Origin of the sequence: Georgenia yuyongxinii, assembly GCF_006352065.1 — a bacterium.
In the GTDB taxonomy this organism is placed as follows: domain Bacteria; phylum Actinomycetota; class Actinomycetes; order Actinomycetales; family Actinomycetaceae; genus Georgenia; species Georgenia yuyongxinii.
In genome coordinates, this window is record NZ_CP040915.1 from 113,859 (window position 1) to 229,201 (window position 115,343).

General features: G+C 71.3%; 95 protein-coding genes and 2 pseudogenes (2 of these 97 cut by a window edge). 58 read left to right on the forward strand and 39 right to left on the reverse strand.

All coding sequences use genetic code 11. From position 1 onward, the window contains the following. Positions 1-570: the 3' portion of an MFS transporter gene (locus FE374_RS00495; protein ID WP_139926755.1), read on the forward strand. Its footprint begins 999 nt before the window's first position; 570 of the gene's 1,569 nt are visible here — the last part of the coding sequence; the start codon falls outside the window, past its left edge; it ends in the stop codon at positions 568-570. A gap of 250 nt (positions 571-820) precedes the next feature. Here the strand turns inward: FE374_RS00495 and FE374_RS00500 are convergent, their stop codons facing one another. Further along, positions 821-1,684, reverse strand: a complete 864-nt coding sequence (locus tag FE374_RS00500) for a 5'-3' exonuclease (RefSeq protein WP_139926756.1) — start codon at positions 1,682-1,684, stop codon at positions 821-823. A 78-nt stretch (positions 1,685-1,762) separates the two neighbouring features. Next, positions 1,763-2,611 carry a polyphosphate kinase 2 gene (gene ppk2 / locus FE374_RS00505; protein WP_179957364.1) on the reverse strand — a complete coding sequence of 283 codons (849 nt, stop codon included), beginning with the start codon at positions 2,609-2,611 and terminating at the stop codon, positions 1,763-1,765. Positions 2,612-2,746: 135 nt separating this feature from the next. Between ppk2 and FE374_RS00510 the strand changes: the two genes are divergently transcribed. From FE374_RS00510 to FE374_RS00520, 3 genes are all read left to right on the forward strand, one after another. After that, positions 2,747-3,094: a YtxH domain-containing protein gene (locus tag FE374_RS00510; protein ID WP_139926757.1), complete on the forward strand. Its 348-nt coding sequence runs from the start codon at positions 2,747-2,749 to the stop codon at positions 3,092-3,094. A gap of 44 nt (positions 3,095-3,138) precedes the next feature. Further along, positions 3,139-3,759 carry a GNAT family N-acetyltransferase gene (locus tag FE374_RS00515; RefSeq protein WP_223173599.1) on the forward strand — a complete coding sequence of 207 codons (621 nt, stop codon included), beginning with the start codon at positions 3,139-3,141 and terminating at the stop codon, positions 3,757-3,759. A 211-nt stretch (positions 3,760-3,970) separates the two neighbouring features. Continuing rightward, on the forward strand, positions 3,971-5,080 hold the full coding sequence (locus tag FE374_RS00520) for a VIT1/CCC1 transporter family protein (protein WP_139926758.1): 1,110 nt from the start codon (positions 3,971-3,973) through the stop codon (positions 5,078-5,080). Positions 5,081-5,101: 21 nt separating this feature from the next. On the opposite strand, the gene FE374_RS00525 is transcribed toward FE374_RS00520, so the two are convergent. The 7 genes from FE374_RS00525 to FE374_RS00550 form a co-directional block, all read right to left on the reverse strand. Next, positions 5,102-6,442, reverse strand: a complete 1,341-nt coding sequence (locus tag FE374_RS00525; protein ID WP_139926759.1) for an MFS transporter — start codon at positions 6,440-6,442, stop codon at positions 5,102-5,104. A 59-nt stretch (positions 6,443-6,501) separates the two neighbouring features. Beyond that, entirely contained in the window at positions 6,502-7,554 is a 1,053-nt protein-coding gene (locus FE374_RS00530; protein WP_168205523.1) for a DMT family transporter, read from the reverse strand. Positions 7,555-7,894: 340 nt separating this feature from the next. Then, positions 7,895-8,068, reverse strand: coding sequence for a hypothetical protein (locus tag FE374_RS19005; protein WP_168205524.1), 174 nt, complete (start codon positions 8,066-8,068; stop codon positions 7,895-7,897). Between the two features lie 181 nt (positions 8,069-8,249). Continuing rightward, positions 8,250-9,746, reverse strand: a complete 1,497-nt coding sequence (locus FE374_RS00535) for a purine-cytosine permease family protein (RefSeq protein WP_230978409.1) — start codon at positions 9,744-9,746, stop codon at positions 8,250-8,252. Between the two features lie 70 nt (positions 9,747-9,816). Continuing rightward, positions 9,817-10,572, reverse strand: coding sequence for a creatininase (locus tag FE374_RS00540; RefSeq protein ID WP_139931166.1), 756 nt, complete (start codon positions 10,570-10,572; stop codon positions 9,817-9,819). Positions 10,573-10,589: 17 nt separating this feature from the next. Beyond that, positions 10,590-11,726, reverse strand: a complete 1,137-nt coding sequence (locus FE374_RS00545; protein ID WP_179957337.1) for a DMT family transporter — start codon at positions 11,724-11,726, stop codon at positions 10,590-10,592. A gap of 116 nt (positions 11,727-11,842) precedes the next feature. Further along, positions 11,843-12,970 carry a serine/threonine protein kinase gene (locus FE374_RS00550; protein ID WP_139926761.1) on the reverse strand — a complete coding sequence of 376 codons (1,128 nt, stop codon included), beginning with the start codon at positions 12,968-12,970 and terminating at the stop codon, positions 11,843-11,845. An 838-nt stretch (positions 12,971-13,808) separates the two neighbouring features. On the opposite strand from FE374_RS00550, the gene FE374_RS00555 reads away from it, so the two are divergent. Both FE374_RS00555 and FE374_RS00560 read left to right on the forward strand, forming a co-directional pair. Next, positions 13,809-14,753, forward strand: a complete 945-nt coding sequence (locus tag FE374_RS00555; protein WP_139926762.1) for a hypothetical protein — start codon at positions 13,809-13,811, stop codon at positions 14,751-14,753. Then, positions 14,743-16,440, forward strand: a complete 1,698-nt coding sequence (locus FE374_RS00560) for an FAD-dependent oxidoreductase (protein ID WP_139926763.1) — start codon at positions 14,743-14,745, stop codon at positions 16,438-16,440. The genes FE374_RS00555 and FE374_RS00560 overlap by 11 nt, the downstream gene beginning before the upstream one ends. 19 nt (positions 16,441-16,459) lie before the next feature. Here the strand turns inward: FE374_RS00560 and FE374_RS00565 are convergent, their stop codons facing one another. Then, the gene (locus FE374_RS00565; protein ID WP_139926764.1) at positions 16,460-16,906 is read right to left on the reverse strand and encodes a hypothetical protein; all 447 of its coding nucleotides are present in this window, start codon (positions 16,904-16,906) and stop codon (positions 16,460-16,462) included. Positions 16,907-16,976: 70 nt separating this feature from the next. Here FE374_RS00565 and FE374_RS00570 point away from each other — a divergent pair, with 70 nt between their 5' ends. The 6 genes from FE374_RS00570 to FE374_RS00595 all read left to right on the forward strand — a co-directional run bounded on the left by FE374_RS00570 (position 16,977) and on the right by FE374_RS00595 (position 22,221). Further along, positions 16,977-17,660, forward strand: a complete 684-nt coding sequence (locus FE374_RS00570) for a YdeI/OmpD-associated family protein (RefSeq protein WP_139926765.1) — start codon at positions 16,977-16,979, stop codon at positions 17,658-17,660. 133 nt (positions 17,661-17,793) lie between these two features. Beyond that, positions 17,794-18,387, forward strand: a complete 594-nt coding sequence (locus FE374_RS00575; protein ID WP_139926766.1) for a hypothetical protein — start codon at positions 17,794-17,796, stop codon at positions 18,385-18,387. A gap of 18 nt (positions 18,388-18,405) precedes the next feature. Then, positions 18,406-19,095, forward strand: coding sequence for a PspA/IM30 family protein (locus FE374_RS00580; protein WP_139926767.1), 690 nt, complete (start codon positions 18,406-18,408; stop codon positions 19,093-19,095). A 122-nt stretch (positions 19,096-19,217) separates the two neighbouring features. After that, positions 19,218-20,159, forward strand: a complete 942-nt coding sequence (locus FE374_RS00585) for an NAD(P)-dependent oxidoreductase (RefSeq protein ID WP_139926768.1) — start codon at positions 19,218-19,220, stop codon at positions 20,157-20,159. 33 nt (positions 20,160-20,192) lie between these two features. Further along, positions 20,193-21,431 carry a glycosyltransferase gene (locus FE374_RS00590; protein ID WP_168205525.1) on the forward strand — a complete coding sequence of 413 codons (1,239 nt, stop codon included), beginning with the start codon at positions 20,193-20,195 and terminating at the stop codon, positions 21,429-21,431. Positions 21,432-21,654: 223 nt separating this feature from the next. Then, entirely contained in the window at positions 21,655-22,221 is a 567-nt protein-coding gene (locus tag FE374_RS00595; protein WP_139926770.1) for a hypothetical protein, read from the forward strand. Between the two features lie 119 nt (positions 22,222-22,340). Here FE374_RS00595 and FE374_RS19420 read toward each other — a convergent pair whose 3' ends face one another. Further along, a complete protein-coding gene (locus tag FE374_RS19420) occupies positions 22,341-24,482 on the reverse strand; it encodes a M6 family metallopeptidase (RefSeq protein WP_223173600.1) in 2,142 nt (713 codons plus the stop codon). 156 nt (positions 24,483-24,638) lie between these two features. Here FE374_RS19420 and FE374_RS00600 point away from each other — a divergent pair, with 156 nt between their 5' ends. The 3 genes and pseudogenes from FE374_RS00600 to FE374_RS19625 form a co-directional block, all read left to right on the forward strand. Further along, on the forward strand, positions 24,639-27,902 hold the full coding sequence (locus tag FE374_RS00600; RefSeq protein WP_223173601.1) for a DEAD/DEAH box helicase: 3,264 nt from the start codon (positions 24,639-24,641) through the stop codon (positions 27,900-27,902). Positions 27,903-28,168: 266 nt separating this feature from the next. Next, positions 28,169-29,899: an MDR family MFS transporter gene (locus tag FE374_RS00605; RefSeq protein WP_230978411.1), complete on the forward strand. Its 1,731-nt coding sequence runs from the start codon at positions 28,169-28,171 to the stop codon at positions 29,897-29,899. A gap of 42 nt (positions 29,900-29,941) precedes the next feature. Beyond that, positions 29,942-30,241: pseudogene (locus FE374_RS19625) on the forward strand (YnfA family protein); the annotation flags it as partial. Here the strand turns inward: FE374_RS19625 and FE374_RS00615 are convergent. From FE374_RS00615 to FE374_RS00625, 3 genes are read right to left on the reverse strand one after another with little or no spacing between them, the layout of a single operon-like run. Further along, entirely contained in the window at positions 30,225-31,481 is a 1,257-nt protein-coding gene (locus tag FE374_RS00615) for an MFS transporter (RefSeq protein ID WP_139926772.1), read from the reverse strand. The pseudogene FE374_RS19625 and the gene FE374_RS00615 sit on opposite strands and share 17 nt — an antisense overlap. A gap of 46 nt (positions 31,482-31,527) precedes the next feature. Next, positions 31,528-32,193: a response regulator transcription factor gene (locus FE374_RS00620; RefSeq protein WP_139926773.1), complete on the reverse strand. Its 666-nt coding sequence runs from the start codon at positions 32,191-32,193 to the stop codon at positions 31,528-31,530. Continuing rightward, entirely contained in the window at positions 32,190-33,494 is a 1,305-nt protein-coding gene (locus FE374_RS00625) for a sensor histidine kinase (protein WP_168205526.1), read from the reverse strand. Before FE374_RS00625 ends, FE374_RS00620 begins: the two co-directional genes overlap by 4 nt. 140 nt (positions 33,495-33,634) lie before the next feature. On the opposite strand from FE374_RS00625, the gene FE374_RS00630 reads away from it, so the two are divergent. Beyond that, complete coding sequence (locus FE374_RS00630; RefSeq protein WP_139926775.1) at positions 33,635-34,501, forward strand: CPBP family intramembrane glutamic endopeptidase; 867 nt, start codon at positions 33,635-33,637, stop codon at positions 34,499-34,501. Positions 34,502-34,605: 104 nt separating this feature from the next. Here the strand turns inward: FE374_RS00630 and metH are convergent, their stop codons facing one another. Continuing rightward, entirely contained in the window at positions 34,606-38,229 is a 3,624-nt protein-coding gene (gene metH, locus FE374_RS00635) for a methionine synthase (protein ID WP_139926776.1), read from the reverse strand. A 207-nt stretch (positions 38,230-38,436) separates the two neighbouring features. Between metH and FE374_RS00640 the strand changes: the two genes are divergently transcribed. The 4 genes from FE374_RS00640 (at position 38,437) to recD (ending at position 48,155) form a co-directional block, all read left to right on the forward strand. Then, on the forward strand, positions 38,437-39,225 hold the full coding sequence (locus FE374_RS00640) for an MBL fold metallo-hydrolase (RefSeq protein ID WP_168205527.1): 789 nt from the start codon (positions 38,437-38,439) through the stop codon (positions 39,223-39,225). A gap of 97 nt (positions 39,226-39,322) precedes the next feature. Then, a complete protein-coding gene (gene recC / locus FE374_RS00645; RefSeq protein WP_139926778.1) occupies positions 39,323-42,733 on the forward strand; it encodes an exodeoxyribonuclease V subunit gamma in 3,411 nt (1,136 codons plus the stop codon). Positions 42,734-42,786: 53 nt separating this feature from the next. After that, positions 42,787-46,161: a UvrD-helicase domain-containing protein gene (locus FE374_RS00650; RefSeq protein ID WP_223173602.1), complete on the forward strand. Its 3,375-nt coding sequence runs from the start codon at positions 42,787-42,789 to the stop codon at positions 46,159-46,161. Further along, positions 46,158-48,155 (forward strand): exodeoxyribonuclease V subunit alpha, encoded by a 1,998-nt coding sequence (gene recD, locus FE374_RS00655; protein ID WP_139926779.1) that lies wholly within the window; start codon positions 46,158-46,160, stop codon positions 48,153-48,155. Before FE374_RS00650 ends, recD begins: the two co-directional genes overlap by 4 nt. A 47-nt stretch (positions 48,156-48,202) precedes the next feature. On the opposite strand, the gene FE374_RS00660 is transcribed toward recD, so the two are convergent. Continuing rightward, positions 48,203-48,724 carry an MSMEG_6728 family protein gene (locus FE374_RS00660; protein ID WP_179957339.1) on the reverse strand — a complete coding sequence of 174 codons (522 nt, stop codon included), beginning with the start codon at positions 48,722-48,724 and terminating at the stop codon, positions 48,203-48,205. Next, positions 48,724-49,059, reverse strand: coding sequence for a zinc finger domain-containing protein (locus FE374_RS00665; protein WP_139931174.1), 336 nt, complete (start codon positions 49,057-49,059; stop codon positions 48,724-48,726). The genes FE374_RS00660 and FE374_RS00665 overlap by 1 nt, the downstream gene beginning before the upstream one ends. Positions 49,060-49,487: 428 nt before the next feature. On the opposite strand from FE374_RS00665, the gene FE374_RS00670 reads away from it, so the two are divergent. The 7 genes from FE374_RS00670 to FE374_RS00700 all read left to right on the forward strand — a co-directional run bounded on the left by FE374_RS00670 (position 49,488) and on the right by FE374_RS00700 (position 55,874). Then, entirely contained in the window at positions 49,488-50,516 is a 1,029-nt protein-coding gene (locus tag FE374_RS00670) for an NAD(P)-dependent alcohol dehydrogenase (RefSeq protein ID WP_230978412.1), read from the forward strand. Between the two features lie 157 nt (positions 50,517-50,673). Further along, positions 50,674-51,471, forward strand: coding sequence for an alpha/beta fold hydrolase (locus tag FE374_RS00675; protein ID WP_456319084.1), 798 nt, complete (start codon positions 50,674-50,676; stop codon positions 51,469-51,471). Further along, a complete protein-coding gene (locus tag FE374_RS00680) occupies positions 51,468-52,979 on the forward strand; it encodes a SpoIIE family protein phosphatase (RefSeq protein WP_139926780.1) in 1,512 nt (503 codons plus the stop codon). The genes FE374_RS00675 and FE374_RS00680 overlap by 4 nt, the downstream gene beginning before the upstream one ends. A 100-nt stretch (positions 52,980-53,079) precedes the next feature. Continuing rightward, positions 53,080-54,162, forward strand: a complete 1,083-nt coding sequence (locus FE374_RS00685; protein WP_179957340.1) for a DNA polymerase IV — start codon at positions 53,080-53,082, stop codon at positions 54,160-54,162. 179 nt (positions 54,163-54,341) lie between these two features. After that, positions 54,342-54,725: a hypothetical protein gene (locus FE374_RS00690; RefSeq protein ID WP_139926781.1), complete on the forward strand. Its 384-nt coding sequence runs from the start codon at positions 54,342-54,344 to the stop codon at positions 54,723-54,725. 604 nt (positions 54,726-55,329) lie between these two features. Beyond that, positions 55,330-55,563 (forward strand): hypothetical protein, encoded by a 234-nt coding sequence (locus tag FE374_RS00695; protein ID WP_139926782.1) that lies wholly within the window; start codon positions 55,330-55,332, stop codon positions 55,561-55,563. 83 nt (positions 55,564-55,646) lie between these two features. Continuing rightward, the gene (locus FE374_RS00700; protein ID WP_139926783.1) at positions 55,647-55,874 is read left to right on the forward strand and encodes a hypothetical protein; all 228 of its coding nucleotides are present in this window, start codon (positions 55,647-55,649) and stop codon (positions 55,872-55,874) included. Positions 55,875-55,885: 11 nt separating this feature from the next. Here the strand turns inward: FE374_RS00700 and FE374_RS00705 are convergent, their stop codons facing one another. Next, positions 55,886-57,307: a DUF2252 domain-containing protein gene (locus FE374_RS00705; RefSeq protein WP_139926784.1), complete on the reverse strand. Its 1,422-nt coding sequence runs from the start codon at positions 57,305-57,307 to the stop codon at positions 55,886-55,888. Positions 57,308-57,410: 103 nt separating this feature from the next. Between FE374_RS00705 and FE374_RS00710 the strand changes: the two genes are divergently transcribed. Then, positions 57,411-58,778 carry an MFS transporter gene (locus tag FE374_RS00710; RefSeq protein ID WP_330998430.1) on the forward strand — a complete coding sequence of 456 codons (1,368 nt, stop codon included), beginning with the start codon at positions 57,411-57,413 and terminating at the stop codon, positions 58,776-58,778. Between the two features lie 89 nt (positions 58,779-58,867). Further along, entirely contained in the window at positions 58,868-59,626 is a 759-nt protein-coding gene (locus FE374_RS00715; RefSeq protein ID WP_139926785.1) for an ArsR/SmtB family transcription factor, read from the forward strand. An 81-nt stretch (positions 59,627-59,707) separates the two neighbouring features. Here the strand turns inward: FE374_RS00715 and FE374_RS00720 are convergent, their stop codons facing one another. After that, a complete protein-coding gene (locus FE374_RS00720) occupies positions 59,708-59,899 on the reverse strand; it encodes a hypothetical protein (protein ID WP_139926786.1) in 192 nt (63 codons plus the stop codon). A gap of 171 nt (positions 59,900-60,070) precedes the next feature. Here FE374_RS00720 and FE374_RS00725 point away from each other — a divergent pair, with 171 nt between their 5' ends. Next, positions 60,071-60,523: a nitroreductase family deazaflavin-dependent oxidoreductase gene (locus tag FE374_RS00725; protein ID WP_139926787.1), complete on the forward strand. Its 453-nt coding sequence runs from the start codon at positions 60,071-60,073 to the stop codon at positions 60,521-60,523. Positions 60,524-60,547: 24 nt separating this feature from the next. Here FE374_RS00725 and FE374_RS00730 read toward each other — a convergent pair whose 3' ends face one another. Then, positions 60,548-61,375: a deoxyribonuclease IV gene (locus tag FE374_RS00730; protein WP_139926788.1), complete on the reverse strand. Its 828-nt coding sequence runs from the start codon at positions 61,373-61,375 to the stop codon at positions 60,548-60,550. An 83-nt stretch (positions 61,376-61,458) separates the two neighbouring features. Between FE374_RS00730 and FE374_RS00735 the strand changes: the two genes are divergently transcribed. Further along, complete coding sequence (locus tag FE374_RS00735) at positions 61,459-62,451, forward strand: serine/threonine-protein kinase (RefSeq protein WP_269142079.1); 993 nt, start codon at positions 61,459-61,461, stop codon at positions 62,449-62,451. Between the two features lie 181 nt (positions 62,452-62,632). Here the strand turns inward: FE374_RS00735 and FE374_RS00740 are convergent, their stop codons facing one another. The 3 genes from FE374_RS00740 to nhaA form a co-directional block, all read right to left on the reverse strand. Beyond that, positions 62,633-63,220, reverse strand: coding sequence for an NADPH-dependent FMN reductase (locus FE374_RS00740; RefSeq protein ID WP_139926790.1), 588 nt, complete (start codon positions 63,218-63,220; stop codon positions 62,633-62,635). Between the two features lie 192 nt (positions 63,221-63,412). Beyond that, a complete protein-coding gene (locus FE374_RS00745; RefSeq protein ID WP_139926791.1) occupies positions 63,413-64,405 on the reverse strand; it encodes a pirin family protein in 993 nt (330 codons plus the stop codon). 45 nt (positions 64,406-64,450) lie between these two features. Then, the gene (nhaA, locus tag FE374_RS00750) at positions 64,451-66,343 is read right to left on the reverse strand and encodes a Na+/H+ antiporter NhaA (protein ID WP_179957341.1); all 1,893 of its coding nucleotides are present in this window, start codon (positions 66,341-66,343) and stop codon (positions 64,451-64,453) included. Positions 66,344-66,657: 314 nt separating this feature from the next. Between nhaA and FE374_RS00755 the strand changes: the two genes are divergently transcribed. Next, a complete protein-coding gene (locus FE374_RS00755) occupies positions 66,658-68,142 on the forward strand; it encodes a glucose/sorbosone family PQQ-dependent dehydrogenase (RefSeq protein ID WP_139926792.1) in 1,485 nt (494 codons plus the stop codon). Between the two features lie 125 nt (positions 68,143-68,267). Here FE374_RS00755 and FE374_RS00760 read toward each other — a convergent pair whose 3' ends face one another. Further along, positions 68,268-68,858, reverse strand: a complete 591-nt coding sequence (locus FE374_RS00760) for a GNAT family N-acetyltransferase (protein WP_139926793.1) — start codon at positions 68,856-68,858, stop codon at positions 68,268-68,270. Between the two features lie 250 nt (positions 68,859-69,108). Between FE374_RS00760 and FE374_RS00765 the strand changes: the two genes are divergently transcribed. Beyond that, the gene (locus tag FE374_RS00765) at positions 69,109-69,702 is read left to right on the forward strand and encodes a thymidine kinase (protein WP_139926794.1); all 594 of its coding nucleotides are present in this window, start codon (positions 69,109-69,111) and stop codon (positions 69,700-69,702) included. Between the two features lie 59 nt (positions 69,703-69,761). Here FE374_RS00765 and FE374_RS00770 read toward each other — a convergent pair whose 3' ends face one another. Beyond that, positions 69,762-70,688 carry a LysR family transcriptional regulator gene (locus tag FE374_RS00770; protein WP_139926795.1) on the reverse strand — a complete coding sequence of 309 codons (927 nt, stop codon included), beginning with the start codon at positions 70,686-70,688 and terminating at the stop codon, positions 69,762-69,764. Then, a complete protein-coding gene (locus FE374_RS00775; RefSeq protein ID WP_139926796.1) occupies positions 70,681-71,352 on the reverse strand; it encodes an HtaA domain-containing protein in 672 nt (223 codons plus the stop codon). The genes FE374_RS00770 and FE374_RS00775 overlap by 8 nt, the downstream gene beginning before the upstream one ends. Positions 71,353-71,473: 121 nt before the next feature. Here FE374_RS00775 and FE374_RS00780 point away from each other — a divergent pair, with 121 nt between their 5' ends. The 3 genes from FE374_RS00780 to FE374_RS00790 all read left to right on the forward strand — a co-directional run bounded on the left by FE374_RS00780 (position 71,474) and on the right by FE374_RS00790 (position 74,091). Then, positions 71,474-71,665 (forward strand): ferredoxin, encoded by a 192-nt coding sequence (locus FE374_RS00780; protein WP_139926797.1) that lies wholly within the window; start codon positions 71,474-71,476, stop codon positions 71,663-71,665. Beyond that, positions 71,662-72,834 carry an NAD(P)/FAD-dependent oxidoreductase gene (locus FE374_RS00785; protein WP_139926798.1) on the forward strand — a complete coding sequence of 391 codons (1,173 nt, stop codon included), beginning with the start codon at positions 71,662-71,664 and terminating at the stop codon, positions 72,832-72,834. Before FE374_RS00780 ends, FE374_RS00785 begins: the two co-directional genes overlap by 4 nt. Before the next feature lie 78 nt (positions 72,835-72,912). Beyond that, the gene (locus FE374_RS00790; RefSeq protein ID WP_139926799.1) at positions 72,913-74,091 is read left to right on the forward strand and encodes a cytochrome P450; all 1,179 of its coding nucleotides are present in this window, start codon (positions 72,913-72,915) and stop codon (positions 74,089-74,091) included. 101 nt (positions 74,092-74,192) lie between these two features. Here FE374_RS00790 and FE374_RS00795 read toward each other — a convergent pair whose 3' ends face one another. The 4 genes from FE374_RS00795 to FE374_RS00810 all read right to left on the reverse strand — a co-directional run bounded on the left by FE374_RS00795 (position 74,193) and on the right by FE374_RS00810 (position 78,780). After that, on the reverse strand, positions 74,193-75,740 hold the full coding sequence (locus FE374_RS00795; protein WP_139926800.1) for a carboxyl transferase domain-containing protein: 1,548 nt from the start codon (positions 75,738-75,740) through the stop codon (positions 74,193-74,195). After that, positions 75,718-76,932, reverse strand: a complete 1,215-nt coding sequence (locus tag FE374_RS00800) for a CaiB/BaiF CoA transferase family protein (protein WP_139926801.1) — start codon at positions 76,930-76,932, stop codon at positions 75,718-75,720. The genes FE374_RS00795 and FE374_RS00800 overlap by 23 nt, the downstream gene beginning before the upstream one ends. Before the next feature lie 109 nt (positions 76,933-77,041). Further along, the gene (locus FE374_RS00805) at positions 77,042-77,926 is read right to left on the reverse strand and encodes a 2-hydroxy-3-oxopropionate reductase (RefSeq protein WP_139926802.1); all 885 of its coding nucleotides are present in this window, start codon (positions 77,924-77,926) and stop codon (positions 77,042-77,044) included. After that, a complete protein-coding gene (locus tag FE374_RS00810) occupies positions 77,923-78,780 on the reverse strand; it encodes a hydroxypyruvate isomerase family protein (protein ID WP_139926803.1) in 858 nt (285 codons plus the stop codon). Before FE374_RS00810 ends, FE374_RS00805 begins: the two co-directional genes overlap by 4 nt. Positions 78,781-79,122: 342 nt before the next feature. Here FE374_RS00810 and FE374_RS00815 point away from each other — a divergent pair, with 342 nt between their 5' ends. From FE374_RS00815 to FE374_RS00905, 19 genes are all read left to right on the forward strand, one after another. After that, positions 79,123-80,043 carry an ABC transporter permease gene (locus FE374_RS00815; protein ID WP_139926804.1) on the forward strand — a complete coding sequence of 307 codons (921 nt, stop codon included), beginning with the start codon at positions 79,123-79,125 and terminating at the stop codon, positions 80,041-80,043. A gap of 4 nt (positions 80,044-80,047) precedes the next feature. After that, positions 80,048-80,986: an ABC transporter permease gene (locus tag FE374_RS00820; protein WP_139926805.1), complete on the forward strand. Its 939-nt coding sequence runs from the start codon at positions 80,048-80,050 to the stop codon at positions 80,984-80,986. 27 nt (positions 80,987-81,013) lie between these two features. Continuing rightward, a complete protein-coding gene (locus FE374_RS00825) occupies positions 81,014-82,051 on the forward strand; it encodes an ABC transporter ATP-binding protein (RefSeq protein WP_139931186.1) in 1,038 nt (345 codons plus the stop codon). Further along, a complete protein-coding gene (locus FE374_RS00830; RefSeq protein WP_168205530.1) occupies positions 82,044-83,168 on the forward strand; it encodes an ABC transporter ATP-binding protein in 1,125 nt (374 codons plus the stop codon). Before FE374_RS00825 ends, FE374_RS00830 begins: the two co-directional genes overlap by 8 nt. Positions 83,169-83,201: 33 nt before the next feature. Beyond that, the gene (locus tag FE374_RS00835; RefSeq protein WP_139926807.1) at positions 83,202-83,456 is read left to right on the forward strand and encodes a NifU family protein; all 255 of its coding nucleotides are present in this window, start codon (positions 83,202-83,204) and stop codon (positions 83,454-83,456) included. An 89-nt stretch (positions 83,457-83,545) separates the two neighbouring features. Next, on the forward strand, positions 83,546-85,285 hold the full coding sequence (locus tag FE374_RS00840) for a UGSC family (seleno)protein (RefSeq protein WP_139926808.1): 1,740 nt from the start codon (positions 83,546-83,548) through the stop codon (positions 85,283-85,285). A 40-nt stretch (positions 85,286-85,325) separates the two neighbouring features. Further along, the gene (locus tag FE374_RS00845) at positions 85,326-86,915 is read left to right on the forward strand and encodes an ABC transporter substrate-binding protein (protein ID WP_168205531.1); all 1,590 of its coding nucleotides are present in this window, start codon (positions 85,326-85,328) and stop codon (positions 86,913-86,915) included. Between the two features lie 178 nt (positions 86,916-87,093). After that, entirely contained in the window at positions 87,094-88,464 is a 1,371-nt protein-coding gene (trxB, locus tag FE374_RS00850; protein WP_139926810.1) for a thioredoxin-disulfide reductase, read from the forward strand. 28 nt (positions 88,465-88,492) lie between these two features. Next, complete coding sequence (locus tag FE374_RS00855; RefSeq protein WP_223173603.1) at positions 88,493-89,278, forward strand: IclR family transcriptional regulator; 786 nt, start codon at positions 88,493-88,495, stop codon at positions 89,276-89,278. A 118-nt stretch (positions 89,279-89,396) separates the two neighbouring features. Beyond that, positions 89,397-90,284: an IclR family transcriptional regulator gene (locus tag FE374_RS00860; protein WP_139926811.1), complete on the forward strand. Its 888-nt coding sequence runs from the start codon at positions 89,397-89,399 to the stop codon at positions 90,282-90,284. A 77-nt stretch (positions 90,285-90,361) separates the two neighbouring features. Next, a complete protein-coding gene (locus FE374_RS00865) occupies positions 90,362-91,624 on the forward strand; it encodes a cytochrome P450 (RefSeq protein WP_139926812.1) in 1,263 nt (420 codons plus the stop codon). Between the two features lies 1 nt (position 91,625). After that, a complete protein-coding gene (locus tag FE374_RS00870) occupies positions 91,626-92,699 on the forward strand; it encodes a PEP/pyruvate-binding domain-containing protein (RefSeq protein WP_139926813.1) in 1,074 nt (357 codons plus the stop codon). Between the two features lie 179 nt (positions 92,700-92,878). Then, positions 92,879-94,747 carry a PEP-utilizing enzyme gene (locus FE374_RS00875; protein WP_139926814.1) on the forward strand — a complete coding sequence of 623 codons (1,869 nt, stop codon included), beginning with the start codon at positions 92,879-92,881 and terminating at the stop codon, positions 94,745-94,747. Then, complete coding sequence (locus FE374_RS00880) at positions 94,744-95,499, forward strand: SDR family NAD(P)-dependent oxidoreductase (protein WP_139926815.1); 756 nt, start codon at positions 94,744-94,746, stop codon at positions 95,497-95,499. Before FE374_RS00875 ends, FE374_RS00880 begins: the two co-directional genes overlap by 4 nt. Before the next feature lie 11 nt (positions 95,500-95,510). Further along, the gene (locus FE374_RS00885) at positions 95,511-95,831 is read left to right on the forward strand and encodes a 2Fe-2S iron-sulfur cluster-binding protein (RefSeq protein WP_139926816.1); all 321 of its coding nucleotides are present in this window, start codon (positions 95,511-95,513) and stop codon (positions 95,829-95,831) included. Positions 95,832-95,837: 6 nt separating this feature from the next. Further along, the gene (locus FE374_RS00890; RefSeq protein ID WP_139926817.1) at positions 95,838-97,106 is read left to right on the forward strand and encodes an NAD(P)/FAD-dependent oxidoreductase; all 1,269 of its coding nucleotides are present in this window, start codon (positions 95,838-95,840) and stop codon (positions 97,104-97,106) included. A 44-nt stretch (positions 97,107-97,150) separates the two neighbouring features. After that, entirely contained in the window at positions 97,151-97,816 is a 666-nt protein-coding gene (locus FE374_RS00895) for an HD domain-containing protein (RefSeq protein ID WP_139926818.1), read from the forward strand. Further along, positions 97,813-99,327, forward strand: coding sequence for an aldehyde dehydrogenase family protein (locus tag FE374_RS00900; protein ID WP_139926819.1), 1,515 nt, complete (start codon positions 97,813-97,815; stop codon positions 99,325-99,327). Before FE374_RS00895 ends, FE374_RS00900 begins: the two co-directional genes overlap by 4 nt. A gap of 92 nt (positions 99,328-99,419) precedes the next feature. Next, positions 99,420-100,025, forward strand: coding sequence for an HD domain-containing protein (locus FE374_RS00905; RefSeq protein ID WP_230978413.1), 606 nt, complete (start codon positions 99,420-99,422; stop codon positions 100,023-100,025). 480 nt (positions 100,026-100,505) lie between these two features. Here the strand turns inward: FE374_RS00905 and FE374_RS00910 are convergent, their stop codons facing one another. From FE374_RS00910 to FE374_RS00925, 4 genes are all read right to left on the reverse strand, one after another. Continuing rightward, positions 100,506-102,716 (reverse strand): Z1 domain-containing protein, encoded by a 2,211-nt coding sequence (locus tag FE374_RS00910; protein ID WP_139926821.1) that lies wholly within the window; start codon positions 102,714-102,716, stop codon positions 100,506-100,508. Next, on the reverse strand, positions 102,713-104,263 hold the full coding sequence (locus FE374_RS00915; protein ID WP_139926822.1) for an ATP-binding protein: 1,551 nt from the start codon (positions 104,261-104,263) through the stop codon (positions 102,713-102,715). The genes FE374_RS00910 and FE374_RS00915 overlap by 4 nt, the downstream gene beginning before the upstream one ends. A gap of 160 nt (positions 104,264-104,423) precedes the next feature. Next, positions 104,424-104,789 carry a very short patch repair endonuclease gene (locus tag FE374_RS00920; protein WP_139926823.1) on the reverse strand — a complete coding sequence of 122 codons (366 nt, stop codon included), beginning with the start codon at positions 104,787-104,789 and terminating at the stop codon, positions 104,424-104,426. A 90-nt stretch (positions 104,790-104,879) separates the two neighbouring features. Further along, the gene (locus FE374_RS00925) at positions 104,880-106,343 is read right to left on the reverse strand and encodes a DNA cytosine methyltransferase (protein ID WP_139926824.1); all 1,464 of its coding nucleotides are present in this window, start codon (positions 106,341-106,343) and stop codon (positions 104,880-104,882) included. 193 nt (positions 106,344-106,536) lie between these two features. On the opposite strand from FE374_RS00925, the gene FE374_RS00930 reads away from it, so the two are divergent. From FE374_RS00930 to FE374_RS20250, 3 genes and pseudogenes are all read left to right on the forward strand, one after another. Then, the gene (locus tag FE374_RS00930) at positions 106,537-106,935 is read left to right on the forward strand and encodes a hypothetical protein (protein ID WP_139926825.1); all 399 of its coding nucleotides are present in this window, start codon (positions 106,537-106,539) and stop codon (positions 106,933-106,935) included. Positions 106,936-107,039: 104 nt separating this feature from the next. Then, the gene (locus FE374_RS00935; RefSeq protein WP_139926826.1) at positions 107,040-108,263 is read left to right on the forward strand and encodes a hypothetical protein; all 1,224 of its coding nucleotides are present in this window, start codon (positions 107,040-107,042) and stop codon (positions 108,261-108,263) included. A 255-nt stretch (positions 108,264-108,518) separates the two neighbouring features. Then, positions 108,519-108,818: pseudogene (locus FE374_RS20250) on the forward strand (ABC transporter permease subunit); the annotation flags it as partial. Positions 108,819-108,904: 86 nt separating this feature from the next. Here the strand turns inward: FE374_RS20250 and FE374_RS00945 are convergent. The 5 genes in view from FE374_RS00945 to FE374_RS00965 are tightly spaced (at most 30 nt apart) and all read right to left on the reverse strand, a layout consistent with a single transcriptional unit that may run on beyond the window. Then, on the reverse strand, positions 108,905-111,223 hold the full coding sequence (locus FE374_RS00945) for a molybdopterin-dependent oxidoreductase (protein WP_139926827.1): 2,319 nt from the start codon (positions 111,221-111,223) through the stop codon (positions 108,905-108,907). 30 nt (positions 111,224-111,253) lie between these two features. Further along, positions 111,254-112,711: an aminobutyraldehyde dehydrogenase gene (locus FE374_RS00950; RefSeq protein WP_139926828.1), complete on the reverse strand. Its 1,458-nt coding sequence runs from the start codon at positions 112,709-112,711 to the stop codon at positions 111,254-111,256. Positions 112,712-112,723: 12 nt separating this feature from the next. Then, on the reverse strand, positions 112,724-114,103 hold the full coding sequence (locus FE374_RS00955; protein WP_139926829.1) for an NAD(P)/FAD-dependent oxidoreductase: 1,380 nt from the start codon (positions 114,101-114,103) through the stop codon (positions 112,724-112,726). Beyond that, positions 114,100-115,185, reverse strand: a complete 1,086-nt coding sequence (locus FE374_RS00960; protein WP_139926830.1) for an ABC transporter ATP-binding protein — start codon at positions 115,183-115,185, stop codon at positions 114,100-114,102. The genes FE374_RS00955 and FE374_RS00960 overlap by 4 nt, the downstream gene beginning before the upstream one ends. Continuing rightward, positions 115,182-115,343: the end of an ABC transporter permease gene (locus FE374_RS00965; RefSeq protein ID WP_223173604.1), read on the reverse strand. Its footprint extends 630 nt past the window's final position; only the last 162 of its 792 coding nucleotides appear in the window; its start codon lies beyond the right edge, outside the window; the stop codon is at positions 115,182-115,184. Before FE374_RS00965 ends, FE374_RS00960 begins: the two co-directional genes overlap by 4 nt.

Below are 115,343 nucleotides of genomic sequence, written 5' to 3' on the forward strand. Positions count from 1 at the left end.
ATCGGTTCCCGCCGGGCGGTGGGTCTCGGATTTGCCCTTGCCGCAGTCGCCGCCGCGGCCCTGGTGTTCGTCACGGCCAGCTGGACCTATGCCGGCTTCGTGCTCCCGTTGATCGGGATCGCGGTCGGTCTGGGATTCGCCAACGGCCCCGCGTCGTCGGCATCCACCGCGGCCGTCTCGCCGGACGAGGTCGGGCAGGCCTCCGGCATCTCCAACATGGCGCGGTACGTGGGTGGGTCGCTGGCGGTCGCTGCCGCCGCGACCATCTCCACCGCGGTGACCGACACCCATCTCGCCGCCGGCGACTCTCCGGCCGACGCCCTCGCGGCCGGCCTCTCCCGCGCGTCGCTGCTCCTGGCCATCATGTCGGCCCTCGGCGTCGCGCTCGCGGTGCTGATGGGCCGGTACCGCGTCGACAAGCCGGGTGCCGTTCATCGGTCCGCGGCCGCGGCCGGGATCAGCCACACCATCCCGACGCAGCCGGTGCCGGTCTCAGGGACGCGCACCCACGCGTCGCGGGTCGCCGAGGCGGATCCGCCACCGGACACGACGCCCGGCTCGGTTGGTTAGGCGCCGGCCGGACTGGGGCCGGCGGTGGCGGGCGTGGTCTTGGCCGTCCGCGCCCAGAACGGTCTGTGGACCGCAATAGGTGAGGGGGCGGTTGCCCTTCTGGTCCTGTGCTTCTTCATCCTCGGCCGTGCCGGCGGGGTACCGATGTGGCTCTCGTTCCCGATCGGGCAGCGCGGACCGACGATCTCCGACGGCGACCCGGCCCGCCGGGCCCGCCAGCGGCGCCGGGGGAGCGCGGCGGAGGACTGAGCTAGCCTAGCCGCGCCTCCGCCAGCCGCTGGGCCCGCTCGAGCAGGCGCGGCGCGTCCAGTGAAGCGGCCACCTCGGCCGCCGCCGCGCCAGGCCCCGACCACAACCAGCTGTCGACGGCGCCGACCTCGGCGTCGGTCCGTGCCGTCGCGATGTCGCGGAAGAGCAGGGCCAGGTCCCAGTCCTCCCGCAGCGTCGCGTTCAGCTTCGCGGCCGAGCGCACGCCGGCGTCCCAGGTGGCGGGGTCGGTGGGGATGTCCTCCAGGTGGCCCCACCGGTCGAGGACGGCGCCGGCGGACTTCGCGCCCCAGCCGGGCAGGCCGGGGAACCCGTCGGCGCTGTCGCCCACGAGGGCGAGCAGATCGGGCACCGAGGCGGGTGGCACACCGAGGCGGGCACGGACGCCGTCGGCGTCGAACCACTTGTCCTGCCGGCGGTCCCACTGCCAGACCTTGCCCCCCACGCACTGGCCGAGGTCCTTGTCGGGCGTGGCGATGACCACCCGCTCCACCCGCTCGTCGGCGGCGGCGACGGCGGCCCCGGCCGCCAGGGCGTCGTCCGCCTCCTGCTCCACCATGGGCCACACGGTGAACCCGAACGCGACGAGCGCGTCCTCGACCACCGGGAACTGGGCCTTGAGCTGGGGGTCGACGCCGGAGCCGTCCTTGTAGGTGGCCCACATGTCGTTTCGGAAGGACTCGATCACGTGGTCGGTGGCAACGGCGACGTGCGTGGCACCCTGCTCGAGCAGCGCCAGGCACGAGGAGACCACGCCGCGGGTGGCGCCGCGCTCCGCGTCCTTGTTCGCCGGGGAGAAGTGCTGGCGGAAGAGCTCGTAGGTGCCGTCGATCAGGTGGATCTGCATGCGCCGAGCGTGTCACACGCCCCGGCACGCCGGCCCCGCCCGGCCGCGACATGTTCCCTGCTCCGGGAGGGGTTTTGGTCAGCCGGTGTGGGACGGGTCCTCCACGAGCGAGGACGCCCAGTCGGGCACGTACTTCGAGACCTCGATCGGCGGGCGCTGGTAGCCGGTACCCGCCGGTCGCTCGGGCAGCTCGACCTTGTCGCGGTCCTCGATCTCCCGGTAGGGCAGGGAGTCGAGCAGATGGTGGATCATGTTCAGCCGCGCCTGCTTCTTGGAGTCCGAGGCCACGTGGTGCCAGGGCGCGATCTGGGTGTCGGTGTGCACCATCATCTCGTCCTTGGCCCGGGAGAAGTCCTCCCACCGGGTGATCGACTGCAGGTCGATCGGGGAGAGCTTCCACTGGCGCAGCGGGTCGTGCAGCCGCTTGCGGAACCGCTCCAGCTGGACGTCGTCGGAGACGGAGAACCAGTACTTGCGCAGCAGGACGCCGTCCTCGATCAGCATCTGCTCGAAGATCGGGCACTGCCGCAGGAACCGTTTGTGCTCCTCCGGCGTGCAGTACCCCATCACCTTCTCGACGCCCGCGCGGTTGTACCAGGAGCGGTCGAACAGCACCATCTCCCCGGCGGCGGGGAGGTGCTGGACGTAGCGCTGGAAGTACCACTGTCCTTTCTCACGCTCGGTCGGCGCCGGAAGGGCGGCGATGCGGGCCACTCGTGGGGAGAGGTACTCGGTGATCCGCTTGATCGTCCCGCCCTTGCCGGCCGCGTCGCGGCCCTCGAACACCACGACCACGCGTGCGCCGGTCTCCTTGACCCACACCTGCAGCTTTCCGAGCTCGCCCTGCAGCCGGTACAGCTCGGCGTTGTAGATCTTGTTCGGGATCTTCGTGGTGCGGAACCGGGAGGCCTCGGACAGCCCTTGCATCTCGCCGTCCGGGCCGTTGGCACGCTTCTTCGCGGCAGCCATGGCAACCAGGCTAGTGCCCGCGGGTGCGGGCGACACTCGGAGGGCCCTACTCTCGTGAACCAGGACACACGCACGAGCTACCGGAGGTCATCCATGGGCAAGTTCTCCTTCGTCGTCGGGGCCGGCATCGGCTACCTGTTCGGCACCCGCGCCGGCCGCGGCCAGTACGAGCGGCTGAAGAAGGCGGGGTCCTCGGTCTGGACCAACCCGCGCGTGCAGCAGGGCGTGCACAAGGTCGAGAACAAGGTGGGCGACGTCGCCCGTGAGCGCACGGCGGCAATGACGGACAAGGTGGCCGCCACGGTCAAGGACAAGATCCGCGGCACCCGCGCCGGCAATGGGGTGCACGACTCCTCCGGCGGTTACACCTCCGGCAGCTACACCGCCACGCCCGGCACCACCCCGCCTCGCCCGACCGAGCCGACGCCGCCCATCTCCTGACCCGCCTCTGAGCCCGCCCCTGAGCCCGCCCCTGAGCCCGCGAGATGTCATCTTCTCCGCGAGATCTCATCAACGCGCGCCGACGTGCGGGCGGTGCGGTTGCCACAAACTGGCCAGCCCTAACCTGGGCGCTTTCCGCACGCGCCCCGTCACCGACCCGCCTGGCCAACGCCGTCGTCGAGCTGCGCCCGATCTCGCCCGGCGACGCCGCGGGGCTCTTCGCTGCCCTCGACTTTCCCGAGGTCTGGGCCGCCGGCTACGGCGGCGGCCCGACCGGGCGCCCGCAGGACGTCGCCGGCATGGCGCACTTCATCTCGAGCCATCTGACCGCCGGCAGCGGCGGGGTGGCCTACGCCGTCCGCCTGGCCGACGACGGCGCCCTGGTCGGCACCAGCACGCTGGGTGACGTCGACCTCGGCAACGAGACCGTGCACCTGGGCTGGACCGCGTACACGCCGGCGGCCTGGGGGACGGCCGTCAACCCCGCCACCAAGCTTGCGCTGCTCACCCATGCATTCGAGAACTGCGGGTTCGGGCGCGTGCGCTTCCAGGTGGACCACCTCAACACCAGGTCTCAGACCGCCGTCGCCAGCTCGGCGCCGTCCGGGAGGGCGTCGCCCGCCGGCACAAGCGACGCACCGACGGCACCTGGCGCGACTCGGTGATGTTCTCGATCCTTGCCGACGAGTGGGCGGACGTGCGGGCACGGCTCGAGGAGCGCCTGGCGGGGCATACGGGCTGAACTGCCCCTCGACATCTCGCCGAGAAGATGACATCTCGGCGCGGGTGGGTGGGATTCTTCGGGTCGGCGAACAGTGTGCGATCGCACCGTTCCCCCACTTGGGCCCCCACCCGGCCGCTGCCACGATGGGCCCCATGTCCTCTTCCCCGACGTCCGACCGGCCGTCTCCGGCTCCCGAGCGCGCGCGGCCCAGCTCGGCCCAGGTGCGCCGCTGGCGCCGGTACCTCGCCGACGAACGCGCCGAGGGAGCCGTCTACCGCCACCTCGCCTCGCGGCGGCAGGGTGAGGAGCGTGAGGTGCTCCTCGGCCTCGCCGATGCCGAGCGCCGCCACGAGCAGCACTGGCGGGACCTTCTCGGCGACCTCGCCGGACGGCCCGGCAAGGGCGCCCTGCGCACCCGCATCCTTGGCTGGCTGGCCCGCACCTTCGGCGGGGTCTTTGTCCTCGCCCTGGCCCAGAACGCGGAGCAGCGCTCCGCCTACGGCGGTGACGCGGACGCCACCAACGCCATGGCTGCCGACGAGCGCGTGCACGGCGAGGTGGTGCGGGCGCTCGCGGCACGCGGGCGTGCCCGCATGTCCGGTGGCTTCCGGGCCGCCGTCTTCGGCGCCAACGACGGCCTCGTCTCCAACCTCGCCCTGGTGCTCGGCATCGGCGCGACCGGCGTCTCCGCCGGGACGGTGCTGTTCACCGGTATCTCCGGCCTGCTCGCCGGGGCCCTGTCGATGGGTGCGGGAGAGTACGTCTCGGTCCGCTCGCAGCGCGAGCTCCTCGAGTCCTCCACCCCGGACCCCGAGGCGCACTCCGTCATCCCGGACCTCGACGTGGACGCCAACGAGCTCGCCCTCGTCTACCGCGCCCGCGGGATGAGTGCCACCGAGGCCGAGGAGCACGCGGCGGGCGTCATCGCGCGGGTCACGGCCGGGCACGGCATGCCCGAGCAGGAGCTGCGCGAGTACGAGGAGGTCGGCACCGGCTGGACGGCTGCGATCTCCAGCTTCCTGTTCTTCGCCTCCGGCGCCCTCATTCCGATCCTCCCGTACATCTTCGGCATGACCGGCACCCCGGCGGTGCTGCTCGCGGCCGGCATGGTCGGCCTCGCCCTGATGGGCACCGGCGCCGTCGTCGGCGTGCTCTCCGGTGCTCCGCCCCTGCGGCGGGCGCTGCGCCAGCTCGCCATCGGCTTCGGTGCGGCCGCGGTCACCTACGCCCTCGGGCTGGCCTTCGGCGCAACTGTGGTCTGACCAAGACCCTGCGCTGCCGATTCAGTCCTCCGGCAGCGGCTTGAACGCGGTCTCGTGGATGGTGAGCATCGCACCGAGGGCGAGCCCCGCCACGACTGCGAGGTACCACCCCGGGGCAAGGGTCGAGCCGGTGGTCGCGATCAGCCAGGTGACGATCAGCGGAGCCGTTCCTCCGAAGAGCGCGTTGGCGGTGTTGAAGCTCAGGGCGAAGCCCGTGTACCTCACCCGGGTCGGGAAGATCTCCGACAGGAAGGTCGCGAGTGTCCCGTCGTTCATCGTGAGAATGGCACAGAGCAGGATCTGCACAGCCAGGGCGACGACGAAGTGGCCGCTGTCGAGCGCCCAGAACGCCGGCACGCCGAGCACGATGAAGAGCACGCAGGCCGTGACAAGCATGCGCTTGCGCCCGACGGTGTCCGAGATGTGGCCCATGAGGAAGATCAACCCGATGTAGACCGCGAGCGAGATCGTCGAGCTCAGCAGCGCGAGGTCGTCATCCATGCCGATCTCCGCCGACAGGTACGTCGGCAGGTACGAGAGCACGAGGTAGAACGCCACCGCGTTGAGACACGTCACGCCGAGCCCCACCATGACGCGGCCGAAGTACTTCCGCAGCACCTCGCGGACAGGCGTTGCGGCAGGGCCGGCCTCGGCCCGCCGCGCCAGCTGCAGGTAGACGGGGGAGTCTTCCAGGTGGACGCGGATGTATCGGCCTACCCAGCCGAGAGGAGCGGCCAGGAGGAAGGGGATTCGCCACCCCCAGGACTCCAGCTGCGCGTCGCTGAGCAGGGCATGGAGGACGAAGACGAAGAGCGAGCCGAACAGCAGTCCGGCCGCGGTGCTCGCCGGGACGATCGACGTGTACAGGCCCCTCTTGCCTGGTGGGGCGTACTCGGACATGAAGGCGGCAGCACCGGCGTACTCCCCGGAGGCGGAGAATCCCTGGACCATGCGCAGCAGCAGCAACAACAGCGGTGCGGCGATCCCGATGGCCGTGTGCCCGGGCAGGAAAGCGATGAGGAACGTCGAGGCGGACATGACGAGAATCGACCAAGACAGGGCCCAGCGGCGACCATACTTGTCGCCCCAGTTGCCCCAGAAGACGGCGCCGATCGGGCGCAGGATGAAGGAGACGGCGAAGACCGCGAAGCTGGAGAGCAGCCCGGCCACGGGGTCCACCGTTGGGAAGAACACCACTGCGATGGTCGTGGCGAGGTAACCGTACGAGGCGTAGTCGAACCACTCGACGAAGTTGCCGATGAAGCTCGCACCGGCCGCCTTGCGGACCGCGACGGACTCCTCGGGGCTGAGATGTGGTGCGACGGGGGTGTCCGCACCGAACGTTGCCGCATTCTTGGACATGTGAGATCTCTTCCTGGAGAAATCTGCCGGGGCGGTTCCCGCCGCCCCGGCGACTCGCGCTAGACCTTGGTGAGGGTGGATTCCGGTATCTGAATCTCCAACGTCTTCCTGGGCTTTCTGACGAGCTCGACGAGCATGGGAGCCATGCCTCCGACGATGATGAGCACGCCGCCGATGGCGCCGATGAGGGTCATGGACTCGTGCCAGACGAGGACGCCGAGGACGATCCCGACCACGCACTCCCAGTAGGAGACGCACGAGAGCTCGACGGCCATCAGGTGCTTCCCCGCAACGGGCAGGAGGCCGATTGCGAGCAGGCCGCAGACAAGGAACATGCCGCCCGCCCAGGCCCAGTGCGTGCCGGTCATGACCTCCAACGGGTTGGTCGGGTCGAGCATGGTCAGCCGGAAGACCATCACGACGACGGCGCCGATGGCACCGAACACGAAGTTCCAGAAAGACCGGATCTCGGAGGCGATGTCCGGCCGATAGCGGTAGAAGAACAGCGCGAGGCCGTAGAACAGGCCCGAGGCGAGGCCGAAGATGTCGCCCATGGTCTTGTTCGGCATGTCCGGGTTCGCGCCTAGCTCGAGCCCGAAGGTCAGGCCATTTCCGGCGCTGTAGTTGATCAGCCCGATCGTCATCAACATGCCGACGAACACCAGGAGCAGGAAAGACGCATTGCGTAGGTTGATCTTCTCCTTGAGGAAGATCCACGCGAGAATGGCCGAGAACAGTGGGCCGGTGTAGATCAGGAACACCGCGTTGGCGATCGTCGTCATCAGCGTCGACGAGACGTAGAACGCCAAGGCCGCGCCGATTGCCAGGCCGCCGGCCACGACGCTGAAAGAGATCTTCGTGCGCCTGAGCTCGGGGAGCTTCTTCACGGCAAGAACGATGACGAGCATTCCGAGCACTCCGACGGTCATCCTGCCGAAGGCGAGGAAGTCGCCGGTGATGTACTTCGCGCCGGTCGCGGGGTCGATCGGGGTGGCCAGCCGGCCGAATGTCCCGACCAGGCCCATGCCCGTCGCTGAGAGCAGCATTGCGGTGAAGCCGAGCTTCTTGTTCATCGTCGTCGCCCCTCTGGGGGCGACGGTGGAGGTCGCCATGGTTTGCCTTTCAGTGACGGCGTCGGACGTCGACGTCCACGCCGGAAGGTGGGTGGGTCGGGGACGGCGGTGTGGGGGGCCGCCGTGGCAGGGGGCTGGCACTGCTCAGGGTGGCGACGTCTGGCCACGGGCGCGGTGCTTGTGGCTCCGCTGTCTCGCCATGGCGCTCGGCATAGAACATCCGGTGCGGCAAGGCGGCCGCCACGGAAGCCGATCACGCAGGCGACGTGCGGGACCGGTTGGTCCCGGGTCGCTTCGGGCAGGAACGTCGCCGTCCTCTTTCGGTCGTCTCAGATTCTGAGAAGCTGTGGCACCACATAACACCCGACTGCACGTCCGTTCAGGGGACCTTGATCCTGATCCGGAAGAATTCCGGCGTTTGAGCGGGCACCGTCCAGTACGTGTGTTCAGTACCGCGCGTGCCAATATTTCTCGCCACTTGCGCGTGCGCATCTGTCACATCCACCTCGACCGGTTGCTCCGCGGCTCGAGCGGCATCCCAGGTGCTGCTCACCGCCGGCACGGTTGGCCTCGCCCTGCTGGGCGTCGGCGCCGTGGCCCACGCGTGAAGCCGGGCCGTGCCGGACAGGTGTGGCAAGGCGCGGTGCGGGCTCTCAACCGGGACCGGTCCAGCGGGCCGGACAGACCTGCGGCCCGCCGTCAATGATGACGGCGGGCCGCAGACCACTCGGAGATCACCTCTTGGTCGTCGACCGGCTCGGTGAGTGCCGTCGGGTAGGTGTTCCCGCGCGTGCGGGTGTACCCCTCAGCGCGGGATCGTTGCGCACAAGCAGGTAGTAGACGGTGCCTGAGCCGAGGCCGGCCGCGAGCCAGGACAGGTCCAGCCCGTGCAGCGCGTCGGACAACGGGCCCTGGAGCGCGGGAATCATCCCGTGCATGAACAGCCACGCGCTCGTGAGCCCGGTCGTGAAGGCGACCAGCGCCCGCCAGTCGACGTCTCGCAGCCGGCTGGTGCCCACCGCATCGAAATGATGACTGAAATCCGTGGACCGGTGGTCGAGCAGGTAGTAGCGGACCGCCACGATGGCTCCCCAGGTGGACGTCCATCCGACACAGGCGGACAGCCAGGCGTCGAGCGAGTGCGCGATGTCGGTCGAGAACACGAAGAGCGTGACCGCGCCCATCGTCGCCACACCCATGCCGATGTTGAGGGCCCGCCTGCCGAGCCTGATGTCCAGGCTCTGGACGGTGACGGTGAAGGTGTAGATGTTCAGGATGTTCGTCGCGATCGGCCCGTGCAGCACGAGCAGCAGCACGGGGATGGCCATCGATCCGAAGTTGGCAACGATTAGCTCACCGGGGTCCACCGAGCCGTTCGTGGTGGCGAGCGTCGCGCCGAGCAGCCCCAGCCACAGCACCGGCAGGATCTGCCCGCCGGCGGAGGCGATGTAGAGCTTCTTGCGCGGGACGGCCGTGCTGACGAACCGGGAGTAGTCCGAGGCGTACGGCAACCAGGTCAGCCCCCAGCCCACCCCGATGGCCGTCATCACCGAGGACATCGCGACGATGCGGTCCCACCCGGTCAGCGCTCCGGAGGCCGGGCCGGCGTAGGACCAGTCGATGTCCATGAAGAACCACGCCGCGATGGACATCGCGATGAGGATCGCGATGGTGGGCGGGACGGTCCACTTCTCGAAGCCGGCGATGGCCTTGTAGCCGAAGAGCGCGATGGTCACCTGCACGCACATGACCGCCGCCGCGACGGCGAACTTCCAGCCGTAGTTGGCCAGGTCCGGGTCGACCCAGCCGATCTTCCCGAAGAGCGCCATCACCAGGTCGAGCACGATCCAGGTGTTGACGGCGCACCAGCCGATCACCACGGTCCCCTGGATCACCGCGGGCAGGTAGTTGCCGCGCCGGCCGAAGACCCCGCGCCCGAGAAGCATGCCGGTCACACCGGTCCGCTGACCGAGCAGGACGAAGAACCCGAACACGACCATGCCGATGGCGTTGCCGATCACCAGTACCGTGAACGTGTCCCAGAGCCCCAGCCCCATGTTGATCCCGAGGGCGCCGAGGACCCAGTTGATCGGCGCGATGTTCGCCCCGGCCCAGATCCAGAACTGCCCTCCTACCTTCGTGGTGCGCTGGCCCTCCGGGATGGGCTGCAGCGTCTCCTCCACATCCCGGCGCACGTTGTCGATCTCGTCGGGCCCGGTGCCCGCGGGCACCCGCCCTTCCCGCGGGGCGCCCGGGACCCGGTCACTCGCGTGGGCCCCGACCTGTCTCCGAAGCATGCCGTCACACCCCGAACTCGCCGCGGATCGCCGCGACCATGCCGGCCGACGCGCCGTCGAGGAGGAGCCGGCCCTTCTCGGCGGTCCCGGCGGCGCCGGACGACAGGCATCCCGACGCCGGGGTGAACTCCGGACGGGCAGGCAGGACGTCGTAGTCCGGCAGCTGCGCCGGCGGGATGTCCGCCACCCGAGTCATGTCGACCCGGTGGGGATGGAGCAGGAGCATGAGCGAGGTCTCCAGGACACCGCCGTGCTCGAGGTCCCAGCCGGGGAAGCCGTCGGGGTAGAGCTCGGCGATGACGTCGTCGCCGACGAAGTCCCAGTACGACAGGAGCATGACCTTCAGGTCCGTGATGCCGTCGAGCCGGAGCTCGCGGATCGCAAGGTCGGCCCCCTCGTACAGGAACTGGTAGTTCTCGTAGTGGCCGTTGACGAAGGCGACCTTGCGGACTCCGTGGCGGGCGAGCTCGAGCACCAGGGTCTTGGCGATGGACACCACCGTCGCCGCGTCGAGGCTGGTGGTGCCGGTGAGGTGGTTGCCGCCGCCCGAGCGTTGCTGGGACTTGTACCCGAAGACGATCGGCGGCGCGACGAGTGCGCCGGTCGCCCCGGCGACCGCGCCGGCCATCTCGCGCGAGAGGAGCACGTCCGTGTTCAGCGGCATGTGCGGACCGTGCTGCTCGATGGACCCCACCGGGATGAGCACCAGGACGCCGCTCGCGACGCGCTCACGGTAGGTGAAGGCGTCGAGCTCCTCCATGTAGACCGTGTCGACACTCACTTCGTCTCAGCTCCTACGTTGCTTTGGACGACGGCGGGTGCGCCGTTGTCTCCGAGCGCCACGGCGGGTGCGCCGTTGTCTCCGAGCGCGACCCCGGGTGCGCCGTTGTCTTGGAGCGCCACGGCGGGTGCGCCGTTGTCTCCGAGCGCGACCCCGGGTGCGCCGCCGTCGGGCTTCCCGCCGGCCACGCCGCCCTGGGTGAAGGCCTCGGTCAGTTCCGGGGTCTTCTTGGTGGAGAAGAGGATCTGTGCGACGCCGCCCGCGATGATGAGCGCGCCACCGAGCATCTGCATGACGGACATGGACTCGCTGAACAATGCGACACCGAGGACCGTCGCCATGATGGTCTCCTGGTAGGAGATCGTCGCGAGCTCGCCGGCCAGCAGGATCTTCGACGCCACGGTCAGGAAGTAGAACGCCCCGGCTCCGGTGATGAATGCGGCCACCACGAGGATGATCCATCCGCGCCCGGTCATCGCTCCCAGGTCGGGCACCCTGACGATGTTGATGATGCCCAGGGTGATGACGGCGAACAGGAAGTTGGAGTACGCGCGCACGTCGGACTCGACGTCACTGCGATATCGGCTCACGAACAGGAAGAGGCCGTACGCGACGCCCGACGCGAGGGCGACCATGTTGCCCGCGAAGTACTTGGGGTCGAGGTCGAGCGACACGACGAATCCGTCGCCCGCCGTGTAGTTGATGATGCCGATGATGAGGAGGCAGCCGGCGAACACGGACGAGAGCGAGATAGCCGTCGCCTTGGTGAACGGCTCCTTGAGGAAGATGCTCGCGAGAATGGTCGAGTAGATGGGGCCGGTGTAGATGAGGAAGGCCGCGTTGGCGAGCGTCGTCATCTGTGTCGACATCACATAGAGGCCGGACAGCAGGCCCAGGAAGACTCCGGAGGCCACGATCGCAGGAGTCAGCCTGAACCCGCGGAACTTCACGTACTTGCGACCGACCGTGAAGATCAGGGTCATCAGGACGAGCCCGGCGAGGTTGCGGGCGAACGAGATGAAGAGCCCGGGAGCCTCGATGTACCGGGCGAACGCGCCGATGCCACCCATGAGGCTCGAGGACAGGAACATGATGGCGAAGCCGATGAGTTTGGTGCGGCTGGACGACTGCATGGGATTTCGCTCCTTTGCGGGTCCTCCCGTGGAGACGGGAAGGGGATTTCGTCTGGGATCGCGCGGGTGCCCGTGAGGGGGGCGCATGGCTCGTGCACCCCCTCACGGGTTCGGACTCAGACGCGGGTGGGGTCGTCGACCTGGTTGGGGAAGTAGTCCTCGCAGGTGCCTTCGCGGTAGACGTCGGCGGTGGCGCAGTGCAGGCCGCCACCGAAGGCGTAGGCGTCGCGGAAGGGCACCGGGATGACGTTCATCCCGAGCTTGTCCATCTGCTCGGCCTGGTAGACCTCGGACTCCTCGACGATGACCGTCTTGTGGTCCAGGACCAGGCAGTTCATCGACAGCCACACCGAGGAGTAGCACAGCGGCGGCGGGCCGTCGTGGGCGGGCTTGGCCGCCTCGACGATCTGCCAGTCGTTGGCCTCGAAGATCGCCCGCTGCTCCACAGGCAGGGGCCGGTGGGGGTTGTTTATGATCAGGCCCGGCCGCAGCGGCACGAACGTCGCGTCGATGTGGATCGGGTAGGGGTCACCGGGGAAGTTCACGGAGTGCACCCGCAGGTCGGGGTAGTAGCGCTTGAACCACTCCATGGCCTTGAGGTTGGTGGTCAGCCCGTGCTGGATGAACAGGTCCTTGCCCATGCGCATCACGTCGGCCGCGTCCCACATGGGCTCGACCTCGGTGGTCACGAAGTCCCTGTTCGCGGTGCGCACCAGGCGCTCCTCCAGGGAGATCTTCTCGTCGTAGTAGTTGTGCTTGTACGACTTGTCCGTCAGGCGCGGCCGGGGCGCCTGGGTCCACTTGAACTCCGGGTCAGCCTCGAAGTACTCGTTCATCAGCGGCCAGTAGGCCAGGTACTCGAAGTAGCGGCACCGGAACGAGTTCGCCGACGCCATGATCTCGTTGCCGATGGTGAGCAGGATGTCGCGCGGCGGCATCTGCGTCATGCCGGACTCGGTGCGGAAGTCAGGGGTCTTGATCTCCTGGTTCCACTGCATCGGGGTCGGCCGGTCGACCTTCACCCCGAGCCCCTCGAGCACCTTGACGTAGTTGTCCAGCTGCGCGTTGGCCTTCTCCACGGTCTCCGTGGGACGTGGCCCCCACATGCCGCGCATCTCGGAGTCCACGGGCACCTTCTCCGAGGTGGCCGGCTCCTCCGGCGGGATCACGCTCATGTCGGCGCGCCCGACGATGGCGTGCTTGAGCGGGTCGAAGTCGTTCCACGAGTTGACGATCTTGGTCATTGAAACTCACTCCTTCTGGGGCGCGTCGTCGCGCTCCCGGTTCACCCCGGCTGTTCCGGGGCTCTGCTTCCTGGGCCGCCGTGGTGCGGCGGTCGTTCATGGGTGTCGTTGTGTCGTGCTCGTCGTGCGGTCCGTCCTCGAGGCCATCACCTCGGTCCGGCACGGTCGGTGGCCGACGGCAGGTCCCTCATGCGCGCCGCACCCGGGTCTCCGGCTCCTACGGCTCCGCCGGACGAACGACCGACGAGCAGGTGGCTGAGCGCGGACCTCTTCGGGCTGGTGGCGCCAAGCACGTCGACGGCGCCCCGGCGAGACATGAGCTCGTCCCATTGCCTGCTCAGTCGGCGCCGGACCGCGCGTCCCATCCGGCCGACCTCGTCGTCGACGTGACAGACAGTCCGGTCCAACGCTGCGATTCCCTGGTACGCCATCGTCCCTCGTCGCTTCGTCTCAAGTGCTGAGAACTTGGCACAACTGAACACCGAGATGGACGGTCGTTCAGGGGACTTAGTTCCTACGACGCCAGGTCTGGCGGGCGGTCAAGTGGGGAGAAACTGGACGGGCGCTCAGGGTCTAGGGCGGTGCACACCTCCGCCGTTCAACCAGCACCTGCGCCCTGAGCAACGGCCGCCGGGTCGTCTCCGCCCGTCACGGGCTGCTCTTACCTGCGCGGTGGCTCGACGACGCGCTGCTGGTGGGGAGCCTGACCGAAGCGTGCGCGCCGAGCTGGGCGATGCTCGTGACAGGTGCGGAGGAGTAGCCTGGCGAGCGCCCGGCCCGGACCGCCACGCAGGCACGAGCGGGACGGACGGCCGGGTACCCGACCCCGGGAGCCTCGATGCGCCAGGCGTCCACAGCCCCAGCCCGGCTGCTCCCCGTCAGCCGCGTACTCCTCGCGCTCTTCGTCGCCCTCACGCTGCTGGGTTTCGGCTCACTGTTCGTCCTCGCCGGCCAGACCGACCGCAGCTTCGCCTGGACCATTGAACCCGCCGCTACTGCCGCCTTCCTCGGCGCGGGCTACGCGTCCGGGACGGTGCTGATGGTGCTCACGCTGCGCCAGAACACCTGGGGCGCCGCGCGCGTCCCGATCGTCACGGTGCTGATCTTCACCGTGCTCACCCTGCTCGCGACCCTGATCCACCTCGACCGGTTCCACTTCGGCGCCGCCGGGGCCCTGCCGCGGGGAGCGGCGTGGTTCTGGCTTGTGGTGTACGTGGTCATCCCGCTGGGCATGGTGGTGGCGCTGGCCCGCCAGGAGCACACCGCCCGCGCAGAGCGGGCGGCTCCGGTGGAGCGGCCGGCCCCGGTGGACGCGCCGGCACCGGCGGAGGGTCGGCGGCGGGCCGGCACGTCCCGGTCGCGGCCCCTGCCCGGCTGGCTCCGCGCGGCACTGCTCGCCGAGGGGGTGGTGATGTTCGCCGTCGGCGTCTCGCTCTACGTCTTGCCGACGACGGCGCAGACCCTGTGGCCGTGGACGCTCACCCCGCTGACCGCCCGTGCCGTCGCTGCGTGGCTGATCGCCTACGGGGTGGCGACGGGGCTCGTCGTCGGCGAGAACGACCTCCTGCGGCTCCGCGCCCCGGCGGTCGCCTACGCCGTCTTCGGCGCGGGGCAGCTCGTGGTCGCGCTGCGCTTCGCCGGCGAGATCGCATGGGGCGGTCCGGCCGCCGTCGGCTACCTGCTCGTCGCCGCCGCCGTCGCCGCCACGGGGATCGCCGCCCACCTCCTTGGTCGCCGCGCGGTGGCCACCACCGCCCCTGCGGAGGTCCGCCGTGCGCGCTGAACCGCCCGTCCGGCCCGCCATCCTCCTGATCAGCACCGACCCTGCGGTGCGCCGCACGGTCGGCGACGAGCTCAACCGCCGCTACTCCGCCGACTACACCGTGCTCGTCCACGACACTCCCGCCGCGGCGGCCACCGATCTCACGGCGCTCGCCGCCGAGGGTGCCCCGGTGGCGCTGGTGATCGGCGCCGTCGGCGGCCCCGACGCCGACGGCCTGGCCGACCTCGAGGCATTGGGCCCGCTGGACCACACCGCGCTGCGGGTAGCCCTGGTCCGGTGGGGGGACTGGGCGGTCGCCCGGCCGGTGTTCGACGCCATCGGGCTCGGCACCGTCGACCGGCGCCTGACCCGCCCCGAGCTGGCCGGGGACGAGGAGTTCCACCGCAACATCGCCGAGTTCCTCGAGGAGGCGGCCGGCCGCCGCGGCCGCGGGTTCGAGGCGGTGCGGATGATCGGCGAGCGGTGGGCGCCACGCACCCAGCACCTGCGCGACCAGTTCAACCGCAACCACGTCCCCACCGGCTTCTACGACGCCCACTCCGACGAGGGCGCCGCCCTGCTTGACGGCCTCGGCCTGATCGGCCCCACCCTGCCCGTCGTCGTGCTGCGCTTCCAGGCCGACCAGCCCGTGCTGCAGAACCCCACGGACATCCAGATAGCCGACGCCTTCGGTATCTTCGCGCCGGTGCGCGCGGAGGAGGAGTTCGACGTCGCCATCCTCGGCGCCGGGCCCGCCGGCCTGGGCGCCGCGGTGTACGCGGCGTCGGAGGGGCTGCGGGTGATCGTCATCGAGCACGAGGCGGTCGGCGGTCAGGCCGGCACCTCCTCGCTGATCCGCAACTACCTCGGGTTCCCGGCGGGCATCTCCGGCTCACGCCTCGCGGTGGCCGCCTACGAGCAGGCGTGGTCCTTCGGTGCCCGGTTCCACTTCCTGCGGTCCGCGCGCGACGTGCGTCGCGATGACGGCTGGTGCGTGGTCTCGCTGACCGACGGCTCGCAGGTGCGGAGCCGGGCAGTGGTGGTGGCCACCGGTGCGTCCTACCGGCGCCTGGAGGTCCCGGCGCTGGACGCCCTGGCGGGCAAGGGCGTGTTCTACGGCGCGACCACCACCGAGGCCACGGCGATGGCGGGCAAGCAGGTGTTCGTGGCCGGTGGTGGCAACTCCGCCGGGCAGGCGGCCGTCCACCTCGCCAGGTACGCCGATCACGTCACCGTGCTGGTGCGTCGGCCCACCCTCGTCGAGACGATGTCGGAGTACCTCGTCCGGGAGATCGACTCCGCGCCGAACATCTCCGTGCGTTACCGCACCGACATCGTGGGCGGGGCGGGGGAGGAATTCCTCCAGGCGATCGTGCTGCGCGACCTCGACACCGGCGCCGAGGAGACCGTTCCCGGGGTGCTCTTCGTCCTCATCGGCGCGGAGCCGCGCTCACAGTGCCTGCGCGAGTCCGTCGCCCGCGACTCCCAGGGGTACGTGCTGACCGGGCCGGATGTCCTGGCCGACGACGCCGGCACCTGGCACGAGGACCGTCCCCCGCTCATGCTCGAGACCTCGCTGCCGGGGGTCTTCGCCGTCGGCGACGTGCGGCACGGGTCGGTCAAGCGGGTCGCCTCAGCGGTGGGGGAGGGGGCGCTCGCCGTCAGCGTCCTCCACCAGTACCTGGCCAACCACCGGACGATGGGCTGACGGCGGCCCGCGCTTCGGGTCAGCTCGCGCCCTGCAGCTCGGCGACGAGGCCGTCGATCTTCGTCGAGAGGTCGTCCAGCGCACCTTCGGTGGCCGCGCCGGCCGACGCTCCGGCCTCGTCCAGCTTGGCCTTGGCGTCCTCGAGGGCCTGCTCCGCGTCGGCGCGCGCCTCGGCGCCGTCGGCCTGCTCCAGCGCCTGCCGGGCATCGTCGATGGCCTTCGACGACGCGTCGATGGCGTCCTGGACCTTCGCGCGCGCGTCGTCCGAGCTGAGACCCTCCAGCTGGCCCTTCAGATCCTCCACCGCGCCCCGGGCGTCGTCGATGGACCCGCGCGCGCCCTCGACGGCGGAGGAGACGGATTCGCTCACCTCGCCGATGTCCGGGGTGCCGTCCTCGGCGCAGGCGCCCATTGCGAGGACGGCCGTCACGGCCACGGCGATCAGGGTGCGGCGGGCGGTGGTCATGAGCTGCTCCTCTGTCGGTCCTTCCACGATACGTGAGGGCCGGGTGGGTGGCGCGTGGCACCCTCGTCGCATGAGCCCGACGCCTGGTGGCACGCCGGAGCGGCCCGCGTTGTTCTTCAGCGGGCCCGAGGAGTTCCGCGTGTGGCTCCGGGAGAACCACGACACGGCCACCGAGCTGTGGATGGGCCTGCGGAAGAAGCACGTCCCGGACCGCGGGCTGACGTGGGCCGACGCGGTGGTCGAGGCCCTGTGCTTCGGCTGGATCGACTCGGTCGCCCAGCGCATCGACGCCGACGCCGTCCGCCAGCGCTGGACGCCCCGCAAGCCCGGCAGCACGTGGAGCCGCATCAACCTCGAGACGGTGGCTCGCCTGATCGAGGAGGGCCGGATGACGCCTGCCGGTCTCGCTGCCTATGAACGGCGCAAGGCCGACCGGCAGGCCATCTACGCCTATGAGCAGGCCGAGCTGGAAGCCCTGCCCGCGGAGGCGGAGGAACAGGTGCGCGCCAACCCGGCCGCGGCGGCGTTCCTCGACGCCGCGACCGCCTCCTACCGCAAGGTCTGCATCCACTGGGTGCTGTCGGCCAAGCAGGAGGCCACCAGGGAGAAGCGCCTGCGTCAGCTCATCGACGACAGCGCCGCCGGTCGCCTCGTCCCGAGCCAGCGGTACGGGCAGACACCGTCGTGGGTGGCCCGCGCAGCTGCTGCGGCGCAGGCGGCGGAGGACCGCTCCCCGCCGTCACCACGGTCATGACATGTCACGGAGAAGTTGACATCTCGCCGGGATGGCGGCCGGAGGAGGGGGCCGGCTCCGGACCCATGGATCGGCCGCGCGGTCGGCGGATAGAGTGGACCACGGGCATGCCAACTGTCGGGGAGTGATCGCCGTGACCGCACTGCCGGCCTCCGCCAGCGCCACCAGCGCCGTCGCGGACGCCCTCACCACCATCGCCGTGATCGGCGGCGTCACGTTCCTCGTCCTGCTGACCGCCGCCGGGCTGACGGCATGGGTGGTCGTCCGGAAGATCCGCCGCTCGCGACTCCTCCGCCGGGGTGCGCTGCGGGTCCGCACGGTCGTCGGCGACCAGGCCGGGCGTGAGCTGGCACGCCAGCGGGTCGCGTTGCAGGACGCCCAGGACGCGACGGAGCGGGCGCTCGCCGCCGCCTACGCCCAGCACCGCCCGGTCGGTGAGCTGCCCGCCGTGGCCGCCCGGCTGGCCGACGCCGGGCAGGAGCTCGACGACCAGCTGCGGCTCGCCGAGCGAGAGCCCGACCGAGCCCTCCGAAGCGCGCTCGCCCGCGAGCTCGACGGCCGCGTGCGCGAGCACGGGCGCCTCTCGGCCGAGCTGCGTGCCTCCGTGCTGAGCACCGGTGGGGCCGTGGGCGAGGCCAGGTTGCTCGACGCCGGGTCACGGCTTGCCGTGGAGGTCGGCGCGCTGACGGCATGGCAGGAGTCCTACGGCGCCCGGCGCCTCGGCTGACCGGCGACGAGGAGCGCCATGGCGATCGGACGTCGTCTCACCCGTATCGTGCGGGCACGACGCAACGCGCCCGGGCCCGTCCAGGACCCGGGTGCCGTCGTGGCGGCCGCCCAGCGGGAGCAGGAGGACCGGCTCGACCACGCGCGCCGCGCGGTGGCCGATCTCGCCGTCCAGCGCCGCCGCACCGAGCTGCTCGCGGTGCGCGCCTCCGACGAGATCGCCCGGCTGAGCCGTCAGGCCGAGGACGCCGTCGCCCGCGGGGACGACACCGGCGCGAGGGACCTGCTCCGCCGCGCGATCGTGGCCCGAGAGCGGCGCGACGCGCTGCACGTCCGGCGTGGGGAGCTCGACGCCCAGGTCCAGCGGCTCGAGCGAAGCCTGGGGCAGGTCGAGGAGCGGGTGGAGGAGTCCCGCCTGCGCTACCTGTCGGTGCGCGCCGAGCAGGACGCCGCGCGCGCCTCGCTGGACGTGCGGCGGGCGCTGGGCGAGTCCGGCCGGGACGCGGCCGAGGCGGCCACCGCGGCCCGTGAGGCCGAACGTGCCGCGCGCGAGCTGCAGGCGCGGGCCGCCGCATACGACGAGCTGGCCTGGACCGACCCGGACGGCCCGGCGGTCCGCGAAGCCTTCGAACAGCTCGAGCACGGCCGCGAGGCCGAGGACGAGCTCGCCCGGCTCAAGCAGCGCAGGGGCATTGACCCGGGACGGTGAGCGGCCGGGGATGGTGCGCGGCGAGCGCGCCCGCCTGCGGGGCGGTGGGCCGGTCCTGATCTCGGGTGGTACGCGGAGGTCCATATCCTCGTCAGTAACCGCTGACGAAACCTGAGGACCCCATGAAGCTCCTGCTGCCCGACTCCTTGCCGCTCGACCCCGTCCTGCCCGACGCCGTCACGCCCGTCCGCTACGACGCCGCGGCGCCGGTGCCCCAGGAGCACCTGGACGCCGACGCCCTCGTGGTCTGGGGCAGCGCGACAGCCGACTTGGCGGAGGTCGCCGGCCGCATGCCGGACCTGCGCTGGGTGCAGGCCCTCGCCGCCGGCCCCGACTCCGTGCTCGCCGCCGGGTATCCCGAAGGCGTCGTCGTCACCTCCGGAGTAGGCCTGCACGACGCCACGGTCACCGAGCACGCCCTGGCGCTGACGCTCGCGCTCGTGCGCCGCCTCCCCCAGAGCGCCGTCGCCCAGGCCGAGCACCGCTGGGCGCGCGAGCTCGGGGGCATGCAGCCGTTGCGCCCCGACGGCCTGGTGACCACCCTGCTGGGTGCGCGGGTGCTCGTCTGGGGCTTCGGCAACATCGGGCAGACCCTCGCGCCGGTGCTGCGCGCGCTCGGTGCGCACGTGACCGGCGTCGCCCGCAGCGCCGGGGAGCGGGCGGGGTTCCCCGTGGTCGCCGAGGACGACCTGGACGCCGAGCTGGCCCGCACGGACGTGCTCGTCATGATCCTGCCCGGCACCGACGCCACGGCCGCGGCGCTGAACGCCGCCCGGCTGGCGGCGCTGCCGCGTCACGCCTACGTGGTCAACGTCGGCCGCGGGTCCACGGTGGACGAGGACGCCCTCGCCGCCGCGCTCACGTCCGGCTCGATCGCCGGCGCGGCGCTGGACGTCACCGCCGTCGAGCCGCTCCCCGCCGAGTCCCCGCTGTGGGACCTGCCGAACCTTCTGCTGACTCCGCACGCCGCCGGCGGCCGCCCGGTGGGCGCCGATCAGCTCATCGCCCACAACGTCGCCGCACTGCTGGCCGGCGCGCCGCTGCGCAACGAGGTGGCCCGATGATGCGTGGCGTCCGGTGAGCCGGGGAGTGGTCCGGTGACGCACGTCGTCCTGGCCACGGTGGGCAGCGCCGGCGACGTCGTCCCGCTCGTCGGGCTCGGCGCCGAGCTGCGGGCGCGTGGGCACCGCGTCAGCGTCCTGACGAACCCGTACTTCCGGGGCGTGGTGGAGCGGGCGGACCTCGAGCTCGTGCCCACGGGCACCGTCGCGGACTTCGAGCGCGCCATGCGCGACCCTGACCTGTGGCACCCCACCCGGGCGCTGCGGGCCGTCGCGCGGGAGGCGATCCTCCCGACGATGCGGCCCATGTACGAGTACATCGCGGGGCTCGACCCGGCGAGCACCGTGCTCGTCGCGTCTGGGCTCGCCTTCGGCCCCCGCCTCGCGCAGGAACGGCTCGGCTTCCGCCTGGCCACCGTGCACCTGCAGCCCACCCTGTTCATGAGCGCCCACGACAACGCCGAGATGGGGCCCGTCAAGGCACCCGACTGGCTGCCCGTGGGCTTCCACGCCTGGCGGCTCGCCCAGCTCGAGCGACGCTTCGTCGACCCGCTGATGGCCCCCGACCTCAACGCCTTCCGCGCCGAGCTCGGGCTCGCGCCGGTCACGCGGATCTTCGGCCGGTGGATGCACTCCCCGGACCGTGTTCTCGGCCTGTTCCCAGACTGGTTCGCGCCCCCGCAGCCGGACTGGCCCCGCAACCTCGCCCTCACCGGCTTCGTGGACCACCGGGACGACGACGCCCCGCTGGGCCCGGAGCTGGAGGAGTTCCTGGCGGCCGGCGAGCCGCCGGTCGTCTTCACCCCCGGCTCCGCCAACCTGCACGGCGCGCGGTTCTTCGCCGCCGCCGTCGGCGCCGCACGCCGGCTCGGCCGACGCGCGGTGCTGCTGACCCGGTTCCGTGAGCAGCTCCCCGCCGAGCTGCCGCCCGGCGTGCTGCCCGTGGAGTGGGCGAACCTCCCACGGCTGCTGCCCCGGGCCGCGGCGATGGTGTACCACGGTGGCATCGGGACCCTGGCGCAGACGCTCAACGCCGGGATCCCGCACCTGGTGGTGCCGTTCGCGCACGACCAGCCCGACAACGCCAACCGGCTCATCCGGCTCGGCGTCGGCGACCGCCTGGGCGTGCGGGGGCTCACGGCCGCACGCCTGGCGGCGAAGCTCGACCGGTTGCTCACCGACCCGGCTGTGGCGGCACGCTGCGCCGAGTACGCCACCCGGGTGGACTACGCCCGGTCTGCCCGCGAGACGTGCGACGTCATCGAGGCGCTGTGACCCGGTGCTGCGCCCCATCTCGTTGCCGACGGCGGCCGCTCTGGCCGCAGGCGCCCGTTCGCGGCTCGGGCGCCTGGTGAACCACCTGCGCGAGCCGCGAACAACAGCGCTCGCGAAGGGAGCACGTGGGCCGGCGCCGCGTACCCCTGGTTCCTGCACGCTCTGAGACGTACCGTGCAGGTGGCAGACACTCAGCACCATTCCGCACGTCAGTGAGGTCCAGATGGGCGCTTCTGCTGGCACAACCATGGCCGACGGCGTCGGCTGGCCGATCCTGCTCGCCACCTTCGTGGCGCTCGCCCTGGTCGGCGCCGTGGTGCGGCTGGTCGGCGTCGCGGTGGTGCGGCTGGTCGGCAGCCGTCTCCCAGCCCCGGCCCCGCCCACGACCGGCCCGCAGGACGTCGACGCCGCCACGATCGTGCGGATGCGCCGACAGGCGCAACGCTCGGTGGACGACGTCGAGCGGTCGCTCGGCGCGGCCCAGGCCCGCGGCTGTCCCGTCGGTGACCTGCCGTCGATGGTGGCCTGTCTCGCAAGCACCGGCCGGCAGCTGGACGACGAGCTCCGCCTCGCCGAGGCGGAGCCGGACGCGGAGCTCCGGTGGATCTGGACGACGTATCTCGCCGACCAGCTCCACGAGCACCGGGCGGAGTGCGCCGCCCTGCGGCGCACGGTGCGCAGGCTGGAGCTGGCCGACGGGCCCAACCACCTCGCCCGCGCGGGCGACCCCCTCGCCACGGAGATGGAGGCCGGCCCCGCCTGGGGCGCTCCGTACGGCCGCCGCATCTGACCTGTCCGCACAGGCCGGGCCACGTCTGATCTGACCCGCACAGGCCGGGCCGGTGCGGACAGTGTCCGCACCGGCCCGACCGTTGGATGCCCCGAACTCTCTACGAGCGCCGGGCCCGGCTACTTCTTGGTCTTCACCACCGAGTAGTCGTAGCCCGCGTCGAGCACGGTGAGGTCACCGCTGGGCAGGTTGGACACCGAGACCACGAAGTCCGTGTTCGGGCCGTTCGCGCACTTGGTGCTCAGCGTGTAGGTGGAGATGTCGTCACCGGTGAACCGGTAGACGTGGTTGCCCGCGTCGTCGACGATCTCACCGGCGCTCGCGGTCCCGGGCGTGAGGTCGCACGTGGCGATGACCTGCACCGTCCAGTTGTTGTCCTGCTCGCCGGTGGTCTCGATCCAGTTGCCATCCTCGGAAGAGACCGCGGCGTCGGCACCGTTCACGGTGATGTCGTCGATGAACCAGCCGGTGTCGAGGTACGCCGCGTCGGTGGAGTAGCGCCACCGCAGGTCCGTCGCGCCGTCGGGCAGCGTGACCTGGTACTGCACGTACTGCGGCTCGTCCACGAAGTACGTCCCGCCCGAGGTGCCGGTGATGCCGTTGCCCTCGGTGTTGTTGCTGTGCGGGTTCTCGTCGGTGGAGACGACGGCGCCGCTGGCGACGTCGGTCACCGGGACGGTGACCCACTCGCCGTCGACCTCGGCCTCGACGAAGCCGTAGTCCCAGCCCTCCTCGATGAAGTGCCAGGTCCAGAAGTCGACCGTGTCACCGCCGGCCACCGGGGTGTCCAGGGCGAGGATGGTGTCGGACTGGCTGGCGTACCCGCCCCACCAGTGCGTCTCGCCCGAGTGTGGTGCCACCTGGGCGGAGTCCTCGCCGTCGAACTGCAGCGCGACCCGCGGGCCGGGGTTGCGGAACTTCTCGTAGGAGACGCCGAACGGCAGGGCGGTGGAGTCCGGCCGGTTCGCCGCGTTGTCCCACTTCGGGGCCGGCTGGGCGCCCTGGTAGCTGCCCCGGTCGTCCCAGAACACGCTGTTGGCGACGTCGATCGTCCAGCCGCCGGAGGTGGGGCCGAGGTCGAAGTTCTCCAGGTCCCACACGCTCGAGTCCTCATCGTCGAGGTACATCGTCACCGCCCAGTCGCGGAACAGGTCCTCCGCGGAGCGCAGGTCAGCGCCAGTCCGGGCGTTGAACGCGTCGATGGCGTTCTGCACGCCCTCGATGGAGTCCGCCTGCTCGGCGAAGACCAGCTTGATGAGCAGGTCGCCCGCCGCGTCGTCGTACTCCAGGTCCGGGGTGAGGTCGCCGCCGCCGTTGCCGCCGGCCTGCTCCCACAGGTAGGCGAAGTAGCTGAAGGAGGCGCCGTAGTTCTCCAGGCCGCCGCCCCACCGGGTCAGCGAGGTCTCGCGGTGGAAGACCTGCTGGTAGGTGAGGTGGCTGCCGGTCATGTCGTAGCCGTTGAGGAACGCGGCGACGTCCGCGAGGCCCTCGTCCACCCAGGAGAGCTCGCCCGGGTCGGAGTAGTTCATGAGCAGGTGCTCGAGCTCGTGAGCGATGACGCCCTCGTAGAGCTGGGGCCGGTCGTTGGCCGGGTCGCCGTCGCCCCACGGCTCGGCCGACGGGTTCTCGCCCACCCGGTTCGCCCAGTCGAACGCGTCCAGGACGATGACGTTCATCCCGAGCGAGTCGATGAAGTCCGGGGCAAAGTAGCCGGCCGTGTACGTGTCGACGGCGCAGTCGTAGTAGTTCTCGTCCTGGACGTTGTAGACGAGCGTGACCAGGGAGTCGCTGTCCGGGTCCGCCGGGTCGGCGGCGGCCATCGGGCCGAAATGCTGCTCGTTGACGTGGACGATCTGGGTGGAGAGCTCGTCGCCGAGGTAGTCGATCTGCGCCTGGGTGAGGACGTAGTCGGCGGGGTTCTGGTCGGCGCACGGGACGAACCCGTCGCCCTCGTTGTGGTCGAACGCCGGGTCGAGGCTGTGGACGCCCTTGACGGCGTCGAGCGCGCCGACCGGCACGTAGACGTAGACCGGGGTGCCCTCCGCGGTCGCGCCGGCGTAGGCCCGCTGGAAGGGCTGGTAGTAGGTGCCCCCGGCCGCCGAGTCGTTGATGGGCACCGTGATGACGTCGTCGCCCGGGCTGCCCGCATCGCCGGGTGGATCGACAGAGTGCGAGGCCAGTGCCGGGGCGGCCAGGCCGGTCATGACGAGTGCGCTCGTGGCGGTCGCCGCGACGAACGTGCGGCGGATGGATGTCCGCATGAAGACTCCCCCTGGTTCCGGACCTCGACGTTGAGGTCGTGGCGGCAGGTTAGCGGCGGGCTCGGTCCGCCGCGAGGGTTGGGGGACGTCAAGGTCCGGGATCCCACCGGCGACGCGCGAATCGGGAATGTCGGACGGCCCGTTTACTCTTGGCGTGTGCCCGGAACCGGCGCCGCAGCGCATCTGACTGCCTGGTCGAACCTGCCCGACGAGGCGGCAATCGTCGACGCCGTCGGGCCCGAGACGTTCCGCCGCGGGGAGGCGTACGCCCGGGACGGTCGGGTCACCTGGCTCAGCAACGATGCCCGGACCGGGGTGCTCTACGCGTCGGTGGAGGGCAGCCGCCAGCGCCCCTACCAGACCCTCGTCACCGTCGGCGCCGGTCCGCTGAGCGGGCGGTGCACCTGCCCGGTGGCCGTGAACTGCAAGCACATGGCCGCCGTGCTCGTCGCGGCCCTGGAGAACCTGACAGGCCGCGGTCGCGCGGCCGCCGCCGCGCGTACGCCCGGGGTCCCGGAGTGGGAGCAGGTGTTGGCGGACGTCGTCCGCCGGCCGGCGGCCCCCGACCAGTCCGGGGTGCCGATCGGCCTGCAGGTCGAGCTCATGGATCTGGGCCCCGGCGCCCCGCGGTTGCGGCTGCGGCCGGTGCGGCCGGGCAAGCGGGACAACTGGGTGCGCACCGGGATCACCTGGCGTGACCTGCAGTACTCCTACATCGGCGGCAACCACGTGCGGGCCCACCGGGAGGCGCTGCAGGACCTGTACCGCGCACACCAGTCCCGCGGTTACTACCACTACGCCGACGAGCCGGTGTATCTCGACGAGTTCGGCCCCACCCTGTGGCACCTGCTGCGGCGGGTGGTCGACACCGGCGTCCCGCTGGTCACCGCCAAGGGCACGCCGGGGCCGGTCGCCCTCGCGGACGAGCCCGCCGAGGTCGTCCTCGACCTCGCCCGGACGGCGACGGCGGACCTCGCCGTCACGCCGGTGGTGCAGCTGGCCGGCCGGCACGGGGCCGGGCGGACCCTGACCACCGTCGGGAACCCGCCGCACGGGCTCGTGCTGGCGACCACGGGTCCGTCGGGAACCCCGACAGGGCTCCTGCTGACCCCGCTCGCCCAGGCGCTCACCCCCAAGGCCGCCGCGCTGGTCACCGCCGGCTCGCTGACCGTGCCGGCCACGGACGTCGACCGCTTCCTGCGTGAGTACTACCCCGGTCTGCGGCAGGTCATCGACGTGCGCTCGCGGGACGAGAGCGTCGAGCTGCCCGAGATCGCCCCGCCCCGGCTGACGGTCCGGGCCACTCCCACGGCAGGCCACCGCCTCACCGTCACCTGGTCCTTCCGGTACGAGGTCGACGGCCAGGCCCGGCTCGTGCCGCTGCGTGGGCCGACCGCACCGGGCCGGGACCTGGCGGTCGAGCGGCGCCTCCTGGCCGAGCTCGCCCTGCCCACGGACGTCGTCCCGCAGCTGCGCGAGCTCGACCGCGGCCAGCTCCTTCTGGTGCCCGAGGTCGAGCTGCGCGGGGTGGACGCCGCGATCTTCGTCGAGGAGATCGTGCCCGGGCTGCGCGAGCAGGGCGTCGTCGTCGACCTGGACGACGCGGTCCCCGACTACCGCCTCTCCGAGGCCGCGCCCGTCATCCGCCTCTCGGCCACGGACTCCGAGGACCGTGACTGGTTCGACCTGGGCGTCCAGGTCGAGCTCGACGGGGAGGAGGTGCCGTTCCAGGAGCTCTTCACCGCCCTCGCCCGGGGTGAGAGCCACCTGGTGCTGCGCTCCGGCACCTACTTCAGCCTGGAGCGGCCCGAGCTCGACCAGCTGCGCCGGCTCATCGAGGAGGCCCGGAACCTGCAGGACCGAGCCAGCAAGGGCCTGCGGATCAGCACCTACCAGGCGGGTCTGTGGGAGGAGCTGGCCCAGCTCGGCGTCGTGGCGGAGCAGAGCGCCCGGTGGTCGGCGACCGTGACCCGGCTGCTGGCCGGTGAGGAGGCCGAGCCGCCCGCCGTGCCGGCCGGGCTGGCGGCCCAGCTGCGCCCGTACCAGCTCGAGGGCTACCGGTGGCTGGCATACCTGTGGGACAGCGGGCTCGGCGGGATCCTTGCCGACGACATGGGCCTGGGCAAGACGCTGCAGACCCTCGCCACCATCTGCCGGGCGCGTGAGGCCGGCACGCTCACCGCCCCGGTCCTGGTGGTCGCGCCCACGTCCGTGGTGGGCAACTGGGCCGTGGAGGCCGCCCGGTTCGCCCCCGACCTGCGGGTGGCCACCGTGACCGAGACCCAGAAGAAGTCCGGCCGGCCGCTCGTCGACGACGTCGCCGGCGCAGACCTGGTCCTGACCTCCTACGCCCTGTTCCGCCTCGACAACCCCGGCTACGCCGCGCTGCCGTGGGCGGGGCTGGTGCTCGACGAGGCGCAGTTCGTCAAGAACCACCAGGCGAAGATCTACCAGTGCGCCCGCAAGCTGGCCGCCCCGTTCAAGCTCGCGATCACCGGCACCCCGCTCGAGAACAGCCTCATGGACCTGTGGTCGCTGCTCTCCATCGTCGCGCCCGGGATGTTCCCCGACCCCACGGCGTTCACCGAGACCTACCGCAAGCCCATCGAGAGCGGCGCGGACCCGGCCCGGTTGGCTACGCTCCGCCGTCGGATCCGGCCGTTCATCCGCCGCCGCACCAAGGAGCAGGTCGCCACGGACCTGCCACCCAAGCAGGAGCAGGTGCTGCGCGTCACGCTCAACCCGCGCCACCACAAGATCTACCAGACCCACCTGCAGCGTGAGCGCCGCAAGATCCTCGACCTCGTCGACGACCTGGACAAGAACCGGTTCACGATCCTGCGATCGCTCACCCTGCTGCGCCAGCTCAGCCTCGACCCCGCCCTCGTGGACGAGAAGTACGCCGGGGTGCGCTCGTCCAAGGCCGACGCGTTCCTCGAGCAGCTCCAGGAGGTGGTCGACGGCGGCCACCGCGCCCTGGTGTTCAGCCAGTTCACCGGCTTCCTGGGAACCGTCCGCGCCAGGCTCGAGGAGGAGGGCATCGAGTACGTCTACCTCGACGGCCGCACCCGGGACCGACCCGCACGGATCGCGGAGTTCAAGACCGGGCCCGCGCCGGTGTTCCTCATCAGCCTCAAGGCCGGCGGTTTCGGTCTCAACCTCACCGAGGCCGACTACTGCTTCATCCTCGACCCCTGGTGGAACCCCGCGGCCGAGGCGCAGGCGGTGGACCGCACCCACCGCATCGGCCAGGACAAGCACGTGATGGTCTACAAGATGGTCGCCGAGGACACCATCGAGGAGAAGGTCCTCGAGCTCCAGGCCCGCAAGCAGGACCTGTTCGACCGGGTGATCGACGACGGTGGCGAGCTCGCCGCACCGCTGAGCGCCGAGGAGATCCGCAACCTGCTCGCTTCCTGAGCGGACGCCGTAGCGCGGTGGTGTGTTGTCGGGTCGCCGGGTCGCCTGGGCTCGTGAGCGTCGGGGTGGCGTCGGCACGTCATGTGGCGCACGTCATGGGTTATTACCTGGGACGCGAGACCGTATCGGTCTAGCGTGGCTCCGGCCCGTGGCGCCTGGGACCAACGTCCCGAGGGTCCCGCTCGCCCACGGCGCCGGTAGTACTTCGCTCAGGCTATGCCTGAGGAAAGTCCTACCGGCCTCCCATAACTCTCGTAGGAGACCGCGTGAGCACGCCCCAGACCGCGACCGACGTCCCCGCCGACCGCGCCCCCATCGTCCTCGACCGTCGCACGGTGTGGCTGATCTTCGCGGCGCTGATGGCCAGCATGTTCCTGTCCTCGCTGGACCAGTCGATCATCAGCACCGCGATGCCCACCATCGTCGGCGAGCTCGACGGCGTGGAGCACCAGGGCTGGCTCATCACCATCTACATCCTGGCCGTGGCCGTGGTCATGCCGATGTACGGCAAGGCCGGCGACAGCTGGGGGCGGCGCTGGCCGTTCCTCATCGCGGTCGCGCTGTTCACGCTGGCCTCCGCCGGCGCGGGCTTCGCGGGCAGCTTCACCGAGCTGGTGATCTGGCGCGGCATCCAGGGCCTCGGCGGTGGCGGCCTGATGATCCTGTCCCAGGCGATCGTCGCCGACATCGTGCCCGCGCGGGAGCGCGGCAAGTACATGGGCCCGATGGGTGCGCTGTTCGGCGTCGCCGCGGTGGCCGGGCCGCTGCTCGGCGGCTGGTTCACCGACGCCCACGACTGGCGCTGGGCCTTCTGGGTCAACATCCCCGTCGGGCTCCTCGCCCTCGCCGTGGCCTGGGTGACGCTGAAGCTGCCCAGCCACCGCTCCGACAAGCGCATCGACGTCCTCGGCGCCGTCCTCATGACCCTGGGCACCTCCGGCCTCATCGTCGTCGCGACCTGGGAGAGCATGGTCGGCAGCTACGACCTCGGCGACACCCGCCTGACCGGCCTGATCCTCGGCACCGTCGTGACCTGGGGTGTGTTCGTGGCCGTGGAGCTGCGGGCCGAGGACCCGATCCTGCCGATGCGCCTGTTCCGCAACTCCGTGTTCACGCTGGCCACGGCCATCGGCCTCGTCATCGGCATGGGCATGTTCGCCGCGCTCGGCTTCCTGCCGACCTTCCTGCAGATGGCCACCGGTGTGGGTGTCACCCAGTCGGGCTTCCTCATGATCCCGATGATGGTCGGCATGATGGCCACGGCCATCGCCTCCGGCATCGCCATCACCAAGACCGGCCGCTACAAGATCTACGCCATCGCCGGCATGGGCATCGCCACGGCAACCCTCATCTGGATGACCACGATCACCGCGGACATCTCGATGCTGCAGTACTCCACGATGATCTTCGTGCTCGGCGCCGGCCTGGGCCTGGTCATGCAGACGGTCGTCCTGGCGGTGCAGAACGCCGTCGACCCGCGCGAGATCGGCACGGCCACCAGCGCGAACAACTTCTTCCGCGAGATCGGCGCGGCGCTGGGCACCGCCCTGTTCAGCTCGATCTTCACCTCCCGGCTCGTCGCCGGCCTCGAGGACGTCTTCGCCGGGGCGCCGCAGACCGGCGGGGAGGCGGCGCCGTCGTCCCTGACGCCCCAGGTGGTCCAGGCGCTCCCGACGCCTCTGAAGGAGGGCGTGGTCGACGCCTACGCCGACGCCCTCGCACCCGCGTTCTGGTACCTCGTCCCGCTGCTCGCGCTCGGCTTCGTTCTGGCCTTCTTCGTCCGGGAGATCGCCCTGTCCGACGTGGCGGGCATGGTCGCCCGCGGCGAGGCGGTCACCGAGGCCCAGGCGGCGGCCGGGACGACGGCGGAACCTGCGTCCGTGGGCAAGGCCCCTATCGCCGCCGCGGCAGCAGGCGGCACGACGGCAGAGGGCCTACCGGATGGGCCGGTTCCAGAGCTGGAGCCGGCCGCGACCGGCGTTTCCGACCGGAGCTGACGCCCGGCCTCGATCGGGACCGTCCGGTTGAGGTTCGTCAGCCTGACACTTGTCAGGTCCATCGCGTTGTTCTTGCTGGCCGCGCTCGCCGAGATCGGCGGCGCCTGGCTCATCTGGCAAGGCATACGCGAGCACCGAGGGCTGCTGTGGGTCGGCGCGGGCGTCGTCGCGCTCGGCGCCTACGGCTTCGTCGCCACCTTCCAGCCCGACCCGAACTTCGGCAGGATCCTCGCCACGTATGGCGGCATCTTCGTGGCCGGGTCACTGGCCTGGGGCATGGTGGTGGACGGCTCCCGGCCGGACCGGTACGACTACCTCGGCGCCCTCATCTGCCGGGACGGTCGCTGTTGCCGGGGCGGTCCCCGCGGCCGGCGGTCTCACGGCCTGCGGGTTCACGCCCGGGCAGCGTCTCCTCCGCCGGCAGCCACGCGGCGGCCGCCAGCAACGAGATCCCCCCGCTGACCGCGAACGCCGCGCCGTAACCCACGTGGTCCACCAGCAGCCCGGCGAGGATCGGGCCAAGGATCGCCCCGGCGTCCTGGAACATCGAGAACGTCGCCAGGACCGGCCCGCCCGAGCGCTCGTGCCCGATGACGTCCCCGACCGTGGCCTGCTGGGCCGGGCTGAGCAGGCCGGTGCCGATCCCTGCGGCGGCGGAGAGCACCAGCAGCACGGTGACGTTGCCCGCGAGGCCAAGAGCGGCGGTGAGCACCCCGCCCACGACGAGCCCGAGGAGCACCAGCGGCTTGCGGCCACGCGCGTCGGTCAGCCGGCCGGCGGGGCTCAGCGCGGCGGCGTTGCCGATGGCGAAGGCCGCCAGCGCCGCGCCCGCGGCCCACGCGCCGGCCCCCAGCGCCGCCGTCGCGAACAGCGGCACGATGGCCGTCCGCACTCCGAAGTTCGACCAGCCGTGGGCGAACGCCGAGGCCAGCGCGGCCCGGTAAGAGGGGTGGGCGGCGGCCTCGCGCAGGGTCATCGGCGGCTTCTCCACCGTCCCGGCGGGCCGGCGCAGCGTGGCTGGGCGCAGCAGCACGGCGACCACGGTCGCGGCGAGGACGAGCGCGGCGGCGTAGACGAGGAACGGCACCTGCAGGCCGGCCTCGGCCAGCAGGCCGCCGGCGAGCGGGCCGCCGATGCCGCCGATGAGGAACGCCGAGCCGTACGCGGCGGAGGCGCGTCCGCGGGCGGCGGGTGGGGCGAGCCGGATGATCAGGCCCATCGCCGAGACAGTGAACATCGTGGAGCCGATGCCGCCCAGGCCCCGGAAGATCAGCAGCTGGGCGTAGCTCTGTGCGAAGGCGGTCGCGGCGCTCGACGCGGCGACGATGAGAAGCCCGGTGAGGTAGACCGGCCGCTCGCCAAGCCTGGCGACCAGCCGCCCCCCGGCCGGCGCGAACACCAGCCGGAAGAACGCGAAGACGCTGACCACCACGGAGGAGGCCGCGACGCCCACGTCGAAGCTCTGCGCGAACTGGGGCAGCACCGGCGCGACGAGCCCGTACCCCATGGCGATCACGAACGCCGCGGCCACGAGAACCCAGATCTCCCGCGGAAGGGTGGGAGCGCGCGGGGTGGTGGTCATGACATGGCCGATTATCCCCTGCTGCGAGGCGTGCCTCCGTCCGCGCTCAGTGCGGGTGGCGGGGCGTGACGAGGCCGCTCTCGTAGGCGAGCACGATCAGCTGGGCGCGGTCGCGGGCGCCGAGCTTCATCAGCAGGCGGCTGACATGGGTCTTCACCGTGGCCGGGGTGACGTACAGCTGCGCGCCGATCTCGCTGTTGGACCAGCCGCGGGCGACCAGTGTGAGCACCTCCACCTCCCGGTCGGTCAGGCCCGTGAGCTCCGGCGCGGCGGCCACGCGCGGATCGGGACGCGCGGCGAACTCCTCGATGAGGCGGCGCACGACGCTCGGCCCGAGGAGCGCCTCGCCCGCCGCCACCGTGCGGATGCCGGCGAGCAGGTCCGCCGGCGGGGTGTCCTTCAGGAGGAAGCCGCTCGCACCGAGCCGGAGCGCCCCGAACACGTACTCGTCGAGCTCGAAGGTGGTCAGCACGAGGACGCGGGTGGTCGGTGCGTCGTCGGCCAGGATCCGGCGGGTCGCCTCGAGCCCGTCCATGACCGGCATCCGGATGTCCATGAGCACCACGTCCGGGCGTTCGCGGCGCACCAGCTCCACGGCCTCGGCGCCGTCGGCCGCCTCGCCGACCACCTCCAGGTCCGGGGCGGAGTCGACGAGGACACGGAACCCGCCGCGCACCAGGGCCTGGTCGTCGGCGACGACCACCCGGATCATCGGGGACCGCCGAGGGGCAGGTGCGCGCACACGCGGAACCCGCCGTCGGGCGTGGGGCCGGCCGTGAACGTGCCGCCGAGCACGGCCGCCCGCTCGCGCATGCCGATCAGGCCGTGCCCCGCACCACCGGCGAGTCGGTCGCCGCGTCTGCCGCCGGCGCCTTTGCGGTCGCCGCCGCCGCCGCCGCCGCCGTCGCCGTCGCCGCCGTCGCCGCCGTCGCCGCCGTCGCCGCCGTCGCCGCTGGCGCGGCTGCCGGCAATGCCGCCACCGGGAGCTGCGCCGTCGTCCGTCACCTCGATGCCCAGCTCGTTCCCGGTGTAGTCGAGCAGCACCCGGGCGTGCGTACCGCCGTGCTTGATCACGTTCGTCAGCGCCTCCTGCACGATCCGGTACGCCGAGAGGTTCACCCCAGCGGGCAGCTCGCGCGTGCCGCCGCGTACCTGCAGGCTCGCGCGGACCCCACCATCGCCCGCCGCGGCCACGAGGCGTGGCACGTCGGCCAGGCCGTAGGGCGGTTCGAGCGCGGCCTCGGCCTGTCCCTCCTGGCGGAGCACACCGAGCAGCCGGCGCATCTCCACCAGGGCGGTGCGGGTGGTGCCCTCGATGGCGGCGAGCGCCCGTTTGGCCTCCGCGGGCTGGGTGTCGATGACGTGGTGCCCCATGCCGGCCTGCACGGCGATCACGCTCATCGCGTGGGCGACGTTGTCGTGCAGCTCGCGCGCGATGCGCAGCCGCTCCGCGGTCACCGCTCGCTTGTCCCGCTCCTCCCGCTCCCGTTCGAGCAGCAGGGCGCGCTCCTGCAGCGCGGCCACACGCCCGCGGCGCAACCGCCAGTTCTCCCCCAGCAGCCACGCGACCACGGTCGTCAGCAGGGTGGCGACCCAGGCGGACACGTCGGTCACCTCCGCCGGCTGCACGGCCAGCGAGACCGCCAGTGCCGCCGCCGAGGCGCCGAACACGACGAGCGACCGCCGCCGGTCGGCGTGCAGCGCCACGCCCAGCACGAGGACGAAGACGCTGAGCCCGGGGTAGGCGGCGTAGTGCCGCAGCGAGTAGACGATCAGCGCCGCCAGCACGGTCCCCGCCGCCACGAGCGGCAGCCGCCGGTGCAGCACGTACGGCACTGTCAGCAGGGCCGCGAGCACGACGGCGAGAACGTCACCTGGACGCTGCCCGGGCACCGGTACCCGGCCGGCCTGGTCCAGCAGCAGCCAGGCCAGCAGCGCGAGCGCGACGGCGCCGTCGGCCACCCGCGGGTCGATGACCCGGCGGGGACGGCGCGAGGCAGCGGTGCCGGCCACGGCACCACGGTAGGCACTCGCGCCGCCGGCCGCGTCGGCCGTGAGGCGTACGTCGCTGGTCGGGGGCGGAACCGGCCGCACGGCCGACGACGGCGCCACATGCGCGGCGGAGGCTGGAGGCACCTACCGAAGGAGCTGCCATGAACACCCTCCGTACCGCGAGCCCGGTGACCCGGACGGTCGCCGCGCACCCGGTGGCCTCCGCGGCCACCGCCCTCGTCGGCCTCACCTGGGTCACCCACCTCGGCGCCCTCGCCGCCGGGCTGCCCCCCGAGGCGGCCCTGCTTGTCCAGCTGCTGCTGTTCGTGGTGGTACCCGTCGGGGCTGCCGCCGTGATCGGCGGCCGGGCCGAGGTGCGGCGGCTGCTCGCCGGACTGCTGCGCTGGCGCATCGGGGTCGGCTGGTGGCTGGTCGTGCTGGTGGCCCTGCCGGTCCTCACCGCCGCCGTGGCTCTGGCCACCGGCACCTACACCGGCCCGGCCGACGGGTGGACCACCGAGATCGTCCGTTACCTCGTCCTCGGGGTGCTGGTCCTGGGCGTGCTGGGCAACCTGGCCGAGGAGACCGCCTGGGGCGGGTTCGTCCAGCGCCGGCTGATGGACCGGCACGGGTTCTTCGCCGGGTCGCTGCTGGCCGCTGTGCCCTTCGCGCTCATCCACCTGCCGCTCGCGTTCGACGAGCACGGTCTGACCGGCACCAGCTGGCGGGACGTGGCGGTCACCTGGGCCGTCCTGTTCGCGGTTGCCCCGGTGATGCGGCTCCTGCTCGGCTCGGTCTTCCTCGGCACCGGTGGCAGCATCCTCGCGATCGGCCTGCTGCACGCCTCGTTCAACGCCTCCGGGAACCTGTCCGTCCTCGGGGGCGGCTGGTGGCAGAACGCCGTCGCCCTCGTGGTCCTCACCGTGGTGGTCCTGGCTGTCCGACGGGTCCGGGGAGTCCGGGATCACGAGGACGACCAGACGGCCCGTGAGCGCGTCGCCACCGGACAGGCCGTCACGGCGCGGTGAGCTACCTCAACTGATGCGAACGACAACCGATACGGACGACGGCGCTGCTGCGCCGTCGTCCGTCGCCGCACGCGAGGTGGCCCCCGGTGGCAATGGGAACCGCCTCAGGGCGTGTAGCCGAGGTTGGGCCCAAGCCACGTCTCGGCCTCGGTCACCGTCCAGCCCTTGCGGGCCGCGTAGTCGGCCACCTGGTCCCGGCCGAGCTTGCCGACGGCGAAGTACCGCGCGTCCGGGTGCCCGAGAATCAGGCCGGACACCGCCGAGGTCGGGGTCATCGCGCAGGAGTCGGTCAGCGCCAGACCCGTCGCGCCGGCATCGAGCAGCCGGAACAGGGTGCGCTTCTCGGTGTGGTCGGGCTGGGCCGGGTAGCCGGGTGCGGGGCGGATGCCGGGGTAGCGCTCCTTGACCAGGTCCGCCACGCTGAGCGCCTCGTCGGGGGCGTAGCCCCACAGGTCGGTACGCACGTACCGGTGCGCCCACTCGGCGAAGGCCTCGGCGAGCCGGTCGGCCAGGGCCTGGGCGAGGATCGCCGAGTAGTCGTCGTGCTCGGCCCGGAACGCGGCGGCCAGCTCGTCGGCGCCGTGGACGGCGACGGCGAAGCCGCCCAGGTGGTCACCGGCCGGGGCGACGAAGTCCGCCAGGGCCGCGTACCCGCCACCTTGCCGCAGCTTCTGCTGGCGCAGCGTGTGGAACCGGGTCTCGCCGTCGGATGCCTGGACGACGATGTCGTCGTTGCCGTCGCGGTGGGCCGCCCACAGGGCGACGACCCCTCGAGCGGTGAACAGTCCCTCGTCCACGACCCGGCGCAGCAGCGCCTGCCCGTCTGCGAGGAGCTGACGGGCCTGCTCCCCCTGGCGCGGGTCGTCGAGGATCTTGGGGTAGGTGCCGCGCAGCTCCCAGGCGGAGAAGAACGGCGTCCAGTCGATGAGGTCCACGAGCTCGGCGAGGCCCGGCTCGAGCAGGTGCCGGCCCACGCTCCGGGGGGCCAGCTGCCCGGGGGCGTCGACGACGCGGGAGTCGGCCCGAGCAGCGGCGATGCTGACCAGCTCGACCTTCTTGGCGCCGTGCCGCTCGCGCAGCTCGGCGTACTCCGCGCGCACCCGGGCGGCGATGACGTCCTCGCGGGCGATGACGTCGCCCGCGACGCCGACCGCGCGGCTGGCGTCGACCACGTGGACCACGGTGGCGGGGTAGGCAGGGTCGATCTTGACGGCGGTGTGCGCGGCGGACGTGGTGGCCCCGCCGATGAGCAGCGGGGTGGTCAGCCCGCGGCGGGTCATCTCGGTGGCCACGGCGACCATCTCGTCCAGGCTCGGGGTGATGAGCCCGGACAGGCCGATGATGTCCGCGTCGAGCTCGGCGGCGGTGTCGAGGATCTTCTCGGCCGGAACCATGACGCCGAGGTCGGTCACGTCGTAGCCGTTGCAGGCGAGGACCACCCCGACGATGTTCTTGCCGATGTCGTGCACGTCGCCCTTGACGGTGGCCAGCACCACCCGGCCCTTGGTGCGGGTGCCCGCGGCGGCCGCGGCCTCGAGGTAGGGGGTCAGGTGCGCGACGGCCTTCTTCATCACCCGGGCCGACTTGACCACCTGGGGGAGGAACATCTTGCCCGCCCCGAACAGGTCACCGACGACGTCCATGCCGTCCATGAGGGGGCCCTCGATGACGGCCAGCGCGGAGCCCAGCTCCTGGTAGGCCTCCTCGGCGTCCGCGACGGCGTGGTCTGAGATGCCCTGGACCAGGGCGTGCCGCAGCCGGTCGGCCACGGGGGCCTGGCGCCAGGCGTTGCGGGCCGCTGCGCCGTCGCCGGCCTCCCGGGCCTGGCCCTTGTAGCTCTCCGCCAGGGTGATGAGCCGGTCGGTGGCGTCCTCGCGGCGGGCGAGGATGACGTCCTCGACCGCCTCGCGCAGGGTGGGGTCGATGTCCTCGTAGACGCCGAGCATCCCGGCGTTGACGATGCCCATGTCCAGGCCGGCGCGGATGGCGTGGAACAGGAAGACGGTGTGCATCGCCTCGCGGACGGTGTTGTTGCCACGGAAGCTGAAGGACACGTTGCTGATCCCGCCGCTGACCAGGGCGCCGGGCAGGTTCGCCTTGATCCACCGGGTGGCCTCGATGAAGTCCAGGGCGTACCGGTCGTGCTCGCTCATGCCGGTGGCCACGGTGAGCACGTTGGGGTCGAAGATGATGTCCTGCGGCGCGAGGCCGGCCCGCTCGGTGAGCAGCCGGTAGGCCCGCGCGCAGACCTCCGTGCGCCGCTCGAACGTGTCCGCCTGGCCCGTCTCGTCGAAGGCCATGACGACGACGGCGGCGCCGTGACGGCGGACGATGCCGGCGCGCCGGAGGAACTCCTCCTCGCCGTCCTTGAGGGAGATGGAGTTGACCACGCCGCGGCCCTGCAGGCACCGCAGCCCGGCCTCGAGCACGCCCCACCGGGAGGAGTCCACCATCACCGGCACGCGGGAGATGTCCGGCTCGCCGGCCAGCAGGTTGAGGAAGTGCGTCATGGCGGCGACGCCGTCGAGCATGCCCTCGTCGAGGTTGACGTCGATGAGCTGCGCGCCGGCCTCCACCTGCTGCCGGGCGATCTGCACGGCCAGGCCCCAGTCGCCGTCCATGACGGCGGCCTTGAACCTCGGCGAGCCGGTGACGTTGGCGCGCTCGCCGATGTTGACGAAGTTGCGCTCCGGGGTGACCGTGAACGGCTCCAGCCCGGACAGGCGCAGGTGGTGCGGGACGGTGGCTGGGGTGCGCGGGCGGGTGCCGGCCACCGCGGCGGCGATCGCGGCGATGTGCTCGGGGGTGGTCCCGCAGCAGCCGCCGACGATGTTGACCAGGCCCTCGCGGGCGAAGTCGCCCAGGGTGGCGGCCATCTGCTCGGGCGTCTCGTCGTACCCGCCGAACGCGTTGGGCAGCCCGGCGTTGGGGTGGACGGAGACGAGCCGGCCGGTGGCGCCGGCGATCTCGCGCAGGTGGGGGCGCATGGCTTCCGGGCCGAGCGCGCAGTTGAGGCCGACCGAGAGCAGGTCGGCGTGCTCGGTGGAGATGACGAACGCCTCGGGCGTCTGGCCGGACAGGGTGCGCCCGGACGCGTCGGTGATGGTGCCCGAGAGCATCACCGGGACCGTCCGGCCCAGCTCGGCGCCCACCTGCTCGACGGCGTGCAGCGCCGCCTTGGCGTTGAGGGTGTCGAAGACGGTCTCGATGAGGATGAGGTCCGCGCCCCCGTCGAGCAGGGCGCTGGCCTGCTCGGCGTAGGCGTCCAGGAGGTCGGTGTAGGTGACGGCGCGGTACTCGGGCCGGTCCACGTCGGGGGAGAGGGACGCGGTGCGGTTGGTGGGGCCCATGGCGCCGGCGACCCAGCGTGGGAGACCGTCGGCGGCGGTGAGCTCGTCGGCCACCTCCCGGGCCAGGGCGGCCGCGGCACGGTTGAGCGCCGGCACGAGCGCCTGGGTGCCGTAGTCGGCCTGCGCGATGGTGGTGGAGGTGAACGTGTTGGTGGTGGCGATGTCGGCGCCGGCGTCGAAGTAGGCGCGGTGCACCTGCCGGACGAGGTCGGGCCGGGTCAGCTGGAGGAGGTCGAAGTTGCCCTGGTAGGACCGGTCCGGGTCGGCGCCGTCGAAGCGGAAGTCCGCCTCGGTGAGCTCGAAGCCCTGGAACATGGTGCCCCAGGCGCCGTCGAGCACGAGGATGCGCTCGCGGGCGAGGTCGCGCAGGTCGGGCAAGGGGGCACCTCAGGCTAGAACGTGGACGGGGATGGGCTCGGCCACGAGGATATGGCGGGTGGGCCCACCGAGGCCGGGGGTCCGCACGGTGGCCGGGTTGTCCTGGTCCGGGGACCGGTTGCCCGAGTCGTGAGACGCTGCCCGCCGGAGCTTGCCCGGACCCTGGCCCATGAGACCCGGACCCTGGCCCATGAGAAGGGAGAGCCGGTGACGGCCGATGCCACGCTCGAGCAGGTGGCCGACGGCGTCCTCGTCGTGACCCACCCGTTCTGCACCACGACCACCACCGTGGTCCTCGGCGACGACGGCGGGTGCCTGGTGGTCGATCCGGCCGTCACGGCCGCCGAGATCGACGCGCTCGCCGCCGAGCTGGCGCGCCGCGGCCTGCGCGTGGTCGCGGGATTCTCGACGCACCCGCACTGGGACCACCTGCTCTGGCGAGACGCCCTCGGGGACGCGCCGCGCCATGCCACCGCCGTCGCTGCCAGGACCGCCGAGGAGCGGCTGGCCGAGAACCAGGGCAAGGCTGGCGAGGCCCTGGCTGGGGTCGACGGCGGCCCGCTCGGCGGGGTGACCGCGCTCGTGGGGGAGGTCCTGGCCTGGGCGGGACCGCGGGTGGAGGTCGTGGAGCACGGGGCGCATGCGCCAGGTCACGCCGCGCTTGTTCTTCCCGACGCTCGGGTGCTGATCGCCGGGGACATGCTCTCCGACGTCGAGGTCCCGCTGCCGGACCACCGCGCGGCGGACCCGCTCGGCGACTACGACCGGGCCCTTGATCGGTTCGCCGCGCTCGCGGACGGGGTCGACGTGGTGGTGCCCGGGCACGGCACGGTGGGGGACCGGGACGAGCTGGATCGGCGGATCGCCGCGGACCGGCGCTACCTCGAGCACGTGCGGGCGGGCCGGGCGGTGCACGACCTCCGGCTCGTCGACGGGCCGGACTGGCTGCGCCGTGAGCACGAAGAGCTGGTGGCGCTGGTGGGTGGGGCGGGCTGACCGTGGTGCCCGTGAGGGGGCCTCCGCGCGGGCACGGGCCGGCATGTCGGTGGTGCGTCATAGGGTGGCGAACAGCCGACCGAGGGAGGACGACGCCGTGCTTCACCTGCACCGCTCGGAGCGCGCCGACGCGCTCGTGCCGCCGCTCGCCGCCGTGCTCGCCGACCCGCCCGACGACCCCTTCACACCCGACGTCGTCGCCGTTCCCACCCGCGGCGTCGAGCGCTGGCTCGCCCAGCGGCTCTCGCACCACCTCGGCGCCGGGCCCGACGGCGAGCCCGGCGTCTGCGCCAACGTCACCTTCGCCGCCCCCCACCGGCTGGTCGGCGACGTGCTCGCCGCCGCGGCGCATCGCGACGCGGACGACGACCCTTGGCAGGCCGAGCGCCTCACCTGGCCGCTCCTGGAGGTGATCGACGACGTCCTCGGGGAGAGCTGGGCCGCGCCGCTCGCGCGATACCTCGGCGGCGACGAGGACGAGGTCCGGCGTGGTCGACGCCTTGGCCTGGCACGGCACGTCGCCCGGCTGTTCGCCGCCTACGCCTCCCAGCGGCCCGCCCTCACCGACGCCTGGGCACGCGGATTGGACGAAGACGGTGCCGGCGCGCCCGTCCCGGCCGACCTCGCCTGGCAGCCCGTGCTCTGGCGCCGTCTCCGGGACCGGGTCGGCGTGCCGAGCCCCGGTGAGCACCTTGCCGAGGCCCTCGCGGCCCTCCAGGCGAGCCCCGACGCCGTCGACCTGCCTGCACGGCTCTCGGTGTTCGGGCCCACCCGCCTGCCCGAGGACCAGCTCCGCGTGCTCACCACGCTGGCGGCACACCGCGACGTGCACCTGTGGCTCCCGCATCCCTCGCCCGTGCTGTGGGACCAAATCGCAGCGGCAGGCCCGGCCCCCTCGCGCCGTCGACGCGACCAGGCCGCCCTCGCCGGCCACCCGATGTTGGCCTCCATGGCCCGGGACGCCACCGAGCTGCAGCGCCGCCTCGGCGCGACGGCCACCTCGACCGGGCCCGGCACCGGCCCGGGGGCTGACGCCGCCGAAACCGTGCCGCCCGCCGTCACCCACCACCCGGCGCCCGCGCCGGCCGCCACCCTCCTCGGCGCCCTCCAGCAGCGCCTGCGTGACGACGACCCTTCCGCCGCGCGGCAGGCCCTCGCCCCCGGCGACCGGACCGTCCAGGTGCACGCCTGCCACGGGCGCACCCGCCAGGTCGAGGTGCTCCGTGAGGTCCTGGCGGGCCTGTTCGCCGACGACCCCACGCTCGAACCGCGCGACGTCATCGTCATGAGCCCCGACATCGAGTCGGTCGCCCCTCTGGTCACTGCCACCTTCGGGCTGGTCGCCGAGGAGGCCGAGCACCACGGCAAGGTCCACCCGGGCCAGACCCTGCGGGTACGCCTCGCCGACCGCTCACCCGGCCGGATCAACCCCGTGCTCGGCGTCCTCAGCTCCCTGCTGACCCTCGCCGACGGCCGCGTCACCGCCTCGGAGGTGCTCGACCTGGCCGCCACCGAGCCCGTCCGCCGCCGGTTCCGCCTCGACGGCGACGACCTCGACCGCATCCGCGACTGGTCCGTCGCCGCCGGCGTGCACTGGGGCGAGGACCTGGGTCGCCGCGCCCGGTTCGGGCTGCCCGAGCTGCGCCAGGGCACCTGGGACGTCGCCCTGGACCGCATCCTGCTCGGCGCCGCCATGGCCGAGGAGGACCACCGCTACGTGGGCCCCGCCCTGCCCATGGACGACGTCGACTCCACCGACATCGACCTCGCCGGGCGCCTCACCGAGCTCCTCGACCGGCTCACCGACGTCCTCGACACCCTCGACGGGGTCCGGCCCCTCGCCGTGTGGCTCGACGCCCTCGACCGCGCGGTCACCCTGCTCACCGACACCACGCCCACGGACGCCTGGCAGGTGGTCCAGGCCCGCCGCGTGCTCGCCGGCGTCCGCGCCGGCGGCCAGCACCACGCGGACGTCCCGCTGCGCCTGCCGGACGTGCGAGCCCTGCTCGCCGACCGCCTCGCGGGCCGGCCCACCCGCACGGGCTTCCGCACCGGCGCGCTGACCATGTGCTCACTCGAGCCCATGCGCGCCGTCCCGCACCGGGTGGTCTGCCTCCTCGGCGTCGACGACGGCGCCTTCCCTCGCGGCACCTCCGCCGACGGCGACAACGTCCTTCTCCGCGATCCCCTCCTGGGCGAGCGCGACCGGCGCAGCGAGGATCGCCAGCTCTTCCTCGACGCCGTCACCGCCGCCGGCGAGCACCTCGTGGTCCTCTACACCGGCGCCGATGAGCGCACGGGCGCCACCCGGCCGCCCGCCGTCCCCGTCGGAGAGCTGCTCGACGCCCTCGACGCCGCCGCCGCCACCGTGGACGGCCGTCCGGTCCGTGACCACGTCCTGGTCCGCCACCCCCTGCAGGTGGTGGACGAGCGCAACTTCGCCGCCGGGGCCCTCGGCCGGCCCGGCCCGTTCAGCTTCGACGCCGTCGCCCACCGGGCCGCGCAGGCGGGCCGCGGCCCCCGGACCGGCACGACGGCGTTCCTCACCGAGCCGCTGCCGGCCCTGGATGCGCCGCTCGGCGTCGACCTGGACGACCTCGTCGCCATGCTCGAGCATCCGGTCAAGTGGTTCCTGCGCCGCCGCCTGCAGCTGTCTCTCGCCGGGGACGTCGCCGAGGTCGAGGACCGGCTGCCGCTCGCGCTGGACCCGCTGGCCACCTGGCAGATCGGCGACCGGCTGCTCGCCGCCCGGCTCGCCGGCGTCGACCAGCGTCAGGCAGTCAACGCCGAGTGGCGTCGCGGCGAGGTCCCGCCCCGTGAGCTCGGCCGCACCACGCTCCTGGACGTCGACACCCGGGTCGCGCCCATCGCCGACGCCGCGCGGCGCTTCGCCGTCGGCCCGGCCACCGCCGTCGACGCCACCGTGCGGCTTCCCGCCGGGCTCGACATGACCGGCACCGTGCCCGGGGTCCACGAGACCACGGTGGTCCGCACGGTCTTCTCCCGGCTCGCCCCCAAGCACCGGCTGCGCGCCTGGGTCCAGGTGCTCGCCCTCGCCGCCGCGCATCCCGGCCGGGACTGGCAGGCGGCCACCATCGGCCGGCCACGGCACAACCGGCCGGGCGCGGTCGTCTCCCGGCTCACCGCGCCGCCCCAGGCCGAGGCGCGCGAGCTCCTCGACCAGCTCGTCCACCTACGGTCCCTCGCCGCGCGGGAGCCCCTGCCGATGCCGGTGCCGGTCTCGTGCGCCTACGCCACCAGCAGGTACGGCGGCGACTCCGAGGCGATGGCCCTGGAGAACGCCACCCGCGAGTGGAACGGCGGCTTCGACCGCACCGACGAGCATCACGTCCTGTGCTGGGGCGACGGGGCGTCGCTGACCGACGTCTTCGGCACCGCGACCGCGGCCGAGCAGGCCTGGTGGCCGCAGGACCGTACCCGCCTGGGCGTCCTGGCCCGCCGGGTGTGGGAGCCGCTGCTCGCCCACGAGGAGACGGAGCTGCCATGACCCCACGCAGCGGCGCCCCCCTTCCGGGCGCGAGAGGTCAACTCCTCCGCGAGATGTCATCGGATCCGGACGTCTTCGACGTCTGCGGCGACCTGCCCACTGGCACCACGGTCCTCGAGGCCAGCGCGGGCACCGGCAAGACCTTCACCATCGCGGCGCTGGCCACCCGGTACGTCGCCGAGGGCATGGCCGAGCTGTCCGAGCTCATGCTCGTCACGTTCGGTCGCGCCGCCACGTCCGAGCTGCGCGACCGGGTGCGTGAGCGCCTGGTGTCCGCCGAGCGCGCGCTGCGCAGCCCAGAGGCCCGCACCAGCGACGACGCCGTCGTCGCCCACCTCGCCCGGTGCGACGACACCGAGCGCGAGGCCCGCCGTCGGCGCCTCACCGACGCCCTGTCCCAGTTCGACGCCGCCACCATCACCACCACCCACGGCTTCTGCCAGCAGATGCTCCACACCCTCGGGGTGGCCGGCGACGTCGACGCCGACGCCACCTTCGTACCCGACATCGCCGACCTGGTCGACGAGGTCGTCGACGACCTCTACCTCCAGCGCTACGCCGACGCCACCCAGCCGATGCTCACGCCCAGCGACGCCCGCGCCATGGCCCGGGCCGCCGTCAGCGACTACCAGGCGGTCCTCGAGCCGCGCGACGCCCCGGCCGACACCCTCGCCGGGCACCGCTACGCCTTCGCCCACGACGCCCTGGCCGAGGTGCTGCACCGCAAGCGCGCGCGCCACCTCCTCGACTACGACGACCTCCTCGTGCTCCTGCGCGACGCGCTCGCCGACCCCGTGCACGGCCCGGCCGCCGCCGCGCGGGTGCGCGCCCGGTACCAGGTGGTGCTCGTCGACGAGTTCCAGGACACCGACCCTGTCCAGTGGCAGATCCTGCGCACGGCGTTCCACGGGCACCGCACCCTCGTCCTGATCGGCGACCCCAAGCAGGCGATCTACGCGTTCCGTGGGGGCGACGTCGTCACCTACCTCACCGCCCGCACCGACGCCACGACCACCGCCACCCTCGGCCGCAACTGGCGCAGCGACGCCCCACTCCTGGACGGCCTCGAAGCCGTCTTCGGTGGCGCGGCGCTGGGCGACGAGGCGATCGTGGTCCGCCCGGTCGAGGCGCAGCACACCGGGCGCCGGCTCGACGGCGGCGTCCCCCTGCGCCTGCGCCAGGTCACCCGCGAGCCGTTCCGGCTCAAGGGCACCAAGAACCCCGCCGTCGGCAAGGTCCGCGAGCTCATCGCGGCCGACGTCGCCGCGGACGTGGTCCGCCAGCTCACCACCACCCGCCTCCTCGACGGCGGAGCCTGGCGACCCCTCGAGCCCGGCGACGTCGCGGTCCTGACCCGCCGTAACGCCGACGCCACCCTGGTGCGCGACGCGCTCGCCGACGCGGGCGTGCCGGCCGTCGTCTCCGCCCTCGTCAGCGTCTTCGCCCAGCCGGCCGCCAGGCAGTGGCTCACCCTGCTCGGGGCCCTCGAGCAGCCCGGCCACGCGGGCCGGACCGCGGCCCTGGCGCTGACACCGTTCGTCGGATGGGACGCCGCCCGGCTCGCCGGCGCGAGCGACGCCGCCCTCGACGAGCTCTCCGACCAGGTCCGCACGTGGGCGCGGCTCCTCGCCGAGCGGGGCGTCGCCGCGCTCCTCGAGGCCGTGAGCGTCGGCGGGGTCGCCGAGCGGCTCATGGCCACGGCCACGGGCGAGCGGGTGCTGACCGACCTGCGGCACGTCGGCCAGTCGCTGCACCTGGCTGCCACGACCGACCGCCTCGGGGTGTCCGCACTGACCGACTGGCTGCGTCGCCGCGTCGCCGAGGCGGAGCAGGACTACGCCGAGGAGCGCAGCCGCCGGCTGGAGACCGACGCCGCCGCCGTCCAGGTGGTAACCACCCACGCGAGCAAGGGCCTGGAGTTCCCGGTGGTCTACGTGCCGTTCGGGTGGGACCGCTACGAGTCGCGTACGCCGCCGATCCTGCGCTTCCACGACGACGCCGGTACCCGGCTACTGCACGTGGGCGGCAAGGAGGCCGACCACTACGACGCCGCGCGCGAGCGGCACCTCGCCGAGGAGCGCGGGGAGGACCTGCGGCTGCTCTATGTGGCCCTGACCCGGGCCGCCACCCAGCTGGTGGTGCACTGGGCGCCGTCGTCGAACTCCGCGGGCGGGCCCCTCAGCCGTCTGCTTCTGGGCGACTTCGCCGCGGGCGAGCTGCCGCCGGACCGGGTCACCGTGGCGGCGGACGACGCCGTCGCCGCTGCCCTCACCGCCGTGGTCGACAGTGCGGGCCGCACCATCGCGCTGGAGCAGGTGACCGCGCAGCCGGGCCCCGCGCGGTGGTCCCCGCCCGAGCGGGGCCGGTCCCAGCTGGCGGTCGCCCGGCTCGGCCGGACCCTCGACCACTCCTGGCGGCGCACCTCCTACACCGGCCTGACCGCGGCCGCGCACGCCGACGGGGTCAGCAGCGAGCCGGAGACCACCGGGATACAGGACGAGGCCGACGTCGCCGTCACCGGGACACAGAATGAGGCGCCGCCTGCCGCCGTCGACCCCGCTCGCCACCTGCCCTCCCCGATGAGCGACCTGCCCGCCGGCGCCGCCTTCGGCACCCTCGTCCACGAGATCCTCGAGCAGGTCGACACCGCCGCGGCAGACCTGAACGCCGAGCTGCTGACGCGTTGCCGCGAGGCCGCGACCGTGCGCGTGCCCGGCGTCGATCCCGTGGAGCTCGCCGCGGCACTGGGTCAGGTGCTGGCCACCCCGCTCGGCCCGCTCGCCGGTGGTGCGACGCTGGCGGACTTCCCACCCGCGGACCGGCTCGCCGAGCTGGAGTTCGAGCTGCCGCTCGCCGGCGGGGACAGGGCGGACCCTCGCCCTGGCAATGCGACGCCACCAGCCGCAGCCCGGGCGGCCGCCACCCTCGCCGACATCGCCGCCCTGCTGCGCCGCCACCTGCCCGCCGCCGACGTCTTCGCCCCGTACGCCGACCACCTCGCCGAGCTCGGCGAGGCCCGGCTGCTCGGATACCTCACCGGGAGCATCGACGCCGTCCTGCGCCTGCGGGGCGACGCCGGCCCGCGCTACCTGGTGGTGGACTACAAGACCAACCGGCTCGGCACCTTTGACGAGCCGCTCACCGCCTGGGACTACCGGCCCCAGGCGATGGCCGAGGCGATGATGCGCGCCCACTACCCGCTCCAGCTCCTGCTCTACCTCGCCGCCCTGCACCGCTACCTGCGCTGGCGCCAGCGCGGCTACGACCCGCAACGGCACCTGGGTGGCGGCCTGTACCTGTTCGTCCGCGGCATGTGCGGGCCGGGCACCCCGGCATCCGACGGCACCCCGCACGGCGTCATGGCGTGGCGCCCGCCCGCCGCGCTCGTCGTCGAGCTCTCCGCGTTGCTCGAAGGGAGGTCGGCATGAACGCCGCAGTCGAGACCACCCCAGCGGGTGTTTCCGCGGAAGCGGCGCCGGCAGATGCGTCCGCGGAAGCGCGCCTCGCCCTGCGCGCCACCCCGCTGCTCGGTGTCTTCAACGTGGCCGGTGTGCTGGGCGCGGCGGACGTGCACGTCGCCCAGCGGCTGGGCAGGCTCGCCGGTGAACGGGACGAGACCGTCCTGCTCGCCGTCGCCCTGGCCGTGCGGGCAGTACGGGCCGGGTCGGTGTGCGTCCGGCTCGGTGACCTTGAGGCGCTGGCCGTCCCCGAGGCGGAGGACGCCGCGCCGACCGGGCCCCTGCCATGGCCCGAGCGCCGCGGCTGGGAAGCGGCGGTGCAGGCCAGTCCCCTGGTCGCGGTCGGAGTGGAAGGCGCGGCCAACCGGCCGGTCCGGTGGGTCGACGGCCGCCTCTACCTCGACCGGTACTGGCGCGACGAGCTGCGCGTGCGCCGCGCCGCCGATGCCCGTCTCGCCGTGCCGATCGGTGGCGCGATCGCCGCGGACCGGCTCGCCGGAGCGGTGCAGCGCCTCTTTCCGGCAGCCGCGGACGTCCGGCAGCGCCTCGCGGCCGCGACGGCGGTGCGCAGCCGGCTCACCGTGCTCACCGGCGGGCCGGGCACCGGCAAGACGACCACCGTGGCCAGGGTGCTTGCGGTCCTCCAGGACGTCGCCGGACCGGGGCTGCGGATCGCGCTGGCCGCCCCCACCGGCAAGGCCGCCGCGCGTCTGCAGGAGGCGGTCCGGCAAGAGGTCGCGCAGTTCGACGCCGTCGACCAGGAGCGGGTGGGCACGCCTGAGGCGACCACCCTGCACCGCCTCCTGGGGTGGCGCCCGGACAGCTCCACGCGGTTCCGGCACGACGCCAGCCACCACCTGCCGCACGACGTCGTCGTGGTCGACGAGACCTCGATGGTGTCCCTGCCGCTCATGGCGCGGCTGCTCGAGGCGTTGCGCCCGGAGGCACGGCTGCTGCTCGTCGGGGACCCGGACCAGCTCGCCTCCGTGGAGGCCGGCGCGGTCCTGGGCGACCTCGTCGGCCGGCCGCCCGTGGCCGGCGAGCTGCCCGAAGCGGTCGGCGCGTTCGCGGCCGCGGACCTGACGGCGGGGGAGCGGGAGCAGCTGGGCAACGGCGTCGTCCGGCTTACCACGGTGTATCGGCAGGAGCGCGGCAGCCAGATCCTCCCGCTGGCCGCGGCCATCCGCGACGGCGACGCGGACCAGGTCATGGCGGTGCTGCGTGCCGGGGGCCGGTCGGTGGAGTTCGTCGAGGTGGGCGGCGACCGGCTCACCGAGGCCGAGATCCAGCGGGTGCGAGGCGACGCCGAGGAGGCCGGCGCGGCCCTAGTCCGCGCCGCACGCACTGGCGACGCAGGCGGTGCCCTGCGAGCCTTGGACGCGCACCGGCTCATGCTCGCCCACCGGCGGGGCCCGGCCGGTGTGGCGCACTGGGCGGCGTTGGTCGAGGGCTGGGTGGCGGAGGCGGCCAGACCGGACGGTGACGAGACGCGTGCCGGCGCGGCCGGTGCCAGCAGGGCCGGTGCCGGCAGGCCGTCCACCGGGGTGAGCGCACATGGACCTGCGTCGCTCTGGTACCCCGGCCGTCCGCTCCTCGTGACGGCCAACGACCGGGAGAGCGGCCTGTACAACGGCGACACGGGCGTCATCGTCGCCGACGGTGAGAGTGGCGTCATCGCGGTCTTCGGTGACCCCGACGCCCCCATGCGGGTGCGGCCCCACCGCCTCCCGCCGGTGGAGACCGTCCACGCGATGACGGTGCACCGGGGCCAGGGCAGCCAGTTCGGTCACGTCTCCCTGATCCTGCCGCCGGCCATCTCCCCGCTGCTCACCCGGGAGCTGCTGTACACGGCGGTCACCCGGGCGCGGAAGCTGGTGCGGGTGCTGGGCACCGAGGAAGCGGTGCGTGCCGCCGTCGGCCGGCCGGTGCGCCGGGCGAGCGGGCTGCGCGAGCCCCTGCCGTAGCCGCGGCCGCTCGGCGTAGCCGCGGTCGGGTGACGACCGCGACAGCATCATTCCGCCTGCCGGCGGCGGCGCTCGGCGTTCTCCACCATCCGCCGCTCGCGTTCCAGCACCGCCGGCGACCGCACCGGCCAGACGTAGGGCAGGTCGTCGGGCACGTCGGGGAAGAGCGGCCGGTAGTGCCCCGGATCCTTGCGGATCAGGTTGGACCGGTGGCTGCGGTGCAAGGCCGGGTCGAAGAGCCAGCCGGGCAGGGCGCCGTCGGCGGCGAGCTCCTCGTACCTCCTGATGGTGGGCACGCCCGCGGCGGCGAGGTCGGTGGTGATCGTCGTCGCGCAGGTGTCGCCGAAGCCCCGTGCCGTCCACGCCTCGCACATCGTGAGCCCGTAGCGGCCGAGGGCCTCCTCGAAGTCCTTCCACATCAGCACGGCCGGGTGCGACTTCCAGGCGTACCCCGGCCACGTCAGCGCACGGACGATCTGGATCACCTCCACGCGCTGCTTGCCGAGCCGCTTGTCGTCGAGCACCTGTGCGGTGGCCGTGAAGTCGCTGTACGGCAGAAAGGTCTGCATCAGCGCACCTGGCAGCGTGGGCAGGAGTAGGAAGTGCGCGCGCCGATCTCGGCCCTCTCGATCGGCGTGCCGCAGTCGTAGCAGGACTGGTGCGAGCAGACCCGGCGGGTACGGCCCTCCGGAAGGGCCAGACGGTCCACGGCGTCGGCGGTGATGATTCGTCCCTCCTCCACGGCAGCCGCCATCATCCGGGCCAGGGTCGACCACAGCACCTTGGGCGCCACCTCGACAGGGTCGCCCGCGCGCCGGCGCGGCGCGATGCGGCAGGCGTGCAGCGCCTCGGCGCGGAAGACGTTGCCCACCCCCAGCCGGTGGACGGTGTACCCCGCGGGCATGTCCGGCTTCCTCCCGTCGGCGGTTCTGCCGACGACGGCGCGTCGGCAGACCACGACGTTAGGTGGTCCCGGCAGGAGCGGCACACCGAGGCGCGAACCCCCGCGGCGTCCGCACGTCCCTGCGATGACGCCGCCCCTGGCGTCAGCCGGCGGGTGAGGTCCCGTCCTCGAGCGTGCCGGCCAACCGTGTGCCCCGGTGCCGCCGTCGGGCAAACGCCGAAGTCGTAGCCCGGCTTGAGTACCCGCTCCGTCGCGAACTCGACCATGTGCGGGGTACTCGCCTCCCGCGAACTGGGCAGCGATCGCATTGATGACCTCGGCGGCCGATCTCTCGAGGTCAGCTCTAGACAACCATACTAAGTAAGACTAAGTTCGTACTTAGTAAGGCAGAGCATGGTGCTCCGCCGACCGATACCGGGGAGCGCGTGATGGGTGTGCAGCAGTTGAACGGCCGCGAGGCGAGCGGTTCGGCGATCGGGCCGGGAATGATGCGGGCAATCGTGCGCGACGAGTACGGCGACGCCGACGTCCTGCGACTCGCTCAGATCCCGCGCCCGCAGGTCGGCGACGCCGAAGTCCTCGTGCAGGTGCGTGCGGCCGGCGTCGACCGCGGTGTCTGGCACGTCATGACGGGCACGCCGTACCTCGGCCGCCTCGCCTTCGGTCTCCGCCGGCCCAAGAACCCGGTGCTCGGTGGCGACGTCGCCGGCACCGTCATCGCCGTCGGCGCGGCGGTAACCGGGTTCGCCGCGGGGGACGAGGTCTACGGGTGGGGGAAGGGCACGTTCGCCGAGTACACCGTCGTCCCCGAGAAGCGCCTCGCCCACAAGCCGGCCAACCTCACGTTCGAGCAGGCCGCGGTCGTGCCGGTCTCGGCGGCTACCGCCCTGCAGGCCCTGCACGACAACGGTCGCGTCCAGGCGGGCCAGCACGTGCTCGTCATCGGCGCGTCGGGCGGGGTCGGCAGCTACGCCGTCCAGCTCGCCAAGTCCGCCGGCGCGGAGGTCACCGCCGTGGCCAGCGGGGCGAAGCTGGACCTCGTCCGGAATCTCGGCGCCGACCACGTCATCGACTATGCGACCCAGGACTGGGCGGACGGTGCGCGCCACTACGACCTCATCCTCGACATCGCCGGCAACCCCACCCTCGCCCGGCTGCGCCGCGCGCTCACACCGACTGGCACCGCGGTCATCACCGGCGGCGAGGACGGCGGCAAGTTCAGCGGCGGCATGAACCGCCAGTTCCGGGCTCTCGCCCTGTCTCTGTTCGTCAAACAGCGGCTGACCTTCTTCGTCGGCGTGGTCCGGGCCCGCGACCTCGAACGGCTCACCGAGCTCATCGAGGCCGGCAAGGTCAGCCCGAGCCTCGGGGCCACGTACCCGCTCGACCGGGCACCGGAGGCCATTCGTGACCTGACGACTGGCAAGATCCGGGGCAAGGCCGCAATCACCATCTGACCCGGCGTCGTCCGCGTACGGGCTCGGGTTTACCCTGACCGTCCGACTCCCGGACCCGCCGGAACGCACCGTACTCCGGACGCCCGTCGTCGATGGCGGTCCTCGCGACCAATCCGCAGCATGTCGGCGCCGGGAGCTCATCCCGTACTGTCGCAGCGTGGATGTGCTGCGGCGGAACAACGTACGGGTGAGCGGCACGGCTGATGGGCCCACCATGGTGCTCGCCCACGGCTTCGGTTGCGACCAGCAGATGTGGCGCCTCGTCGCCCCCAGCTTCGAGGCGACCCACCGGGTCGTGCTCTTCGATCATGTCGGCGCCGGCGGCTCGGACCTAACCGCGTTCGACAACACCCGTCACGCACGCCTCGAGGGGTACGCCCAGGACGTCGTGGAGATCATCGCCGCCCTCGGCGCCGGACCGGTGACCTTCGTCGGCCACTCGGTGAGTGCCATGATCGGCGTGCTGGCCGCGCGCGAACGCCCGGAGCTGTTCGACCGGCTCGTGCTCGTCGGGCCAAGTCCTCGCTACATCGACGACGGCGACTACCGCGGCGGGTTCACCCAGGAGGAGATCGACGAGCTGCTGGAGACCATGGACGACAACTACCTCGGCTGGTCGGCGCACATCGCCCCGGTGATCATGGGCGTCCCGGACCGGCCGGACCTCGGCGAGGAGCTGACGGCTAGCTTCTGCCGGACGGACCCGACCCTCGCCCGCCGGTTCGCCCGCACCACGTTCCTCTCCGACAACAGGGCAGACCTGCCCGAGGTCCGCACCCCGGCGCTGGTGGTGCAGTGCCGCGAGGACGTCATCGCCCCGTTCGAGGTGGGCGAGTACGTCCGCGACAACCTGCCGAACAGCGACTTCGCCGTGCTCGACGCGATCGGTCACTGCCCGAACCTCAGCGCTCCGGACCAGCTCGTCGCGGCGATGAAGGCGTACCTCCGCACGTGACGGACCGTGCCAGCGCATGGGACGAGGCGCCGTGCGGCCTGCTCACGCTGGCCGAGGACGGCACGGTGCTCGTCGCCAACCGGACGTTCCTGCAGTGGGTGGGGCGGCCCGCCGCCGAGGTAGTCGGACTCGTGCGGCTGAGTCAGCTGCTCTCGGTCGGGGGTCGCATCTACTGGGAGACGCACCTGTCGCCCTTGCTGCACGTCGAGGGCCGGGCCGACGAGGTGGCCCTCGAGCTGCGCGGCCCGCACGGCCGGCTCCCGGTTCTCATGACCGCGGTCGCGGCGACGGACGGCACCGGCGAGATCCGGGTGTCCATCTCCAGCGCCCGCGACCGCTCGCGCTATGAGCGCGAGCTGCTGGCCGCGCGCAAGGACGCCGACGCCGCCGCCCGGCGCACCCGGGTGCTGCAAGAGGTCACCGCGGCGCTCTCGGCCGCAGTGGGCCGGGACGGTGTGGCGGCTGCCCTTCTCGGCGCCGCCCGCCCCCTGGGTGCCCGGGCGGCGACGTGCTGGCTGGCCGACCCCGGGGGCCGGCTGGTTCCGCACTCGGCCACGGGTGAGGGAGTCGAGACGACCCACCTTCCCGCCGGACCCTGGCCGCGCGAGGCCGTGCACCACGAGGGACGGGTCCTAGTCCCCCTCCACGGACAGTCGGCAGTCAGAGGAGTGCTGTCCCTCCTGCCTGACGATGGTGCGGGGGGTGCACCGCCGGATCTGGCGACGCTCACCGCCGTCGGCCAGCAGGCTGGGATCGCGCTGGACCGTGCCCGCTTTTTCGACCGCAGCGCGGCAATCGCGCACCAGCTCCAGCAGGCTCTGCTGACAGCCCCCTTGCCCCAGGACGACCGCTTCGTCGTGAGCACGGCGTACTGGCCGGGGGAGGAGCCCCTGGAGGTGGGCGGCGACTGGCACGACAGCTTCCTCCTCGACGACCACGTGCTCGCCGTCGTCGTCGGCGACATCGTGGGCCGTGGACTCGATGCCGCCATCGCCATGGGCCAGCTGCGCAGCGCCGTGCGGGCGGTCGCGGGTCCCGACGTCGGCCCGGCCCGAGTGCTCGCCGCGCTCGACCCGTTCGTCCGGCGCGTCCCGGCCGCGGCCTTCGCGACACTTGTGTACGGCGAGCTGAACCTGACGACGGGTCGGTTTCGCTTCGCGTGCGCGGGCCACCCGCCACCGATGCACCTGGTGGGCGACGGTACCGCCCGCCTGGTGTGGGACGGCCGCTCCACGCCGCTGGGCCTGAGCGTGCCCGGGCGCGGGCGGACCGAGGCCGCGCTCGACCTCGCGCCCGGCGACAGGCTCCTGCTCTACACCGACGGCCTGGTGGAGCGGCGCGACCAACCCCTGCCGGCCAGGCTGGAGCGGCTCGCCAAGGTCGGCGCCGAGGTGCACTCGCTCAACCCGGACGAGGCGGTGCGCTCACTCACCGAGCGCATGCTCCCGGCCGCCAAGGGGCATGACGACGTCTGTCTGCTCCTGCTCTCCTGGAGCCCAACCAGCTGAGCCGCGCCGCGCCTGGCACCGCGGCCCTCGACGACCATCGGGGCGAAGGATCCACGAGGGTCCGGATGACATGACGGGCCGGGCCCGCGAGACTCGCTCCATGAGCGAGGGTGCCCGGCCCTGGGTGCTGCACGTCGACCTCGACCAGTTCATCGCAGCGGTCGAGATCCTGCGGCGCCCAGAGCTCGCCGGCCTGCCGGTGATCGTGGGCGGGCGCGGCGACCCCACCGAGCGCGCCGTCGTCTCCACCGCTTCCTACGAGGCCCGCGCGTTCGGCGTCGGCTCCGGCATGCCGCTGCGCACCGCCGCCCGCAAGGTGCCCGACGCCGTCTTCCTCCCCGTCGACGCCCCCGTCTACGAGGCGGCCTCGGAGCAGGTGATGGCCACGCTGCGGGACCTCGACGTCGTCGTCGAGGTGCTCGGCTGGGACGAGGCGTTCCTCGGTGCCGTCACCGACGACCCCGAGGGGCTCGCCCACCGCGCCCAGGCCGCCGTGCTGGCCTCCACTTCGCTGCACTGCTCGGTGGGCATCGGTGACAACAAGGTGCGGGCCAAGATCGCCACTGGCTTCGGCAAGCCGCGCGGGGTGTTCCGGCTGACCGCCGACAACTGGTTCGCCGTGATGGGCGATCGGCCCACCCGCGACCTGTGGGGCGTCGGCGCGAAGGTCTCCAAGCGCCTGGCCACCCACGGCATCACCACGGTGCACGAGCTGGCGGCGGCGTCACCGGACGAGCTCGTCGCCGAGTTCGGGCCCCGGATGGGCCAGTGGTACGCCGAGCTCGGCCGCGGCCTCGGACCCGCCGTGGTCGATGACAGCCCGTGGGTGGCCCGCGGTCACAGCCGCGAGACCACCTACCAGCACAACCTCACCACCCCCGAGCAGGTGCAGGCGGCGGTGCGCGAGCTCGCCGCAGCCGTCTTCGAGGACACCGCCCACGAGGGTCGCCCGGTCTTCCGCGTGACGCTAAAGGTGCGGTACGCACCCTTCGTCACCAAGGCCATCGGCCACAAGCTGCCCGCGCCGACCAGTGAGCGGGACGACGTCGTCGCCGCTGCGGTGGAGCTCGCGGACAGGATCGAGCCCGGCCGGGAGATCCGGCTGCTCGGCGTGCGTGCCGAGATGGTCATGCCCGACGACGGCGACCCCGCCGAGCGCACGCCGGTGCGCGGGCGTCTGTAGCCCCGACAGGCCGCCGGCGTGAACATCCGGTGCACCGGTCCGGTGACGCGGAATCCGGTCGTCGGGATCATTCTTCCCACAGGATCTTCACCATTCTTCCACCTGAGATGGTCGGGCGCCGTACTACCGTGAAACCTTCACTGGTGCGTGCCGCCGGCCGCACGACTCCGGAGGAATCCATGACGAAGAACAATCGCACCTATCGCTGGGCGGTCGGAATTGCGCTGTTCACCGCCGCGTTCCTCGTGTGGGCGATCGGTGCCCTCGGTGTTATCGCCTACGAGGGCTTCCGCGGAGACATGATGTATCTGGGAGTCCTCGCCGTCCTGGTCGTGGGAGCCGCCGTCGCCAGGTTCCGGGCACGCGGGATGGCACGTGCACTGTTCGCGACGGCCGTCGCCCAGGCGCTGGTGGCGGTGGTCGCCCTGCTTGCGGGGATGGCGGGGGAGCGCGGCACGTCCGCGCTCGAGATCGTCGGGGTGAACGGCATGTTCGTCGCGTTGTTCTGCCTGTCAGGCTGGGTCTTCCGGCACGCTGCGGCACCCGAGAAGGTCCCGGCGTAGCGAACGGTCCACGTCGGCGGCCTCGCAGCGCTTCCACGTGCGCCCGCCTGCTCGCGAAGGGGGAAGCGATGGACCTGGTCTCGGCCGTGCAGGAGGGCATCACAGACCTGGCGTCCTCCCCGTGGGCGCCGGCGCCGCTCACGTCATGACCCAGAACCCCCTGCTCGTTGCGGTGGTCGGTGTGATCGGGGGACTGATGATGGGCCTGGTCGTCGACAAGCCTCACGCGGTGGTGCGCCGGCGCCGGACCTCCCGGACCTCCCGGACCTGGCGCAGCGCGCTGGAGCAATGCGCTGTGGGGCGGACTGCGATCCCCTCGATGATCATGCCGAAACGCGCGCGTGATCCTTTTCGGGGGTGTCATCTGGGGCTTTACGGCACGCTTGCAATTCAGAGCGGAGGGCCACGGTCGCGGCGTCCGGCAATAACGTGAGCCTTGACTATCCTGATTAGTCGGTTATGGTGGACATATAGCCTGCCAAGTTTTTCCGTGTAATGAATTGCGTCACGCCGAGCGCAGTTTCGGCGCGTGCGCTCGCAAGGGCACCTCGATGTTCGCTCGAATCGCGAGGGCAATTGGCTGAACAATGTGAAGGAGGCAGAAATGGCCTTGAAGGAAGTTCTTCCGACTCCCCCGCGCGGCACCAGGTGGTCCCTCACTCGACGCGAGGACGACGTCACACTGACGCTGCGTGCCCGGGGGCCACGTCGCCGCGTCCTCGCGACCTGGAGCACCGAGGCGTTCTCCGAGCTGACGCCGGACCCCGTCACCGCACTGATGGACGTGGCCACCCAGGTGGCCGCCCGGTTCGATCGCCGGCTCGTCGCGGCGGCGTGACCGACGACCTATCGACGACGTGACCCGACGGATCCGGCCGGAGCGCACGGCCCACCGCAGCGACGGAGCAGAGAGGGATGACAATGGCAGTTCTGACGAAGTCCCGGACCACCGGGAAGCGGACCCGGCACCCGGGTAGGGGAGTGTGGGCACCTGCCGAGCAGGCGCGGACCGCCTCCGGCACCGGCGGTGCGGCGCAGACCCTCCACGGCGGGCCCCCGGCGCACCGGGCAGCCGGACCGGCGGCCGACATCGTGGACGTGTGGGGCGACGCGTCGTTCCCAGCGAGCGACCCACCCGCCAACTGGTGAAGGTGGCCGCGTCAGCGCACCGCCGTGGGCTCGGCCGCCGCCAGGTCGCCCCGCGCCACCGCCGCGGCGAAGTCCGCGAAGTCGTGCTCGTTCAGGTCGGCGTAGGCGTCCGCGAAGTCGGCCACCGCCTGGGGGAGCACGTCGTCGTCGCCGAGGTAGGCGGCGATGGCGATGCGGTCCCCGGACCGGGCGTGCGCGCGGGCGAGCGTCCAGGCGCACAGCCGCCCGTAGAGCCGCATGCCCTCGGGCGCCATCCGCTCCACCTCCACCGCGCCTTTCCAGTCGCGAAGCTGGCGGACGTAGAAGTCGCGGGAGGTGCCGTCGATCCCGGCGACCCGGTCCCAGCCGAGGAACGCGTCCGCGGCGGCCTGCATGATCCGCTGACCGGCGACCACCCGGGCACCCTCGTTCGACTCGGTCGTCGGCCCCAGATGGGCCGCCAGCACCGACGGCTGCGCCTCCTTGACCTGGAGGAACAGCGGGTCGTCGTCGTCCCGTCCGCGTAGCAGCACGATCCAACAACGCGTACCCACGCTTCCGACCCCCACCACCTTCCTGGCCATGTCGACGAAGGTGTAGGAGCGCACCAGCTCCCGGTAGCCGGGCGCCAGCGAGCTCGCGTAGCTGTGCACCATGCCGGTGACAACGTCCTCGATCTGGTCGGCAGTCGCCTCCAGGACGAGGCTCGACACGCGGACCACCAGCGGCGGGGCATCGACGATGTGCCGCTCGCCGTCGACCACCTCGGTCAGCTTTGCCAGGGTGTGCCGGTGGTCGCGCAGACGCGCCTTGGCGATCCCCTTGTCCACCCGCTTGCCGGCGCGCTTGCCGAGCTCACGGGCCATGCGCTGCCGCAGCAGCGCGACATCCACCCGTGTGTACCAGACGTCGAGGTTGCTCATCGCCGCGAAGCCGGCCATTGCGTCGCGGTAGGCGCGCACGCTCTCGACCACCGTGCGGCGGATCTCCTTGCGTCGGAACCCGTTCTGCCGGCCTGCGACGACGAGGCTGGCCGCCAGCCGCTTGAGGTCCCACTCCCACGGGCCGGGCAGCGTCTCGTCGAAGTCGTTGATGTCGAACACCAGAGCCCGCTCGGGCGAGGCGAACATGCCGAAGTTGGACAGGTGCGCGTCGCCGCACAGCTGCGCGGTGAACCCGGACACCGGCGTGCGGGCCAGGTCCCCAGCCATGATGGCGGCGCCGCCGCGGTAGAACGCGAACGGAGAGGTCAGCATGCGGGCGTGGCGGATCGGCACGAGCTCCGGCAGCCGGGAGGGGATCTGCCCGGTGAGGACCGCGACGCCGCCGGGCCGGCCGTCGGTCGGCAGCTCGGCGTGCGACGCCGGGGGGACGCGGGTGCGCGCCTGCCTGCCCGCATCGGCGCGCGCCGCGGGTGAGCCGGGTTCCTGCGATGATCCGTTGCGGGCGCCCATGGCCTTATGGTGGCCCCCCACCGCGGTGATGGCGACCGGTCTGGGGAGGTAAGCACAGCAAATTCCGTCGACCGGCGTCGGTGTGCTGACGCAGACTTGCCCGGTGACCACCCCCATTCCCGAGCCGTCCCTCGACGTGGCTGACACCGCCCCGCCGCCCGTCGCAGGCCCCGACGGTGCCGCCGCGGCCCCGACCGGCGATCCGCGCTGGCGTCGCGACGCCACGATCTTCCTCGGTGGGCAGACGGTCTCGCTGTTCGGCTCGATGCTCGTGCAGTACGCGATCATGTGGCACCTCACGCTCGAGACGCGCTCCGGAGTCGTCATGGCGCTGGCGTCCGTCTTCGGGTTCCTTCCCCAGGCGGTCGTCTCCATCTTCGGTGGCGTGTGGGCCGACCGGCACGATCGCAGGAAGCTCATCATGACCGCCGACGCCGTCATCGCGGCGACGACCCTGGGACTGGCGCTGCTCATGCTCAGCGGCACCTCGGACCTGTGGCTGATCTACGCCACCCTCGCGATCCGGTCCGCCGGCGCGGGGGTGCAGACGCCGGCCGTCTCCGCCCTGCTCCCGCAGATCGTGCCGACGGCCAGGCTCATGCGTGTCAACGGCATCAACGCGACCATCCAGTCGGCGATGATCCTGCTCGCCCCTGCCGTGGCGGCGCTGGTGTACGCCAACTTCTCCATCGTCGCCGTGTTCTTCGTCGACGTGGTCACCGCCTTGATCGGCATCGCCCTGCTCGCCGTGCTGACCGTCCCGCCTCTGGTGCGCGCGACCGACGGCGCGCGGCCGGGATACTTCGACGACCTGCGCGACGGCGTCCGGTACGTGACCACGCACCGCTTCGTCCGCTGGCTGCTCGGGCTCTTCGCGATCGTGTTCGTCCTGGTCGCCGCGCCGTCCGGGCTGACGCCGCTGATGATGGTCCGCACGTTCGGGGAGGAGGTCTGGAAGCTCACCGCCCTCGAGGTGGCTTACGGCGTCGGGATGCTCATCGGCGGCGCGGTCATCGCCGGCTGGGGAGGGCTGAAGAACCGGGTCGTCATGCTCGTGGTTTCGGCGTTCCTCTTCGGAGCGCTGGCCGTCGGGATGGGCCTGGCGACGCACCTGTGGGTCTTCCTGGCCCTGATGTTCGTGCTCGGCCTCGTCGTGCCCGCGTTCTCGACGCCCGCCATGACGGTGCTGCAGGAGACCGTCGAGCCCGAGCGCCAGGGCCGTGTGTTCGGCTTCGTCGGCGTCGTCATGGCGGTGTCCATGCCGCTGGGCATGGCGATCTTCGGCCCGCTGGCCGACCGGTTCTCCGTGGAGTCGCTGCTCGTCGTCTCGGGGGTGCTGATGTTCCTGGTGACGGCGCTGGCCGTGGCGCTGCCCTCGGGACGGCGTGCCATCGCGGAAGGCGTGGCCGCCGTGACCGCTGAGCCTCCGACCGCCGTCGCCGCCGAGCCTTCGACCGCAGTCGCCGACTGAACCAGCGAACGCCACCACGTACCCGAACGGCGGTCGCGGGATCTCGCACACCCCCTTGACATGTGACCAAACGGTCACATAATTGTGTCGTGGACGAGGTGTTTAAGGCGCTGGCCGACCCGACGCGGCGGCAGCTCCTCGACGAGCTCTTCCGCCAGGACGGACAGTCCATGACAGCGCTCGAGCAGCGCTTCGAGATGAGTCGCTTCGGGGTGGCCAAGCACCTGAAGCAGTTGGAGGAGGCCGGCCTCGTCGTCGCCCGACGTCGAGGCCGCGAGAAGCTGCACTTCCTCAACCCGGTTCCGATCCGCCTCATCCACGACCGGTGGGTGAGCAAGTACGCCGAGCCCTGGACGGCGACGCTCAGCGGGCTCAAGAGCAGGCTGGAGACTCCGATGGAGAAGGTCTTCGAGATCTACATCCGCACCACGCCCGAGCGCCTCTGGGAGGCAATCACCGACGGCGAGACACGCGCCAAGTACAACTTTGGTGCCCAGGTGACGTCCGACTGGGCGGTCGGCTCACGACTGGAGATGGGCCACCCCGCCTCCGACGGCCTCCTCGGCGAGGGCGAGGTCCTGGAGGTCGACCCGCCCCGCCGCCTCGTGCACACGCTGCGCGCGCTGTGGGGCGACGACGTCAAGGAGGAGGGTTTTTCCCGCGTGACGTGGGAGATCGAGCAGGTGGCCGACTCCTGCCGCCTCACACTTACGCATGACCAGCTCCGCGACGGCGCCAACGACCAGCTCTACGGCGGCTGGCCGATGATCCTCTCCGGGCTGAAGACCTGGCTGGAGACAGGACAGACGCTGACCACGCCCGGCTCCCTCATGTACGCCGACCAGTAGAACCGCAGCGGGTCCCGGCACGCCGGGACCCGGGGGTGCCGCCGTCGTCCATCGCGAGCTACGGGCGACGGCGGGCGCGCCTCATATGTCGTCGTGGTCGCGGGCGCCGCAGCACTCGCAGAAACCGCCGACGACGAGGGTGGGCCCCGCGGAGTCGTCGCACCAGGCGCGGGCGCAGTCGGCCAGCGGGTCGATCGCACCGTCGGTGCGGTCCCACATGGTCAAGGTGGCGACCTCGAGCTCAAGCTCGACGTCCAAAGCGATGGCGGTCATGACGTCCCCCTCCTATCGGTCCTGCACGTGGTTCCACGATGGACCACGCCACTGACATCGGCCGGGACCGACGCGGTCGCCGGTGGATCCGGCAGGCGTTCTCGCGGACGCCCGTCGCCGTTGACCACGCGCCTGGGGCGGGAGGACGCTGGTGGGCGGAGGTGGTGGCGCGTGTCGTTCGAGCGCCGGATGAGGCGTCAGGGCAACGCGATCGGGCGGTGGGTGCATCACGCGTTCAAGGGTCGGCTCGACGCGTTCGGTGACCAGGCGGTGCTTATGGTCACCTCACCCGGACGGCGCACCGGGAAGCCCCGGTCGACCATGGTCCGCTACCTCGACCATCACGGCGGCTACCTCGTGTGGGGCACGGGTAGCGGCTCCCCAACGGACCCGGACTGGTTCCGCAACCTGCGCGCGACAACCCGTGCCGTGGTCGAGATCGGCACGATGCCGGAGGAAGTCATTCCTAGGGAGCTCCTCGGCACGGAGCGTGACCGGGTGTGGCGCGAGGTCGTGCTGGTGCGGGCCCCCGGAGTCGCGAAGTACGAGGCGAAGGCAGGCCGCGTGATCCCGGTCGCGCACCTCCGCCCCGCCTCCTCACCGGGACGGTCCCGCCCTAGCTGAGCTGGCCGGGTCCTACCCCGACAGTCAGAGGCGCTCGCGCAGCCAGGCGAAGTCGGCCGCGTGCTCCTCGGCCCCGCCGGGCGTCTCGACCACCACCGGCGCACCCGCGGCACGCACCACCCCGGCGAGCCCGTCGGCGTCGATGCTGCCGGCCCCGAGGTTGGCGTGGCGGTCCGCGCCGGAGTCGAACGCGTCGCGGCTGTCGTTGAGGTGGACCAGGTCGATCCGGCCGGTGATGGCACGCACCTGCTCCACGACGCTGCCCAGCTCGTTCCCGCCGGCGTGTGCGTGGCAGGTGTCCAGGCAGAACCCGACCTCGTCGAAGCCCTCCGCCTGCGAGATCGCGTCCCACAGCCGCGCGATCCGGTCGACGTGGCGCGCCATGGCGTGGTTGCCGCCCGCGGTGTTCTCGATGAGGAGCGGGACCTTGATGTCGGTCTGGTCCACGGCCTTGCGCCAGTTGTCGAAGCCCTTCTCCAGCTCGGCGTCGGAGCCGACGTGCCCGCCGTGGATGATCAGGCCCTTCGCGCCCACCTCGGCGGCGGCATCCATCTGCTGCTGGAGCAGCTTGCGGCTGGGGATCCGGATCCGGTTGTTCGTCGTGGCGACGTTGAGGACATACGGGGCGTGCACGTACAGGTCGATGCCTGCCTCCTCGGCGGCCGCGCGCAGGGCGGCCGGGCCGCCGTCGAACGCGACCTGGGGCTTCTTCCAACCCTGCGGGTCGCCGATGAAGAACTGGCTCAGCGCGGCGCCGCGGGCCTGGCCCGCGGCGACCGGGTCGTCGTGGCGCACGTGGGCGCCGATGCGCAGGGTCGTCGCGGTCACGGGAACAGGAGGCGTCGCAGTCATGCGCCCAGCCTAAGCAGGGGCCGCCAACCTGGTCACGGTGCCGATTCGGCTGCCGTCGGCGATAATCGAGGGTGCCCAAAAGAGTGCTCGGTGACCGGTACGAGCTCGACAGACGCCTCGGCCGTGGCGGTATGGCCGAGGTGTGGCGCGGCATCGACCGCGTTCTGGCGCGGCGGGTCGCGGTCAAGACGTTCAGCCTGGCCGATGCCGCTGACCCAGCTCTGAGCGACATGGTGAACCGGGAGGCGATCGCCACCGCGGCCCTCGAGCACCCGGACATCGTCACCGTGCACGACGCCGGCGTCGACGGCGACACCGCCTACATCGTCATGGAACGGCTGCGCGGGCGAGACCTCGCGGCCGTGCTGAGCGACGGCCCCCTGCCGCTCGCGGAAGCGCTTCGCATCGCCGGCCGGGTGGCCGGCGCGCTCGCCGCGGCACATGCCGTGGGCATCGTGCACCGGGACGTGAAGCCCGCGAACATCCTCATCGACGACAGCCGGGTGATGGTGGTCGACTTCGGGATCGCCGCGTTCGAGTACCAGCCGGTCACGTCCCTCGCGGAGGAGGGCACCACCCACGGCACCGCCGAGTACATGGCACCGGAACAGGCTCGCGCCGAGAGCGCCACACGCAGCACGGACATGTACTCCTTCGGCTGCCTGCTCACGGCGCTGATCGCGGGCCGGCCGCCCTTCACGGGTGCGCGGCCCGAGGCGATCCTGCACCAGCACGTCTTCATCGACCCACCGCGGCTCGCCCAGCTCAGCCCCGGCGTGCCGGAAGCGCTGGACGTCCTCGTGTCCATGCTCCTCGCCAAGGACCCCGACGGCCGGCCGTCCGCGGAGACGGTCGTCGAGGTGCTCACCGAGGTCGCGGCCCGGCTAACGGGCGAGGCAGCCGGCATGGCGCCGGGGTCGGGCTGGCCAGGCTCGCTCGGCGGGACGTTCGACGCCCCGACTGCGGCGCCGGAGGTCATCACGGCCTCCGCGGAAGCGCTCACCGCGGCGGCGGACGTCATTACCGCCGCGGCCGATGCCATCACAGCGGCGACGGAGACTCACCGAACCCCCTGACCGGACCGGGGCCCGGTGCGCCCTTCGTGCCTGCAGCTGCGCCGGGGCGCACCTGAGGGAGGTGGCGCAGGACCCGGGCGACGATCGTGCCGACGACGAAGGGGCGGACCGGGAGCATCCCGGTCCGCCCTCCTCGGCGATTGTCCGCCGATCAGGCGTGGGCCCATCGGGCCCGAGCCGATCAGGCGTTGGCGCCCACCGGGGAGAACTGACCCGCGCGGACGGCCTCCATGGCCTTGGTCCAGGCAGTCAGCTGCTCGACCATCGGCTCGACGGCGGCGGTGGCCGGCTCGGTCGGGGTGAACACCGAGAAGTTCTCGAAGTCGGTGAACAGGGACATCAGGACGGCGTTGCGCACGTGCGCGACCTGCATCTCGGAGAGGATGCCGCGCAGGTGCTCGACGGCGCGGGCGCCGCCGGCGGAGCCGTAGGAGACGAACGCCGCAGCCTTGTTGTTCATCTCGGGAGCGAGGTAGTCCAGCGCGTTCTTCAGGGCGCCGGTGATGGAGTGGTTGTACTCGGAGACCACGAACACGAAGCCGTCGAACTCGGCCATCTTCGCGGACCAGCGCTGGCCCTCGGCGGACTGCGCGGGACCGTAGGACGGCGGCATGGCCTCGCCCCAGACGGGCAGGTTGAAGTCGGCGATGTCGACGATCTCGAACTCGGCGTCCGAGCGACGGTCTGCGATGGACTTGACCCAGTTGGCGACGTTCAGGCTCTGACGGCCGGGGCGGACACTGCCGGTGACGATGGCGATCTTGGTCATGACACTCCTGTGGTGGATCGATGCTCGCGGCTCGCAGTCGCGAACCCGTTCACCACATGCAAATGCATGAAAGTTCAAATAGATTCCGGACGCTGCTGTGTGCCTAGTCACACCGTGGCGTCCGGGGTCTGGGGCTCAGGTCCGGGGTCCGGGGGTCTCGGGGTGCCCGCCCCCTCGCCCCGCCCGCCGGACCTAGCGCCCGCGCGGCTTGAGCCGCACGTTCGGCAGCTCAGGGGCAGGCAGGGGCCCGCCGTCGTAGCCGGTGACGCGGCCGAACCGGGCGACGCCGTCGGCCTCGCCGGCGATGGCCGCCTGCCACTGGGCCCGGGCCTGGACGATCTCCTCGTGGGTGCGGGTGACGAAGTTCCACCACATGAGGACCTGCTCGCCGAACGGGACGCCGCCGATGAGGACGGCGCGCACGGGGGTGTCCCCGGACTCCAGCACCAGCGTCCCGGTGCCGGGTGCGAGGTAGGCGAGCCATGCGGGCGGTACCGCCGTCCCGGCGACGGTGAGGTCGCCGTCGTCCACCAGCACGCCGTGCTCGAAGGCCGCGTCCACCGGCAGGTGCACCGTGGTCCGCGCCGGGATGTCGACCTGGGCGGCGACGAGCGGGGTGTAAGCCCGGGCAGGCGAGGCGACCCCGCCGAGGGTGCCCATGAACACCCGCACGCTCGCGTCGTCCACGTCGAACGTCGGCAGCTCGGGGACGTGCTCGAACGCGCGCTCACCGTCCCGGTCGGCATCGGGCAGCGCGGTCCACAGCTGCACGCCGTGGAGCCGGCCCTGGGTGGGGAACCGGGTGAGAGTGGCCTCCTCGGAGTGCCAGATGCCGTGGCCGGCGGTCATGAGGTTGAGCTGGCCGGGCTCGATGGTCTGGACGGAGCCGAGCGCGTCCTGGTGCAGGACCTTCCCGGTGAAGAGCCAGGTGACCGTCTGCAGCCCGGTGTGCGGGTGCGGGGCCACGTCCATGCCTCCGGAGGCGGCGATCTCGTCGGGTCCGTAGTGGTCGGCGAAGCAGAACGCCCCGATGAGGGAACGCTGCCGCGACGGCAGGGTGCGGCGCACGGTCATCGCCCGCGGACCGCCGAGCGGGACGTCCCGGGGCTCGATCAGCTCCACCGCGGGGGTGCCCGGCCCGGCGACGCAGACCTGCTCCTGAGGGCGCGCCTCGAGGTTCGTCATGGCAGCAGCGTAGGCAACACGCGTCGGTGGCTCACGGCTCACGGCTCACCGCTCGTCGCGTGCGGCCGGCGCCGACCCGCCCGCGCGCCGGGCGGCGTCGAGCTCGGCGATCAGGGTCCGGGCGTCGTAGGGGCCGACGTGCCGGCGCATGCCGATGAAGAAGGTCGGCGTGCCGCGCGCGCCGCTGGCCTCGGCGTCGGCGACGTCCTCACGGATCCGCTCCGCATGGTGCTGCTCATCGACGTCGTGGAGGAACGCGTCCACGTCCAGCCCCAGGTGGCCGGCGTAACCGGCCAGGTCCTCCAGCTCGAGCTGGTCCTGGTGGGCGAAGAGCAGGTCGTGCATCTCCCAGAAGCGGCCCTGCGCGCCGGCGGCCTCCGCCGCCGCGGCCGCGAGCTCGGCGTGCGGGTGGACGTCGGGCAGCGGCAGGTGCCGCAGGACGTAGCGGAGGTCGTCGCCGAAGTGCTCGCGCACCTCCTTGGCCACCCCGGTGGCGCGGGCGCAGAAGGGGCACTCGAAGTCGGCGTACTCCACCAGCGTCAGCGGCGCGTCGGCCGGCCCGAGGAGATGGTCGCGGTCTTCGTCCACCGGCCGGCACAGGACCATAGGCAGCCCGGCCGACGTCTCCCCGTGCAGCACCGCGGCCAGCCGGAACACCACCCAGCCCAGGGCGATGGCGAGGACGACGGCGAGCAGCACCCCGACGGTCGCCTCGTCCTGGAGCTCGGCCGAGTCGAAGGCCAGCCCGATGATCAGGAGCGACACGGTGAACCCGATGCCGGAGAGCGCCGCGCCGCCCAGCACCTGGCCCGGCCCCACGCCCTGGGGGAACGAACCCAGCCGGAAGCGCGCGCCGAGGAGGGCGGACCCACCGATGCCCACGAACTTGCCCACGACGAGGCCGACCGCCACCCCCCACGTCACCGGCGAGGTCAGCGCCTCACCGAGCAGCCCGCCGCGCAGGTCCACCCCCGCGTTCGCCAGCGCGAATAGGGGCACGATCACGTAGCCGGTCCAGGGGTGCAGCACGATCTGCATGCGCTCGTTCACGGGCACCGCCCGGGCCAGCGCCGCCTGCGCCGAGCGGCCCACCTCGGCGAGGGGTGACTGCCGGAAGGCGCGGAAACGTAGCGCCGCCCCCTCCACCTCCTCCCGTCGTGGGGCGAAGGCCGGGATCAGCAGACCGGCCACCATTCCGGCGATCGAGGCATGCAGCCCGGAGGCGACCGTCGCAGCCCACACGGCCAGGGCGGTCAGCGCGTACGGCCAGGTCCGCCACACCCCCCACCGGTCCAGGGCCACCAGCGCCAGCACGCCGGCCCCGGCAAGAACGAGCGCGGGGGTGTGGAGCGTCCCGGAGTAGACGACGCCGATCACCGTCACCGCCACGATGTCGTCGACCACGGTGAGCGTGAGCAGGAAGACTCGCAGCTGGGTGGAGGTGGCCGGCCCGACCAGCGCCAGCGCGCCGAGCAGGAAGGCCGTGTCCGTCCCGATCACCACGCCCCAGCCGCTCGCCGCCTCCCCGGACGGGGCGATCAGGAGGTAGAGCAGGGCAGGGACCACCATCCCGCCCACGCCGGCCACCACCGGGAGCACCACCCGGCGGCGCCGGGTGAGCTCGCCCACCGCCAGGTCTCGGCGCACCTCCAGACCGATCACGAAGAAGAACACGGCCATCAGGCCGTCGTTGATCCAGTGGCCCAGGTCCATCTCGAACACCGCGTCCCCAGCGCTGACCGACACCGAGGTTCCCCACAGGGCGTCGTAGCTCGCCGACCAGGGCGAGTTCGCCCACGCGAGGGCGACGACGGCGGCCCCCACCAGGAGCAGCGCGCTCCCGGACTCGGTGGCCAGGAACCGGCGGAGCGGACCGGAGAGCTGTCCGGACAGCTGCCGTCGCCGCGTCTGCCCCGCTGCGCGGGCGCTCGTGGTCACCTCGCACAGGCTACTGAGACGTCTCCGCGACGCGAGCTACGGCGACCCCTCGCGGGGGCGATCCGCCCGGCGTAGGGTGCCGCGTGGTGACAGAGCCACCCCCTCCAGGCTCGACCCGGCCCCTCGACATGGCCGGCGCCTGCGTCGGCGCGATGCAGCGCCCGTCCGCCCCACCGGGGGCCATCAGCACCCGAGACTTTCCGGACTCGGTGAGCACGAGCGGCGCCCGCCGCCGGGTGCGCGAGGAACTCACAGTTCAGGGAACGCACGACCCTCTCCCGCGGCGTGCGGCCCGCCCCCACGAGAGAGCAATCATGAGAAGAGTTCGAGCCGCGGTGCTGGGCGCCGCCCTCGTCATCCCACTGTCACTGGCGCTGCCCAGCGCCGTCGCCGACGAACGGTCCAGACACGACGACGACGTCGTGCCGGCCGGCGAGGAGGACTTCGACCGGTCGGTGCTCACGACCGATCTGTCCGACCCCTTCGAGGTCACCTACGGCCCGGACGGGAACATCTGGGCCACCGAGCGCACCGCCGGCCGGGTGACCCTGGTCGACCCGGACTCGGGCGAGAAGACCACGATCCTCACCATCGACGACGTCCTCACCACCCCCGGCGAGCAGGACGGCCTGCTGGGCATGGCGCTGCACCCGGACCTGCTGAAGAAGCACAAGAACCAGTACGTCTACCTCGCCTACACCTACGAGGCCGACGGCACGGGCCCCGAGGGCGAGGACATCAACCGGCGCACCCGGATCGTGCGGTACACCTACGACGACGACGCCCAGCAGCTCGTCGAGCCGAAGGTCCTCATCGAGGACCTCATCGGCAGCGACGACCACAACTCCGGCCGCCTGGTCTTCCGGCCCGACGGCACCCTGCACTACACCATCGGTGACCGCGGCAACCTGCAGGACCACAACGCCTGCAAGGTGAACCAGGCTCAGCGGCTGCCCACCGCTGAGGAGATCAAGGGCGAGGACTGGACCGCGTACCAAGGCAAGACGTTGCGCCTGAACCTGGACGGCACCATCCCGAAGGACAACCCCAAGCTCAACGGGGTGCGCAGCCACATCTTCACATACGGGCACCGCAACCCCCAGGGGCTCGTGGTCGGCCCCGGGGACCGCATCTACTCCTCCGAGCAGGGGCCCAAGAGCGACGACGAGCTGAACCTCCTCGAGGCGGGTGGCAACTACGGCTGGCCGAACGTGGCCGGCTTCAAGGACGACCAGGCCTACGTCTTCGGGAACTGGGCGGCGTGGGAGGACTGCACCCCCGAGCAGTACAACGCGTTCGAGATCCCCGACCAGGTGCCCCAGATGGCCGAGCACGAGTTCAACGCCCCGAACTTCGTGCCGCCTCTGCGCACCTTCTACACCGTACCCACGGGCACCGATTTCAGTGCTGAGCCGTGCGAGGCTCCGCTCTTCTTCATCTGCTACCCGACAGTCGCCCCCTCCAGCCTCGACTGGTACGAGGCCGACGCCATCCCCGGGTGGGAGAACTCCTTCCTCATGCCGACGCTGAAGCTCGGCACGCTCTTCCGCCTGCCCGTCCTCGACGACAACGGCCGAGGCAAGGGCCACGACGACGCCGCCCGCGTCATCGACGGCGGGCTGCCCCTGTTCGTCAGCCAGAACCGCTACCGCGACACCGCCATCTCACCGGACGGCGGGACCATCTACGTCGCCACCGACTCCGGCGGTCTCGTGCGCGACCTCGACACCGGGGCCTCCACCGACGTCCTCGCGGACCCGGGCGCCATCCTCGCGTTCCGGTACACCGGCGCCGACTGAGGGAGAGGTCAGGCGCGTGGCGTGCGGTCGTCGAACGGGTCGACGATCCGCACGCCACGCAACGTGCTGCCCGTGGACAGGTCCTCCGGCGGGCCATGTCTCCGTTTCGCACCCCTCGACCGCCGTCAGGGGTTCGACGATGACGTGAGGTCACGGCGCATGACAAGGCGGGGCAGCTTGCTCGCCACCGCATCCGTCGTGCCGATCACCCGGAACCCGGCCCTCGCGAACATCGAACGTGTGCCGACGAAGGCCATCGTGGTGTCCATGCGCCCGGGCGGGTCCACGGGGTGCGCCTCGACGGCCGGTGCGCCCCGCGACGCCGCGTAGGCCACCGCGCCCTCGATGAGCGGTCGGGTGACGCCCTGCTTGCGGTGGCCGCTCCGGACCACGACGCACACGATGCTCCACACCGCGACGTCGTCGACCGGGCGGATGAGCTTCGACCCGGCCAGCCGGGGGATCTCGGCACGCGGGCCGATGTTGCACCAGCCGACGGGCACGCCGTCGAGGTAGGTCACCACGCCGGGCGGGTGCTTTCGCGCACACAAGGTGCGCATCGCCTGCTCGCGGTCGCCGCCTCCGAGCTCCTCGATGTCCTTCGGGCGGAGCCGGTGGGAGAGGCACCAGCAGTGCGTCGCGCGCCGGTTGGGGTTGATGACGTCGGCGAAGTCCTCGAAGCGGTCGAGGGTCACGGGATGCGTCTCCCAGGTCATGTCTCCACTGAACCACCGGGCATCGACGGCGCCCACCCGTGGCTCCTGCCTCTGCCACGCCGTCGGCCTATGAGTCGGCCTATGAGGTCGCGCTCCACCCGTCAACACGCCGGCCCCGCCCTGGTAGTACTTTCCTCAGGCTATGCCTGAGCGATGTACTACCAGCCCCGAGACCTCCGCCGAGACCTCCGCCGAGACCTCCGCCGAGACCTCCGCCGAGCGGCTCCGCCGTCGCCAATAGGCTGCGCGCATGCAGAGGAACGGGACAGGCCGGCTCCAGGTGGTGTGCGGGCCGATGTTCGCGGGAAAGTCCGAGGAGCTGCTGCGACGGGTGCGCCGTGCCCAGCTGGCCGGGCTCGCGGTCGAGGTGGTCAACCATGCGCTGGACGAGCGGCACGGCGCGGGCCAGGTGGCCTCCCACTCGGGGCTCAGCGTCCCGTCCCGGTCGGCGCCCGACGTCCGCTCGCTGGTGGAGCTTGTCGGCGGTCGTGAGTTGGACCTTCTCGCGATCGACGAGGCGCAGTTCTTCGGCACGGACCTCGTCCCGGCGGTCGGTGAGCTGGTGCTCGCGGGCACCACCGTCGTCGTCGCCGGGCTGTGCGTGACGTTCGACGGCCGTCCCTTCGAGCCGCTGCCCTCGCTCATGGCCCTTGCCGAGGACGTGACCAAGCTGACGGCGGTGTGCGCCGTCTGTGGGGAGGATGCCGCGTTCCATCAGCGGGTGCGTCACGGCGAGGTGGGCGATTCCCGTGTCCCGGCCGCCGAGCATGTCGGCGGGATCGAGGCGTACCAGGCCCGGTGTCGGCGACACCTCGACGTGCGCCACGACGCGGAACCCGCCTGACGTCGCTGCGAGAACGACCGGGCGGCTACAGCGATGCCGCGGCTACAGCGATGCCGCGACTACAGTGACGCCGCGGCCTCGACGAGGATCCCGCGCAACCAGTCCTTGAACGCCTCGTCGGTGACCCAGGGGTTCCACACCATGTCGATGCCGAGGCTGGGGACGGGGAGCGGGAACTCCTCGATGCGCAGGTCGAGGTAGCTGCTCATGACCGAGGTGATCCGGTACCGGTGCACGGCCACCCCGCCCGCGTCCGAGATCAGGTGCGGGATCAGGAGGTTGTCCGAGACCCGGTCGCGCACCGTGTACGCCACCTTCTGCTCGTCCAGCGCCTCGTACGGGCGGGAGCGGCCGGGCTCGTCGAAGATGACGTGGGGCAGTGTGGCGAGCAGCTCGAGCGCGCTGGCGTCCCTGGGGGCGCTCGAGTTGGTGATGACGACCCACCGGTCGTCGTACAGGTGCTCGCGCGGGTAGGGCGAGGGCGCCTCCTCGGACAGCAGCAGCACGTCGGCCCGGTCCTCGGTGAACTGCGCGGTCGACCCCATGGTCGTGGTGCGCAGCCGCAGCGTGGCGTGCGGTGCGCGCTCGGCGATCAGCCGCGCGATCGCGCTGCCGATGACGAGCGCCTTGCTGGTCGTCATAGCCACGCTGACCACGCGGCTGTCCACGGCGGGGTCGAAGGGCGAGGGGCTCACGATCTGCGCGGCCTGGTTCAGCACGCGTCGCAACGGCAGCAGGAGTGCGACGGCCCGCGGGGTCAGGGTCATCCCGCTGCCGTTGCGGACGATGAGCTCGTCACCGAGCAGGCGCCGCATGCGGCGCAGCGCGTGACTCATGGCGGGCTGCGAGAGACCGACCGTGGCCGCCGCCCGGGTCACCGAGCGCTCCTCGAGCAACGCCAGGAGCGGCACCAGCAGGTTCAGGTTGACCGAGGCCAGCCGCGCCAGCTCGGCGTCCGACGCGGCGTCGTCCAGGGCGCTATCCATGGCGCAGCGTGATGTGTAGCGGGCTGAGGGCCGTCCCCGCCTCGTACTGCCCGCCGAGCAGCAGCCGTCCGTGGCCGGTCAGCGACGCCGTCGCTGTGAGCGTCCCGGTCCCGTCGGACGCGCTCAGCCTGCTGGCGTCCACGGCGAGGTCGGCGAACGGCAGCCACTTGCCCGGGTCCCGGGCGCCGCGCTCGCGAACGAGCAACGTCCCCGCCCCGCTGCTCAGCGTGACCCGCGGCTCGCGCAGCTCGACGTCCAGCATGCCCCAGTGCCCCGTGAGCCGAACGGCGCCGAGGAACTGGAAACCGCCCTCGGGGGCTTCGAGATCGCCACCGCCACCGAGGTTGCCGGGTTCGCCGCTCACCACGGCCTCGTAAGACGGGAAGAAGAAGCCGTCCTCGGAGCGTGACGCGGGCGCGAGGGCCTCGACCTTCCCGTCGTCGAGGGCCTCGACGTAGGACATCAGGCTGTCCCTGACCGCCCATGTCAGTCCCGGCGTCGTCGCCACGTGCGCTCCCGTTGGTGCGGTCCACGGTCCGGAGACTCCGGACTCCGTGAGCACTCTGCTATCGACCGCGTTGTTCGTCAAGCGAATGGGATCACCCCATCGGCATTCGGCGGATGCATGATCCGCGGCCTCTCGGTGCGGCAGTTCGGGCGTCATTCACATGGTGCATGGACAACATGACGAGGAGTCATTTGCCTGACACTGTGTCAAGCCACACACTTCTATGTAAAGCAGGGTCGGCAACGCCGCCACCACGCCAACTCAGCGGAGAGAGACCATGAAGATCATCCTTGACCGCCCACGCTGCGAGGGCCACGGCCTGTGCGAGGAGGCCGCGCCGCGGCTGATGCACCTCGACGACGACGGTGAGCTCGTCCTGGACGTCGAGGACGTCGAGGAGGTCTCCGACATCGACGCCGCCAAGGCCGCCGTCCGTGTCTGCCCGGTCGCTGCGCTGAAGATCGCATGACCGCGCCCCGGCTCGAGCGCGTCGTCGTCGTCGGCAACGGCATCGCCGGCCTCACCGCGAGCGACTCGCTGCGTGCCGCCGGGTTCGACGGCGAGCTCACCGTGGTCGGCGACGAGCGCCACGCGCCCTACAGTCGGCCGGCGCTGTCGAAGGCCGCGCTGCTCGACCTCGGCGAGGAGATGTCCGCCCACCATCTGCCCGAGCCGTCCCACGGCGCGACCGAGATCCTCGGGGTGAGCGCGGCGGGCCTGGACGTCGCCCGCAGGACCGTGCTGCTCGACGACGGCACCGACCTGCCGTACGACGGCGTCGTCATCGCCACGGGCTCGCGCGCCCGACGCCTCGGGACCGGTCGGGAGGCCAGGTCTCACGAGCTGACGCTGCGCGGCCTCGACGACGCCCTCGAGCTGCGGCGCCGCATCGCGACCAAGCCGTCCGTGGTCGTCGTCGGCGGCGGCGCCCTGGGGATGGAGATCGCCTCCGGCTGCCTCGCCGCCGGGTGCGAGGTCACCCTCGCCGCGCCCGTGCCCCCGCTTGTCCAGCAGCTGGGGAACTACCTCTCCGACGTGTTCGTTGCCGCCGGCCTACGGCACGGGCTGAGGATCGTGTCGGCCCAGGCGGTCGACATCTGCGGCGCCGGCGGGCACGCGGCGGTGGTGCTAGCAGACGGCTCGGTCCTCGAGGCCGAGCTCGTGGTCAGCGCCGTCGGCGACGTGCCCAACCTCGAGTGGCTGGCCACGAGCGGGCTTCTCACCGACGGCCGGCTCGAGGTCGACACCCGTGGCCGCGTCCGGCCAGACGTCGTGGCCGCCGGTGACGTGGCGACCTTCGCCACCGCACGCGGGCCTCGCCGGGTCCCGCTGTGGACCAGCGCCATCGAGCAGAGCAAGATCGCGGCGCTCGGGCTGGTCCAGGGGGACGAGGCCCCGGAGCTGAACTTCCAGCAATATTTCTGGACCGAGCAGTTCGGGCTCAGCCTCAAGGCCTGTGGCTTCATGCCGGTGAACGGGGCCCCCGAGGTGGTCGACGGCAACCCGTACGACGGCGCGGCACTTCTGCGCTGGTCCCACGACGACGGCTCCGGCACCGCCGTCGCCTTCAACTACCGGATCCCCGTGCCCAAGCTGCGCCGCCTGAGCGCCGCTACCCCCGTGGCCGTGCCTGCCTGAATTTCTCTCCCGACCCGACGACTTCCCGACGGCGCGAAACCCTCCCGCCTTCGCCTCCACCGAACCCCGAGGTGCCTGATGACCGTTGAAACGATCGCCACGTCCGATATCGACCTCTTCACCGACGAGGTCCTGGCCGACCCTTACCCGCACTTCGCGAAGCTTCGCGAGCAGGCCGCCGTCGTTCGGCTCGAGAAGAACGGCGTGTGGGCGCTGACCCGCTACGGCGAGATCCGTGACGCGCTTGCCAACTGGGAGGTGTTCTCCTCCAACTACCTCGCCTTCAACGACGCCATGAACGAGGCGCTGCAGGGCACGTCCCTGACGACGGACCCGCCGGAGCACACGGCGCTGCGCGCGGCCCTGACCGAGAACCTCACCCCGCGCGCGCTGCGCGGGATGAAGGCCGACATCGACGCCAAGGCCGACGCCATGGTCGCGCGGCTCGTGGAGCAGGGGTCTTTCGACGCGATCGACGACCTCGCACGCGCGCTGCCGCTGCAGGTCGTCGCCGACCTCATCGGCGTCCAGGACGACATCAGGGCGAAGATCCTGGGGTGGGGTGAGGCGGCGTTCAACGTGCTCGGCCCGATGAACCAGCGCACCATCGACAGCTTCCCGATCGCGGGCGAGATGTTCGAGTGGTCGCTGCAGGTCAAGGCCTCGGACCTGGCCGAGGGCAGCATGGGCCGCGCCATCTTCGACGCCGGCGAGCGCGGTGACATCCCGCTCGAGAGCTGCGGGCACATCATCCACCAGTACGTCGCGGCCGGCATGGACTCGACGATCGCGGCCATCGGCAACGCCATCCACCAGCTCGCCACGCACCCGGACCAGTTCGACCTCATCCGTGAGGACCCGTCGCTGATCCCCTCCGCGTTCAACGAGGTGCTGCGCTACGAGTCCCCGGTCCACGCCTTCGCTCGCCTCGTCAAGCAGGACGTCGTCGTCGCCGGGCAGCTGATCCCCGCCGGGGACCGGATCGCCGTCCTGTACGGCTCCGGCAACCGCGACCACCGCCACTACGAGGACCCCGACACCTTCGACGTGCGGCGCAACCCGATCGACCACCTGTCCTTCGGGTACGGCGTGCACGGCTGCGCCGGACAGGGACTGGCCCGCCTCGAGGCGTACGGCGTGATCGCCGCGCTCGCCCGCCGGGTGAAGCGGATCCACGTGGGGGAGGGCGAGCGTCACATGAACAACATGATGATGGCTCTCGGCAAGCTCCCCGTGCTCGAGGTCGAGCGCGCCTGACCCCTCGCTCCCACCCGCGAGATGTCAACTTCTCCGCGAGATGTCATCGGTGTGACATCTCGCGGAGAAGGCCCTGACAAGTCGCGGCATGTCCGACGAGCTCACTGCGTCACCACGAACCCACCCGTCTCGGCGGGGGCCAGCTGCCCGGCTGGTCGGGCAGGCGGACGAGCTGCGCTGGCGAGGAGCCCGCGCAGCTCTTCCGCGCAAGCGGACGCCATGGCCAGCGCGAAGCCGCGAGCATCGTCGGCGGCGTCCGGAAGCTCCGGCACCACCTGGTGGACGATGCCCGCCGCCAGCAGGTCGTACGCACTCACACGCTGGCTTCGGGTCATCTCCGCCGCATGGTCGACGTCATGGTGAACGATCACGCTCGCCCCCTCGGGCGGTAGCGGCGAGAGCCAGCTGTGCTCCGCGGCGATGACCCGCTGCGCGGGCAACAGCGCGAGCGCGCCGCCGCCGCACCCCTGGCCGAGGAGGATTGCCACGCTGGGCACGCGGAGCCGTGACATGTCGGCGAGGCACCTGGCGATCTCCCCGGCCAGCGCCCCCTCCTCCGCCCGAGGTGACAGGTCCGCCCCTGGGGTGTCGATAACCGTCACGAGCGGCAGGCCCAGCTCGTCGGCCAGGCGCATGCCCCGACGCGCCTCCCGCAAGGCGGCTGGGCCCATGGAGTCACGGGGACTCTGGTAGCGCCGGTCCTGACCCACGAGCACGCACGGGAGGCCGTCGAAGGAGGTCAGGGCCAGCATGAGCCCCGCCTCGTGCTCACCGTCACCAGTACCGGACAGGGGGATGACGTCGTCGGCGGCGTACCGCAGGAGCTCGCGCACTCCTGGTCGTCGGGGGTCCCGGGTGCGCATCACGGACTCCCACGCGTCGCGCGACGTGGCGGACGGCGGGCGCACCGCCCGCGCCGGACGCGTGGTGGTCGCAGCCAGAATGCCAGTCTGGTCGCTGGGCGCCGGCGTCACCGTGGCCGGGGAGAGGAGGGCGAGCACGCGAGCGGCCACCTCGGCCAGCTTCTCGAGCGGGACGACGGCGTCGAGGATGCCCTTGTCGACGAGGTTCTCCGCGACCTGCACCCCCTTGGGAAACGGCTGGCCGTGCAGCGCCTCGTACACGCGGGGCCCGAGAAACCCGACGAGGGCTGCGGGCTCGGCCACGGTCACGTGCCCGAGCGATCCCCACGAGGCGAAGACGCCGCCGGTCGTCGGGTGGCGCAGGTACACGATGTACGGCAAGCCCGCTGCCTTGTGGGCGACCACGGCCTTCGAGATCGTGACCATCTCCACGAACGCGGGGGTGCCCTCCTGCATGCGCGTGCCGCCAGAGGCGGGCGCCGCGATGAGCGGCAGCCGCTCGCGGGTGGCGCGACGGATCGCCGCGGTGATCCGTTCCGCCGTCGCCTGGCCGATGGTCCCGCCGAGGAACGTGAACTCGCTGACGATCACCGCGACCCGGTGGCCGCGGATCGCGCCGCGACCGGTGATGACGGCCTCGTCGGTGCCGGCCTTCTCCCGTGCGAGCCGCAGCTCCCGGACGTAGTCGTCGTCGTAGCCGGCAAGATCGATCGTGCTGTCCCATGAGGCGAAGGTTCCGGGGTCGAGCACCTGCTCAAGCAGCTCACCGGCGCGTGGGTGCGTCATGGGTCTCCTCCTCCCAGGCCAGCCAGGCCCGCACCGCCGCGCCGTCGGCGTCCAGGACGGGGGGCGCCCTGTGCCGTGTCCGAGTCACCTCGCGGCCCGCGGTGTCGAAGAACCGCAGCGGTGGGCCGGGGAGCTGGAGGGAGCCGAGGCTCTCGTGCTCGACGTCGACAATCAACCCTTGGCTCAGCGTCTGGTCCCAGCTGTAGACCTCGTCGATGGTGCGGACCTTGCCCGCAGGAATGCCGACGTCCCGCAGCCGTGCCAGCAGCGCGGCGGCCTCCCATCTGGCGAAGACCGCCTCAACCCGGGCGATGAGCGCGTCACGGTTCATCACACGCTCGGCGTTGGTGGCGAAGCCGGGCGCGAGAGGGTCGATGCCGAACGCTGCGCAGAACGCTTGCCACAGGCTCTCGCTTCCGACGGCGATCTGCACCGACCCCTCCGCGCAACGGAACAACCCGTACGGGGCGATCGAGGCGTGGTGGTTGCCCTGCGCCCGGCCGACCTCCTCGGCCACAGTCCAGCGGGTGCCCTGGAACGCGTGCACCCCCACGGTCGCGGCGAGCAGCGAGGTGCGGACAACGGTCCCGCGCCCGGTTGTCGCGCGTTCGTAGAGGGCGGCGACGACGCCGTAGGCGCCGTACATGCCGGCGAGCAGGTCGGAGATCGGCACGCCGGACTTCTGCGGCGCCTGCGGATCCGGCCCGGTCAGCGACATCAGGCCCGCCTCGCCCTGGGCGATCTGGTCGTAGCCCGCGCGGCCCCCTTCGGGACCGTCGTGCCCGAAGCCGGTGATCGAGAGGATGACCAGGGCAGGGTTGATCTCGTGCAGCCGCGCGAACCCCAGTCCCAGGCGGTCGAGCACGCCGGTGCGGAAGTTCTCCACCAGTACGTCGGCACGCCGGACCAGGTCGAGCAGGACGGCGCGGTCGCCGTCGTCCTTGAGGTCGAGCGTGACCGACTCCTTGTTCCGGTTGGCCGAGAGGAAGTAGGTGGACTCCGTGGGTCCACCGTCGGCGGGGGCGACGAACGGCGGCCCCCACCCGCGGGTGTCGTCGCCAGTCCCGGGGGCCTCGATCTTGACGACCCGCGCCCCGAGGTCGCCGAGCATCATCGTGGCGTGGGGACCGGCGAGGGCACGGGAGAGGTCGACGACTAACGTGCCCGCGAGCGGGCCGCGTGGTTCGGGCATGGCTGAGACCTCCTGGAGAGAACCGGGCGGCACTCGCCGCCGCCCTGCGTGCGCGGCGGGCCGGGCAGGCCGATGCTGCGACGCAGGACGTGCGGGTCGAGTGCGGGAGTCAGTCGGTGACTCGCCCCGACAGCTGCTCGACGCCCTTGAGCAGCGCCGAGTGGTCCAGGCCGCCGTGCCCCTGGGCGACGAGTGAACCGACGAGCTGCCCGACCACCGCGCCCAACGGGATGACGACGCCCGCCTCCCGGGCCGCCGCCTGCACGATGCCGAGGTCCTTGTGGTGCAGCTGCAGCCGGAAGCCCGGGTCGAAGGTGCGCTCGCGCATGTTGCCCTGCTTCTGCGCCAGCACCTTGGAACCGGCGAGCCCGCCGCCGAGCACTTCGAAGGCGGCCTCGACGTCGACGCCGTACGCCTCGAGGAAGACGGTGGCCTCGGCCAGGGCCTGGATGTGGGCGGCGACCATGAGCTGGTTCGCCGCCTTGACGGTCTGGCCGGACCCGCTCGGACCGACGTGGACGACCGTCTTCCCGACGACGTCGAACAGCGGCTTCGCCGCGGCAAAGTCGGCGGCCTCGCCGCCGACCATGATGGACAGCGCGGCGTCCCTGGCGCCCGCCTCCCCACCGGACACCGGGGCGTCGAGGTACCGGAGGCCTCGTCGCCGGGCCTCGGCCGCGAGACTGACGGTGACGTCGGGCCGGATCGAGGAGAAGTCGACGACGAGCGCACCGGGCGCGGCGAGGGCGAGCACGCCGTCCTCTCCGAGGAGCACCGCCTCGACGTCGGGGGAGTCCGGGAGCATGGTCATCACGACCTGCGCGCCCTGGACGGCCTCGCGCGCCGAGGTCGCGGCCCGGCCGCCCGCCGCCACGAGCGGCGCGGTCTTCTCAGGTGTGCGGTTGAACCCGACCACGTCGTGCCCCGCGCGTGCGAGGTGGGCGGCCATGGGGCTGCCCATGATGCCGAGCCCGATGAAGGCGATGTGGGTCATGCCAGCTCCGATCCTGTTCCGTGGGCCATGGCCCGGCCTGTCGTGGACTGCTCGGGCGTGAGCCACCCGAGGGAGTCGATCGTGCGGGCGGTGGTCGGCTTGTACTCCAGCGCCACCCAGCCGGTGTAACCCGCGTCGTCGAGCCTGCCGAGGAAGCCCGGGATGTCGAGGCTGCCTGTCCCCGGCTCGCCGCGGCCGGGTGCGTCGGCGATCTGCACGTGCCCGGTGCGCGCGAGGTGGTTGTGGAGGACGGCATCGACATCGTCCCCGTTGACGCTGAGGTGGTAGGCGTCCAGAAGGAACCTGAGGTTCGTGGCACCGGTGTCCTGCTCGACCCGGTCGAGCACGCGGATCGCGTCGGCCGCCAGCTTGAGCGGGTACGCCTCGGACCCGCTCACGGCCTCCAGGAGGACGACGCCGTCGATGCCCTCGACCGCCCGGGCGGCGAGCGCCAGGTTCTCCACCGCCAGGTTGTCCTGCGTGTCCGGATCGACGCCGGCCACGCGGTTGCCGTAGAGCGCGTTGAACGCCCGGCAGCCCAGGCGTCGCCCGATGTCGACGACGACGTCGACGTTGTCGCGGAACTCGTGCGAGCGCTCGGGCCACGACACGGTGCCCCGGTCCCCGCCGGGCATGTCACCGGCGAAGAAGTTCAGGCCCACCAGCTGCACGCCGGCATCGCGGACCGATGCCACGAAGCGATCGACGTCGGAGTCGCTCGGCACGGCGTCGGGGAAGGGCCACCAGAACTCGACCGCGTCGAACCCGGCTGCCCGGGCCGCCTGTGCTCGCTCGAGAAGGGGAAGCTCCGTGAACAGGATGGAGCAGTTGACTGCGAACCTTGACGGGTGCATCGATGCGACCCTTTCAATAGCCGGTAGTAACGCCTCATTGCGTGAAACCGGAACGTAGCGCTCACGGCCGGTTCGGTCAACGGTTCAGCGATATCCATCCCGGTGTATCGGCAGTTTGGCCAGTGTTGGCGGCGTTTATCCGCGCTTTTGCAGCTCACGTCCACTCAGTGGAAGTCGGTTTATTGAACCCGTTGACTTTCGAAGAGTGAGATGTACTGTTCACAACCAACACGAGGGACCGGCGATGGCCACAAGCCAGAGGCGGGTCGGTGTGCAGGCCGGGCGGCGCCCGCCTGGACGACAGAGCGAGTCCCACGAAACATCCCATAACGCGAGGTCACAGTGACGTACTTCGTGCTGAAAAGATTGCGCCACGGGCTCCTGAGCCTGTTCGGCATCGTGATCCTGGTCTTTCTCCTGGCACGTGCCACAGGAAGCCCGGCTCGGCTGTACCTCCCCGAGGACGCCGGTGCCGACGCGATCGCACGCTTCAACGCCGAGCACGGACTCGACCAGCCCATCTACATCCAGCTCGTCGACTACCTCAAGGGTCTCGTCAGACTCGATCTCGGGGAGTCGATGGCCTACGGCGAGCCGGCGCTGTCCATCGTCCTGTCGCGGTACCCCGCGACGATCCAGCTGGCCGTGGTGACCATGGCCATCGCGGCCACACTCGGCGTGCTCGTCGGGGCGGCCAGCGCGGCACGGCGTCGGTCCGTCTTCGACGGCGGCTCACGAGTGATGTCCCTGGCCGCCCTGAGCGTGCCCGACTTCTGGATCGGCATCACCGGCATCGCCGTGTTCGCCGTCTGGCTGGACCTCCTGCCGACCTCGGGCAACCACGGCTGGCAGTACTGGATCCTGCCGGTCATGACGCTGGCCATGCGGCCGGCCGGGATCCTCACACAGGTCACCCGCAGCTCCATGATCGGCGCGCTGGACTCCGACTACGTCAAGGTCGCCCGCGGCAAGGGCGTCCGGCCCGCGGGGATCGTCTACAAGCACGCGCTGCGCAACGCGGCCATCCCCATCATCACCGTCGCCGGGCTCTCGCTGGCCCAGGTGGTCAACGGCGCGCTCGTCGTCGAGACGGTGTTCGGCTGGCCCGGCGTCGGCACCTTGATGGTCACCTCGATCTACGCCCGGGACTTCGCCGTCATCCAGGCCGTCGTGCTGGTCACCGGCGCCGCGATCATCACCCTGAACTTCCTCATCGACGTCGCCTACTCCTGGGTGAACCCGCAGATCCGGTTTGGAGGCTGACGTGTTGAAGACAGCACTTCCGCGCCGCAGGTTGGTCTCGGCGTCCGACGCCGCCCTGCACGGCGGCGATCCGCGGAGCGACGCCGAGCAGGTGCAGCAGTCGGAACGGTTCCGGGCCAAGCTCGCCCACACCGTCCGGCACGACCGGGGGGCCCAGTTCGGGATCGTGTTCCTCGGCGTCGTCCTGCTGTCCTCCGTGCTCAGCCCGCTGTTCGTCGGCGACGCCCTCGAGCCCCGGCTGGACATGCGGTTCACGCCGCCGACGCTCGAGCACGGCTGGCACTACGTGCTCGGGGCCGACGCCCTCGGGCGGAGCTTCCTGGCCCGGCTCGTCGTCGCCGGCCGGACGACGATGCTCATCGCCTCCGCCGCGGTGCTCCTCGGGTCCGTCCTGGGGTCCGTCATCGGTGCCACGGTGGGGTACGTGCGCGGCCGGGTGGAGACCGTCGTGATGCGGATCGCCGACGTGATGCTCGCCTTCCCCTCGCTCCTGCTCGCCCTGATCGTGCTCTACATCCTGGGACCGGGCGTGGCCTCGCTGATGTTCGTGCTCGCCATCAGTCGGCTCCCGGCCTTCACCCGGGTGGCCCGGGGCGAGGCCCTCGCGGTCCGGGAACGGGTGTTCATCACGGCGTCGCGGTCGTTGGGCAGCGGCCCGCTGCGCATCATGGCCAAGCAGATCCTGCCTGTGATCGCCCCGCCCCTCGTCGCGCTGGCGACGCTGGAGTTCGCGCTGATCATCCTCGCCGAGTCGGCACTGAGCTTCCTGGGCCTGGGCATCCAGGCGCCGGACGTCACGTGGGGCGGCCTCATCGCGGAGGGGCGCAACTACCTCCGGGACGCCTGGTGGGTCGCGCTGCTGCCCGGTCTCGTCATCACCCTGACGGCGGTCTCCGTCAACCTCGTCGCGGACGCGGTCCGGCGCACCAACGAGACGGACTAGGCCATGGGAGGCCACGACATGAGGACCATGACCACCGCCGCGAGCGCCACCGAGACGAGAGTCGAGACCGCCCCGAGAGAGAACACCCTGCTGGAGGTGGAGGACCTGCGGGTCGAGTTCCACCTGCGGCGCGGGATCGTCAAGGCGGTCGCCGGACTCAGCTACCACGTGGGCCGGCAGGAGACCCTCGCCATCGTCGGGGAGAGCGGCTCCGGCAAGAGCGTGGCGGCGCACGCCGTCCTCGGCGTGCTCAACGAGCTGCCGGTCCACGAGATCCGCGGGTCGGTGCGGCTGAGCGGCACGGAGCTCCTGACGATGCCCGAGCGTGAGCGGCGGACGGTGCGGGGCGACCGACTGTCGCTGATCAGCCAGAACTCCTCGCTCAACCCCGTCTTCACCGTCGGCTGGCAGGTGGGTGAGCCGTTCCGGATCCACCGCGGGATGTCCCACTCACAGTCCCTCAAACACGCTGCCGAGCTGCTCGACCGGGTGGGCATCCCCTCGGCGAGCACCCGCGTGAACGACTACCCGCACCAGTTCTCGGGCGGTCAGCGCCAGCGCGCCAGCATCGCGATGGCCCTGGCGCTGGGGCCCGACGTCCTCATCGCGGACGAGCCGACGACGGCGCTCGACGTCACCATCCAGGCCCAGATCATGGACCTGCTCACCGAGCTCAAGGATGAGAACGGGATGGGGCTCATCCTCATCACCCACGACCTCGGGCTCGTCGCCGAGGCCGCGGACCGCGTCGTCGTGATGTATGCCGGCCGGGAGGTCGAGACCGGGACGGCGGAGGAGATCTTCACGAGCCCCGCCCATCCCTACACCCGCGGGCTGCTCCGCTCCATCCCCGACGTCACCCACAAACGCGACCACCTGCACCCGATCATGGGCTCACCCCCCGACCTCATGCAGCCACCGGCCGGGTGCGCGTTCCACCCCCGGTGCGAGTGGGCAACCGACCTGTGCAGCGTCGAGCTCCCGCCCGTGCAGTCGCTCGGGCCGGGACGTGCCGCCAGCTGCCACCGACTCGAGGAGGTTGCCGGTGTCTCCCACCGTGACTAGCACCCAACGCGCACACGGGGCGCCCGGCGAGCCCCTCCTGGAGGTCGTCGACCTGCACAAGCACTACCCCGTCAAGGAGGGGCGGGTGCGCAAGCGCCAGACCGCCACGCTGCGGGCTGTGGACGGCGTCACCTTCACGGTGCACGAGGGCGAGTCCTTCGGTCTCGTGGGCGAGTCCGGGTGCGGCAAGTCGACCCTCGCCCAGACGATGACGAGGTTGGTCGAGCCCACCTCCGGGCAGGTGCGCTACCGCGGCCAGGACATCATGACGATGACGAAGGCCGAGCTGCGCGGCTTCCGCCGCAAGGTGCAGATCGTCTTTCAGGACCCGTTCGAGTCATTGAACCCGCGCAAGACGGTCCGTCAGATCCTCGGGGAGCCGTGGGAGGTCCATCCCGACGTCGTGGCCCGCAAGGACCGCCGGCGCCGCGCGGCCGAGCTGCTCGAGATGGTCGGGCTGCGGCCGGACCACCTCGACCGTTACCCCGGCCAGTTCTCGGGCGGCCAGCGTCAGCGGATCGGCATCGCCCGCGCTCTCGCTCTGGAGCCGGAGCTGATCGTCTGCGACGAGCCGGTCTCGGCGCTGGACGTATCGGTGCAGGCGCAGGTCATCAACCTGCTCCAGGAGCTCCAGACCGAGCTCGGGCTGTCTTACGTGTTCATCGCCCACGACCTCGGCGTCGTGCGGCACATCGCCGACTCCGTCGGGGTGATGTACCTCGGGCGGATGGTCGAGCACGGAGCGGAGGCCGACATCTTCGAGCGGACGCAGCACCCGTACACGCAGGCGCTGCTGCGCTCGGTCCCCGTGGCTCGTTTCGGCGCCGGCGCCGACCGGCCTCCGAGGCAGCTCCTCACAGGTGACGTGCCCAGCCCGATCAATCCGCCGTCCGGGTGCCGGTTCCGCACCCGGTGCGCCTTCGCGACCGACCGCTGCGCCGAGTCGGAGCCGCTGCTCCCGGGTTACCACACCGTCGGCCACGGCGTCGCCTGCCACTTCCCCGGCATCGCCGCGGGCGTCGTCGAGCCGGCGCGTCCGAGCCCCACAGAAGCGGACGCCGTCACCCCCGCGCGTCCGCAGCACATAGCAACGGAAGCCGTCGCTCGCCCGAGCTGACGGTGCCGACGAACCTCACAGAAAGGAAGTGCCATGAGCGATCAAGACGCCGCGGTGCGGGAGGTCCTCGACTCGATGAGCCAGATCGTGGCTCGCGACGGCGGGGAGATCAAGCTGGTCGGCTTCGACGCCCAGGCGGGGGTGCTGAACGTCGAGTACCGGATGGGTATCGACCCCGACTGCGACACGTGCTCCATCCCGCCGGAGATGCTCCAGTCGTTCCTCGCCGAGGGCCTCAAGGCGCACGGGGTGGCGGCGAATCAGGTCATCGTCGCCGGCGTCGAGTGACGCTGGGCAGCTGTTCAGGCCCGGTCGGGCCACATTGACCCGCTCGGAGATCCGAGGCGGCGAGCAGTCAGACACGAAGGAGAAATCGAATGGCGTCCGATCACAGCGTCGACGTGCTCGAGCACGAGCACAGTGAGACCCCTGAGGGTTCGGTACAGCTCGAGGTGCTCGACCCCCGGCCGGCCAGGCACGGGGGGCAGGAGCCGGGCAAGCGCGCCCCGCGGCTGCGCACCCTGGAGAACACCACGATCGGTTTGCTGTGGAACGGGAAGGCCAACGGCGACGTCGCCCTGCGCACCGCGGCACGGCTCATCGAGGAGCGCGTGCCCGGTGTGACGTTCAAGTTCTACAGCGGCTCCATGCCCTGCCCTCCCGACCTGGTGAAGCAGGCCGCCGAGGAGTGCGACGCCGTCATCGGCTGCACCGCCGACTGCGGTTCGTGCACCTCGTGGATGACCCACGACACCACGCAGATCGAGCGGATGGGCAAGCCCACGGTCATCCTGGCCTCGAAGGGCTTCGAGCACGACGTGGAGGTCAGCGCCCGCGCGTTCGCGCTGCCCGACCCGAACTACGTGCTGGCTCCGTTGGTCTACAACAACCTCACCGAGGAGGAGGCGGTCGAGCAGACCGTCGACCTGATCGACGCCGTGATCGAGAACCTCACGGTGCCACGGGACGGCTCCTCGGTGCTGCTGGACGAGCCGAAGGAGAGCTGGCGGTATGGCGCTGGTGACGCGATCGGCGTCATCGAGGAGTTCAACAAGGACTTCATGGACCGGGACTGGGGCGACGGTTACCCGCTGTGGCCGCCGACCCGGGACGCGGTCGCCCGTCTCATGGGTGCCGTCGACGGCCGGCCGGACGACGTCGTCTGCGTGCTGCCGCCCGGGAACGGTGAGGCCACGGTCCGCTCCGTCGCGGTCAACGCGGCGATGGCCGGGTGCCTCCCGCAGGAGATGCCGGTGGTCATGGCGTCGCTGCGCGCCATCGCCAACATGCGTCCGGTGCCGCGCGGAGCGCTCATGTCCACCAGCGCCTACGCCCCCCTGGTGGTCGTCAACGGTCCCATCGCCCGCGAGCTGGGCATCAACGGCGGCCGTTCGTGCGTCGGGCCGGGCAAGCAGAACGAGGTGAACATCCGGATCAGCCGGGCCATCGTGTTCTGCCTGAAGAACATCGGGTCCTGGTACCCGGGTGTCATGGATCTGGACACCATCGGCACCACCCGCAAGCACATCGTCGTCGTCGCCGAGAACGAGGACGAGAGCCCGTGGGAGCCGTACCACGTCGGGCTCGGCTACAAGCGGACGGACAGCACCGCGTCGGTCTTCTTCACCAGCGGCGAGTGGGACATCAGCATCCAGGGCGCCGTGGACGCCCCCCAGCTCGCGCGGTCCATCGCCTCCTTCAGCGGCGGCAACAACAGCAGCGGATACTTCACCAACCTCGGTGGCGACGACCGGTTCTCACCGCTGGGACGCCTGCTGTTCCTGGCCCCGCCGCACGCCCTGCCGCTGGCGAACGAGGGCGGCTTCTCCAAGCACGCGCTGGAGAAGTTCATGTTCCACCACGGCCAGGAGCCGGTCGATCGCATGATCGAGCCCATCCGCAAGCTCTACGCCGACGGCAAGGTCAAGCCGGAGTGGCGCTGGCTGTTCGAGCTGTCTCCGGAGGAGGCGAAGCGCACCACCCTCCCGGTGATCGAGAAGCCCGAGGAGTACTCCATCGTGGTCGTGGGCTCCGTGCGGGCGAAGGACCTGCTCATGCCCACCCGCTCACGGCCGTACACCGAGCCGGTCACGGCGACGCCGACCCTCAAGCGCTGACACGAGTCAGTCACCCCCCGCTGATCCGAAAGGCATGTCAATGACGACACTCAGGAACCTCGGGCACCACCGATTCAGAACCTCCGGCCGGCCTCTGCGGGCCACCGCCGTCGCGGCCGTCGTGGCGCTCGCACTCGCCGCCTGCGGCACGGGCGGCGCGGACGAGCCCGGCGAGTCCTCGTCGGCCGGCGCGGATGCCAGCCTGCGCATCGTGATGGCCAACCCTCCCAAGGAGGGGACGCTGGACACGTGCAACGGAGACAACAACCAGCTCCTCCAGGAGAACATCACCGAGCCGCTCGTCCGGGTCAACGGCGAGACGGGAGAGCTCGAACCGCTCCTGGCCGAGGAGTGGACGGAGGAGAGCCCGACACGGTGGGTCTTCACCCTCCGGGAGGGCGTCACGTTCCACGACGGGCAGCCCTTCGACGCGGAGGCCGCGGCGTGGTGGTTGAACCGGGTCCTGGACCCGGCGGCGGACTGCTACGTGCTCGACAGCGTCCTGACCAGCGACATCTCCTCGGTGAGCGCGGTCGACGAGAAGACGCTGGCGATCGAGCTCGGGTCCCCGGACCCGATCCTGCCTCGCCGGCTCGCGTTCACCCCGATCGGCGCGCCCACCGACGACCCGCTGGTCGAGGTCACCGACCCCGTGGGCACGGGCCCGTACCAGTTCGTCAGCTTCACCCCCGACCAGTCCTTCAGCATGGAGCGCTACGCGGACTACTGGGGCGAGGCGCCCGACGTCGGGGAAGTCGAGTACATCTTCCGCAGCGAGAGCGCGGTGCGCGCCGCCATGGCCTCGACGGGGGAGGTGGACCTCGCCACGTCGATCACCGCGCAGGACGCGGACGCACCCAACGCGCAGACCTACACCGTCTCAGAGACGCTCTACGCCCGGCTGGACAGCGAGGTTCCGCCGTTCGACGACGCGCGGGTCCGCAAGGCGGTGAACCTCGCGATCGACCGGCAGACCTTCGTCGACAACGTCTTCGGCGGCAAGGGCGAGCCCGCCAGTGAGATCTTCCTGCCGAACGTGGTCGGCTACGACCCCGACGTGACGTGGGAGTACGACCCCGAGGAGGCGAAGCGGCTCATCGCCGAGGCTCAGGCCGACGGCGTCGACGTGAGCCGCGAGATCGAGGTCATCGGGCGCACGGGGCTTCGCAACTCCAACGGGTCCGAGACGATGGACACGCTCGCCGCCATGCTCGGGGCGGTCGGCCTCAAGGCCCGGACCGTCGTGATGGAGTTCGAGCAGTACCGGGAGCGGTTCGAGGCACCCCAGGACCCGGCGGCGCTGCCGACGATGATCGTCAACGTGCACGGGAACTCCCTCGGTGACGCCCACCTCAGCCTGGACGGCAAGCTCGGCTGCAACGCGCCGCAGTCGCCGGCCTGTGACGAGACGTTCCAGCAGATGCTCGATGACGCCGGCGCCGCCAGCGGCGACGAGCGGGAGGGCCTGCTTCAGGACGCCGCACGGTACGCCCACGACGAGATGACGTTCCTGGTGCCCGTCGCGTACACGACGGACACGCTCATCACGGCGAACGAGTGCGTGCAGTACACCCCCAACCCGGCGACGCTCCAGAAGCTGGTCGTCGCGGAGATCAAGCTGCAGTGCTAGTCCCGGCCAGGTTCCGGCGGGCACCCGCCCGCCGGAACCTGGCACCACGCCGCGAGCTCCGCCGTCGGCGCCACATAGTCCCGCACGACGGACGAGCTTCGTCTGGTGCATCACCCGATCTCTGCTTGTGCGCGGGGCGTCCCGTACTGCTCGCGCACCCACTCTTCTGGAGGTACCCGTGTCGCCTACCGTCCGAGCGATCGCGATCATCGGATCCGGTCCTGCGGGATACACAGCCGCGCTGTACGCGGCACGTGCGAACCTCGCGCCGCTCGTCTTCGAGGGTTCGGTGAGCTCGGGTGGCGCGTTGATGTCCACTACGGGTGTGGAGAACTTCCCGGGGTTCCCCGGAGGGATCCAGGGCCCCGATCTGATGGCCCTGCTGCGCCAGCAGGCCGCGGAGTTCGGCGCCGAGCTCGTGACGGAGGACGTCGTCGAGGTGGACCTGGCACCCGCGGCCAAGCGCCTTCGGACCGAGAGCGGCGTGGAGTACGACGTGCAGGCGGTGATCGTCGCCACCGGTGCGGGCTACCGCGAGCTGGGGCTCGCCGACGAGCGCCGGCTGACCGGGTACGGCGTCTCCTGGTGCGCCACGTGCGACGGGGCGTTCTACAAGGAGAAGGAAGTGGCCGTCGTCGGCGGTGGGGACTCCGCCCTCGAGGAGGCCCTCTTCCTGACCCGGTTCGCCCGTTCGGTGACCGTCGTCCACCGCAGGGACACGCTCCGCGCGTCCGCCGTCCTGCAAGACCGCGCCCGCGACAACCCCCGGATCTCCTTCGCGTGGAACAAGGAGATCATCGGCCTCCGTGGGCAGGACCGGCTTACCGGGGTCCAGCTGGCCGACGCCCGATCCGGTGACCTCAGCGAGGTCCCGGCGGACGGCCTGTTCGTCGCCATCGGGCACCTGCCGCGGAGCGACCTGTTCCGCGACCAGCTCGAGCTGACCGCCGGCGGCCACATCCGCGTGCAGTCCCCGACGACGGCGACGAGCGTGCCGGGCGTCTTCGCGTGCGGCGACGTCGTCGATGCGCTCTACCGCCAGGCCATCACCGCGGCCGGCAGCGGCTGCGCCGCGGCGCTGGACGCCCAGCGGTTCCTCGCAGGTCTCGAGACACCCGTCGCTGGAAGTGGCTTCCGTCCCACGGGTACCGTGGCGTCACGACCGGCGGAGCCGGTGCGGCCCGCGACGGAGGAGGCGACGATGGTCCGTGGCAGCGCGGTCGAGACCGTCACCGACGCGAGCTTCGCCGGCGAGGTGCTGGACCACGACAAGCCGGTGCTCGTCGACTTCTGGGCCACCTGGTGCAGCGCCTGCCAGCTGATGTTCCCCGCGCTGGCCGACTTCGCCCGGGAGTACGAGGGCCTGATCGCGGTGAAGAAGGTTGACGTCGACGAGAGTCCCGTGACCGCCGAGAAGTACGACATCGGGTCGATGCCCACCTTGAAGCTGTTCCGTGGCGGCGAGGTGGTCCACACCATCGTGGGCGCGAAGACCAAGTCCAGCCTGGTCGCTGAGCTGAGCCAGTTCCTCCCGGCGCGCACACCATGAGTCCAACTGAGTCGGACCGGAGTCTGTCATGAGTGTCGTACCGAAGCTGGTGACCGATGAGGCGCCCGACGCCGACAGGGCCGAGCAGCGCATGCAGTCCCTCACGCGGGCGTTCCAGCTGCTGGAGCTGATGGCGTCGAACGGCGGCTCGATGGCGCTGAGCGAGCTCTCCCACCAGTCGGGCCTTCCCCTGCCCACGACCTACCGGGTGGTCAACTCGATGGTGTCGGAGGGGTACGTCCGCCGCCTCCAGGAGCGTGGGTACGCGCTGGGTCCGAGGCTCATCGGCCTGGGGGCCGTCGCCTCCCGGATGCTGGGGGCCTGCGCGGACCCGTTCATCGAGGAGCTCGTCGAGGCGGTCGGCGAGACGGCCGGCGTCGCCGCGCTGGACGGAGAGAGCGCGGCCTACATCGCGCAGGCGCCCTCGAGGTTCGCGATGCGGATGTCGATCGAGGTCGGGCACCGTTCGCCGCTCCACTGCACCGCGGCGGGGAAGGTCATCCTCGCCCAGCTGCCGCCCAGCCAGGTCAAGCACCTTCTGGCACGCACCGAGCTGCAGCGCTACACCCCCCGCACGATCTCCTCGTTCCCGGAGCTGAAGGAAGAGCTGGCGACCGTCGCGAAGCAGGGGTTCGCCGTGGACGACGGCGAGTCCGAGAAGGGCTTGCGCAGCATCGCGGTCTCCGTGCCCGAGGCGCCGGTCCCCATGGCGCTGTCAGTCCTGGGCCCGGACTCCCGGCTCACCATCGACACAGTCACCGCCATCGTTCCCCTGCTGCACAGCACGGCAGCCAAGCTGATGACGTGCGTCTGACCCGGTCCGCCACCGGCGGGTGACGTCCTCGACCATCGCGCGATGACCACCGCACGATCGGGAACCTGCGAGATCGACGTCGCTCCCGCCACGTCGTCACGAACTTCGAAGGAGGCAGATGGCCGGCGGTGCGCGCACGCCCGGGCAGAGCGTGACCTCAAAGGTGCTCGCCATCCTCGGCGCCTTCGAGCGCGGACCGAACGCCCGGTCACTGACCGACATCGCCGCCGACAGCGGTCTCCCGCTCAGCACGGTCCACCGGCTCGTGGGCGAGCTCGAGCAGTGGGGCGCGCTCAACCGTGACCCGGGCGGCGGCTACCGCGTCGGCATGCGTCTGTGGGAGCTGGGCCAGCACGCGGGCCGCCAGATGCGCGAGCGTGCCCGGCCCATCCTCCAGGACCTCTTCGGCCTCACCCAGGAGACCACCCACCTGGCGATCCGCTCTGGCGCCGACGTGCTCTTCGTGGACCGCATCTACAGCTCCAAGCGGGTGCCCCGCGCCGCACGTGTCGGGGGCCGGCTGCCCCTGCACGTCTCCGCTGTCGGGAAGGTGCTCCTCGCCCACGAGGACAAGTGGTTCCGGGAGACGTACCTCCTGCGCGACCTCGAGGCGATGACCCGCGCCTCCCGGGTGGACGCCGCGACGCTGCGCGCCGAGCTGGACCAGATCACCCGGCAGGGTTACGCCATGACCGAGCAGGAGGCGCGGGTGGGCTCCTGCTCCGTCGCCGTACCGGTCTTCCACCGCGAGGGCCCGGTGTTCGCCGGGCTCGGGCTGGTCGTGGCCGCGGCGCAGGCCGGGTCGCTCACCCGGTACCTTCCTGCGCTACGGGCCGCGGCCGCCGAGATCGAACGCGTCACGGCACCGTTCCCGCTCTCGACCATCCTGTCCACCATGCGCGGGGGCAGCTCGGCCGACCGGAGAGTCGACCCGCCCGGCGGCGAGCTCTCGGGCGGCGGCAGCGAGCGGCCTGGCGCCGCCACCAGCGGAACCGGCTTCAACTGAGTGGAAGAACCACCTTGGCGGGCACCCGCCCCCCGGGTTGTATGTGACCTACGTTCAAAACCGGCGATGGAGCAGGTATGGCAACGACGCAGGACGTGACGGCGCAGCCCAAGGGCTGTCCGGTGGACCACCACGGCTACCAGCCGTTCGACCAGCACGACCCCTTCCCCGCCTACGCCGAGCTGCGGCGCGAGGCGCCCGTCATGTTCGACGAGCGGATCGGCTACTGGGTGGTCACCCGCTACGACGACATCAAGTCAGTCTTTGCCGACTGGGAGACCTTCTCCAGCGAGAACGCCCAGGCGCCGGTGCGCGAGCGCGGCCCCCAGGCCACGCAGATCATGAAGGAGGGCGGCTTCACCGCCTACTCCGGCCTGTCCGCCCGCATCCCCCCGGAGCACACCCGCATCCGCGAGATCGTCCAGCGCGAGTTCACCCCGCGCCGGTACAAGACCCTCGAGCCGGCCATCCGCCAGAACGTGGTGGACCTGCTGGAGAAGCTCCTCGCCCACCCCGACCGGCGCGCCGACCTCTTCCGCGACCTCGCCTACGACGTCCCGACCATCACGATCCTCACTTTGCTCGGCGCCGACGTCACCCAGATCGACACCTACAAGCGCTGGTCGGACTCCCGCGCCGCGATGACGTGGGGCGACCTCAGCGACGAGGAGCAGGTGCCGCACGCGCACAACCTCGTCGAGTACTGGCAGGAGTGCCTGGCGCTGGTCGCCCGCGCCCACGAGGAGGGCGGCGACAACCTCATCGCCGACCTCGTCCGCGACCAGCGGGACGGCGCCGAGATCACCGACCACGAGATCGCCTCCGTGGCCTACAGCCTGCTCTTCGCCGGCCACGAGACCACGACGACGCTCATCGCCAACTCCCTGCGCGTGCTCCTGGCCCACCGCGACCAGTGGCAGGCCCTGGTCGAGGACCCCAAGAAGATCAAGGCCGCGATCGAGGAGGTGCTGCGGTACAGCCCGTCCATCGTCGGATGGCGCCGCCGTGCGCTGAAGGACGCGCGCATCGGCGACGTCGACATCCCCGCCGGCGCGAACATCCTCCTGCTCATGGGCTCGGCCAACCACGACGAGACCCACTTCGAGGGCGGCGAGTCGTTCGACATCGACCGGCCCAACGCCCGCGAGCACCTGTCGTTCGGGTTCGGCATCCACTACTGCCTGGGCAACATGCTCGCCAAGCTCCAGGCCCGCATCGTGCTCGGGGAGGTCGCCGCCCGCGCTCCCCACCTCACCCTCGACGACCCCGAGGGCATCGGCTTCAGGGAGAACCTCTCCTTCCGCATCCCGCTCGCCGTGCCCGTCGCCTGGGAGGCCTGACATGACGACGTACGTGCAGTTCTTCGACGCCGGCCTCGCCCCGGAGCACGACCTGCTGGGCGGCAAGTGCGCCTCGCTGGTGTCCATGACGGCGGCCGGGATGCCCGTCCCACCCGGGTTCGCCGTCACCACCGCGCTCTACGACGCCTTCCTCGCAGACGCCGGCATCGCCGCTGACATCTCCCGCCTCCTCGCCGGTATCGACGCCGACGACGTCACCGATGTCGACGCCGCCTCCGCCCAGATCCGGGACGAGATCTGCTCGCGGGCGATCCCCGAGCCGCTACGGACGGCCACGCGGGCGGCCTACGACGAGCTCATGGCCCGGTGCGGCGGCGAGGTGCCGGTGGCCGTGCGGTCCTCGGCGACGGCGGAGGACCTGCCCGGCGCGAGCTTCGCCGGCCAGCAGGACACCTACCTGTGGCTGACCGGCTGGGACGAGGTCCGCGAGCACATCCGCCGCTGCTGGGCCTCGCTCTACACCAGCCGCGCGATCATCTACCGGCTGAGGAACGACATCCCCGACGAGGGCCTGTCCATCGCCGTCGCCGTGCAGAAGATGGTCAACGCCCGCACCTCCGGCGTCGCGATGACCCTGGACCCCACCAACGGCGACCGGTCCAAGATCGTCATCGACGCCTCCTACGGCCTCGGCGAGATGGTCGTCTCCGGGCAGGTCACCCCGGACAACGTCTCCCTGGACAAGGTCATGCTGACCGTCGTCGGGGAGCACCTCGGGGACAAGCACGCCGAGCTCGTGCCCGACCCCGCGTCCCGGGCCCTCGTGGAGCGGGAGGTCGACGCCGAGCGCCGCGCCCGCCGCAGCCTCACCGACACCGAGCTGGTGGCGGTCGCCACGATGGCGAAGCGGGCGGAGAAGCACTACGGGTGCCCGCAGGACATCGAGTGGGCGATCGACGCCGACCTGCCCGACGGGGAGAACCTGCTCCTCCTGCAGTCCCGGCCCGAGACCGTCTGGTCGGCCAAGAAGGCCGCCGCTCCGGCGTCCGCCGCCCGCACCGGCGTGGGAGGTATCGCCGGCATCACGAGCGTCCTGCTGGCCGCCGCCGGCTGAGGCCACCGGACCCACCGCCCGCCACGAGACCGACCCGCCCCCGGACAGGCACGTCCCTCCACGAAACCCAGTCCTTCACGACACCTACACCCACACGTAACCGCCCCGCGCACGACCCCCACCGCGACGATGACGCCGCGCCCCCGCTGCAGTGACGCAGCCGACGGAAAAGGTGAGACATGGCAAGGAAGTCATTCCCCAGCCCGTTCGACCTCCCCACGCCCCCCGGAGCCGAGGGCTGGGAGGGCATCTACCCCTACTACCTCGTCTTCCAGGACGCCCTGAAGGCCGAAGAGGACGAGAAGTTCTGGTTCTGCGACAGCCAGCACTGGCCCACGGTCTTCAAGCCCTTCGAGACCATCGGCGGGGAGTTCGCCGTCAAGTGCCTCGGGCAGTACAACGCCCGCCACCTGATGATCCCCAACGCCAACGGCATCGAGTTCCGGGTGCACCTGGGCTACCTGTACATGTCCCCCATCCCGGTGCCGGAGGACCAGATCCCCGCCCGGGTGCCCCTCTTCGAGGAGCGGGTGGGGTACTACTTCCAGAACTGGGAGCGCCTCCTCGGGCAGTGGAAGGTCAAGGTGCGCGCCACCATCGACGAGATGGAGGGCATCGAGTTCACCCGGCTGCCCGACGTCGTGCCCACCGAGGACATCACCTCCGGCAAGGCCATGGACGGCAGCGAGCGGCTCCTGGAGGACTACGACCGACTCATCCAGCTGTGCTACCGCAACTGGCAGTACCACTTCGAGTTCCTCAACCTGGGCTACATCGCCTACCTGGACTTCTTCAACTACTGCAAGGAGGTCTTCCCCGGGATCCCGGACCTGGCGATCGCCACCATGGTCCAGGGCGTCGACATGGAGCTGTTCAAGCCCGACGACGAGCTGAAGGAGCTGGCGACCCTCGCCGTCGAGCTCGGCCTGCAGAACCAGTTCACCGCCACCGACGACGTCGCCGGCACCCTCGCGGCCGTCGCGGCCGCACCCGGCGGGGACCAGTGGATCGCCCGGTACGAGCAGGCCCAGGACCCCTGGTTCAACTTCACCGTGGGCAACGGCTTCTACGGGCACGACAAGTACTGGAACGAGCACCAGGAGATCCCGCTCGGCTACATCGCCGACTACATCCGCCGCGTCGAGGACGGCCAGCAGATCCTGCGGCCCGTCGAGGCGCTCGTCGCGGAGAAGGAGCGCATCGTCGCCGAGTACCGCGACCTGCTCGACGGCGAGTCGCTCGCCACCTTCGACGCCAAGCGCGAGCTCGCGGCCACCGCCTACCCGTACGTGGAGAACCACAACTTCTACATCGAGCACTGGACCATGGGCGTGTTCTGGCGCAAGATCCGCCAGCTCAGCCGCATGCTCCACGCCGAGGGCTTCTGGACCGAGCCCGACGACCTGCTCTACCTCGGCCGCAACGAGGTGCGCGACGCGCTCTTCGACCTCGTCACCGGCTGGGGCGTCGGCGCCCCGCACCGAGCGATCGGCCCGATCCACTGGCCGGCCGAGATCGAGCGGCGCCGCACGATCGTCGACGCACTCAAGACCGCGCGGCCCGCCCCGGCGCTCAACACGCCGCCGGCGTCGATCACCGAGCCGTTCACCCGCATGCTGTGGGGCATCACCACCGAGCAGGTCCAGTCGTGGCTGGGCGCCGGGGACGACGACGGCTTCACCGGCCTGCGCGGCATGGCCGCCTCCCCCGGGGTGGTCGAGGGCGTGGCCCGGGTGGTGCACGACGCCGACCAGCTCGCCGAGGTCCAGGAAGGCGACATCCTCGTCGCGACAGTGACCGCGCCGAGCTGGGGACCGATCTTCGGGAAGATCAAGGCCACCGTCACCGACATCGGCGGCATGATGAGCCACGCCGCGATCGTGTGCCGCGAGTACGGCCTGCCGGCCGTGACCGGCACCGGTTCCGGCTCGACGACCATCCGCACCGGCCAGCGGCTGCGGGTGGACGGCAACGCCGGCACCGTCACCATCCTCGACGACGAGGCCCCGGAGACCTCCGAGGCCGTGCTCGACGGGGCGGTGCGGTGACCTCAGCAGCACCCGGCAGGACCGTGCTCGTCACGGGCGGGGCCGGCGGGCTCGGGCGCGCGTTCGCGCTCGGGTTCGCCGACCCCGGCACCAAGGTGGCGGTCGCCGACGTCAACCTCGCCGGCGCCGAGGAGACCGCGGCGCTCCTGCGCGAGCGGGGGGCCGCGGCCCTCGCCGTCGAGGTCGACGTCACCTCCACGGCCTCCACCGAGGCGATGGCCACCCAGGTGGCCGCGTTCGGCGACGGCGGCCTCGACGTGCTCATCAACAACGCCGCCATCTACGCCGGCATCACCCGCAGCCCCTTCGAGGAGATCGACCCGGACGAGTGGGACCGCGTCATGGCGGTCAACCTCAAGGGCCCGTGGCTGTGCGCCCGGGCGTGCAGCCCGCACCTGCGCGCGGGCGGGGCGGTCATCAACATCTCCTCGGCCACCGTCTACAGCGGCTCGGAGCAGTGGATGCACTACGTGGCCTCCAAGGGCGGGGTCATCGCCCTGACCCGGGTGATGGCCAAGGAGCTGGGCCGGCGCGGGATCCGCGTCAACGCCATCGCCCCCGGCTTCACCCTCACCGAGGCCAGCTACGCGCTCATGGAGGACGCCGCCAGCTACGGCGTCGACCGCGCCGCCCTCAAGCGCCCCGCCCAGCCGGACGACGTCGTGGGGGCCGCCCGGTTCCTCGCCTCGCCGGACAGCTCGTACATGAGCGGGCAGACCCTCGTGGTCGACGGCGGACGCCAGTTCATCTAGAAGGAGCCACCATGCCGCAGATCACCTACACCGACCACGCCGGCGCCACCACCGTCGTCGAGGGCAACGTCGGGGACTCCGTCATGGAGACCGCCGTGCGCCACGGCGTGCCCGGGATCGTCGCCGAGTGCGGCGGGTCGCTGTCCTGTGCCACGTGCCACGTGTTCGTCGACTCCGGCCACCTGGGCCTTCTCGATCCGATGAGCGAGATGGAGGACGAGATGCTCTACGGCACCGCCGTGGACCGGGAGGACAACTCCCGCCTGTCCTGTCAGCTGCGCCTTCAGGACGGCTGCGACCTGCACGTCACGACCCCCGAGACGCAGGTCTGAGTCATCATGACCGGACTGCTCATCGTCGGCGCCAGCCAGGCCGGGGTCCAGCTCGTCGCGTCGCTGCGGGCGCTCGGCTTCGACGAGCCCATCACGCTCCTCGGCGAGGAGAACCACCGGCCCTACCAGCGCCCAGCCCTGTCCAAGGACTTCCTCCAGGACAAGGTGGGCAAGGAGTCGCTGATCTTCCGCACCCAGGAGTACTGGGACGAGCACCGCGTCGACCTGGTCAAGGGCGAGCGGATCGAGCGGGTCCACCGCGCGGACGACGGCTCCGGCACCGCCCACGCCGCCTCCGGCCGGCAGTTCGCGTTCGACCGGCTCGCGCTCGCCGTCGGCGCCCGCGCCCGGCGCCTGGAGATCGACGGTTCTTCGCTCGACGGCGTGCTCTACCTGCGCAACGCTGACGACGCCCTCGCCCTCAAGGCCGCGATGCCCGCGGCGAGCGACGTCGTCGTCATCGGCGGCGGGTTCATCGGGCTCGAGGCGGCCCGCAGCGCCCAGGCGCTGGGCAAGCAGGTCATCGTGCTGGAGGCCGGGCCGCGCCTGGTCGGCCGGGCGGTGGGGGAGGAGACCTCGGAGTTCTTCCTCGCAGCGCACCGCGCAGCCGGGCTGGACATCCGCCTCGGCGCGCAGGTGACCCGGTTCGTCGGCGACGGCGCCGACCGCGGCACCGGCGGCGGCGGGCGCCTCACCGGGGTCGAGCTCGCCGACGGGGAGGTGCTGCCCGCGCAGATCGCGCTCGTGGGGATCGGCGTCCTGCCCAACACCGAGCTCGCCGAGCAGATGGGCCTGGCCGTCGACAACGGGATCGTCGTGGACCGCTACGCCCGCGCGTCCGACGGCGCCACGGTCGCCGTCGGCGACTGCGCGAACCTGCCCAACCCGGTGCCCGGCTCGCCGGCCGGGGAGCGGCTGCGGCTCGAGAGCGTCAACAACGCCGTCGAGCAGGCCAAGGTGGCGGCGTACTCGCTGGTGGGCCGCCGCGAGGAGTACGCGGGCATCCCCTGGTTCTGGTCGAACCAGGGCGACCTCAAGCTCCAGATCGCCGGGCTGTCCCTCGGGCACGACGCGACCGTGGTGCGCCGCGACGACGCCCGGGGCAAGTTCTCCGTCCTGTACTACCGCGCCGGCCGGCTCATCGCCGCCGACTGCGTCAACCACCCGCTCGACTTCATGGCCGTCAAGAACGCCCTCGCGCAGGGCGCGACGATACCCGCCGATCTCGCCGCCGACGCCTCCGTCCCGCTCAAGGGCCTAGCCCGGCCGGTCTGACCGCCGCGCCCGCCCGCTCGCCGCCCGAACCCGAGGAAGTGCCCATGCCCGCACCGTCCACCACGCGCCTGCCCACCGACCTGGCCGTGGACACCTCGCCCATCGTCCTCACTCCGCCCGCGGGGACCGACCTCGACGACATCTGGCGCGCGGTGATCCCCGAGACCCGGACCCGCAGCAACGACGTGCACCTGCCGATGTCGTTGGCCTACGCGGAGCGGCTGTGCGTGGTGCACCCCGAGGCCGACTCGCTGCTGGTGCGGGTGACGATCCTGCTGCACGACACGGGCTGGGGCCGGGTGGACGAGGGCCGCATCTTCTCGGAGGGGTTCAGCGGGGACTGGCGCAAGGCGCAGATCCGGTTCGAGCACGAGCGCCAGGGCTGCCTCATCGCCCAGGAGGTCCTGCCGCCGCTGGGGTACGACGCGGAGTTCGTCGAGCGGGTGGTCACCATCATCGACGGGCACGACACCCGCCCGTTCTCGAAGTCGCTGGAGGACTCCCTCGTCCGGGACGCCGACCGGCTCTGGCGCTTCGACTACGCCGGCATCGCCGTCGCCGCCAGCTGGTTCCGGCTCGACCCGGCGACCTACGCCGACCGGCTCGAGACGGAGATCCTCCCCGAGCTGCTCACCGAGGCGGGCCACACCATCGCCGTCGCGCACCTGGCCCGCGCCCGGGCGCTGCTCAAGACGGACGTGCTGCGATGAGCGCGGCACCCCGCGAGGCGGCCCTGGGCGGCGGGTCCGCCGCCGCGGTGCTCGACCGGGCGACCCTCGCCCTGCCCTACACGCGCGAGGCCGACCACTTCATCGACGGCGGCTGGGTGCCCTCCACCGGCACGGCACGCGTTGCGGTGGTCGACCCGGCCACCGAGGAGGAGTGGGGCGCCGTCCCGCTGGCCACCGGCGAGGACGTCGATCGTGCCGTGGCCGCCGCGCGGCGGGCGCTGCCCGGCTGGGCCGCCCTGGCGCCGTCGGAGCGGGCCGCGCTCATGCGCCGGGCAGCCGACGAGATCGAGCGCCGGGCCCAGCCGCTGGCCTGGACGAACACCCGGGAGAACGGCTCACCACTGGCCGAGACGTTGGGCGCCGCGGCGAACGCCGCGGGGATCCTCCGCTACTTCGCCTCCCTCGCCGGGCACCTGGAGACCCCGGACGTGCGGCCCTTCCCGAACGGGGCGGGGGAGAGCGTGGTCAGCTGGGACCCGGTGGGGGTGTGCGCGCTTATCGCCCCGTGGAACTTCCCCATCAACCTCGTGGTCATCAAGCTCGCGCCGGCGCTGCTGGCGGGCTGCACGGTGGTCATCAAGCCCGCCTCGCCCACGCCCCTGTCGATCCGGCTGGTGATCGACGCCGTCGCCGCCGCGGGAGTGCCCGCGGGCGTGGTCAACCTCGTCACGGGGAACGGCGCGGTGGGTGACGCCCTGGTGCGGCACCCGCAGGTGAACAAGGTCGCCTTCACCGGGTCGACGCCGGTGGGCCGGCGCATCGCCGCCGCGTGCGGGGAGCTCCTCCGGCCGGTGACCCTGGAGCTGGGCGGGAAGTCCGCCGGGATCGTGCTGCCCGACGTGGACATGGACGAGATGTCCCAGGTGCTCCTGCGCTCGTGCCTGCGCAACACCGGCCAGACCTGCTACATCTCCACCCGGCTGCTCGTGCCCGCCGCGCGGTACGAGGAGGTGGTCGACGCCGTCACCGCCACGGTCGCCGCCGCGCCGCTGGGAGACCCGCTCGACGAGCGGACCGTCTTCGGGCCGGTCGCCACCCGGGCGCAGTATGACACGGTGCTGGAGTACCTCGCCGCCGGGCAGGCCGAGGGCGCGCGGGCCACCACCGGTGGCGCCGCGGCCGACGCGGACCGCGGCTACTACGTCCAGCCCACCGTCTTCGCCGACGTCACCGCGGACATGCGGATCGCCCGGGAGGAGATCTTCGGGCCCGTACTCAGCGTGCTGCGCTACGACGATGTCGAGCAGGCCGTGGCGCTCGCGAACGACACCACGTTCGGCCTGGGCGGGATCGTCTTCTCCGCCGATCCCGAGCGGGCCTACCAGGTGGCGCGCCGGGTGAACACCGGCTCGATCGGGCTGAACTTCTTCGCGTCCAACCACGCCGCGCCGTTCGGCGGGCGCGGCGACTCCGGGCTCGGGGTGGAGTACGGGCTCGAGGGCCTGCACGCGTACCTGTCGCCGCAGTCGGTGCACCGGCGGGCGCGGTGAGCTCGCCCCAGCACCGCGCGACGACGCGGACGTCCCGGCTCGGGCGGGACGTGAGCCACCTTGTGCCGCCGGCCGGCGAGGTGCCCGGGTTGGTGACACTGACCGAGCGGGACCGGGCGCTGTGGGAGTGGGCGGCCGGGTACCTGCACGTGCGCGACAACGACGCGCACACCCTGTACTCCTACGGCTTGGCGACGGCGCTCGTGGCGCGGACGCCGTCTGCGCGGCCGGAGATCGTGCTGCCCGCGATCCTGCTGCACGACACCGGCTGGTCCACCGTGCCCGAGGAGGACATCCTCGAGGCCATCGCACCGCAGGCGCGGCGGCCCGAGCTCGTGCGCGCACATGAGATCGCCGGGGCACGCATCGCCCGGGAGGTCCTGAGCGAGCTCGGCCACGATGAGGCGGACGTCGAGGAGATTGTCGAGATCATCGACGGCCACGACAGCCGCGCCGAGGCGCTCTCGGTAAACGATGCCTGCGTCAAAGACGCCGACAAGCTGTGGCGGATCACGCCGCACGGGCTGGCGACGGTACAGCGCTGGTTCGGCCTCGACGCCGACGAGGCGCTGCGGATCGTGAGCGCTCGCACCCATGAGCACCTGCACACCGAGGCCGGCCGGGCGATGGCCGGGGCTATGGGCGCACTGGCCTCAATCGAGCTGACCGCTGAGTGTGCGGTACTCCGCGCAGAATGAGCCGCACCCCCGACTGGGACGTCGAGGTGCCTGGACACGGGCTCCCCGGTCCCGAGGCCCACGGCGGGGGCCCGCAACAAGGGCCGCCCAGGTAGTTGAAATGGGGCACTAGGTTCGCGGGTAGTCTCGGGATGTGTTGCCGATGATTCGCAAGGTCAAGACCGCCTCGGGGCGACGACTGTGCAGATCGTGGACAGGAGTGGCGGACGCGGCCGATCGTGGCTCATGTCGGCTCGGCCCACGACCTTCTTGCCGGCCAGTTCGTTACCGAGGAGTACGGCGACCGCGACCCCGCTCGCAGCCACGACGATGCCACCAATGCTGATGGGTATGAGTGGGAGCGGCATATCTGTTCCTGAGCCTCGCTTCGTTGAGGGCCCCAGCGTCGACCGGGGACTCCAGTGACTCTAGGGATCACGTACGCGGCGTTTGAGGATCGCCCCGAAGACGCGTAACGCACGCTCCAGGACCCAAACACATTTACCCGGCTAGCTCTGCCTGAAGAATCACCCTGTCGCTGAGATCTGTCGGGATGTGGATCGCCACGGAGGTCGCACGAGATCGGGTGCCCGGGCCAACCTCTACGGCGAGCTCATGCACCTGGACCGTGACAGTGTCGCCCGCCGCGAAACCCCGGTCGCCCCGGTAGGTGCTTCCGTCAGCCGGGTCAGGACCCTGCATCAAGTTCCCGACCTCGAGCGCTTCGACGTCGTCAATCAGGTTCAAGTCCCAACCTGCACCCGCGAGCACCGGACGAGAGGCGACTGACGGACCACGATCGCGAGTGGCTCCGCCGTTCATGAAAACGACGTCAACCGGGATCTCCCCCTCGACGCTGCCGAGCGCGAGGAGGCTCGAGTAGAGGACGTTCTTCTCATCCGCTGCCGCACGCCAGTCTGCGAGGACTTCGGCCACTTCGCCCCACGTGCTTCGGACAACCGTGTTGCGGGCATGTGTGCGGTGATCCCGAGGGTCATCTGTCGCTGAGGCGCGAAGCCCGTCAAGGCGAGACCTACCTTCGGCGGTAGGACCGGTCGGCTCACCGTAGACATGGGTCTGCGTGAGCACCCATCCGCTTAGCCTAAAGTCGTCGACGTCCAGACTGATCACCGCACGGCGCGTCGGGTTCAGGCTCGAGTCGAGCAGGATCGTCCGTCGCCACGTCGACAGCTCTCGCCCGTTGGTGTCGAGCTCAGACAGAGCGCCCCTCATCGCGTTCTCGTGTCTGACGTACTTTCGGAACACGTCCGCCGTATCCGGGTTCATCCAGGCGCGCAGCAGGTCTAGGTACGACCGCTTGTACCCGAAGAAGCGTCCGCGCTGCTGGACTGTGTCAGCGTTGCGGACGCCTGGCCCCCTCGGCATGTACGTCACCGCCAGATTTTCCACGGTGAAGCCACGGTCAAGCTTGTTGCCCCCGATGACGATCCATCCGGGCGCCTGCGTCCACTCGCTCGAGGTGATCTCGTTGCCCTGGGCACTGTTGACCACGCGAACTCTGACCGCTTCGAGATACCCATCGTCGGCAAGCATCTCGATGAGCTCTTCGAGCGAGACTGACGCACCCTCGACGACATTGCCGCCGGTGGTTGCGAGGTCGTCGTATGCAGGAGAGAACACTTCGGTTGTGACCTGATCCCTGAGCACCTCGTCACCATCGGTGAGCGCGACAGTCAGCCGGCCCATGATGCCTCGCACCCATGCGTCGTAGGCGCGGTGCAGGTCGGTCCCTGAGGACGGGTGGATCAGCATCGTGAGAGGTCGGGGTCTTCCTCGGAGCTGCGCGACAACCATCGCGAGGAGGTAGGTCGCGATCGCGCGCTCGAGCGACTCGGGCGGACTGATCGACTCGTCATCGAGAGCGTCGTCGTTGATCTCTCGCACAAACCCGGCGTAGGACTCGTCGAACAGGTCCGCACCTCCGACGTAACCCTCGCCGGGGGTTAGGACAGAGACCGTCCGCGGCGAAAGGGTGTCCTCAAGAGCGATCAGGAGCGGAGCCTGCGGTGTCGCCGTATACAGGACGTACGAGTGGTTCGCTGCGGTCTCCCGGAGAAGACGGATCGCGCGATATGTCGAGCTCTCTGCGCCGCCTGGCCTCGCGACGTTGAGGCCAGCCTGGTCTGCTTCGTCGTCGATGAACAGGACTGGCGCGCCCGGGACCTGACCGAGGACATCTGCCAGCACAGATCGGGCACGTCGAAGGCTTGCGTGGTTCTTGAGGACGACGGCGACGGTCGTGACCCGGCTCCTCGTCCTGCGTTCGTCCTGCCACCGCTGAGCTCGCGCGAGGATCTCCCCTGCGTTCACCGGCCGCAGGTCATTGACCGGATACCAACTCGGGAGGCGGCCGTCACCGTCCATGGCAAGGTCCCTGACCAGCCGCTCGTAGGTTTGATCACGCAGGTTGGTCTTTGTCCCTGCAAGCACGACGACGAGCGGGAAACCGTTGTCGCGGGCAGTGGCGATAAGACCGGTGAAGGAGAGGGTCTTGCCGCTCTGTACGGCACCCACCACCAGTTCAGCCGAGGTGCCATCGTTGTCCCACTCCGGCGCGCGGCAGCGTCCGAGTATACGGAGGGTCTCCTGCTCGACGCGTGACTGCTCGTGCCGGCTCAAGTTCGTGCGGCCGAGCAGGTCCTGCAACTTCTGCCCCGATTGAGGCGTCCACAGGTTCGCATTTCTGGTCATGCCGTCGCCCTCTTCGCGAGCGGGCCGGTGAGAATTCGGTTGAGCTCCGCGATCAGGTAGCGCGGTTCTCGCGCTCCACTGCGTTCCGCCTTGATCTGGGCCAGAGCGATAGCGACAGCGAGCCGGAGCACGGGCTCCAGGTCCATGCCCGGCAGGTAGGCGAATGACTGCGTAAAAGTGTGGGACCGGTTGACCGTGACCGTCCACGCTGAGTCCTCCTGGAGGACCCGTATCCAATGGTTCTTGTCCGCTGGGTTGTCGATGACACTGATGGTCAGACGTTCGCCCAGGACTTCCCACTCGGTGTCGCCAAGCATCACCGACTCTGCAACTGGTGGCGACGCCGGGGCCGCACCGATCGTCTCAGTCTCATCCCCGGGATCAGCCGCCTCGGGGATCGGCTGGACGACCGCCTGGACGACCTGCTCCACAATTCCACGCACAGTGCTCTGGATGCCGCGTCCGCGCTCGGTCGTTCGGTGGTTGCGCGCCATCTTGAGCAGCGGCAGCGGTTCCGCGTCGAGCGCCTGCCCGAGCTTCTCCAGGAACTCGTCCTCTTCTTCGTCATGCCAGACGAGGGAGTCTTTTGTATGGGTCACTTTGACCTGCGAGACGTCGAGCTCTCCGACGAGCCGCTGGGACTCGAAGGAGTTGCCACGCCCAAAGACCCGAGCCGGCTTGTACCCGTCGCTGTCTCGCGCCGCACCTCCTGCACCCTGTACGACCTTGTCTCGGTACAAGAGAGCGAAACCGGCTGCAGCGGTGTCGCCCTTGGCGAAGAGCCCGGCCCAGCCCATGATCATCCGGCCCGAGTCGAGCACGATCGAGACGTCTTTCCTCCACATCTCTGGCGGGGCGTCGGGCGTGCTCCATCGCGGGGCGACCAGGAACTCAGGGGCCGAGTAGGTGAGCTTACGTCCAGCGACGACGATCTCCACCCGCTCGTCGGCAATGAACCTCCGGTAAATCGACGAAAGGTAGTCACGGATCTTGCCGAGCGTGCGCCCGGTGGGTGCTGGCTGGTTGAGGTCTGTGAGGACGAGCGTCGTCCCGTGCTCCTCTGCCCGTGCCGGTGTCGTCACGACAGCGATGTGATCTGACTTCTCCTCGACGATGGTCGGGATGTCGAACGTGACCTCACGGCGGACATCCTCTCCGAGCGCTGTCGTGGTCACGACGAAGTGCTTGGCGTACCAGCTCGCGGCGCTCTTCATACCAATGCCGAACTGTGAGAGCCCAGACGCGTCGGCTGGCGGGGCAGCCGGCGTGAATGCGCGACCGATGTCCTCGGTGTAGATACCCGCGGCGTTGTCGGCGACCGAGATTCGTCCGCCCGAGCGGTCGATCTCGATGTCGATGTTGAGCCTGGCTACTCCGCCGCCCGCAAGGGCGAGGCGATCCTGGTTTGCGCGCCAGGACTGCAGGGAGTTGTCGACGAACTCGCCGATAGCGTACCAAGCCCTGTAGTTCATCGAGGGGAACAACGCGAGCATTCCGACACCGGGCCGTACTTCGACCTGTTTGACCTGTTCGACCTGCAGACTCATTCGACTCCCTTGGCTCCGGGAGAAGGCTAACGGCGAACCGAACACTGGGGGGCGTACCTACGGTCATGTCGCAATGCGTGCACGGGGTCGGCAGGATGGAAGCGACCGTCCAAGGGTGCGAAGGGAGCACCCCTGTAGGGGCGCACGCTTCACGCGGGCTTCAGCGAATGGCAGCCTCAACTCGATCCGCCGCGGAGTCAGGCGACTCGTGCTCCCAGACGCGCACAACGGTCCAGGCGAGCTCGCCGAGCAGTCGGTCGGTGTCTCGGTCGCGAGCGTGGTTTGCCGAGAGCTTAGACTCCCACCACTCGCTATTCGATCGCGGCCGAGTGCCGTGGTTTGGGCAGCCGTGCCAGAAACATCCGTCGACGAAAACCGCCACTCTTGCCTTCGTGAACGCGATGTCGATCGTCCGCCGGCGCTGGCCCGGGATCGGGTAGGCCACCCGGTACCGCAGGCCGCGGGAGTGGAGCTCTCGGCGCAGCGCCATCTCGGCAGCGGTGTCACGCCGCTTGGCAGTGCTCATCCGCCGCGAGAGAGCCGGCGAGGATGAGCCCGGGTGGGCCGGGACATGCTGCGGTACTGGCGGTTGGAATGTCACCGCCCCATCGTGCCGTCACACAGCGATCGACAGCATCGACTCCGCGAAACGGCTCTGCCCCTCCGCCACGACGCGCTCCAGGCGGTCGTCTGGGCTCTTAGGTGCGTCGTCGAGGATCGCTTTGAGCAGGTCGCGGCCCTTATCGGTTGTCTGCAGGATCGCCCGGTCGCGCTCGGCATGCGCGCGCAGCATGTTCCATACCGCGCCAATATTCACTCCGTTGCCCAGCTGCTTGTAGGTGGCAGCGTCGGTCTGAGGGCCGAAGTCGAAGTTGTCGGGAAAGCCCTGCAAGCGGGCAGCTTCTTTAGTGGACAGCCGCCGGCGGTACTTCCCGATGATCGAGGTCTGTGTGATCGCCACGAGCGCGGGCAGATGTGTGGGGCGCTTCGCGCGGATGCCGGACGGGCGAAGCTGAAGCACACACTCCCACAAGGTCGGAGTCTGCTGGGCCTGCCATTCGAGCTTGCGGCGCGAGGGGGGGAAGGATGCGACGTCGTGGCGTGACAGCCACTTGTCGAGTTGCGCCTTGTACTGCGTGTAGAAGTGGGCGTTCTTCACAAGGAAGGTCTGCTTCCAGGCCGGCACGTCCTCCCAGTTCTCCGGAAGTTCGAGCTGACGCCGATAGGGCATCCGCGCGACGCCTACAGCCCAGGCCTCGAGCTCGTCGATTTTGATCCACCGGTCGACCCAGATCGGGAACCCCGGCAGGGTCGCGTCCCGGGCGGTGTTGGTGTTCGCGCGGCGCACCAGAGGCCACATCGTCGTCACGAAGTCGTCCCACGCGTCGATCCACGCGATCTCGTCACCTGAGAGCTCCGTCCCGCGCACTGCACCTTCAGTAAGGGGAAGGTCGGTGGCCAGATCCCACTCTTCACCGCCGCGCAGCGAGAAGTTCGCTAGTGGCGGCTTGGCTACGACTCCGTCGAGCACGCCATCGGGGTCATAGGTCGCAGTGATGAACACTCGCTCCCGCACCTGTGGGCGGCCGCCGCGCTCGAGCGGGAGGAGGTGCGGGGAGAACACTGCCGGGGTGTCGGAGACCCGGTATCCCTCGTCGCGGAGGGTCTGGATGATGACATCCCACTCATGCTTGTGGCGCGGGCCAGCAAGGTTGCGCACATTCTCGAGCATCACGACCGTCGGGTGGTGCGCCTGGATGATCTTCAGGATGTTCCAGTAGAGCGTGCCGCGCGTCTCCTCCATGCCACGTTGGGCGCCGGACTTCGAGAACGGCTGGCACGGGAACCCGGCCGCGAGGACGTCGTGGGCTGGCACACTCATCGCAACGTCGTTCGCGTCGCGGGTGATGTCGCCAAGCGGGAAGTGACCCCAGTTGCGCTCGTAGACCTTCGCTGCGGCCTCGTCGATCTCGACCGAGTAGACGCACTCGCCGCCGAAAGCCTCAAGGGCGGCAGCGAACCCGCCGATGCCGGCGAACAGGTCGATGTACCTGAACGGCGCGCTCGTCGTCGTACTCATCTCGTCTCCCACCCTCGAAGCTTGCCAGCTGGACGGCTCCCCTGGCAAGCCAGCACGAGGCGGCCGCCGAAAGAGCACTAAGGACAACCTAGTTCGGGCGTCTGACATCGCCGGACGTGGCGTCTTGCGGGCGAGTGTTCAACGCTCAGACCCCTCGCAAGTGGGCTGCAATCGCCGTGCTAAGAATCCTCGTGTGACCGACGACGAGTGCATCCACGGCATGACGGCCGCCTGGTGTGGGCTTTGCATCAAGGTCGAGCCCGTGCCAACGGTCCGCTCAGGCTCGTATGGCTTCCACGGGGGCGAAACCAAGCAAGACGTCATCGACGAGATCCACGACCTCCTCGGCATGCGGCGTCAGGCCGTCTCCAACGGCTCCTCACTTCCCGCTTCGATGTTCCGCATCGCGTGCGAGCGACTGGGACTGCCGTACCGGAACATGCCCGACGCATGTGAGCGCATCGTCAAACGTGCTGGCCTGCGCTGGAACCCCGATTTCGACTCGCGCGCGACGAGGTCGGGTGGCGGCTCGACGGTCACGCTTGAAGGCGCACAGGCGATGCGTGACGCGCTACGCGCGCTTCTGTCGTAGCCGGTCCGCTACGACAGGTACGGCATGATCGGGACTATGGAATCCGGCTTGGCCCTCTCACAGACACACGCCCTGCACCTTGTGCTCGCGACCAGGGACGCCGAGTGGGTTCGATAAGCGTCGATCAGATCCGCGCGGATGGCACCCTGATCCAGGATGTCGACACCACGCTTAGCCCGAGTCAAAAAGTCAACCTTCTCCTCGACGCCCTGCCTGGGGCGACGGTCGAGAACTACGCCGGCGTACGGCTCGTTCGATTCGCGGACCAAGTCCTCCTGTATAAGCAGGTCACGCACCTAGGGAATCCTTGGCCTGGCTTCAAGAAGCGTATCCAGATCCCAAAGGAATGGCTCGACGTCGAGCGTCAGGCTCGTGCGGACGGCCTGATACCACGGTTCGTCGGCATCTACCACTACGACGGGGTGACCATCTTCGTCGACTTCGACGTCGAGACCTACGTCCAACGCAGGGCCAACAACTCGGCTGCACATGTCGCAACCAACGATCTGTTCCAGGCCCAGACTGCTGGGCAGTTCTCGCGCGTCGACCGCAACGGCAACCGCGTGTCGAGCATCCGAGCTGATGAGTTCGCGACATATCTGCTGGCGGGTTACGAGGAGAAGAACCCGCACATCGACGTCTTCGACCGCTTCAGCGATGCGTTCCTCGACGGGGTCCGGATCGACGGGCTGACCGCCGTGCAGGAGATGTACGCCGCCGACTGGCCCGACAGGTTCCAGAACGAGTGGGCGGGCTTCTACGTCGAGTTCCGACTAAGCAACTACCTCACACAGCACAACCTGCATGAACTGCTCGCGGTCCAGAAGGAGAAGCGCAAAGGCGAGTACGACTACGACCTGCGGTTTCTCAAGAACGGCGCGCTTGAACACTACGGCGATCTGAAGGCCTCGAACATCGCTGTCAACGACTCACCTGGAAACGACGCTGAGAACTTCTTCCGCTGCCTCTCGGAGACGGGTCGCTTTTGGTACGTGATCTTCGAGCACGAAACATGGCACGGGCGCGACAACAGCAACGTGGCTACAATCGCGTGGAACGACTGGCGCCGGTCGGCCGGACACATTGGACATAGCAAGGTCTATGACCCCCTGTCCTATGCCGGGCGTTTCAAGGAGGCCGTGCGGTTCGTCGGAGTGAAGATCCTCGAGGTAAACCAAGCGAACGCCGACAAGGTGCTCGGGCACTTCCAGAAGGACTTCAGGCAGCCCGATGGCAAGCCCCGTAAGGGCAAGGTCATGATCAAGAAGAAGGACATCGACAACTTCCTGATCTACACGAAGTCGCTCGAGGTGTCCAAGGTCATGTAGTGCGCATCGCCTGACCGTCGCGTCTGAGTGTAGTAGCAGTCACCCAACCTCGACACCCCGGAGATGCGCGAGACCCTCACCTGGCTGCGTGGCCTCGTGGAGGACGGCGTCGTGCCGCAGGACTTCATGGCCCCGACATTCGACCCCATGTCTGAGTTCCGCGCCGGACGCATCGCGATCCTGGGCGGAGCGATGGCCGAGCGTCTGGACCTGGTCAACACCTACACCGGGATGATCCTGACCCACGTCGGCTTCATGCTCCCCTTCGCGGTCCTCGTGCTCCACGGCTACTTCCAGAACAGCTGCCCCAAGGAGCTCGAGGAGTCCGCCTACGTCGACGGCTGCTCCCACTTCGGAGCCTTCCTCCGCGTGTTCCTGCCCGTCTCTCGGGCTGGGATCCTGTCCATCGTCTGCGTGGTGTTCCTGCAGATCTGGAACGACTTCATCTGGGCCAGCACCCTGCTCTACCAGGGCGAGAAGGCGATGCTGCAGGTGGGGCTGCGGTCGTTCTTCGGCCAGGGCGGCGCGGTGGAGTTCATGGGCCCGTTCATGGCGGCCTGCGTGCTGACCATGCTGCCCGCCGTCGTCCTGTTCGTCTTCGTCCAGCGGTACATGGGTCTCCGGCCTGGGCAGCGGGGCGCTCAAGGGGTAGTGGGGAGGATCTCCGGAGGGGTGAAGCACCCGACCGTGGGAACCGGCCCGGTCCAGGGCTCGAGCTCGACGAGCGTGGAGCCGGGCGAGGGCCCCTGGGCGAGCCGCGACGTGGCCCGGTCCGACGTGAGGACATTGGGGTTCCCGTGGCGCTCCAGCGAACCCGGCACCCCCGGGTCCTCCGGATCGAACCATGCGCCCGTGGAGAGCACCACGACCCCGGGCCGGACGTCGGTGGTGAGCCGCGCCCCGGCCAGGCAGGCGCCCCGGCCGTTGAACAGGCGCACCACCTGGCCGTCCGTGATGCCCCGGGCGCGAGCGTCGTCGGGGTGGATGAGCACGGGTTCGCGATCGCGCACCTCGGCGGCGCGGCTGTGCGCCGCGTGGTTCAGCTGGCTGTGCAGCCGGGTCCGCGGCTGGTTGGAGACCAGGTGCAGCCCGGGTCCGCGCGCCGCCACCGCGCCGAGCCACTCCTCCGGCTCCAGCCACACCGGATGTCCGGGGCAGTCGTCGTACCCGAACGACGCGACCGTCGCCGAGAAGATCTCGATCCGCCCCGACGGCGTCTCGAACGGGTGCGCCCGCGGGTCCGCGCGCAGCAGCGCGAAGGACCGGTCCGGCACGGGGGCCGGCTCGGGCGTGCTCGCCACCCCGGCCGACCAGAACGTCTCGAAGTCCGGCAATGCGACGCCCTCCGCGGCCAGGCCGTCCCGGGTGCGGGCGTACAGGTGACGCACCCACTGCGCGGCACTGCGCCCCTTGGTGAACTCCTGCCCGTAACCCAGCCGGTCGGCCAGGGCGGCGAAGGCCTCGTGGTCGGTCGGGACGCCCGGAGGCGGGTCGAGCACGCGGTGCATGGCCGTGACGGTCAGGTCCATCATCCCGACGGCGAAGTCCTCCCGCTCCAGCGGCGTCGCCACGGGCAGGACGACGTCGCTGAACCGGGCGAGCGGGTTCCACCACGATTCGTGGCTGACCACGGTGTCGGGCCGCTGCCAGGCGCGGACCAACCGGTTGAGGTCCTGCTGGTGGTGGAACGGGTTGCCACCCGCCCAGTAGACGAGCCGGACGTGTGGGTAGGTGCGCCGCTCGCCGTTGAAGTCGTAGGTCTGCCCTGGTGAGAGCAGCATGTCGGAGATCCGGGCCACGGGGATGGACTCGGTGACCTTGTTCGGTCCTTGCGGGAGCGAGGCGACCTGGTGCCGCCGTGGCCGCACGCCCATCTGCGAGATCCCCAGGCCGCCGGCGTACCCGCCGCCGGGGCGGCCCAGGGAGCCGGACATCGCAGAGAGCACGATGGCCATCCAGTGCACCTGCTCGCCGTGGCGCATGCGCTGGAGCGACCAGCTGACGTTGATGGTGGTCCGTCGCGTGGCGATCCGCGCCGCGAGCGCGGTGAGGACACCGGCGTCGACCCCACAGATGGCCCCAGCCCACCGCGCGTCCTTCGCCACGCCGTCGACGGCGCCGCCGAGGTAGCGCTCGAACCGGTCCCAGCCCACGCAGCAGCGGGTGAGGAAGTCGACGTCGTGCCGGCCCGTCCGCACGAGCTCGTGCGCGAGACCGAGCATGAGCGCGACGTCGGTGCCCGGCCGCGGCGCGATCCACTCCGCACCGAGGAAGTCGGCGGCGTCGGTGCGCAACGGAGAGATGCTGACGAACGCCACGCCGGCGTCCTTGCACCGACGCTGCCATTCTGGCTGCATGTGCCGGCCCACGCCGCCCGCGTTGGCGAAGGCGTTCTTGGGTGCGAGACCGCCGAAGCTCACCACGAGCTCGCCATCGCCGGCGATCTCGGGCCACTGAACGCCGCGCTCGGCGAACGCCCAGGAGTCACCGCCGATAACGTGCGGGAGGATCACCTCCATGGCGCCGGCGCTGTAGGAGTTCACGGAGTCGGTGTATCCGCCGCCCATGCGCAGGAACCGGTGGATCTGGCTCTGCGGGTGGTGGAACCTGCCGGCGCTGCCCCAGCCGTACGAGCCGCCGTAGACGGCGGCGTCGCCGTGCTCGACGCGCACGCGTGCCAGCTCGCGGGCCACAAGGTCGTAGGCGGTGTCCCAGTCGACCGCGACGAACGGTTCCGTGCCACGGGCGCCGCCTGCGGGGCCGGGGCCGCGCTCGAGCCAGGCCCGCCGCACCATCGGCCGGGTGATCCGTAGCGGGCCACGATGGGCGTCGATCAGCCCGTCGCCGAGCCGGTTGGGGGAGGCGTCCTCGCCCACCGGCGTCAGGGTGACGGCGTCGCCCGAGCCCCGCACCTCGTAGCTGCCGAAGTGGGTGGCCGTGCGAAGGTGCTGAGTGCTCATGGGCGTCTGCCTCGGAGGGTGCTCAGGCGCTCACGCAGGGCGGAAGGAGTCGTGGGCCTGCCGGACGGTGTGCTTGATCATGACGTGCTGTGTGACCGTGTACTCCAGCACCGCCTCGTGGCTCATGTCCTTGCCGAAGCCGCTGCCCTTGACGCCGCCATGCGGGGCCTCGGACGCGATCGGCAGGTGGTCGTTGACCCAGGTGACGCCCGCGTGGATCTGGGGCGCCACGCGCAGGGCGGTGGCCACGTCCACGGTCCAGATCGAGGACGCCAGGCCGTAGGCGCTGTCGTTCGCCAGGGCGATGGCCTCCTCCTCGGTGTCGAAGGCATTCATCACGAGCACCGGCCCGAACACCTCGTCCTGGACGATCTCGGCGTCCTGCGCCGCGCCGGTGAGGAAGGTCGGTGGGTAGTAGGCGCCCGGCCCGTCCGGCAGCGACCCGCCGGCGCGCAGCGTGGCGCCCGCCTCGACGGCACGCGTGACGAACCCGTGCACGCGGTCGCGGTGCCCCACCGACACGAGCGGGCCGATGTCGGTGGACTCCTCCCGGGGGTGGCCCACCCGAACCCGGTCCATCTGCTCGGCGACGAGATTGGCGAAGCGGTCCGCGACGGAGCTGTGCACGTACGCCCGGGTGGCGGCGGTGCAGTCCTGGCCGCTGTTGTACGTGGCGGCCATCGTCAGCGCGACGGCCGCGGCCTCGAGGTCGGCGTCGGCGAAGACGAGCGCCGGCGCCTTGCCGCCGAGCTCGAGGTGCACCCGCTTGGTGCTCGCCGCCGCCGACGCCATCACCGCGCGGCCGGCGCCGGGCGACCCGGTGATGGAGACCATCGCCACCCGGGGATCGTGCACCAGGGCCTGACCGACGTCGGTGCCGCCGGTGACGACGTTGAGCACGCCCGCCGGCAGGCCCGCCTCGGCCGCGAGCGCGGCGAGCCGGAGCGTGCTGCGCGGGGTGCTGGGTGCGGGCTTGAGCACGATCGTGTTGCCGGCGGCCAGGGCGGGCCCGATCTTCCAGATGGCCATGACGAGCGGGAAGTTCCACGGCGCGATGCCCGCCACCACGCCGAGGGGGCGGCGCACGAGCATCGAGGTGTAGCCCGCGCTGAATGTGCCCGCGCCGGTGCCGTCCAGCGACCGGGCAGACCCGGCGAAGAAGCGCAGGTTGTCCGCCGCGAACGGCAGCTCACCGTCCCGGAACACGGCCACCGGCTTGCCGGTCTCGGCCACCTCGAGGTCCGTGAGCGTCCCGGCGTCGTTCTCGAGGAGGTCCGCCAGGCGCAGCAGCACCCGTGCCCGCTCCCCGGGGGTGCGGGCCGCCCACGCCGGGAAGGCGGCGGCGGCCGCGTCGACGGCGGCGGTGACGTCGGCGACGCTCGCCTGGCTGACGGTGTCGATCGGGTCGCCGGTGGCGGGGTCGACGAGCAGGGTGGTCTCGCCGGTGCCGGCGCGGGTGACGCCGTCGACGTGGAGTCCGTGTGCCATTTCAGTCTTCTCCTAGCTGGTGAAGCCGACGCCGAAGCGGTCCATGACCTGCAGCAGGGGGCCGCGGCGTCCGGTGCGGTCCTCCCGGGCGAGCGCCGCCCGGGTGACCTGGACGGCCGGCCACCGCAACGGCTCAGGGGGGACGGGGACGGGGCGCTTGCGGACCAGGGACAGGCGGGTGCGCTCGGTCTCACTGCCTGCGAGCGCGTCGAGCGCGACGCGTGCGCCGAAGCGGGATGCGGCCACGCCCAGGCCGGTGTAGCCGACGGCGTACGCCACCCGGCCGCCCAGCGCGGTGCCGAACACGGGCGTGAACCGTGAGGTGGTGTCGATGAGCCCGCCCCACCGGTGGGTGAAGCGGACGTCTGCCAGCTGCGGGAAGGTCTCGCGGAAGTGGCGGGCGAGCAGCTCGTGGGTGCGGTCCCGCTGCTCGCGGCCGGGGGCGGTGGGGCTGCGGAAGTAGTAGACGGCGTCGTACCCGCCCCACAGGATCCGGTCGTCGGAGGTGCGCCGGTAGTAGTGGAACTCGTTGCCGGCGTCGGTCAGCCCCTGGTTCTGGCTCCAGCCGATCGACGCGAGCTGGGCGGGCGTCAGCGGCTCGGTGGCGAGCACGTAGTCCCACACGGGGATGACGTAGGCGCGCAGCCGGCGCAGGAGCGGGTCGAAGGCGTTGGTCGCGATGATGACCTGGCGGGCGTGGACCTCGCCGTGCTCGGTGCGGCAGCGCACGCCGGCGCCGTCGCGCTCGAGCCCGGTCACCGTGGTGGACTCGTGCAGCCGAAGCCCTCGGGCGAGCGCGGCGTCGCGAAGCCCGGCGCACAGGGCGGCCGGGTCCACCAGCCCACCGCCCATGGTGCGCAGGCCGGCGAGGTAGGTCGGGGAGTGCACGTCTGCCTGTGCCTCGTCCCGGTCGAGCAGGTGGGACTCCTCGCCGTACCGCTCGTTCCGCTCGTGGGCTGCGAGCAGCGCCGCCACCTCGTGCGGTCGGGTGGCCATCGTGGTCTTGCCGCACAGCCGGAAGTCCGCGCCGATCCGCTCGGCCCTGAGGAACTCGCCGATCTCGCGCACGTTCTCCCGGCCCAATCGCACGAGCTCGTCCAGCTCGCCGGGCCAGGTGGCCTCGCCGTGGGCGAGCCCGTGGCTGAGGGACTCAGACACGAAGCCGCCGTTGCGGCCCGAGGCCCCCGCCGCCACGTGCGAGGCCTCGAGCAGGATGACGTCACGGTCCGGCGACTCCTCCAGCGCGTGGATGGCGGCCCATAGGCCGGTCAGGCCCCCGCCCACGATGACGAGGTCGGCGGTGGTGGACCGGACGAGCGGGCCGGAGACGGCGGAGACGTCCCGGCCCTCCCACCACACCGGCAGCGGGCGCGCGTCGCCGAGCACGCTCACGCGAGCTCGTCCTGGACGACGACGGCGTCCGCGGCGTTCCAGGAGACGCCGACGGCGGCGCCGCGCTCCACGGTCGCGGCGCCCGGGACGCCCACGAGCAGAGGCGTCTTGAGGCCCGCGACGGCGACGGCGATGGTCGAGCCGCCGCCGTGGAACTGCACGTCGCGGACGCTGCCGCGCAGCAGGCCGCGCTCCGGCTCGTCCAGATGGACCCACTCGGGCCGCAGCACGAGGTGCGCCGGGCCGGTGAGATCTGTCGCCACGGTGCCGGGCAGGGCGCCCAGGTCGCCGGCGGTGAAGGTGCCGCCGGCCGCGGTGCCGGGCACCAGGGTGCTCGAGCCGATGAAATCGGCGACGAACAGGTTGCGGGGGTGCCGGTAGAGCTCGACCGGACTGTCCACCTGCTGGAGGCGCCCCTCGGCCATGACCGCGATGCGGTCGGCCATCGACAGCGCCTCCTCCTGGTCGTGCGTGACGATGACGAAGGTGATGCCGACCTCGTGCTGCAGCCGCTTGAGCTCGAGCTGCATCTCCCCGCGGACCTTGCGGTCCAGGGCGGAGAGCGGCTCGTCGAGCAGCAGCACCTTGGGGCGCTTGACGATCGCCCGGGCCAGTGCGACGCGCTGACGCTGCCCGCCGGAAAGCTGAGCGGGGCGGCGCCCGCCCATGGCTGAGAGCCCGACGGTCTCCAGGACCTCACCGACGCGGCGGTCGATCTCGGCCCGGCGCAGCTTCTCCCGTTCGAGGCCGTACGCGACGTTCTTCGCCACGCTCATGTGGGGGAAGAGCGCGTAGGACTGGAACATGAGGTTGACCGGGCGGCGGTGCGCCGGCATGGCGAGCAGGTCCTCGCCGCCCAGCCGGATGCCGCCGGCGTCGGGCTGCTCGAACCCGGCGATCGAGCGCAGGAGCGTCGTCTTCCCGCAGCCGGACGGCCCGAGGAGAGCGAAGAACTCGTTCTCGCCGATGGATAGGGAGACGTCGTCCAAGGCCGTGACGTCGCCGTAGGCGCGGCTGACCTCGGAGATCTGCAGCAGTGGGCGCACGGCCGTCCGGGTGGGCGTGCCTTCGAGGACGGTCATGATGCGGGCTTCTCCGTTCTACGCACGGCACGGGCCGCGACGACGATCACCGTGACGGTGATGGTGATGAGCACGGTCGCGAGCGCGTTGATCTCGGGGGTGACGCCGGTGCGGACCATCGCGTAGATGGCGATGGGCAGCGTCTGGGTGGTCGGCCC

Coding starts and splice junctions, on each gene's coding strand:
- FE374_RS00840 (WP_139926808.1), top strand. CDS start 83,546: ATGGCGTCCGATCACAGCGTCGACGTGCTCGAGCACGAGCACAGTGAG.
- FE374_RS00925 (WP_139926824.1), bottom strand. CDS start 106,343: ATGAGTACGACGACGAGCGCGCCGTTCAGGTACATCGACCTGTTCGCC.
- FE374_RS00515 (WP_223173599.1), top strand. CDS start 3,139: ATGTCATCTTCTCCGCGAGATCTCATCAACGCGCGCCGACGTGCGGGC.
- FE374_RS00920 (WP_139926823.1), bottom strand. CDS start 104,789: ATGAGCACTGCCAAGCGGCGTGACACCGCTGCCGAGATGGCGCTGCGC.
- FE374_RS00615 (WP_139926772.1), bottom strand. CDS start 31,481: ATGACCACCACCCCGCGCGCTCCCACCCTTCCGCGGGAGATCTGGGTT.
- FE374_RS00770 (WP_139926795.1), bottom strand. CDS start 70,688: ATGGATAGCGCCCTGGACGACGCCGCGTCGGACGCCGAGCTGGCGCGG.
- FE374_RS00950 (WP_139926828.1), bottom strand. CDS start 112,711: ATGGCACACGGACTCCACGTCGACGGCGTCACCCGCGCCGGCACCGGC.
- FE374_RS00805 (WP_139926802.1), bottom strand. CDS start 77,926: ATGACCCACATCGCCTTCATCGGGCTCGGCATCATGGGCAGCCCCATG.
- FE374_RS00695 (WP_139926782.1), top strand. CDS start 55,330: ATGGCCTTGAAGGAAGTTCTTCCGACTCCCCCGCGCGGCACCAGGTGG.
- FE374_RS19420 (WP_223173600.1), bottom strand. CDS start 24,482: ATGCGGACATCCATCCGCCGCACGTTCGTCGCGGCGACCGCCACGAGC.
- FE374_RS00570 (WP_139926765.1), top strand. CDS start 16,977: ATGAGCCCGACGCCTGGTGGCACGCCGGAGCGGCCCGCGTTGTTCTTC.
- FE374_RS00835 (WP_139926807.1), top strand. CDS start 83,202: ATGAGCGATCAAGACGCCGCGGTGCGGGAGGTCCTCGACTCGATGAGC.
- FE374_RS00790 (WP_139926799.1), top strand. CDS start 72,913: ATGACCGTTGAAACGATCGCCACGTCCGATATCGACCTCTTCACCGAC.
- FE374_RS00740 (WP_139926790.1), bottom strand. CDS start 63,220: ATGACCAAGATCGCCATCGTCACCGGCAGTGTCCGCCCCGGCCGTCAG.
- FE374_RS00500 (WP_139926756.1), bottom strand. CDS start 1,684: ATGCAGATCCACCTGATCGACGGCACCTACGAGCTCTTCCGCCAGCAC.
- FE374_RS00945 (WP_139926827.1), bottom strand. CDS start 111,223: ATGAGCACTCAGCACCTTCGCACGGCCACCCACTTCGGCAGCTACGAG.
- FE374_RS00865 (WP_139926812.1), top strand. CDS start 90,362: ATGGCAACGACGCAGGACGTGACGGCGCAGCCCAAGGGCTGTCCGGTG.
- FE374_RS00795 (WP_139926800.1), bottom strand. CDS start 75,740: ATGACGCACCCACGCGCCGGTGAGCTGCTTGAGCAGGTGCTCGACCCC.
- FE374_RS00595 (WP_139926770.1), top strand. CDS start 21,655: ATGGGCGCTTCTGCTGGCACAACCATGGCCGACGGCGTCGGCTGGCCG.
- FE374_RS00705 (WP_139926784.1), bottom strand. CDS start 57,307: ATGGGCGCCCGCAACGGATCATCGCAGGAACCCGGCTCACCCGCGGCG.
- FE374_RS00650 (WP_223173602.1), top strand. CDS start 42,787: ATGTCATCGGATCCGGACGTCTTCGACGTCTGCGGCGACCTGCCCACT.
- FE374_RS00720 (WP_139926786.1), bottom strand. CDS start 59,899: ATGACCGCCATCGCTTTGGACGTCGAGCTTGAGCTCGAGGTCGCCACC.
- FE374_RS00915 (WP_139926822.1), bottom strand. CDS start 104,263: ATGAGTCTGCAGGTCGAACAGGTCAAACAGGTCGAAGTACGGCCCGGT.
- FE374_RS00785 (WP_139926798.1), top strand. CDS start 71,662: ATGACCGCGCCCCGGCTCGAGCGCGTCGTCGTCGTCGGCAACGGCATC.
- FE374_RS00585 (WP_139926768.1), top strand. CDS start 19,218: ATGAAGCTCCTGCTGCCCGACTCCTTGCCGCTCGACCCCGTCCTGCCC.
- FE374_RS00745 (WP_139926791.1), bottom strand. CDS start 64,405: ATGACGAACCTCGAGGCGCGCCCTCAGGAGCAGGTCTGCGTCGCCGGG.
- FE374_RS00755 (WP_139926792.1), top strand. CDS start 66,658: ATGAGAAGAGTTCGAGCCGCGGTGCTGGGCGCCGCCCTCGTCATCCCA.
- FE374_RS00800 (WP_139926801.1), bottom strand. CDS start 76,932: ATGCCCGAACCACGCGGCCCGCTCGCGGGCACGTTAGTCGTCGACCTC.
- FE374_RS00730 (WP_139926788.1), bottom strand. CDS start 61,375: ATGACTGCGACGCCTCCTGTTCCCGTGACCGCGACGACCCTGCGCATC.
- FE374_RS00960 (WP_139926830.1), bottom strand. CDS start 115,185: ATGACCGTCCTCGAAGGCACGCCCACCCGGACGGCCGTGCGCCCACTG.
- FE374_RS00670 (WP_230978412.1), top strand. CDS start 49,488: ATGGGTGTGCAGCAGTTGAACGGCCGCGAGGCGAGCGGTTCGGCGATC.
- FE374_RS00520 (WP_139926758.1), top strand. CDS start 3,971: ATGTCCTCTTCCCCGACGTCCGACCGGCCGTCTCCGGCTCCCGAGCGC.
- FE374_RS00660 (WP_179957339.1), bottom strand. CDS start 48,724: ATGCAGACCTTTCTGCCGTACAGCGACTTCACGGCCACCGCACAGGTG.
- FE374_RS00895 (WP_139926818.1), top strand. CDS start 97,151: ATGCCCGCACCGTCCACCACGCGCCTGCCCACCGACCTGGCCGTGGAC.
- recD (WP_139926779.1), top strand. CDS start 46,158: ATGAACGCCGCAGTCGAGACCACCCCAGCGGGTGTTTCCGCGGAAGCG.
- FE374_RS00860 (WP_139926811.1), top strand. CDS start 89,397: ATGGCCGGCGGTGCGCGCACGCCCGGGCAGAGCGTGACCTCAAAGGTG.
- FE374_RS00890 (WP_139926817.1), top strand. CDS start 95,838: ATGACCGGACTGCTCATCGTCGGCGCCAGCCAGGCCGGGGTCCAGCTC.
- FE374_RS00510 (WP_139926757.1), top strand. CDS start 2,747: ATGGGCAAGTTCTCCTTCGTCGTCGGGGCCGGCATCGGCTACCTGTTC.
- FE374_RS00845 (WP_168205531.1), top strand. CDS start 85,326: ATGACGACACTCAGGAACCTCGGGCACCACCGATTCAGAACCTCCGGC.
- FE374_RS00885 (WP_139926816.1), top strand. CDS start 95,511: ATGCCGCAGATCACCTACACCGACCACGCCGGCGCCACCACCGTCGTC.
- FE374_RS00910 (WP_139926821.1), bottom strand. CDS start 102,716: ATGACCAGAAATGCGAACCTGTGGACGCCTCAATCGGGGCAGAAGTTG.
- FE374_RS00525 (WP_139926759.1), bottom strand. CDS start 6,442: ATGTCCAAGAATGCGGCAACGTTCGGTGCGGACACCCCCGTCGCACCA.
- FE374_RS00855 (WP_223173603.1), top strand. CDS start 88,493: ATGAGTGTCGTACCGAAGCTGGTGACCGATGAGGCGCCCGACGCCGAC.
- FE374_RS00780 (WP_139926797.1), top strand. CDS start 71,474: ATGAAGATCATCCTTGACCGCCCACGCTGCGAGGGCCACGGCCTGTGC.
- FE374_RS00760 (WP_139926793.1), bottom strand. CDS start 68,858: ATGACCTGGGAGACGCATCCCGTGACCCTCGACCGCTTCGAGGACTTC.
- FE374_RS00685 (WP_179957340.1), top strand. CDS start 53,080: ATGAGCGAGGGTGCCCGGCCCTGGGTGCTGCACGTCGACCTCGACCAG.
- FE374_RS00540 (WP_139931166.1), bottom strand. CDS start 10,572: ATGGAGGAGCTCGACGCCTTCACCTACCGTGAGCGCGTCGCGAGCGGC.
- FE374_RS00565 (WP_139926764.1), bottom strand. CDS start 16,906: ATGACCACCGCCCGCCGCACCCTGATCGCCGTGGCCGTGACGGCCGTC.
- ppk2 (WP_179957364.1), bottom strand. CDS start 2,611: ATGCAAGGGCTGTCCGAGGCCTCCCGGTTCCGCACCACGAAGATCCCG.
- FE374_RS00875 (WP_139926814.1), top strand. CDS start 92,879: ATGGCAAGGAAGTCATTCCCCAGCCCGTTCGACCTCCCCACGCCCCCC.
- FE374_RS00620 (WP_139926773.1), bottom strand. CDS start 32,193: ATGATCCGGGTGGTCGTCGCCGACGACCAGGCCCTGGTGCGCGGCGGG.
- FE374_RS00870 (WP_139926813.1), top strand. CDS start 91,626: ATGACGACGTACGTGCAGTTCTTCGACGCCGGCCTCGCCCCGGAGCAC.
- FE374_RS00810 (WP_139926803.1), bottom strand. CDS start 78,780: ATGCACCCGTCAAGGTTCGCAGTCAACTGCTCCATCCTGTTCACGGAG.
- FE374_RS00555 (WP_139926762.1), top strand. CDS start 13,809: ATGCGCCAGGCGTCCACAGCCCCAGCCCGGCTGCTCCCCGTCAGCCGC.
- FE374_RS00630 (WP_139926775.1), top strand. CDS start 33,635: ATGAACACCCTCCGTACCGCGAGCCCGGTGACCCGGACGGTCGCCGCG.
- FE374_RS00530 (WP_168205523.1), bottom strand. CDS start 7,554: ATGGCGACCTCCACCGTCGCCCCCAGAGGGGCGACGACGATGAACAAG.
- FE374_RS00690 (WP_139926781.1), top strand. CDS start 54,342: ATGACGAAGAACAATCGCACCTATCGCTGGGCGGTCGGAATTGCGCTG.
- FE374_RS00765 (WP_139926794.1), top strand. CDS start 69,109: ATGCAGAGGAACGGGACAGGCCGGCTCCAGGTGGTGTGCGGGCCGATG.
- FE374_RS00900 (WP_139926819.1), top strand. CDS start 97,813: ATGAGCGCGGCACCCCGCGAGGCGGCCCTGGGCGGCGGGTCCGCCGCC.
- FE374_RS00550 (WP_139926761.1), bottom strand. CDS start 12,970: ATGACCAAGATCGTCAACTCGTGGAACGACTTCGACCCGCTCAAGCAC.
- FE374_RS00775 (WP_139926796.1), bottom strand. CDS start 71,352: ATGACGCCCGAACTGCCGCACCGAGAGGCCGCGGATCATGCATCCGCC.
- FE374_RS00700 (WP_139926783.1), top strand. CDS start 55,647: ATGGCAGTTCTGACGAAGTCCCGGACCACCGGGAAGCGGACCCGGCAC.
- FE374_RS00665 (WP_139931174.1), bottom strand. CDS start 49,059: ATGCCCGCGGGGTACACCGTCCACCGGCTGGGGGTGGGCAACGTCTTC.
- FE374_RS00580 (WP_139926767.1), top strand. CDS start 18,406: ATGGCGATCGGACGTCGTCTCACCCGTATCGTGCGGGCACGACGCAAC.
- FE374_RS00545 (WP_179957337.1), bottom strand. CDS start 11,726: ATGCAGTCGTCCAGCCGCACCAAACTCATCGGCTTCGCCATCATGTTC.
- FE374_RS00825 (WP_139931186.1), top strand. CDS start 81,014: ATGACCACCGCCGCGAGCGCCACCGAGACGAGAGTCGAGACCGCCCCG.